Source organism: Methylobacter arcticus, from assembly GCF_050917435.1.
Classification (GTDB): domain Bacteria; phylum Pseudomonadota; class Gammaproteobacteria; order Methylococcales; family Methylomonadaceae; genus Methylobacter_A; species Methylobacter_A titanis.
In genome coordinates, this window is record NZ_CP159583.1 from 2,988,443 (window position 1) to 3,103,451 (window position 115,009).

Below are 115,009 nucleotides of genomic sequence, written 5' to 3' on the forward strand. Positions count from 1 at the left end.
TTCTGCCGCCTGCTTCCAAGGTAATGCCGCAAATAAGGCGGCTATCCTGTTCAAAAACCATCTCGCGAACCGGCGCCAATTGATCCACGCGACTGCGAATTTTGCTGCGCTGGGCTTCGTTCAACGGAAACCGGCTGATAATGATTACCGCATCGTCTTGGCTTAAGGCTTGTTGCAATACCGATTGCTCGGCGTCCGGCAACTTGGCCAAATTTTGCAAAAAGTGTTCGACTATCTGCTGCTCCAGCGACTGATCGGCAAGACTTGAGAGTATTTTACCGCCCAGCTGTAGCGCTTTTTCAGCGACGACCCTGTTGATTACAGTCCCCAATTCCTGCTGTTGCCGGTGCATTTCTTGGTCAAAACGTTTTTTTTCCTGCTGAAGTTCGTCATTCAAACTTTGCAGCCGCTGGTTTCTATCGGTTTCGGCCTGTAGTCTTGCCTCGGCCAGGATGTTATCTTTGTCGCTAGCTAATTGCTGCAGACTGGTTTCATAGTGTTTTTTAAGTTGCTCCGCCTCGCTCATTTGGGTTTCTACGAGTTGCAGACGATCGACCAGACCCTGCTCCCGGCTGGCCATAACCTTGATGATGGGGCGGTAAAGAAACTTTTTAAGCAGCCAGATTAAAATCAGGAAATTGATCATCTGGGCGCCGACGGTAAACCAGTCTATCGCCATCAATTACCCCCCGGCGCGGCTTATCGCATAATCCCAAAACGGATTGGCAAAAATCAGAATCATCGAGATAACCAAACTGTAAATAGCCGTCGATTCGACCATCGCCATCCCCACAAATAGGGTTCGGGTAATGGTGTTGGCTTCATCCGGCTGCTGAGCGATAGCGCTCAGCGCCTGAGCCAACGCGCGGGCCTCGCCTAATGCAGGCCCTATTCCGCCTATAGTAATGGTTAATCCGGCGGTAATAATCGACGCGACCGCAATCAGGGTTAATTCTGTCATGTTGCACTCCTTAAATTAAATAATGGGGACGATGCCATTAAAGATTTCGCTTACTTTTAGGCGTTGCCGATGCGATATAAACCATCGCCAGTATTGAAAATATATAGGCCTGAATGGTTCCGGTCAGCAAGCCGAGCATTTGCATCGCAATCGGAAAAAATAACGGTGTAATACTGAGCAAAATACCGGCGACCACGGTACCGCTCATGATATTGCCGTAAAGCCGCACCGCCAAAGCCAAGGTACGGGATAATTCGCCGATAATGTTAAACGGCAGCATGAACGCATTCGGCTGGCAATACTGTTTAAGGTAACGCCATAAACCGACCCGATAAATGCCGTAAACCGGCACCGCAATTAAAACAGCCAGCGCCAGCGCGGTAGTGGTCGATAGCGACCCGGTCGGCGGCATGAAGCCGGGGACGACAGCCAACGCATTGGATGCAAAAATAAACAAAAACAGAGTGCCGATCAGCGGAAGATAGCGTTCCGGTTGCTGCTGGCTGAGTTCGCCAATTTGCTTATTAACCTCGACAACAATAACTTCCAGCAGATTCTGAAACCGCGAGATAGGCGCGTCTACCGATAACCGGCGGGTAATCAAATAACTGCCGCAGACCAGCAGCGCCATCACCGCCCAGGTAAATGCCAGCGTCGCATTGATTTTAATGACATCGTATTGCCATAAAATGATCTGATCTGGGTTGTTCAGCATGGTAAGCCCTCGTCTTTACAAAATTTCCAGTAACTGCTCAGGCCTTATTAAATCATAAAGCTGGCTTTGAACCTTGCCGCTCTAAACTGCCAAATTGCACACTGGCCGATAAGCATCGACAACATGGAGTGCAAGCTATGCTTGCGCTTGCAGGCGAAGCCTGCACTCCACCGCCAGTAGTGGCTAACGCGGCACCGGCGAAATGCGTCGCACTAATATAAATCGAGCCAGAATAAACCCCAGCAAACAAATTAACGCATATTGCCAGCCCTGCCTGACTACCGGAAAAAAACCGACAACCGCCAGCACATTACGAATGGCCAAACTGCCCAGCACCCAAGCGGTCTGATGCTTAACTTCCGTCAGCCGACGCAAGGTTAACCAGAGTCCGCCGAAATACATCAGCCCCAATAGCGCCCCCCAAACCAAAACGCCGATAGCCCATAAACCGTCAATCATTCCGACTCTCCTCGCCTATCCAGCGCCAGGCATTCATGCAACCTAAGACCACGCCGACCAGCATCATCGTCAACGTCCACGAAACCTGTCCCGGCCAGCGCCTGTCCATCCATAAACCCAAGGCAATTCCGGCTACCGTGGGCAGCGTTATCGACCAGCCGATTAAGCCGAACATGCCTAAGCCAAACCAGACACGATGGGATTTTTGCTGGCGCGCCTTGAGCTTTCGTTTGACTTGCCGATCAAGCGATTTGCTAAATTCAGTCTTATGTTGGGATTCCTTCATCAAGTTACCTTGCTAGTCTGAAAGCTTTTTCTTCAGTAAAATTATTTAAGCTTGACAACGATGCACCTGCGTCGTTACCCTTTTTAATGACCTTATTAGGTTCAATCCACCGACCTCTATCCGTCGGATGGTGTCACTCGACGGATGAGGTTGGGCGTGGATTGAAACATCGGCATTTATCCTTGCATTTGGGTAAAGCGGCGCACCACACCGGCTTCCAGTCTGGCCAACGCACAGCGTGCAGTGCGTTCGGCCTCGTCCAGTTGCAGGTAGCGTTGCTCCACCGTGTCCCTGAGTGTCTCCAGATTATCGCCCATCACCGCATTATAAGTAGAAATAAGCACCCTATGCCCGCATTTAACCAGCGTTCCCTCATCGATAGCGATAAAAACCTCCTGCCCGGTTTCGGAAACATAAGTTAATACCCCCGGAACCAGCGCGGCGACAAAATCAATATGCCGCGGTTCCAGGCAAAACGAACCGTTCCGGGCTTTGGCGATTATTTTTTGCACCGGTTCGTCGAGCAGAACCTGACTGGGCAGCAGCAGTTCTAAGCGCATCATTTAATAGTCCACAATAGTTAAAGATTATCACCACAGAGAACACGGAGAGCACGAAGATTTAAAGAACAAAACGTTTAATTCCATTTTTCAGCATGACTTCATTAAAATTGATAAGCAAACCAACACTTAAATGACTCAAGCGCAGGTAAGTGAGAATTTGTGCCTCATGAATTCCCTGTAATTTATCAACACTTTTCAGTTCAACAATGAGCTTGTTTTCGATGATCAAATCTAGTCGATACCCACATTCCATAACAACACCTTTGTAGTTTACAGGCAAAGATTTTTGTCTGACAAAAGAAAGCCCAGCCAGATGGAATTCATAGGCTAGACATTGCTCGTAAGTCGACTCCAATAAGCCCGGGCCTAATGTTTTATGTACCTCAATGGCACAGCCGATAACCTGATTCGTAAGTCCAGCAAATTTCATCACTCCGTGCTCTCCGTGTTCTTCGTGGTTATTTATGTAGATTCAGCACATTAATATGGCTGATCATATACAAAGCCTGTTCGGGAACATCGGCGAATTCGTCATTCAAAATCCGCTCGCAACCGTCCAGCGTGTCGGCCAGACTGACTAAGCTCCCCTTGCGGCCGGTAAAATGTTCGGTCGTGGCGAACGGCTGGGTCAGAAACCGCTCCAGTCGCCGCGCCCGATTGACGGTGGCGCGGTCGTTTTCGCTGAGCTCTTCCAAACCCAGCATCGCGATAATATCCTGCAATTCGTCGTATTCGGCCAATACCCGGCGCACTTCAACCGCAAGCGTATAGTGACGTTCGCCGACTATCGCCGCATTAAGCATTTTGGAGCGCGACGCCAACGGATCGACTGCCGGATAAAAGCCCTGCCCGGCGCGCTTGCGGGACAAGACGATGGAAGCGGAAAGATGGCCGAAAACATGGGTGGCCGCAGGATCGGTAAAATCGTCGGCAGGCACGTAAACCGCCTGAATCGAGGTCATGCTGCCGCTGACCGTATTGCAGATACGCTCTTCCAGTTCCGCAAGTTCGGTCGCTAATGTCGGCTGATAACCCACCCGTGACGGAATCCTGCCCATCAGTCCCGAGACTTCAGCGCCCGCCTGGATAAAGCGGAAAATATTGTCAATCAGCAGCAGCACATCGCGCCGGGATTCATCACGGAAATATTCGGCGACCGACAAAGCGGCATGACCGACGCGAAAACGCACCCCGGGCGGCTCGTTCATCTGGCCGAAAACCAGCGTCGAATCTTTCAGCACCCCGGCTTCATCCATAGTTCGATAAAGCTCCTCCGCTTCCCGGCAACGCTCCCCGATACCGCAAAAAACGCTGATGCCCCGGTAATGACCGACCATGTTATGGATCAGCTCGGTAATAATCACCGTCTTGCCGACTCCCGCACCGCCAAACAGTCCGGCCTTGCCGCCCCGTTCCAGCGGCGCAAGCAGGTCGATGATTTTAATACCGGTTTCGAACAGCTCGGAACTGGCGCTACGCTGTGCCAACGGCAACGATTGCTGGTAAATAGAGCGCGTTTGCTCGGCGGCTATCGCCGGCTTACCGTCGATAGCCTGGCCGAACACATTCATCATCCGACCCAGTACCGCATCACCGACCGGCACCGAAATAAAGCCGCCGGAACCGGCAACCGGAGCGCCCCGCTCCAGGCCTTCGGTAGAATGAAAAGCGATGCAGCGGACGTCGGTCGCCGTCAAATGCCCGGCAACTTCGAGGACGATATTCTGCTCAGCGCCAACCAACAGCATTTGATTGATACCCGGCAAATCGGTCACAAAAGACACATCGACGATACTGCCTTTAACCGATTTAACCCTGCCGGAAAAGTTGGCTTTCTGCTCTATTGCGTCATTCATAAGCCGTTCCTGGATGAAAGATACCTATTAACGGCGGATTTAAATCCCCACAGCTTGTCACCGTACAACACACTCTCGGCTTAATCCACTAAAAACCCGGTATAAGTATTTATACTTAAGGGCAAAGTTTAGGTGATTTTCAAAGAAGACTTTACTCGTTAAGTCAGACGTCCTTCGTTACTAACCGCAGCAAGCAATACAACTCACCCAGTAATAACCCGCCTCAACAATTTGCGCAATTCCTCAACAACAAGTACGCTCGCAGCCACACCAACCGCCATCAGCCAATCCAGTTTTGTTAACGCTGTGGTATGAAAGATTAACTGTGCAATCGGCCAATGTATCACCAGTATTTGCAGCAGAACCACCGCGAATATAGCCAGCCAGAGCCATCGGTTGGCGCAAAAATGCCGGTTGAAAGTCGTGCCTTTTTCCGCTCGGGCATTAAATACGTTGAACACCTGGAACAACACAAAGGTGGTGAACGCCAGGGTCGTCGCATGAGCTGCGCCTGTTCCCGACAGGCTTTCGCCGGTTTGCAGGTCGTAATACAAAATGCCCAGAGTGCCGATAGCCATAATCAGGCCATAGCTGAAAAGGTTGCCGAAACGCCGCAATGACAGTATTCGCGATTCAGGGTTGCGCGGCGCTTCGTCCATGCTGCCGGTGCGAACCGGATCGACGCCCAGCGACATCGCCGGCGGACCGTCCATGATGATGTTAATCCACAGCAATTGCACGGCGGTAAACGGCAAGGGTAACCCTAACAGCGGCGCTCCGGCTACGGTCAGGATGGCGCCGATATTGGTGGATAGTTGAAAGCGCACAAATTTGACCATGTTGTCGTATATGCCCCGGCCCTCTTTGACCGCCTTGACGATGGTGGCAAAATTGTCATCGGTCAATATCATCGATGCGGCTTCCCTGGCGACATCGGTACCGGTAATGCCCATGGCGATGCCAATATCGGCGCTCTTTAAGGCGGGCGCATCGTTGACGCCGTCGCCGGTCATCGCCACCACATGACCATCGATTTTCAAGGCTTTAACGATCCGCACTTTCTGTTCCGGCGCAATACGGGCAAAGACGGTAATGGCGTTGATACGCGCAGCCAGCGCGTCATCATCCAGTCCGGCCAATTCTTCGCCTTCGATCACTTCACCTGCCAAGCCCAGTTCCTGGGCAATCGCAAAGGCTGTTACTTTCTGGTCGCCGGTAATCATTTTCACGGCAATGCCGGCCTGCCGGCAAAGCTTGATTGCCTCGCGGGCTTCGGGTCTGGGCGGATCCATGAGACCGACCAGAGCGACAAAGGTCAGTTCCTGGATGTATTGGAACAAGTCGTTATCTGCATTGAAGTCGCCTGCGGGCAGAGTGCGCACCGCTACGCCCAACACGCGCAGACCAGTGCCTGCCATGTCTTGGTTTTGAGCCAGCAGTTGCTCCTGTTTAAGCGGCAGCGAGTTGCCATTGTTATCAATGATCGACTGACTCAGTTTGAGCAAGACTTCCGGCGCGCCCTTGATAAATACCTTGATCTGGTCGCCCTGTTGATGAAAAGTCGCCATGAATTTATGCTCGGCATCGAAAGGGATCTCGGCGATGCGCGGCAGTTGCAAGATGGCCTGATCCTGGTCGATACCGCCTTTGGCGGCAAGCACTAATAATGCGCCTTCCATAGGATCGCCGACCACCTGTTTGCCCTGCAAATGACTATTGTTGCACAGCGCTAAAGGCAGCAATAAATCCGCTAAATCATCCGCTGCAATACCTTCTTTCGATGGCAAAATATCGCCGGCAGTGTCATAACCTTCACCGTTGACCTTATAGCTTTGGCCTTTATAAAAAATCGACCGCGCAGTCATTTTGTTAACGGTCAAGGTGCCGGTCTTGTCCGTACAAATAACCGTAGTGCAACCCAAGGTTTCCACAGCGGACAGTCGTTTGACGATGGCGCGTTGCCGAGCCATCCGATGCATCCCCAAAGCCAGGGTTACGGTGACCACTGCCGGCAAACCCTCGGGGATGGCCGCCACAGCCAGGGCAATCGCGGTGAATGCGGTCTGAATCAACGGCTCGCCGCGCCACAAGGCGGACATAAACAGCACCCCGATGATTGCAACGGCTATCAAGGCCAGACGTTTTCCCAGGCTGTCGAGCTGTATTTGCAACGGGGTATCGCCGTCTTTTTCCTCGGCCAACAGTCCCGCCAGTTTGCCGATCTCGGTGCTCATACCGGTAGCGGTCACCAGCATTTCGGCACGACCACGGGTAACGGCATTATTCATATACAGCATGTTGCTGCGCTCGACAATCGGTAGCGTTATCGGCTCAATTGGCTGTTGGTGCTTGGCAACGGGTACCGACTCGCCGGTCAACGCGGACTCATCGACTTCCAATGTCTGACAGGAAATAATGCGGCCATCGGCGGGAATCTTGTCGCCGGGTTCCAGGATGACTATATCGCCCGGCACCAGTTGATCGGCAGACAGTTGAACAGTGCGGCCATCGCGGCGCACCTCGGCCTGCAAGGCGAGCATATTCTTAAGCGCCGCCAGCGATTTTTCAGCCTGAAATTCCTGATAAAATCCCAACAGAGCATTAATGGTCACAACGACTAAAATCACAACGCCGTCTATTATATTACCGATAGCGGCGGCCAAAATAGCCGCTACAATCAGCACCAGGATAAGAAAACTTTTGAACTGCGATAACAACAGGTGCCAGACCGGACGCGGCGGTTTTTCGTCCAGCCGGTTAGGGCCGCAACGATTCAAGCGGTCTGTCGCGGCTGTTTGGCTCAAGCCGGTGAGCGCATCAGAGTTCTGTGCAGAAAGCGCCGCCTCGACCGGCAGGGTATGCCAGTCAGGCTGAACGTCCAAGTCTGGGGCGGATGCCGATCCTGAGGTATCTTGTTCATGCTGCTGCAGTTTCAACCAGGATTGCCAAACGGATAACAGAACAGCCAGAATCACTGGCCCTAAAAACAGGCCGACCATACCGAAAGTCGTGAGTCCGCCAAGAACGCCGAACAGCACCACCAAAAAAGGCACCCGGCTGGCGCCGCTGATAACCAGCGGCCGGATAACATTATCCACGGTACTCACAACCAGAAAGCCCCAGAGCAACAAGCCTACACCTTGCCAAGACTGCCCGACCAATATCAGCATGATACCGACCGGCATCCACACCAGTGTTGCGCCCATCGGTATCAGCGCCAGCAACGCGGTCACCGTAGCCAACAGTACCGGCGCCTGGACACCGGCAACAGCGTAACCTAATCCGGCCAGCATGCCCTGCCCCAGCGCTGCAAGCACTAGGCCGTAAACGACGGCTCGGGTCGTGTGTCCGGCGGCTTGCAGATAAACATGCTGATATTTCCCCAGAAACCGTACCAGGCCTTGATTCAACTGCCTAACGCCCTCGTCGCCGTCACGGAAACAAAAGAATACTGTCACCAGGATAACGCCCAACTTCATAATGTACTGCCCGATACCGCCGACAAACTTGGCAAATTCGCCCGACCACTGCTGTGCCCAGTCGGCAAATTGCGCGACCACGCCGACCCGATCGTCAACCACCCTGTCTAACCAGTGTTGCGCGGTGTTGCCCAACCACGGAATGCGCTTGATAAAATCGGGCAAATGGTAAGTGTCTGGGTTAAAACCGCTGATCAGGGTTTGATAGGCGGTTTTCAGCTCGTCCTGCAACATCGCGGCCAGCCAGTAGACGATCAGGAAGATCACTGCCGCAATCATCGTTGTCATCAGCGCCGCACTGAGCGTGGCATTGCCGTTGAGTCGATGCCTTAAGCACCGGTAAGTCGGCCATGCCACGTAGGCGATAATCAGCGCCCAGATCAGGGTGAGCAAAAACTCATGCAGCACCATAAAGCCCAACAATAAAAGCCCCGCCAGTAAAATACCGGGAATGAGCTGGCGTATCGGTGTATATTTCATAAAATCATTCATAACTGCAACTCACCCAAGTAAAATAATGTATGAACCCGATGTTCAAATCTCATTGTATGCTATAGCCGTTTAATTACCAGAACAGGCTTTATCCTGAAAAAATGAAATTATTCAACACTGTGATTATAAATGGTCTGCTATATAATAAAAAAATTCAACGCAAACGACGAACCAGCTTCATCGTGCATTGATGCCAGCAGCGTCCACAGGGAATGCGCAACACCGTATAACACCCGCTACAAATTAGGAAGAAAATGCACCCTCTCTATAAAATTCTGTCCACTATCCGGTAACCGCAATGACTCTCGACATCCGCACAATGATGGTGATGGTATCCGCGCTGAGCGTGCTATTTTCCGCCCTGCTGACACTGGCCGGATTACATGGCGGCAACACTCGCGGAGTTCAACACTGGGCAACAGGCAGTCTATGCATGGGACTAGGCCTAGGCTTTTCCTATACCCATCTGGGACTCGACAGCGCTTGGGTTTTGTCATTTGGCGCTACCTTAATGGCGGCGGGAATAGGCTTGCAATTCAACGGAATTCAGGCATTCAAGACAGGGCTCTGTAACCGATATATTCCATGGTTGCTGGTCGGCGTGGTGTTTATTCAAAGCATTTGGTTCGTTGTCCTTCATCCCGATATTCATGCCCGCGTGATCGCCAATTCGTTGGCGTTCTCCATCGGCAACGCAGCCTGCGCCCGTGCTTTGTTCATCCGCATAGATCAACCGTTACGTACTGCGTATTGGTTTACCGGCGCGTCGTTCGCTGTCGTTGCCACGATGTTTCTGGCCAGAGCGGTCATCGTTTTTCTCGCGCCGCCCGATACCTATAGCCTTTATGCGCAAACGCCCATCAATCCGGCAAGCTTTTTTATTGGCAGCATGGCGCAAATGTGCCTGACGTTTGGACTCGTACTGATGCTGAATTACCGACTTGCCACGGATCTGCAAAAACTGGCCTCGACTGATATGCTAACCGGGGCGCTGAACCGTCGAAGCCTGGAACAGGAAGCCGTCCGCCTGTCAGCGCGCTGCAACCGTACCGGCGATACGCTGGCAGTGCTGATGATTGATGTCGATCACTTCAAGTCTATCAATGACCGCTACGGTCACCCGGTGGGAGATGAAGTATTGCGACGTCTGGCTGCGGTGGCGCAAAAAACCATTCGTAGCGACGACTACTTCGCCCGCTATGGCGGCGAGGAATTTTGTATTCTACTGCCGTCTACTCTCGAAAAAGATGCCTGGATATTGGCGGATCGCCTGCGTCAAACCTATGCGGCAATGGTGATAGAATACGACGGCGTAGCTCTGAGCAGCACCATCAGCATCGGCGTATCCGATTCGACACATGCAGGCGTGGAATTCGCTTCATTGATAGCCGCCGCCGATCAGGCAATGTATCGCGCCAAACTGGAAGGCCGCAATCGAGTAGTCATGCATTCGGATCAAGTCGAATTATCCGTCGATGTCGTGTTGGTATAGGCTCAGCCGTTGAGAGTGCGTCGATACAATATTTCACACCATGACTAATGACGAAATAACATCGAAATAGACATCAAGCAAAAATGATAGGGTATTGTGATATAAAGCCTCTACCGTCGCGGAAGGCTGCGCCATCAACAAACTAAATAAATCTGCCAGCGCATAATAACTGCTAATTAACACCGCTTCAGCATCCTGGGACAATGAGCTCAGATAACCCGTTACCGGGGCAAGCGCCGTCACCGTAAACTGTTCGGGACTGTCTATAAATAACTGCCAATACCGCTCAGACTGCTCGGTGAATGCTGCCACATAACGAGTCACCGGCTCAAAGGTCGCTAGGGTCACCTGTTCCGGGTTAGCCCAAAAAGCCTGTAGAAACTGGATTGTTTGTTCCTTGCCCGTAGTCACCTGAATTTGCCAGTGCTGATAAACCGGTGTCACAACCGCCTGAGCTTGGGCATAAAGAGCCGTACCGGTATAAGCGGCCTGCTCATACCAAGCGGTCATTGTTGCAACCGGATGCTCGTAAAGCTGTTTGGCAGTGGCCGACACAAGGTAATGAGCATCAATCAATACGCTACGAATATCCTGATACAAGGCATTAAGCTGAAAACTCACTTGGTCATATAGTTTTGTTGTCGGCAAAATAAGCTTGTTTTCCAAATCAAGCTGGCGAATAGTAAAAAAATTCGGGTCATTAAACATGAACATATTCCTTAATGAGTCTGTACAAAAACGCTAAATAATGACACTGGATTCTAGCTTGACCGGGGGAAATTAAACATGCGGCATATTGCCGCGCGACAAAGTATCTCAAAAATCGGGCGGCTAAACGGCCATTCTCATGCTGACCAGATTAACAGCCTGAAATCGATCGGCTTGCTTTCAACTGCCTAAGATAGCGTCCTGTTATGGGTAGGCATAACGGCAGGCAAAAAAAATGCGGTCAAATTGACCGCATGAAAGACTCTAAAACCCTTTAGGAGGTAGTAATAAACAAGAGTGCGGTCATGTTAGCCCGCTCTGCCCCCCAGGTAAATATGACATATTGTCGCGCGACAGGTTGTCACAGGCTGATTGTGTCGCACCTTATTAGCTGGGTACCGCTTAATCAACCATCAGGCAGCTCTTTTTTTCGTGCCCCAAATCAACTAACGGCATGGGTATTTTTTAACAAAAGCGGATGCCAATGCGCAATCGCCCAGCTAAGCAACTCAGTGACCGAGGCTTGTTGTAGCTCAATCGGCGGATTCTGCTTTAATAAGACCAGCAACTTAAAGATGACCCCATGAGGCGCTGTTAAATCGACGGCCGTCGCCTGCGTCTGTTTACTGAGTTTATAGCCTTGTTCGTCAACAATAATCGGGACATGCATATAGCCCGGAGTAGTAAACCCCAGCAGCTGTTGCAGATAAATTTGTTTAGGCGTTGCATCCAGTAAATCAAAGCCGCGAACGATATGGTTCACGTGTTGCAAGTTATCATCAATGACCACGGCAAATTGATAAGCAATAACCCGGTCTTTGCGTTGCACGATAAAATCGCCATCTTGCTCGGCGATATTGTGGAAAATCAGGCCTTGCAGCTCATCCCGAAAGGCAATAATGCGGTTATCGGTTTTAATGCGCAATGCATAAGGGCAATCAGGCGGGGTTTGCCGGTTTCGGCAAATGCCGGGGTAAATATCGGGCGGCGCTTGCTTTCTAGCGCTGGTTGTCAGTTTTTTTCTGCTGCAGGTGCAAGGATAGATAAGCCGGTTTCTTTGTAAGTCGCTGATAATGTCGTTATAAACGTCGATATGTCGGCTTTGGCAATAAACCTCGTCATCCCAGTGCAAGCCAAAGCTCTCCAGGGTTTTTAAGATAGTATCGGCGGAGCCTTTTATGTTTCTGAGGGTGTCAAGGTCATCAATGCGCAGTAGCCAGCGGCCTTGTTGTGAGCGGGCTTGAAGAAAACCGGCCAGAGCCGTGTACAGGGAACCGAGGTGCAAAGGGCCGGTGGGCGAAGGTGCAAACCGGCCGATAGGGGGTTGTTTATCCAGAGTTAACCCATTTGTTTTTCACGAATTTCATCGAGTGTTTTGCAGTCGATACACAGACTGGCAGTGGGTCTGGCTTCCAAACGGCGTATGCCAATTTCAATACCGCAAGACTCACAAAAACCATAATCCCCAGCTTCAATTTCTTTAAGGGATTCATCAATTTTCTTGATCAATCGACGTTCACGATCACGGGTTCTTAATTCCAGACTGAATTCAGATTCCTGAGACGCTCGGTCATTAGGATCAGGAAAATTAGAGGCATCATCCTGCATGTGGTGCACAGTGCGATCCACTTCGTGCATTAATTCGCCTTTCCAGTTTCTAAGAATGTTCTCAAAATGTTGTAATTGAGCACTATTCATATACTCTTCGCCTTCTTTTGCTTGATAAGGCTTAAAACTGAAAGGTGAGTCGCCAGTTTTAGTACTATCGGTCATCCATTAACTCCTAAGACAAGATTAATTAAAACCGCGCATTTTTAGCAGAATAGCAACCGGATAGCAAGGTTTATTGGTATGATTCTATGCTTTTGTGATAAGTGGCAAAATTATGGACGTACGACTGGCAAAGCGAGCACAGGAAATCTCGCCCTTCTATGTGATGGAGTTACTGCGACGCGCAAAACAGCTGGAGGCGCAGGGTAAAGACATCATTCACATGGAAATCGGCGAACCCGATTTTACAACGCCTCCGGCCATTATGGAGGCTGGCATTCGACAGCTTAAAACCGGCGAAGTGAAATATACCCCAGCTGCCGGTTTGCCTGAACTGCGTGAAAAAATAGCCGAGTTTTATCGGCAGCGCTATGCGGCGACTGTGGACAAGAAGCGTATTTTTGTCACGCCAGGCGCCTCTGGAGCATTTTTATTGGCTTTGGGAGTTACGCTTAACCCAGAGGAAGAACTGCTTATGGCTGATCCCTGTTATCCCTGTAACAGCAACTTTATCCGGCTATTCGACGGCAAAGCCAGAACCGTTCCGGTCGATGCTACCAGCCGCTACCAACTGACCGCCGCGCAGATCAAACAGCATTGGACTAAAAACACTAAAGGCGTATTGATTGCATCGCCATCGAATCCTACCGGAACCCTTATTACTGCGGAGCAATTAAAGCAGGCGGTTCACACTGTGAATGCATTAGGCGGCTGCTTTTATTCCGACGAGATTTATCATGGACTGGTTTATGACGATAAGGCGACCACGGCGCTGGCATTTAGTGACAATGTGTTTGTGATCAACAGTTTTTCCAAATATTTCGGCATGACTGGCTGGCGGGTCGGCTGGTTGATCGTGCCGGAGGCGTTTATCGATGCCACCGAGAAGCTGGCGCAAAATATATTTATCGCCACAGCTACCCATTCGCAATATGCCGCATTAGCCGCATTTGACCCGCATACCCTGGCTGATCTTGAGCATAGGCGCACCGAATTCGAACGGCGGCGTGATTTTCTTTATGACGCCTTATTGCGTCTGGGCTTTGAAATACCGATTAAACCGGACGGCGCGTTTTATATTTATGCCAACTGTTCAAAGTTTACCGATGACAGTTTTCAATTTGCGCTGGATTTATTGGAAGCTGAAGGCGTTGCCGTAACGCCCGGAAAGGATTTTGGCATAAATGAGGCCAATCACTACATCCGCTTTGCTTATACCACGTCGATAGATAGAATGATTGTCGCCATGCAACGCTTAGATCGCTTTATTAACAAAGGATAACCATGACCGTAACACAACTATCAGCATCCGCATTAAAAACCAGAATTCAACATGAACCGCATTTATTTTTGCTGGATGTGCGGGAACCCCATGAGTTTGCCTTCGCCCGCATAGAAAACAGCGTGTTGATTCCGCTGAATCAAATCCCGCAAAGACTGGGTGAGCTGAATCCGCAACAGGAAATCGTAGTGATTTGCCATCATGGCGTGCGTAGTTCGCAAGCCTGCCAGTATCTGGCTAATTCAGGATTTAAACAGCTTGTTAATTTAACCGGAGGCATTGATGCCTGGTCTTGCGATTGCGATAATTCGGTGCCGCGATATTAAGTAATCGCTCTTTATCCTAGAATCCTCACCAAAGTGGGTGAGGGTGTGAAAGCCGCCCAGGCACTTTGGAGTTAAACCCGCCGTTATATTGCGGCGCGCTTAATCAAACTTCATCGCAACCAAAAATAAAGCAGTCCGACGATTACCTTGAATAACCGTATCATCAAATATTGAGCTGCTGACGTAACGTTGATCCAGTATATTTTCAACTTTAAAACGAAAATCGAATTGCTCCAATTGATAATGAGCAACCAGATCGGGCCTCACATAGCCCGGTACTTCAAAACTATTCGCATCGTCGCCAAAGCGCCTGCCGACAAACACCAAGCCACCGCCGATTTTAAATTGACCGGGCAAACCGGCGATGGGCAGTTGATAATGTCCCCACAGCGTGCCGCTATGTCTGGGGGTACTACGAAACACATTACCTTGCAAGACGGGATGTTGTATAAATTCAGTATCCATCCAACTGTAATTGGCGACTATTTGCAAGCTCTCCAAAATTTGTCCGCTGACATCCAGCTCAAAACCGCGACCGCGAACCATTCCATTAGCAATCGAATAATCCGGGTCGAATGGATCGCGGCGAGGAAGATTGCTTTGAGTCAATTGGTAGATAGCTGCGGACGTGCTCAAACGCTTATCGAACCAGGCCGATTTAATGCCAAACTCGTACATGTCGCCTTGCTTGGCGGGTAAAAACTTAAGATTCCGATCAGTGCCCGAGTTGGGTTGAAACGACTGACTGTAACTCAAATAGCCGGCGACATTATCAACCGGAGTAAACGACAAGCCGGCATTATAAGTAACCGCATTCTGGTCGGTTACAGGCACAAAGACATCGTTTTGAAAGCTGTCGCCATCAAACAAACTGTAACGCATTCCGCCTGTAACATGCCAAAACCGCGTTATATCGATCTGGTCGTTTAAATAAAAACCATATTCCAACGACGTTATATCCTTATCCAACCGGGTAGTCGCCGGAATGGGGTAATTAAAAGCAGGGTTATAAACATCCAGTGTATAGCCGCCAATACGACGATCACTGTTCAGGCGATCATCGGAAGCATTCCGCTCGACACCGCTAACCAGATGATGCTGACTGCCCAATAATTCAAACTGACCGTGAATTTCGCTGCGCAAACTATATTGATCGTAATGATCATGAATATTACGGTAATAGCCGCTAAGCGTCGTTGGTGTTTTAAAAGTATAAAAACCGAACAACAAATCTTCACGCTCAACATGAAAGTAATGGCTGGCAAAATGCAAAGACCAGTTATCCGATAATTCTTGTTTGAGTGCCGTGCTAAAACGCCAATATTTTCGGTCGGAACGAGTGCGCGGATCGACGTATGACCGGTCGTAAACCACATGATTTTGAGTATAAACATTATCGAATCGATAGGGTTGGTTTTGATTGCTGTACTCAAAGCCGACATCCAGAGCACTGCCGGGGGCATAATTCCAAGTCAGCGACGGTGCAAGAGTCGCTTGGTCATGCGTGATATTGTCACGGAAATCATCGGCCAATTGTCCGGCGGCAATCACCCGATACAGTACCGTTTTATCTTCATTCAACGGGCCGGTGCTATCGACAACCGCACGATTAAAATCGTAACTGCCCGTTTCATAACTCACCGAGTGTTTAAACTGCTCCAGCGGTTTTTTGCTGATGTAATTGACCGTGCCGCCCGGCGAACCGGAACCGTACAGCACCGAAGAATGCCCCTTTAAAATCTCAACCTTCTCAACCAAAGCCATATCCCTGACCTGAAAATGCTGATTATCCTGCACACCATCGAGATAAGCGCTACCGGCGGTGGTAAAGCCGCGTATCCGCAAATCGGTATTGAACCCGGAATCGGCAGAACTTTGTTGAACGCCGCTGACAAACATCGCCGCATCTTCCAGGCGCAAAGCCATGCTGTCTTGCAGCAGTGTCTGATTAATCACGCCTACCGAAAACGGTACTGCCAGCGTCGATGCCTGGGTACGGGTAGCCGTATCGGTAGTCGCAGTGTAGTAGTCAGAAACGCGTGGCGTGGTAACGAGCAATGTATCTAAGATCAGTGGCGACTGGCTGGCTGGCTGGCTGGCTGGCTGGCTGGCTGGCTGACCGACTGACCGACTGACTGGCTGACTGACTGACTGACCGACTGTGGATGTAGGTTCGGTCGCATAAACCGAACCGTTCCACAAAGCGCATAGAAAAAATAAAAGTTGGATCATAAAAAAGTCAGTGCCGATTATTATTGTTAGTTTCTGTTTGCATTGCAATGGTCGGAGTTCAAAGCTGGCTTTGAACAGCCAAAGCCAGCTTTGGACTCCATCTACTATCAAAGTCTTGACCTTGCCGTATCGTAAATCTTCAGCTTGTCACGCTTGCCCACTGCGATCACAGTAACAAAAACGGTTTCGTCCTCAACCCGATACACCAGCCTATATCCAACACGAGATAGCTTGATCTTGTAACAGTCGCGCATCCCAGCAAGGGCGGCTGCCGGAACCCGTGGATTATCCAGCCGTTCTGCCAATTTATTTTTGAGTGGTTCGCGTATGCTGTTGTCCAGTTTATGCCACTCTGCCAGTGCCAGCTCGTGAAAGCGTAGCTTATAGCTCATCCAGATTTACCTCGACAAACGGGCCATTGGCACGTTCCTGAGCCAGTTTCGCATCTTCCAAATCTTCCACATAGGCCATCAGACGTTCGTAATGCGCTGCAGGCAATAAATAAGCCTCCGGTCTGTTATGGTTGAGAATGGCAACAGGACATTCGTCCGCCTGCTTGATGATGTCGGCAAAGTTTCGTTTTAATTCGGTGACGCTTACGGTCTTGTCAGTGTAGATGGTGTCCATGAGAGCCCTCCAATGGAAATATTGATGCAATATTTAATGCTTAATTTAGCACTAAATACACTGCATATCTACCTGATTAGTTACCTGCCTCAAGTATCCGCAGTTGTAAGACGTAAAGGCCGCAGGGAGGCAGCCACCAATACTGCTGAGTAGAGGCGAACCAGCGAATTACTCTTGCATTCGCGAGAGTGCGAGATCATAGACCTCGTTTCTATTGCGTTTGCCAACCGCGATCACCGTTACTGTTATGGTCTTATCTTCGACAGAGTAAACGAGGCGATACCCCAGTTGACGCAGTTTGATTTTATAAATGTTCGGTGCGCCTATGAGTGCAGCAGAAAGGACATGCGGGTTTTCAAGCCGTTCTTTGAGTTTCTTTTTAAACTGGTTTTTTATGGGTTGGCCCAATTTGTTCCATTCCTTAAGCGCGGATTTTTTAAATTCGAGTTCATAGGTCATCAAATGAAACCTTAACCGATTCCTCTGCAAGTCGAGCTTTTACAATTTTCAGCAACGCAATGTCGTCGATCAGTTCCATCATGGCTTCATAAGCTGGAGCAGGTACGCAATAAAACACAGGTTCATTTCTGTTTAAAACGACGATGGGCATGCCGTCTCCACTCGCAACCACTTTCATAGGATTGGCTTTAAGTTCAGATATGCTGGTGGCAATCTCTGTAAGCACCTGATAGGTCATATATTTCTCTTATTATAATTAAAAGACCTGATAATAGGTCTTTTAATTAGTCTTGTAAAGCGTAGTAGCGGCATTAAGTTGGAACCGCGTCAACCTACTCTACTACTTACAAACTAACTACCCGCACCATACACGACAAACCTTCGGTTGCGGGAAAACAAACTTCCTCATGTTCATCGGTCATTTTCCAATAGGAAATCAACGAGCAAGGATAAGAAGGCGCAGTAAACTCCACGCTTAAAATTACCGAATCGCCCGGCAGCGTTTCGGGAATATCAATAATACGCCGGGTCGGTATCAGTCCGCGCCGGACTTCAGGCGCAACAATGTAGTTGTAACGAGCAATGCATCCAAGTTCAGGCGCTGACTGACTGACTGACTGACTGACTGACTGACTGACTGACTGACTGACTGACTGACTGACTGACTGACTGACTGACTGACTGACTGACTGACTGACTGACTGACTGACTGACTGACTGATCGGGAACAGCAGGAATATCCACCTTCTGATCCATACAGACCAATTTCCGCCCCCGCCAATTGACATGACCGATATTCTGAATCTCCCAAACCTTGGTAAACAGCTGATCGGTCAACACCGTTGTATTATCGGGAATCGTCACATCCTGAACAAAGCCGCTGACATCAAATCGATACTTCGCCCCAGGCACAGAAAATTTAGGGAAATCCACTTGATGCAGCAAATGCCGGAACAACACCATCGGATGCACTTGCAGCGCCTTTGCCAAAGCAACCAGTGTTGAAATTTTCGCCTGCCCTGTCGTCCCATCCAGCACGCTATATAACCCTTGCCGGGAAATGCCGGTCTGCCTGGCCAGTTCGGACATACTCAAGCCAAGCGTCTCGGTGCGTTGTTTAACATAGTTAGAAAATTCATAGTGCAGCATAAAGCAAATTATTGTCGTTCAATATAGAGACTGAAGTTCCCCGGTAGTCCATAGCTATCTGCACACGTTATTTTCCCGTTGCACGATAGCCTTAAGAAAGGAGCTTTACGGACTCTTGGGTAAAAAATTAAATACCATAAAGAGAGCAGGAAATATAAGGACTTATTTTCCACCTGTCAACCAAACATGACACATCAGCTGATAGGATAATCGCGCACCTACAGAATAGGCAATTACCTAAACAACAGCTTGGCTTTGAAAAAAAGCCTGACAAGAGGATAAGCCATTGCAAGTGCTCAGCCCCCTTTTTCATAAGCGGGGAAGTGAACGCTTACCCAAGAACACCTAACATTATTTTTGTACTAAAACTACACCCGCTTGTGTATGCGGAAAACTAACCCAACCGAGACAATACTGATGGCTATTACAACCACCCAACAAAATCAACTGCTACAAATGACTCAGGCAATGTTTAACGCTGCCCCAGGGGCAACTTTTTTAGCACAGTTTTCAGATATACTCTCAGCCGGCTCCTCGATAGCAAGCCTTGCGCAAACCCTATCAGGAACAGGCGTCTTCTTTGGCAAAAGTTATGCCTCTACCCTCACCTCAACCCAATTTGCCAGCACCTTTATCAGCGACCTAGTCGGCAGTAATGCTTCCACAGCTGACAAAGACTGGGCAACCACCTACATCGTTGACAAAATGGCGGCCGGAGCCACTCAAGCCAGCATTATTTCAGAGCTTACCCAAACCCTTTCCTCCGTCCCCGGCACAAACGCCAACTGGGGAGCCGCAGCCACAGCCTACAACACCACTGTTGCCACAAAAATTATAAACAACCTAGTGGGCAGTTCCGTAATCGATGCCACCAAAGCCGGAGCAGTCAGCTATATCACCGAGCAAATGGCAGCCGGAAAAAATCTGGGCAGCATGATCGAATGAGCTATAACCGCCCTTGATAGCATCTCTCATACCGATGCGACCTGGGGCAGCGGCGCATCACTGTTTGACAACCGGGTTGAAGTTTCCAAATATTACTCTGTTGATAAAGCGGGTTCTGCCACAGACCTAGGAACCCTGCAACAGGCACTGAAGGCCGTCACCACCGATACTGCCAGCGTTGCCTCAGCCAAAGCCATATTTAACACCGCACTAAGCGGTAAAGCCGTCGATGGCTACCTATCCGGTGCCACCGTATTTGCCGACCTGGACGGCGACGGTAAGCAAGGGGCAAATGAACCTAGCGCCATCACCGATGCCAAAGGCAATTTCGTTATGCCTGAAGGAGCCTTTGGTAAACTAATTACAACCGGAGGTACCGATATTTCTACCGGCAAGGCGTTTAAAGGGGTTTTAACCGCGCCAGCAGGTTCCACCGTCATCAACCCGCTGACCACCTTGCAACAAAGCTTCATTGCCAAAGGCCAGACCGCAGAGCAGGCACAGAATACCGTCGCCAAGGCGCTAGGCTTGGACGCCACTAAATTCGACCTTAACACCTTTGACCCTCTGGCCGTCGCACTGGATAAAAACGCCACCCCCGAACAACGGGCATTGGGCGCGCAATTGCAAGCCCAGGCAGCCAAGGTTGCCAACTTCCTGGTGACTGCAAGCCAAACCCTGATCGGCGCTGCCGGCGCAGGCAAACTGGATGTAGATACCATCAATAACGCCTTAATGAATGCCTTGGTTAACGCCATAGAAAGCGACAGCGACGGCGTAATCAGCTTTAGCGACAAAGCCATGCTGGAAGCCGTTATGAACGAAAGCGTAACGCTCTCGGGCGACGCCGATCTGATAGGCGTGACCGACAAAGTCGCTGGACAGGCCGACAACTTCGCCGCCCTGTCAGCGTCTTCGGCGGACAGCATTGATAAAGCCTTTGATGCAGGCGGCGATTTCACCGCAATGATGGTCAATTTCGCTCAAACGCAGACCGTCGCCCAAGGCGACATGCTGGACAAAATGTTTGCCGCAGCGGAAAGCGGCGATTTTGACAGCTTTGAAAACGATTTTCTTGGGGATGCTTTTGAAACAGCGGCCAATACCGCAACTGTTGGAGACATTAACCCGGATAGTACCGATGATGAAACAGCCGCTGCGGCGGATTTAGAGGCGGCAGCTGATACTGAGACTGTTGATGCTGGGACTGGTACTCCTGTGACCGGCGCAATCGACACCACTGCGCCAACGGTAACGGCTTTAACCCAGTCGGGCAAAACCCTGACAATCAGTGCCGAAGCAGGCAGTACCTTGACCATATTGGATGGCACTACCGATGTCACCAGCAACTTCACCATCAGCGAGTCTTCAGGTACCTTCACAGCAGTCGCCAATGCTGGCACTTATGCCGGTACGGAAACCCTGAGTTTGTCGGCAAAAGCAACCGATGCAGCAGGTAATGTGGGAACTGCTTTCGGTACTCCTGTGACCGGCGCAATCGACACCACTGCGCCAACGGTAACGGCTTTAACCCAGTCGGGCAAAACCCTGACAATCAGTGCCGAAGCAGGCAGTACCTTGACCATATTGGATGGCACTACCGATGTCACCAGCAACTTCACCATCAGCGAGTCTTCAGGTACCTTCACAGCAGTCGCCAATGCTGGCACTTATGCCGGTACGGAAACCCTGAATTTGTCGGCAAAAGCAACCGATGCAGCAGGTAATGTGGGAACTGCTTTCGGTACTCCTGTGACCGGCGCAATCGACACCACTGCGCCAACGGTAACGGCTTTAACCCAGTCGGGCAAAACCCTGACAATCAGTGCCGAAGCAGGCAGTACCTTGACCATATTGGATGGCACTACCGATGTCACCAGCAACTTCACCATCAGCGAGTCTTCAGGTACCTTCACAGCAGTCGCCAATGCTGGCACTTATGCCGGTACGGAAACCCTGAATTTGTCGGCAAAAGCAACCGATGCAGCAGGTAATGTGGGAACTGCTTTCGGTACTCCTGTGACCGGCGCAATCGACACCACTGCGCCAACGGTAACGGCTTTAACCCAGTCGGGCAAAACCCTGACAATCAGTGCCGAAGCAGGCAGTACCTTGACCATATTGGATGGCACTACCGATGTCACCAGCAACTTCACCATCAGCGAGTCTTCAGGTACCTTCACAGCAGTCGCCAATGCTGGCACTTATGCCGGTACGGAAACCCTGAATTTGTCGGCAAAAGCAACCGATGCAGCAGGTAATGTGGGAACTGCTTTCGGTACTCCTGTGACCGGCGCAATCGACACCACTGCGCCAACGGTTGCGGTAACACCTATAACCTATTCCAGCACTAATACTGTTGGCGGAGGAACTGCCACATTAGTGTTTGGTGAAGCATTGAGTTCATTTGGTACAGCATCAATAGCAGATGCTACTTCAGGTAGCATAACTACCGCTGCATTAGGTTCTGCCGTGAGTTCTTTGTCTGGAGATGGATTAAGTGTTGCTTTGACTTTGAGTGGTGGTACGTTTGAAGCTGGTGACATTATTACGTTGACTGGTGCAGCAGATATTGCTGGTAACACCGCAAACTTGATATTTACCTTGGCGTAAAACTGATCAGTCCTGTAGGTTGGGTTTAGGCGCTAGCCGTAACCCGACACATTCGCGCAAAATGTCGGGTAATGAAAAGAGCTTGCCCGACCATGGCTGCGACACAAATTGGCACCATAAACTTTGGAGAATAAAATGAGCTTTTTTAAAAAAATACTATCGATGTCGTTGTATAAATGGAAATGTTGCTGCTGTGACAGTCATCGTGATCCTGAAAATAATTTTTGTTCTTGTGGACATGAGAAATGTAGCAAATGTTCAGACTCGTATGGGTGGTAACTACTTTCATGCGGGCAGGGTCTGAACGCTGTAAGGCGGATATTTGTAGGGTAGATTCGCCGCTAGGCAATCCGCCGCAATTGCGACAGGCTGTCATCGGCGTTGTGCGTTGATAGGCGGTTTGCTGTCGCGAAACCGCCCTGCGCCCTGCGATGCTTTTGCGCTGATTCCCAATCCTCCAGGCGGGACGGGGTTTGTAACCCCGTTCCTAACGTTTTTGCGATGCCTGAGCCTCGTAACTGTGTTTAACCAACGTGAAACCTTGCGGACGGGGCAACATGCCCCGTCCGGCTCAGGGGGAAAGGAGATAACCGTAATAACTGGGGTCAGAGTAAAGTTAACCTCTAAGCGCAGAATAACTGCTAAGCGTGACGGGGTTTGCAACCCCGTTCGGCCTGAGGGCATAATTACTTTTATGTGAAAATCCAGATAGGGTGAGCAGGTTTTTTGCCCACCTTTCCACTGTTAACCATTGATTGAACGAACCGCCCTTGGGAAACTGGGGGCGGTTTTTTATTGTGGTAGAATTGGATTTTAATTTTATGAGAATTTACTGTGCCAATAATTTCAAGATTTTTTGGAATCATTATCAGAATGTACTACAACGAACATAATCCACCGCATTTTCATGCGGAATATCAAGGACAAAACGCCTTGTTTGATTTTAATGGCAATATCATCAAAGGCTCATTAAATTCAAGAACGGCGACCAAACTGGTACGCGAATGGATTGATTTGCATGTTGTCGAACTTGAAAAAGATTGGCAATTAGCACAAGAAGGTAAAGACATCACCAAAATAGAACCATTAAATTGAGGCGTTGGCGTTTATGTGGAATATGAATAAAGTCATTGAAATTAACTATCAGCAAGGCTATATCTTTAATATCGTGTTTGATGACGGTATTTGCGGCAATGTTGACTTTTCAGAATACATTGGTAAATGGGCTATTTTTGAACCGTTGCGGGATTTGAATCTGTTCAAAGCAGCAGGTATCGACGGTGGCACAATTGCTTGGGAAAATGGTGCAGACATCGCTCCCGAATCGCTATATGAAGAATGCTTGAAAAAAAGGGTCACCCATTAGCCTGGCTTCAAAAGGGTTCCAGAACCAATGAAGAACCAATGGGGTCAGACTCTGAGGTATCCCCAGAATAACTGGGGTCATATGAATAACTGGGGTCAGAGTAAAGTTAACCTCTAAGCGCAGAATAACTGCTAAGCGTGACGGGGTTTGCAACCCAGTTCGGCCTGAGGGCATAATTACTTTTATGTGAAAATCCAGATAGGTGGGCACGGCTTTTTGCCCACCTTTCCACTGTTAACCATTGATTGAACGAACCGCCCTTGGGAAACTGGGGGCGGTTTTTTATTGTGATATACTTTTACCAAGAATTTACAATGGAAAAGTGCATGCAATTTGAATGGGACGAAAATAAAAATATGCTAAATCTTCAAAAGCACGGTGTCGCTTTTGAAGATGCAAAAACGGTCTTCGATGATCCACTGCAAATCTCGAAATTAGATCACAGATTTAGCTATTTTGAAGAAAGATGGATAACCATTGGGGCAACTCAAAATGCACACATTTTGGTTGTTGCTAATTTGTTTTTTACTGATGATGGCGAAGAAATAATCAGAATTATTTCAGCACGATATGCGAATCCAAAAGAGAGGGCAAGTTATGACAAATGTTGAAGAAAGAGCTCGATTTGATGATTACGAGCTAGAAGATAATTATGATTTTAGCGATGGTATCCGGGGACGTTTTTACAAATCCAAAAAAATTCGCACAACGCTACAATTGGATAACGATATTTTGTTGTTTTTAAAAAAACAAGCGAGTGAAAAACACATCAAATATCAGGTATTGGTAAATAGTTTGCTTAGGGACTATATGAGTGAAGTTACTAAATGATACGTCCGTACAGCGAGTCAAGAACCAATGGGGTCAGACTCGATTAATTTAAGGATAAAAATCAGCTAATCTACTGGCAACTCTAAGCGTGACGGGGTTTGCAACCCCGTCCGGCCTGATAATTCAGGATTTAAACAGCTTGTCAATTTAACCGGAGGCATTGATGCCTGGTCTTGCGATTGCGATAATTCGGTGCCGCGATATTAACAATGGCTGCGCATCAGGCGGTAAAAACGCCTGATGCGCTTAAACGCTTATTTAAAGCCGTCTTGTTTAAATTTTTCCAGCCGCTTCTTAAAACCTTTCCGGTCAAACAGGTAGTATAAAAACACCAGTAAAAATGGCCAAAGCATATAGCCCAGCAGTTTAAATACAGTTCCAATTTCCATCGTTACCCCCTCATTTGGCAATTTATAAATCTGGATTTGACCTACCGGTAAACATTAACAGAAAAGCTCACCCTGTTGCCTGGTTTTTTCGCCTCCACAATCCGGCTAAGTCGACAGCATCTCCAATGCCAGCTGCGCCATATTTTTGGAACCGCCGCCCTGCCCTAACTGCTGTTTAACCTGACTCAGGTTTTGGCGCATGTTATCGGCGTAGGCCTGATCGGTCAAAATCCGGGTGATTTCTTCAGACAGGTTTTCGGCTGTCGCATCCTGCTGAATCAGTTCCTTGATGATACTTTTGCCCAGCACGATATTCGGCAAGCCGATAAATGGCGTATTTACCAGCCATTTTCCCAGCCAATAGGTGAGCGGCGACAGCTTGTAGGCAATCACCATCGGCACGGTTAACAAGGCGATTTCCAAGGTCGCGGTGCCAGAGGTGGTCATCACCGCGTCGCAGCATTGAATCACGTCGTAAGGCTGGTTTTTGATGACGCTAACGCTTAACGGCGACTGACGCAGGTAGTCGTCAAGCAAGGCGTCGCTGATCGAATCGGCTTGCGGCAAAACAAACTGACACTCGGGCAGATTGGCCTGCACTTTTTCTGCTGCGGCCAACATCACCGGCAACAGGCGCTTGATTTCGTTAGCACGACTGCCGGGCAGCAAGCCCACTATCGGCTTATTTTTATCCAGCCCGAAACGACTCAAATCCTCATCTTTACTGTACCGGGCGTGGACTTTATCTACCGAAGGATGACCTACATAGCGTACCGGCACTTTTTCGGCATCGTAATAAGCCGCCTCAAACGGGAAGATCACCGCCATCATATCGATGACCTTGCCGTAGGCTTTTACCCGACCCGGCCGCCATGCCCAAACTTGGGGACTGACATAAAACAATACTTTAATGCCCTGCTGTTTGGCGTAACGCGCCAGCTTGAAATTGAATTCCTTGTAGTCTACGCAAACCAGCAAGTCGGGGCGCTCGGTCGCTACCAGTTCCTGCATCAACGTTAACGCACGGCGGATTTCGGCATAATGCTTGATGACTTCAACCACGCCGATGACGGATATATTGGTTGAATCGTAACGGATATCGATACCCGCCTGAGCCATTTTTGCGCCGCCCATGCCCAGGCCTTTAATGTCCGGCCGCTGTTTTTGCAGCTCCAGAAACATATTGGCGGCGTGCTGGTCGCCGGATGATTCTCCGGCGCTGAATAGGATAGTTAAGGGTTTAAGGTTCAAGGTTCAAGGTTCAAGGTTCAAGGTTCAAGGTGAATTTATCAACAGGAGTGCAAGCTATGCTTGTACTTACAGGCGAAGCCTGCATTCCAGCAGTCTTAACTATGCCGTCAAAACATCCCGAATAACCGCCACGATCTCCCTGATTGAATCACCCTCAAGGAACGGACAAATCGGCAATGACAGGCAGTTGACAGCGACAAATTCGGTCACCGGCAAGCTGACGGCTGCATATTCCTGTTTAAACACATTTTGCCGATGCAAGGGTACGGGATAATACACGGCGCAGGCGATTTGCTTGTCCTGCAAGGCTTTCATCACTTCATCGCGACGCTCGCATAACACCGTGTACTGGTGATAAACGTGCTCGCCCAAACCATCTTCAAACGGCGTGGTCAGCGGCAAATCGATCAGCAATTCCGAATAATAATGCGCGGCACGTCGACGGTCTTTATTGTATTGGTCGATACGCTTCAACTTGGCCCGTAATACCACCGCCTGCATGTCATCAAGACGACTGTTATAGCCGATCACATCATGGTAATAACGGACATCCGAACCATGATTGTGCAACATTTTAAGTTTTGCCGCCGTCTCGTCGGAATTGGTGACGACCAGACCGCCATCGCCGAACGCGCCCAGATTCTTGCTTGGAAAAAAACTATAGCCGGCGGAATCACCGATAGCACCGGTTTGTTTGCCGTTGATGCTCGCGCCAAACGACTGGCAGCAATCTTCAATGAGTTTTAGCTTATGCCGGTCGCATAATTGCTTGATTGCCGTCATGTCGGCCGGTTGACCGAATAAATGCACCGGCATGACCGCTTTGGTTTTTGGGGTGATCGCTTTGGCTATGGCTTCCGGCGAGATATTGAACGTCTTGGGATCTATATCGACGAAAACCGGAATCGCACCGACATATTTAATCGCTTCCGCCGTCGCGATAAAGGTGAACGCGGTGGTAATCACCTCATCGTCGGTGCCTATGCCTTCGGCAATCAAGGCCAGATGCAGCGCATCGGTTCCCGAAGCCACCGCAATGGCGTGTTTTACCCCCAAATAATCGGCCGCTTCTTGTTCAAAAGCCTGCACATTGGGGCCTAATATGAACGAACAATTTTCGATTGTTTCAGCCAGTCCACGCTCAATTTCATCTTTAATTTCAACGTATTGAGCCTTCAGGTTTACCATGGGTATCATGTTGTTACTGCCTATTGTTTAGTTGAATGATGTAGATCGGATTAGCGGCTTTATCGCGTAACCCGACAAACCAATGCCGCACCCGGTATTTACCCGGTTATTTATCGCCCAATAACCGGGTAATTTGTATCGCCGTTTCCAGTGCCCGCCTTCCCGCTACACCGGAAACCAGCGGGTTATCACCGGTATGGATACAGTTAACGAAATGCTTGATTTCCTCCAGCAGCGCATCGCCGCTTTCAAAAACGGATTCTTCGGTTTCTATTTCCGGAATGCCGGGAAACATTTCCTTTTTTCCGGTGCGATGTTTGGTCAAGATCCGGTTCTGGAAATCCACAGAGACGTAGGAGCTCGGCCTGAACATGCGCATTTTGCGCTCCATCTTCATGCTGATCCGGCTGGCCGTCACATTAGCCACGCAACCGTTTTTAAATTTCAACCGGGCATTGGCAATATCGGTGCCTTGCGTTAACACTGCGGTACCGCTGGCGTCGATACGTTCCACCTCGGAATCGACCAGGGCTAGAATAATATCAATGTCATGGATCATTAAATCCAGGACGACGCTGACATCATTGGCGCGAGGATTAAACGGCGACAACCGGTGCGATTCAATAAACAGCGGTTTTTCTTCTTTGTCCAGACCCAATATCGCCGGGTTAAAGCGTTCCAGATGCCCGACCTGCAAAATCAGCTTCTTTTCCCTGGCGATAGCGATCAACTCATCGGCCTCTGCAACCGTTACGGTAATCGGCTTTTCAACCAACACATGAGCACCGGCATTGAGAAAATCCATGGATACCTTATGATGCAAGGTCGTTGGCACCACAATACTCACTGCATCGACTTCGCCTAACAAGGATTGATAGTCTGTCAGCACTATGGCTCCGTGTTTTTCAGCGACGTCTTTAGCCGCAGCCTCATTAATATCGACAACGGCAACCAGTTCGCAGTCAGGCAGTGACGCATATTTTTCAGCATGGAACTTGCCCAAATAACCGGTACCGATAACAGCGCATTTCAATTTTTTCATCTGATTATTTTACATCCTGTTTACTTGCGCCCCAGCAGCAGGAGCGATCTGACTTGTCGCTATTGTAAACTATCGCTATGTATTCAGAAAATTTTGTCCCCGGCAAATCACCCAGACTGTTTTTTGATGTTCTGATGAAATCAACATTCGCTTAATGCTCTCCTCGCCTATTAAAATCAACAGGCATTATCCCTATAAAAACTGAACGGTTTAGTTTACTACTTCATTCGTGTGTTTCGCCGGTTTCGGGTTGGTCAAGCAAGCCTTTTTTCCCGACTCGAATACGCCGTTGTTCTATATCAACTATCAATTGCCGCAAGGCAGCGATATTCGCGCTACGGCACACGACATGAGCGAAATCGACACCATCATCCGAGACAAACCCGGCGTTATATCAGTCGCAAGCTTTATCGGCCGAGGCGCCAGCCGTTTCATGCTGACCTACGCACCGGAACAGCCAAATAACGCCTACGGCCAATTTATTATTCGCGCCGCAAGCCTGGAGCAGATTGCGCCGCTGGCCGCCGAACTCAAACGCGAACTGAGCGAAGCCTATCCGAATGCCGACATACGTACCGAACGGCTAGTCTTCGGCTCCGACGTCGGGGCGAAAATCGAAGCGATACCGCTGCCAACCGGTTACCGGCTGCAATGGGGCGGCGAATATGAAAGCTCGACCGACGCGCAATCAGCCGCTTGCGGCCAGTATTGCTCGCCGCAGGCACGACAATACTCGGGATGATACCGCTTGCGAGCATGGCAGTCACAATCATGGGTGGCCTCGCCTTCGCAACCGTGCTAACGATGATCGCGGTACCGGTTTTGTATGCGTTGTTTTTTGGGATTAAAGCGGAAAAACACTAGCGTATTCGGTATCGGGTCATTCAATGTAGCGCTGGCAACATACCGGATTTCGATTCTCGAAGCCAACCGATCCCCATTCGGGAAAAAAGGGCAAGCCTCACATCTTTAACTCGATATTCAGGTTTTTAATGTTTCAATCCACACCCGACCTCATCCGTCGAGTGACAACCGCCGACGGATAGAGGTCGGTGGATTGCTCCTCCCCGTGAACGATGAGGTTACCAAAAAGGATAACGATGCCAATGCATCGTTGTCAAACTCAAATAATCCCCCTGAAGGGCGAGGTTTCAGACCAGCGAAGAAATTTGATGAATAACCGCACGCCAATGGTCTCAACATAGTGTTATTTAATGATTTATAATATTAATTAATGTCATATCCGCTTTTTTCTTTTGGATGAACTGTGCTTATCCGGTTGTCGCACACGCCCACGACAGGTAGTATGTTGGCTATCTATGCACCGAAGCCGAGGAGCTCTATAGGCAAGCGAATCCCATCTCACTACATTGAGTTGAGGTATCCGCCACACCGGATAACCACAGCTTAAAGATATTGTCTAACAATTTTCCATAAAACTTTACTCGACTGCGTTTGCTACATAAAAACGGAACGTTAACCACTGGAGAAGACGTCATGACCGACCAAGACACGGATGATACCGGACGCATAAAAAAAGCCGCTAGCTTGATTCTGAAGGATGACATAAAACACCTTCAGCTGATACCTTCGGTCGCCCTCAAGTTATTAACGCTAACCAAGGATGACAACGCCAGAATCGATAGCCTATCCCGGATTATAGAAACAGAACCGGTACTGACCGCAAAAATTCTAAGACAGGTTAATTCCGCCGCGTACGCCCTACCCAACAAAATAACCTCCACTAATCGCGCAGTGACTATGCTGGGATTTTCTACTGTGCGTCAGCTTGCACTAAACCTGCTGATTTATAACAATCTGAAACGACAAAACCCATCGCAACTATTCGACTTGCTATTTTTCTGGCAACATTGTCTGTATGTAGCCTCATTAAGCAAAAGAATAGCCGTCGCACTTAACTATCCCGATCCGGACCTGGTTTATACCGGAGGGCTTTTGCACGATATAGGCAAAGTCGTTCTGGAAACCCACGGACGCGTAACTTACAGTGATTTTATTTCTTCCATCGGCAATAACCAACAGTCAACATTAGAAGAAGAACGTAACTTTTTCGGCGTAACACATACCGAGATGGGGCATATTTTTTGTCTGGAATGGCAATTACCGGCATCAATCACCGCAATCGTAGCTTTCCACCATAATCAGCCTGCCGAAGCATCACCGCACTCACAATTTAACAGTGCAATCGCCATCGTTTCCTTTGCCGACTACATCGCCTGGATACAAGGCATAGGTTCGGCTGCCCAACTCAACAGCCATCCAACTTTACAGCACGCCGTGCTCGAGGCTATTGATCTTGAACAACTGAATCTTGAAACCCTGCTACAACAGGTTGATCAGGATATGCAAAGCACTCAAGAATTCTACAGCATTCAATTACCCAGCTTAACGACATTGCGGGCCACTCTGGTCAAAGCAACCATTAACCTAAGTCAGATGAACGAGGATAACGCTGTAGTCGCTGCCCCTAAATTATCCTCCTGTTTAACCGCGCCCCATCACAGCCTTAACCCTGATGACTTTATTCCCCGTACACTCGAGGCCATACAGGATGAATTTTCTTTTGACCGCAGCATCATGTTCACCATCGACCCCAAGCGCCGCTGTCTGATCGCATCATACGGCTGGCCGGAATCGACATTACCGAGCAAAAAAACCCCTTTTGAGATCAACATCAACAGCCTTTCCGGCTTGTTATTAGCGTGTCTGCGCGAAAAAAAAGCCGTCATCATCAACACAAAAGCAGAGCAAAACAACCCCATAATTCAACATCTAAAGACGACCGAGTTTATTGCCATCCCCGTAGCGCATCACAATAAGCTGCTCGGCGTGCTTTATGCCGATAATGCGCTGTCAAAAAAACCGCTGAGCGAACAATTACTGCCGGAAATCAAGCCCATTGCCTATGAACTAGGCATCGCCATCTTTAATGCCAAACAATACCATCTGGAGAAAAAAAACGCGCAGATTGATCATTTAACCCAGCTTTTTAATAAACGCATGATCAACCAATTTCTGACTGCTGTTTTTCAAGAAGATGGGGCCGCCTTGGCCAATATCGCGATAGGATTTGTCGATATAGACAAGTTCAAACGGCTGAATGACAGCTGCGGACATCAGGCCGGCGATGATGCCTTAAAAATTGTTGCCGATATTTTGCGTAGCTTAACTCGACCCGGAGATTTCATCGGCCGCTATGGTGGAGAAGAATTTTTATTTGTCCTTAGAAATACCAATGAAACCGGCGCTTACGGTTATGCCGAACGCATAAGATCGGAAATTGAGCGTCGCGGCAAGATTATGAGCCAACGATTTCATGGTCATAACCTGACGGTTAGCATCGGCGTATGTCTATATAGTGAGCACTATGCCGATTACGCCGACATGATCGAAACCGCCGATCAAGCCATGTATCAGGCAAAAAACGCAGGCCGGAATAGAATTGTGATGCTGGCAGGTGATGGCAAGTAACCTCAACCGTTAGAAAAATAGCACGCAGATTGCCGTGAATAAAGCGCATGCAGAACGGGGAGCTGCACAGCCTTCCAAAATTCCGCACTATCCGCTTTTACCCTCACCGCTTCAGGTTGATAACGATTCCGGCGCCATCCAGCGACTTTTGTTTATCCATTTCCGGCTCTTGCGACATCAACATCCGCCCTTCTAAACCCAAAGACCCTGGTTTTTTTTGACTTGCAGTTGCAAACAAATTTGCCGATTCCCGTTGGGGCATCTTGTTTTGTTCGCTCTTCAACCAAACATCTTCAGAAGCTTTAACTTTAAAGGGGATAGTAAGATCCAGTGTTTTTTGAAGCTCAGCAGCATCATTGGCACTCGGCACTGAAGACTTGTTGGCAACTTTTTTGTGTTTTGATTTAACGGAACTCTCTTTGCCGTTGAGCTGGACTTTTTTCACGTTAACCGATGCGGCCTGCTTTTCGGTTAAGACAGCATTATTAATGCCCGGTTGTTGAAACCCGGTTAGCAAAACGAATGAGGCCGCCACAAAGCCCAATAAAAACAGACGGTAATTTTTCATGTTCATTTTGTCTTCCCCTGCAATAAAACAACCAACGCTATATTATTCATTTTAGCCCAACAAACAAAAATTGGAATGCTTTAGCAAGAACATTATTACAACTTCCGGTTTAATCGCCGTTCAGTTTCCAATACCAGCTGCGTAGTTTGTAACACGGTATCGGGATTCAAACTCATCGAGTCGATGCCGATTTCTACCAGAAATTCCGCCATCTCGGGATAGTCCGACGGCGCTTGGCCGCAAAGTCCGCAATGCTTACCGTTACGATGCGCACCTTCAACAGCAAGGCGTATCATTTCTTTAACACCGGGATCGCGTTCGTCAAAATCTTCGGCGATGATCGCGGAGTCGCGATCTACGCCCAAGGTAAGCTGGGTCAAATCATTGGAGCCGATAGAAAAGCCGTCGAAATACTCGGAAAAGGCGTCGATTTGAATGACGTTATTGGGAATCTCACACATCACGTAAATTTCCAGTCCCTGCTCGCCGCGCTTCAAACCCAACTGCACCATGTAGTCAAGGACACGTCGAGCTTCTTCTACGCGGCGACAAAACGGGATCATCAAGATAACATTGGCTAAGCCCATGTCCTCACGCACCCGTTTCATGGCTTTGCATTCCAGCGCAAAACCTTCTGCGTAAGCGGGATGGATGTAACGCGATGCGCCGCGAAAACCGATCATCGGATTGGCTTCGTCAAACTCAAACCAGCGTCCGCCGAGCAAGGTGGCGTATTCATTGGTTTTAAAATCCGACATCCGCACGACGACGGGCTTGGGATAAAACGCAGCGGCAATGGTGCCGACACCTTCCGATAGTTTCTGCACAAAGTAATCTTCAGCGCTGGCATAATTGCGCATTAACTGGCTTAGCTGTTCCCGCTCACCGGCGTCTTGCACTTTCTCCATGTGTATCAGCGCCATAGGATGCACCTTGATGTATTCGGTAATGATAAATTCCATCCGCGCCAAACCCACGCCGTCATTGGGCAGGAAGCTGGTCTTAAAGGCCAGTTCGGGATTGCCGATATTGAGCATGATATTGGTTTTTGGATGTTGCAGACCCGACAAGTCGGTGCTGTTAATATCGAAGTCGAGCAGGCCGGAATAGATTTTACCGACATCACCCTCGGCGCAGGATACGGTGACCGGGCTATTGTTTTTAATGAGGGTCGTGGCATTATCACAACCGACGACGGCGGGAACGCCCAATTCACGGGAGATAATCGCCGCGTGACAGGTGCGTCCGCCCCGGTTAGTGATTATCGCCGAAGCTATTTTCATCACCGGTTCCCAATCCGGCGTCGTCATATCGGCAACCAACACATCGCCCGCTTTAAAGGTGTTTAGCTGCTCGACATTATCGATAATCCGCGCATTACCCGTGGCAATCTTGCTGCCTACCGCATGGCCGGTGATAACCGGCTCGGCCTTTTCTTTAAGACGATATTGCTCCAAGACCATGCCGCTCAATTGGGAAACCACGGTTTCCGGGCGCGCTTGAACGATATACAGTGTGCCGTCAAGACCGTCTTTCGCCCATTCCATATCCATCGGTTTGGCCTGACCTGCTTTGGCGCTGTAATGTTTTTCTATTTTAATGGCGTAATCGGCCAGGGTTAAAACATCGGCATCGTTAAGACAAAAGCGATTGCGTTCTTCAGCAGAAGTCACAATATTGCGGGTAGATTCACCGGTGCGCCCGTCGCTGTAAACCATTTTTATTTTCTTCGCGCCCAAGGTACGTCTTAATACCGCCCGATGCCCCTGTTCAAAAGTGGGCTTATGCACATAAAACTCGTCGGGGTCTACCGCGCCTTGCACGACGTTTTCGCCCAGCCCGTAGGCGCCGGTAATAAACACCACATCCCTGAATCCCGATTCGGTATCCAGCGAAAACATCACGCCGCTGGCATCCAGGTCCGAGCGTACCATTTTCATAATGCCTATCGATAAGGCCAGCTTGAAATGGTCAAAGCCTTGGTCGACCCGGTAATGTATCGCGCGATCAGTGAACAGGCTGGCAAAACAGCGTTTGCAGGAATCCAGCAAGGCCTGATCTCCGCGTATATTGAGGAAAGTATCCTGTTGCCCGGCAAAACTGGCGGTCGGTAAATCTTCGGCGGTGGCGGAACTACGCACGGCAACGCTTAAATCATCGCCATACTGGTCTTTCAATTGCTTGAAGGCCGCGATAATTTGCTGCTCAAGGTCTTCAGGAAAACGTGCAGCGTAGATTATCTCCCTGGCTTTACGTGCGCGTTTGGCAAGATCGGCGACATCGTCAGGATTCAAGTCATCCAGTGCTTGATGCAGCGCCTCCCAGCTATGGGTGTGCTCCAGCACATAACGGTAAGCCTCGGCGGTTACGGCAAAACCGTTTGGAATTTGGATACCTTGCGTCGTTAATTCCCGGTACATCTCACCTAGCGAGGCATTCTTGCCGCCTACAAGAGGGACATCGTCAATGGTTAGTTCATTAAACCAACGGATATAGTTTGCTTGCTCTGCCATCATAACTCCTTAATAGAATGCTTATTTATTGATGCATCTAGGTTATTAATCAGCTTTTATTTTTTAACTCAATTCTTATAAAAATAACCGTAGCGTCTATATGTGACAATAGGTCACATTATCATTCTGCCTTGGCATTGCTAACATATCAATATGCGCTCTTACTTACCTTCTCTTGGTAAGGGGAGCCTAAATCTATTAGGTTCCCCTTTTTTTAAATTTTTGTTGACTTCAACAGGTTGAAATTGATTAAACGGCAATACCTACCTGTAATGCATCAAACCAGTCTAAAAAGCGTTTGACATCATCACCTTTAAACATCCGTCCATGCTGTGGAGCCAAAATATCTATATCCAAATTTCTTACCCGTTCAATCCAGACTCTCTTGGCCTGATTTGACGGCATCATTCGTTGATGCCAATGACGCATTTTTTCAACATGTGCGGTGAAATTATCAACAAACACGGGGGCATCGGGCGCTTCAAAAGCGGCTCCGATATCCCCTGTCATCAAAATTTTAGCCTGCGGGTCGTAGACATGAAAATTACCGGGCGAATGCAAATAATGGGCAGGAATGATCTGCAATTCCACAGAATCCAGTTTAATGGTTCCACCATTATCTGGAATAGGTACATATTCTATTGATTCACAGCTGTAATGCCGCAAGAAACCCTCCCAAATAGCCGGCGCATGAAGCTTGGCATTGGTTAACGCCTGGTCCCACAAACCCAGCGATGAGATCACGTCAGGATCCTGGTGCGAAGCGAACAGATCCGTTATTTGATCCACCGGGGCATGATGCAATACCGCTGCCATCATCGGCGCAAATAGCTCGGCACCACCTGGATCCAAAAGTAGGCATCGATCAGCCGTGCGCACCACATATTGGTTGGTATCGATTATATTAGCGGGTTTGCCTTCATCCCTTCCAAACATAATCCATTGGTGCGATCCTTCATAAATCTTGGTCATTTTCATAGAAAAACAATGCCCTCTGCTGTTAGCAGCTATTTAGTTATTGCGATAAATGGATAATGCAATTCTGCATCGCTGCACATTATCGTGAATAGTATGCGCAGCTTTATCTACACTTTCAGCAACGGCCTGCAAACTCTGTAAATATTCACCCGCCTGCGATGCTTCAATCCTTGAGTTTGCAGCGATAACCCGTGCGGCACGGGCATGATGCATCACCGCTTCAAGTTGCCCTAACAGTTGCGAGACATCCCGTTTAAACTGTCTCTGGCAATCTTGCATCGAAAGTCTTGCATTATCTAATGGCTCCTGCATCGTATTAGCATAAACAGCATCTCCAGCCATTTTTGCGGCCAACTCAAATTTATTATAAGCAGTCGTTTTTTGGAATTCATTGACCGTTAATCGATATAACACCAGTGCATGTATATTGATATCGGTAACCAATTCAATTGTTTCTTTAGCCAGCTCATTAATAAAGTCGGTAATCGGCTGAAACCCTTTCGCCTTATCTCCCGCCCTAAAGGCAATAGCCTTGGCATTGGCTGCTGCTAATGATATTTCCTTGGCCACCACCATGACCGCACTTAACTCCGAGGTAATGGAAGCTACCGCAACAAATTGTGATTTAGTCTGATTAGTCATATTTAATTAAACAGTGTAAAAAATAATATTTTTTTAAATTCTGTACATGGCGAAATACGCTCTTAGCCGGTTAGGATAAGTTTTGATGAAAATATACGCCCTATCAGTAAGATAATATCAAAGAACCTTATCAGCTTATTTTCTAGTTAACTTTGCTAATACTGCCAGGCTTAACTAACTGATGTTACCCAGGAAGACAAAAAATCAATGCATTACAAAGCAAAAAATAACCGTAAGTTGTTGATAATTCGCAGTCGGTGCGTAACATCAGTTAATTAAGCTTAAAACTTTACTCGAAACATTTTCTAACGGTACTACATAATCAGTACAACCTAACTTAAATGCAGCACCCGGCATACCCCAAACCACACTGGTTTGTTCATCCTGAATAACTGTTTTAGCACCCGCATCATGCATTTCTTTCATGCCCATGGCTCCGTCAGCGCCCATGCCTGTTAATAACACCGCAACGGCATTAGCCCCAGCGCATTGAGCAGCTGAACGAAACAGAACATCAACGGAAGGTTTATGTCGATTAACAGGCAATCCATCGCTCAACTGAATAATATATTTACCTCCGTCTCTAATCACCAGCATGTGCATGTCTCCAGGTGAAAGATAAATATTACCCGGCTCAATCGTCTGACCATGCTTGGGAATACACGCTGACATTTCCGTTACCAGGTCAACATGCCGGACAAATGATGCACTAAATGCAGCGGGTAAATGTTGGGTTATTAAAATAGGCGGGGTATTTGCCGGGAAGCCTTTAACAACCGCCTTAATGGCCTCCGTTCCTCCCGTTGAGGCGCCCAAAACAATTATCTTACTGGTGGAACTAATAGGCGTTTTTATCGGCGCGGCTTTAAGAATCACATCAACTGAGTGCTTTTCTGAAACATCAGAAACGGTTGCGACAGGACTTTTAGGCTTGATTGCTCTATTGTAAATATTGCCGACTTTAGCCTGGGCAGCACCGATAACTTTGGAAATAATTTCCTCGGCATACTCATTCAGCGTATTAACAACATCAACCTTGGGTTTAGCAATAAAATCGACCGCACCTAGCGCCAGAGCATTTAAAGTGGCCTCCGCACCATGTTCAGTCAGCGTAGAGATCATTACAACCGGTGTAGGCCTTAAGCGCATCAAGTTGCTTAAGAAGGTTATCCCGTCCATATGCGGCATTTCAATATCCAGCGTCAATACATCAGGATTTAATGCCTTAATCATCTCTCGGGCAATAAGAGGATCCGCTGCTGCACCGACAACTTCAATATCGGGTGACGAACTTAAAACTTCAGTCAATATTTTCCTAATTAATGCTGAATCATCAATAACCAATACGCGTATCTTACCCATAAGTCCACTCTAAAAGAAGTCCACCATCACCGTTAATAGGTGCATGTTTAATGTCGATTGTTACCACTTTATTTTAAGCGATTACATCATTACTGGAGTTCACGACATGCATACGTTTTTCCCTGCGCGCTACCGCTCCAGAATTTCTGATTGCAGACTTCATTATTCAAGCCTTCTAATATTAGCTTTTGACGCGACTATTACCTTAGTAATAATATCATCGGCATAGTCATTTAATGCGTTTTCTACATCCATTGTTGGTTTAGCTATAAAATCTACTGCACCCAACTCCAAAGCAGTTAACGTAACTTCAGCATTACTTTCTGTGAGCGCTGAAATCATCACAACAGGCATTGGCCTCAAACGCATCAAATTACGTAAAAAGGTTATTCCGTCCATACGCGGCATTTCAATATCCAAAGTCAATACATCAGGATTTAATGCCTTAATCATCTCTCGGGCAATAAGAGGATCTTCGGCAGCGCCAACTACTTCAATATCTGGAGACGAATTTAAAATCTCAGTCAGTACCTTTCTGATTAGCAATGAATCATCAATAATCAATACACGAATTTTACTCATTGTATACTCTTAAAAAAGCTCGACTTCACCTTCAACAGGTGAATTTTTAATCTCGTTAAAGTACTGCCGCTCTCTTCTTATAACGGTATCATTATGTAAGTCTTTGATTTTTTTCATTCCGACTTTACCTGTTTTAGGAAAGTAAATTATTTTCCTGGGATAAATATCACCCAAATCCTGGGATAAAAGAGCCAGCCCTTCTGTATCGATATACTCCAAGATAAAGTCAATATTTTTAAGACCGACATCAGTCAAGGTTGGAATGATTTTACCTCCGCCAAATACCTTAACTTCCAGGTTTTTTCTTTTACCACCATTACTGAGAATAGTATTAATTAAATGTTCCATGGCAAAATTCCCATAGCGGGTTGCATTGCCAACCACCGCCTCATTACCTTGTTTTAGCTTATCGGCTGTAGTTTCCGGCAACATAAAATGATTCATCCCGCCCACACCTGACACTTTGTCCCGAACACAGGCCGATATACAAGAACCTAATACCGTTGTAATCAATTCATCTTCCTGAGTGACATAATACTCACCCGGCAAAATCTTTGCCGCAATCACACCGTGGTCTTTATCCATATATCGGTTAATGTGATCAAAGCCGTCTATGGAGGGTAGACCAACATCTTTACTACTATTCATGAATGTTCACGTCTTTTTCCGGTAACTGGTACACGCAACCAACTCAAATTCATTTGAAAGTTGGTTTAATGACTCTGAATGTCCAATAAATAACCATGACCGACTAGACAACATTTGAGCATATCTTTTCGCGAGTGAGATCTTGGTTTCACGATCAAAGTATATAAGAACATTACGACAAAAAATAAAGTCAAAATGACACTTCATCGGCCAATCCTGCATTAAATTTAATTTTTTAAACTGAATAATTTGTTGTAATTGATGTCTTACTTTAACTTGACCTGACTGCGATGATTTACCCCGCATAAACCAACGCTTAAGCATCTCTTCTGACAAATCACTGACACGATCTTCGGTATAAACGCCATCCGAGGCTGTTTGTAAAACATGGGTATCCAAATCAGTTGCTAAAATTTTAATATCCCAGTCACCGGGTACATTTTCCAACAAGGTAATCGCTAAAGAATAAGACTCTTCGCCCGTAGAACAACCGGCGGACCACACCCTGATTTGTCGTGAGGCTTTATTTCTGATCAAAATTTCTGGAATAACAACATCACGGACATAATCGAAATGATGTATTTCTCTAAAAAAGGCGGTTAAATTGGTTGTTATGGCGTTGATAAATTCAGTAAACTCGTGATCCGGATAATCTTTAAGGTACTGGCAATAGGCTTCAAAGTCCGCTAATCCAAGCTTTCTTACCCGCTTGGATAATCTGGAATAAAACATATCAAATCTTTCATCAGGAACCTGGATACCTGAATGCTCATTAGACAACTTTCTTAAAAAATTAAAATCATCAGCTGTGAATTTAAATTCGCGATCCTTCTCAACAATAGCCATTTCTAATCCCTTCCCCGTCCATCAAAAGTCACAGGTCATGAACATCAAGCACATCCAGCAAACCCAACAACTGCGCAGACTCAATAAATCGAGGGGATGGATAAATAATAGTGACTTTCTTTTGCAACTTATCTGCATTTTTTTTCAATGAAACCAGTAGCTGCAAAGTAGCCGTATCGATTGACGATACGTCAGATGCATTTATTTCGATTTCATCATGTACAGCCAAGATATTCTTCAGTTGTTCGTGCAACTTGGCGACATTTTGAATAGTCAAGGTAGCGTCTAAATCAATTTGTGAATCCGGCTCTTCTGGCGAAAAATTCTCGGCAACTGCTCCCTGCGTTGCTCTACCTCCTGCATCCATGCAGTCGTCGGCAACTGCTCCTGCGTCGCCTAAAGCGCCTACTGTTGGTGCTCTACCTCCTGCATCCATGCAATCGTCGGCAACTGCTTCAGCCATGATGGCACTATCGCTTGCGCTCTCAGTTTCATCTATCATTACTTTATCTTGTTCAGTCGCTAAAGCCATACCTTCTTCGGCATCTTCTATCAAATCATCTGAATAATCATCGGTCATGCTCATTTCATTATCAATGAATGGCTGCTCTTCCAATGAAGTGTCGTCACCGCCACAATATTCATTAGCAATTATTTCTTCATTTTTATCAGTGCTGGCCTCCATCCACGCTAAAGGATCGTAGCCGATTAAATCATTTTCTTCAGTTGTTGCCATACATCACCTTGTCTTCAAGAAAATCATGAGCAAGACTACGAAAATCCCTTGCTGAACGACTTTTTGGACTATATTCTAAAATGGTTTTACCAAAGCTGGGACATTCTGCAAGTAATGCCGTTTCTCTGATCACTGTCGCTAATATTTGTTCGGGAAAATGCGTAAGCAGAACATTTAACACCTGTCTCGATATTCGTCTATCTGGCGAATATCGAGACATCACTAATAATGTTTTGTATTTCCTTTTCAACGCTTTTTCAAATCTCTTAATCGTACCCATTAAATGAGATAATCCTTGTAGCGCCAGGAAATCACTGGACATAGGAATCAAAATTTCGTCAGCTGCAATTAATGCATTCGCAACCAGTAATCCTGAAGACGGTGGACAATCAATAAACACAAAGTCCTGATCATTAAGACATCCATGCAAGGCGTCTTTTAATAAAACACCACGAGGCGAATGATTGCCCGCTAGATACTCAATATCCTTAAGTTTGGATCCTGACGCAATGAGTTGTAAATTTTCCCTGACGAAAATAATCTGTTGCTGAATCCCTTTCTGTTTAAGCATAGCTTCATCAATACCGCCAAGCCCTTGCGCAGTAATGCCTAAAGAAACGGCTAAATGGCCTTGTGGATCAAGATCAATAACGGTGACTTTTAACCCCGATTCTGCAATGGCATGACATAAATTTACAGTAGTTGTCGTTTTTCCAACTCCACCTTTCTGATTAATTATTGCAACAATTCTCACCTGTCACACCAAACTTTCAATTCCCTCAACCTCATCGGGATTGAGCAATTTATCAACGTCCAAGAGCATAATCATTTTTTTCTTATACACATGCATACCTCGCATGTAGCGAGTATCGATTTTCGAACCAAAATTTGGGGCTTTTTTGACATCTTCCAAATTAATATCCAGTACATCAGAAACCGCATCAGCGACTATGCCCATGACAAACTGGTTTGGACCGTTTTCGACACAAAGTACAATAACGACCGTTTTAGCGGAATATTCGCAACGTTCCAGAGAAAACCGTTCCCGTAAATCTATGATAGGCACAACGGAACCGCGTAAATTCAATACGCCTTTAACAAAAGCCGGTGTATTCGGTATCACGCGAACCGCTTCCCAGCCACGAATCTCTTGTACTTTTAAAATCTCAACGCCATACGCTTCATCTGCAAGTTGAAAGGTGAGAAATTGCTCTACCCGACTATTATTTGACTGCTCATCTGTTGTCATTGTTATAGTTTCCTGTCGATTATAGGGTTAGATGAGGTAAAAGATTCAGGGCGCGCAATTTAAAAAACCTGAATTACGCCCTAGAGCCTTGATTAAAACTCTTCCCATTCATCGCTGCTATCTATTTTTGGCTTACTCGCTGGCAAAGCAGCAGGAGCCACCGCTTTTTTTGTCGGCGCCCTTACGGGTGCCACTGGTACCCTATTACTGAGCGCAACCGGCCTAGCCGCTGCCGATCCGTTTTTTGAATTAACCCTAAAGAAGCTAAGCAACTGGGTCATATGGGTAGACTGCTCACTCATCGCAATACTCCCTGCTGCAGCCTGTTCTGCCAAAGCCGCATTTTGCTGAGTAATATCGTCCATTTGAGAAACTGCTTGATTGACTTGTTCGATACCCGCTGATTGCTCTGAACTGGCACTGGCGATGTGTGCAACAATATCGCCGACTTTGGTAACACTTTCGACAATTTCAGTTAGCGCTATGCCTGTTTCATTGACGAATGCTGTTCCGGCACGAACTTTCTGCACGCTGTTCTGGATAAGTTCATTACTTTGCTGTGCGGCGGTTGCACTCCGTTGCGCCAGGTTACGCACTTCGGTTGCAACAACAGAGAATCCACGCCCCTGCTCTCCAGCCCTGGCCGCTTCTACAGACGCGTTGAGTGCCAACAGATTAGTTTGAAAGGCAATTTCATCAATTACGCCAATAATTTCCGCGATTTTATTACTGCTTTCATTAATTTCCTGCATTGCAGCAATAGCTAATTTCACTACGCCGCCGCCTTTTTGAGCTAATTGGCTTGCTGAATTAACAACCTCAGTCGCTTGAACCGTATTCTGCGCATTATTTTTTACGGTACTGGCTAGCTCTTCCATACTGGCGGCCGTTTCTTCTAAACTGGCCGCCTGCTGTTCGGCTCGATGTGACAGATTATTATTACCGCTGGCCATTTCCTGCGATGAACTGTCTATAAAATCAGCTGCATCTCTGATTTGAATGATAAAGTTACTAAGCTTTGCCAAAGTACTATTAATATTATTCTTGCACTCAGCGTAGACCCCTTGATATTCGTTGGTAATGGCAGTGGTTAAGTCACCTTCAGCCATGTTTTCCATGACCCTGTTAACGTCACTAAAGACACTTTCAATGACATCTGTTAATTCATTGATGCCGGCAGATAGTGTTTTAGTAAATCCCTCTTTGTCAGTTAATTTTATACGCGCACTCAAGTTACCGGCTTTAACGCCCTGCACCAATTGATCGATTTCTTGCTCAACTAAAACTTCATGGGTTCTATCCTGCCATTCAGCAACATACCCAATACGTTCGCCAGCATCGCTATTAACGGGGCTAGCGATAAGATTCATATAATGACCGGCGATTAAGAGTTGCGACGTCTGGGGTTCCTGTAGTTTTTCCAATAGCCCACGTTGAAAAGCAGGGTTCTTATGATATAGGTCGATACTGGACCCCATCAATTTATCGGCTGAAAAATCAGGTAACTGTTTGCGAATATCACTTTCTGCCTTACTGAATATCTTCTGAACACTATCGTTCATGTAAATAATTTCAAAATTCTTATTCGCTACCATGACACCGGATTGAACATTATCCAGAGCTTGTGTAATCCGTTTGGATTCTGCGAGACCTTGCTTGAAATCGGCCAGATCGACACCCAACTTGACTTCCATGCAATACAAGCCACGCAAAAAATCGCCCAGCTGATCTTCTCGCTTCAAATTCACTTTATTGCCGAAACTTCCGCTGCTCAGCCGATAACAAATAGTGATTGCCGTTTCCAGCGTATCGGTTATGACCCGAGTCATATTAATACTGAGTGCCGATGCCACCATGGCAACCAAAGCAACGCCCGCTAACAAGACGTATTCCTGCGCCAGGAATAATCGATACATCAGCAAAAATATAGGCCCTAAAAAAGCCGTCACTACAAAAGCATTTTTTTTCGCTAAAGCTATTTCGCTAATAGCTTTAGTTATCGAAGCTAAACCAGTAGGGTTTAATTTTACTTCGCCGGCGCTGAGTTTTTTGTACAACTGCTCCGTAGCCGGAATCAGATCACGCTTTGGCGGGTGCCGGACGGAAAGATATTCATAGACTTTCCCGTCTTTAAATAACGGCATGGCATTGGCCTCGACCCAATAATGATCGCCGTTTTTGCACCTGTTTTTTACCATGCCTTGCCAGGGTCTAAGCTGTTTTAAGGTTTTCCATAAATCCTCATAAGCCGCTGCTGGCATGTCCGGATGACGGACAATATTATGTTCCTGTCCTATCAACTCATCACGGGTAAATCCGCTGGTTTCAACAAATGCATCATTGACGTAGGTAATACGTCCCATCAAGTCGCTTCGTGAAACCAGGATTGATCCTTTTTTCAGAATAACCTCATTATTGGTTATCGGCATATTAATTTTCACGCTACGCTACCTCTTAACATCTCACAAACCTTGCCAAATTCATTAATATTATTGCCTAAAAGGATGTAAGTACGAAGCGTGATCGGAATACGGAAGGCTTTAGTTTTCATCCTGGTCCAACTCTTCTAGTTTCAGTAATTTGTCTACATCAAGCAGCATTACCATGCGCTCATTAACCGATACCAGTCCGTTAATGAATTCGTTACTAACTTTAGCCCCAAAGTCTGGAGCGCCTTGAATTTCGGTCTTATCCACACTAATCACGTCAGAAACCGAGTCAACAACAACGCCCATTATGCGTGCCTTGTTGCTGTCGCCAGTTTGCAACACCACAACTACCGTTAACGGAGTATATTCAGCTTTACTTAAATTAAACCTTTCTCTCAAATCAAGAATCGGCACAATGGAACCACGTAAATTAACCACACCTTTTTCATAATAAGGAACATTAGGTATTCTGGAAACAGGTTCCCAACTTCGTATTTCCTGTACCCGAAGGATATCAACCCCATATTCTTCTTGGCCTAAAGCAAAACTCAAATATTGCACTGCATTATCCAGGTTTTTACTGTAGTGATATTGGTCAATATCTTTATTTTCAGCTTGTTGTGCCATATCTGATTTTATCTATTTGTGCTTTATATTAGCGAATTGAAAAACGCACCAAGCCTGGGACATCGAGAATCAGTGCAACAGAACCATCACCCAAAATAGTTGCACCTGAAACACCTTCCACCCGCCGATAATTTGCTTCCAATGATTTAATAACAACCTGTTGTTGACCCAATAACTCGTCTACCAGTAAGCAACACAGCTCGCCTTGGCCCTCAACGACTACAAGGACACCCTCTTTCGACTTTGTTGGGTTGCCCGAATGAACATTAAAAATTCCGCGCATTCTAATTACAGGTAAATACTCATTGCGCAAGCGAAAGGTTTCTCCTTTTCCCGCAACTTTATTTAACATTTTTTCGGTAATATTAATTGATTCAATAATTGATACTAATGGCACAATATAAGTTTCACCTCCCACCGCAACAGACTGACCGTCAAGGATTGCCAGCGTTAACGGTAAATGAATTGCTATTGTTGTCCCTTTGCCCAACTCAGATATGATTTCTATATTGCCACCGAGTGACTGAATATTTCTTCTAACGACATCCATACCCACACCGCGACCGGAAATATCAGTGAGTTGTTCAGCTGTAGAAAACCCCGGCATAAAGATCAGTTCAAATATCTGCTTTTCGGTAAGAAGATTACTTTCTTCAATTAAGCCTTTTTCTATGGCCTTTGCCAACAGCTTATCTTTATCCAATCCGCGACCATCATCAATAATTTCTATGACAATGTGACCACCGCGATGATACGCCTTCAGTTCGATGGTTCCCGTTTCCGGTTTACCTGCCGCGACCCGATCCGCAGGCATTTCTATACCGTGATCAAGACTATTCCTAATCAAATGGACTAAGGGATCATTAATTAGCTCAACGACGGCCTTATCAACCTCGGTATTTTCTCCGACCAGTTTCAGTGCAATTTTTTTATCTAATTTACCGCTGATATCATGTACTAGCCGTGGAAATCGGCTAAAAACAAAACTGATCGGTAGCATCCGAATGTTCATGACGCTTTGCTGTAGATCGCGAGTATGCCGTTCTAACTGGGCAAGTCCTCTTTTAAGCTGCCCCACCTTATCCATGGTAAAGTTTTCACCGACTAACCCCAACATAGACTGCGTGATTACTACTTCGCCAACCATATTGATTAAAGTATCGATTTTATCCGTATCCACCCGAATCGAACTGGCTTTTACCGTGGTTTTTGCGGCTTCATTATCAGTATCCTGCGTATCCGATTTTTTGGTTTCTTCAACACCCTTAGGTTTGACCTCAACGGGCTTTGGGTCTGGATTATTAGATATGATTACTGGGGCAGGTTCAGGATCGGCTTTTTTTACAACGGGGAGGAGTGGCTTTACGGCTTTGGCAAACGGCTGAATTTCTATTTCACAATCGCCTTCAACCCAATTAAATATTTCCCTAATGTCATCCTCGGAAATATCTCCGGCAACGTTTAAATCCCAAGAAATATTACATTCCTCTGGATCTAATTCATAAAAATCGGGAACATCCTGAATATTAGCCATGGTTGTTAATTCACCTAGCTCATTCAATTCACGAAACAGCCTGACAGGATCATTACCCGTTTTAAGCAAATCCAAATAGGGGCAAAAAGCTATTTTCCAGCCCTGTCCTGCTAATTCAACGGATTTTTCTTCAATAATATCAGGAGCAATATTGACAACAGCCGCTACATTTGCCGATTTCCGTTCAACTGGAGAAGCGGGTTCTTCGGCGATCGAACCGCCATTAAGCACAATTTCCAAAGCCGTTTTATGCGTTGCTACGCTGACATCGTTAACAATCTGTTCATTTTGTATAGCCGTCAACATCTCCCTAAGGCAGTCAACAGAACCAAGCAAAACATCTACTGCAGGCTGGGTTACCTGCCTACGCCCATCCCGCATCTCATCGAGCAGGGTTTCCATAATATGGGTGTAATCGGCAACAACAGCAAACCCAAAAGTTCCACTGCCGCCCTTTATTGAATGTGCCCCCCTGAAAATGGTATTGATTATTTCCGAATCAATAGCCCCCATATCGAGAGTTAACAATCCTGACTCCATTGCTTCAAGACCTTCGAAACACTCTTCAAAAAAGACCTGATGGAATTGTGACATATCAATAGACATAGACTTACCTGTATGCGCCTAAATTCATTTAAACAAGGTTAAAAATTAACCCAAAAACTTTCTTTAGTGATACCTATCTGGATAAACACTTAAACTCTTCATCTAAACACTCAGCATAAAACCGCATGGGACTAACATAGTCTAATAGACATAGAGTTCCCTGCACGCACTTAATACGCTCAGATATGATAGTACCGATCAGCCTAAAACTTTTAGTAATGTTTTTAATAATTGATCAGGATTGAACGGCTTAACCATCCATCCTGTTGCGCCGGCAGCTTTACCTTCTTGCTTCTTTTCGATGCCTGACTCAGTCGTCAGCATCAGCATTGGAATAAATTTATAATCAGGGAGTGCTCTCAAGTCTCTAATTAACGTGATCCCGTCTTTATTTGGCATATTAACATCGGTTACTACGCAATCGAATCTCCTAGCCTGTGCTTTTTCTAAAGCATCGACCCCATCCACTGCCTCTTCGACATCGTATCCAGCAGCTCTTAAAGTAAATGAAACCATTTTTCTCATTGAAGCTGAATCGTCAACTGCAAGAATACTTGCCATTGTTTTCTCCATTAATCTCTAATTTACAAAGCAAAACCCTGTACGAATATTACAGCACTCTACGTATAATTTTTTAATATGACCTAATTATTTTGCTGTATCGCACTTCTATTCTAGAAACTTAAATTTATGTATTTTTCGTTGTAGCAAATAAAAAAACACCCCACTAGAGAAGACCCCTAGCAGGGTATATATTGGTGCCGATGGCCGGATTTGAACCGGCACAACTTTCGTTACCACCCCCTCAAGATGGCGTGTCTACCAATTTCACCACATCGGCTAAAACTTGATCGTAAAAATACTATTTAATACATAATTGTTTTATTATTTGCAAAATATCTTTTCTTATATTTTAAATAGTATTTATTACTTTTTTAACTGCTTACTCGGTTACAGGAGCTGCAACAGGCACTTCTTTGGATTCGACGTCAGGCACGGGGGAGGTATCGACCACACCTTTTGCACCACCTACATCAGGAATACCAAGTGTATCCAGTTCTTCAACCTTGGGGGTGTTCATTAGGTCATAAGCAGCACCCTGCTTACCGTTCAAAACCGCAAGCCCCAAACTGGTCATAAAAAACAAAGTGGCTAGAATTGCCGTAGCTCGAGACAAAAACGATGCCGCCCCCTGAGCTCCAAAAACAGAACCCGAAGAACCCGTGCCAAAAGCAGCGCCTGCATCAGCACCCTTGCCTTGTTGCATTAATACCAAGCCAACAACTCCTAAACCCAACAGCACATGAACAACAATAATTACCTGATACATAATAAAGTTTAAATTACTCTAAATTGAATGATAAATCTTCAAAAAGGATTCCGCATCCAACGAAGCCCCACCGATTAAACCGCCGTCAATGTCCGGCATAGCAAACAAGCCTTTTGCATTATCCGGTTTAGCACTACCGCCATATAAAATCTGTATTTTATCGGCAATGGCCTGATCTTTAGCAGCAATAGACTGCCTTATGTACCGATGAACTTCCTGAGCCTGGTCATCAGTTGCCGTTTTTCCTGTGCCTATGGCCCATACAGGCTCATAAGCAATCACTGCCGCACTAAAAGCAGCAATACCTGCCAAATTAATCACAGCATCAAGCTGAGCATCAATCACCGCAAACGTCTGATCTTGTTCGCGTTGCTCCAACGTTTCACCAACGCAGAGAACAGGAATGATATTGTGCTCTTGTGCCTGACAAAACCGTGCGGCTACCGATTCGTTAGTATCGCCGTAATAGCTGCGTCTTTCTGAATGCCCTACAAGGGCATACTTGCAATTGAATTCACTTAACATCGCCGCTGAAATTTCACCGGTAAATGCGCCTGAAGGTTTATCTCCAACGTTTTGCGCACCCAATGCCAACGAGGTGCTTTTTACCAATTCACTTACTTTCGGTATATGCACGTAAGGCACGCATATAGCAATATCCGCGCCATTTTCTCCTAATCCGGCAATGATACCATTTACAAGTAACTCAGCACTGGCAAGAGTTCCATTCATCTTCCAATTTCCTACAACTAGAGACCGACGCATCACTACTCCTCACATAGAATCAAATCGCTTATGATATATATTAATAGCGCCTAATTCAAGCTCCTATTGATTTCTTAACCTCATCCGCTATTTGTTGCGCGTAATTTCTAACCAAATACTCCTGCTGACCCTCTACCATTACACGAATTAATGGCTCTGTTCCCGAAGCTCTAAGCAACACCCGGCCACTATCTCCGAGCTTTTTCTCGACGGCTTTCACGGCTTTTTGTATACCATCATCCTGATCCGGATTTATTTTCTTGCTTGTTTTTACGTTCACCAAAACTTGCGGATATTTTTGCATACCGGATTTCAATTCATGTAAGGTTTTACCTGTACATTGCATTTCAGCCATGATCTGCAAGGCGGCAATAATACCATCCCCGGTTGTTGTTCTATCCAGACAAATAATATGACCGGAATTTTCACCGCCTAAGATTCCTTTATGCTCAGTCAACATTTCCATAACATACCGATCACCAACATTTGCCCTAAGCAGATTGATCCCCAACTTTTTCAGGCCGTGCTCCATGCCCAGATTCGTCATTAACGTGCCTACGACAGGTCCGGACATCTGCCCTGCATCCAGTCTCGCTTTAGCAATAATATAAATAAGCTCGTCACCATCAACAATTTCACCTTTGTGATCGACCATTACCAATCGATCGCCATCGCCATCCAGAGCAATGCCAAAATCTGCTCGGTAAGCTAGAACTGTTTCCGCCAACTTCTCTGGCTTAGTTGCACCGCATTCGTCATTAATATTAAGGCCGTCCGGCTCTGCACCTATCGTAACAACTTCAGCACCCACCTCACTAAACACATGGGGAGCGATGTGATAAGTTGCTCCATGAGCACAATCTAGTATTATCCTCATGCCGCTAAAATCAAGTCGAGTCGGCACACTAGCCTTACAAAACTCAATATATCGACCAGCAGCATCAACCAACCGTTTCGCCTTACCCAATTTTGCCGACTCTACCGTAGTCATCGGCGAGTCAAGATGCCGTTCTATTTTCTGCTCTATCTCATCGGGCAGTTTCGTTCCCTGCACAGAGAAAAATTTAACCCCATTATCATAATAAGGATTGTGAGAGGCGCTAATGACAATGCCCGCTTGCGCCCTTAAAGTACGAGTTAAGTAAGCTATACCCGGTGTTGGCATGGGACCCAACAAACGAGTATCAACACCTGCAGCAGTTAACCCTGCCTCCAATGCCGACTCAAACATATAACCCGAAATACGCGTATCTTTACCAACTAGAACAAAACCATTGCCTTCGCTTGCAAACACTCGCCCAGCAGCCCAACCTAGCTTCAGAAAAAAATCTGCTGTTATTGGATGCTCTCCGACCCTACCCCTAATACCATCTGTTCCAAAATATTTTTTTGTCATGATTCTAAAGCCTAAAAACAGGTAAAAACTAAAGACAAAAACCGATTATTTGCGTCTTTTGCCGTTTAAAATTACATACAAAAAAAAGGAGAGGCATTACGCCTCTCCTTTAGTGTCAACTATGAATACTATTAGCTTTGCTCGGCGGTGCCGCCAATTGACTTCTCATTTTTCACGCCCCCCTTACTTTTAATATCATCCGTTATTACTTCACCATGAGAAGGCGGCTTATCATCCCATCCATGAGGATCCCTAACCGGCTTACGAGCCATCAAATCCTCAATTTGAAACTTATCGATGGTCTCATACTTCATCAACGCCTCCGCCATAGCATGAAGAATATCTAGATTTTCTTTCAGAATCACTTCGGCACGCTCGTAATTCCGATCAATGAAAGAACGAATTTCTTCATCAATGGTATGAGAGGTCTCTTCGGCAACTGTTTTATGCTGCGTCACTGAACGCCCCAGAAAAACCTCGCCTTCTTCTTCGCTATAGGACAATGGTCCCAGACGCTGAGAAAAACCCCATTTAGTCACCATATTTCTAGCCAACTCAGTGGCTCGCTCAATATCATTGGATGCGCCGGTACTAACTTGCTCCCGGCCGAAAATCACTTCTTCAGCGATACGACCACCGTACAAACTGGAAATCATACTGTCTAACTTTTGCTTGCTGGCACTGTACTGATCCCGTTCTGGCAAAAACATAGTAACACCCAGTGCACGGCCCCTAGGCATAATACTAACTTTGTAGACAGGATCATGTTCAGGAACCAGCTTGCCAACTATCGCATGTCCTGCTTCATGATAAGCAGTCATTTTCTTTTCTTTCTGGTTCATAACCATAGAGGTTCTTTCAACACCCATGATCAACTTATCCTTGGCTTTTTCCAAGTCTGCCATACTGACAACACGTTTATTCATTCTTGCGGCGAATAAAGCGGCTTCATTGATCAAATTAGCCAAATCGGCTCCAGAAAATCCCGGAGTACCTTGCGCTATATATTTAACCTCAACATCATCAGCAATAGGCACTTTTTTAATATGCACTGCAAGAATCTGCTCACGCCCCCTGACATCTGGCAGGCCTACTGTTACCTGACGATCAAACCGGCCTGGACGCAACAAAGCCTTATCCAATACATCTGCACGGTTTGTAGCGGCAATGACAATAATACCTTCGTTACCTTCAAAACCATCCATCTCGACCAGCAATTGGTTTAGAGTTTGCTCGCGTTCGTCATTGCCACCACCCAAACCGGCGCCGCGCTGACGACCAACAGCATCTATTTCATCAATAAAAATAATGCAGGGTGCATGTTTTTTGGCTTGCTCAAACATATCCCGAACACGGGATGCACCGACACCGACAAACATTTCAACAAAATCCGAACCGGAAATGGTGAAGAACGGGACTTTAGCCTCACCGGCAATTGCCCGGGCCAACAAAGTCTTTCCTGTTCCCGGAGGACCAATCATCAATGCCCCGCGAGGAATTTTTCCGCCTAATTTCTGATATTTCGCTGGATCTTTAAGGTAATCGACCATTTCAACGACTTCTTCTTTAGCCTCATCACAGCCGGCTACATCGGCAAAAGTAACCTTAATCTGATCTTCTTCAAGCATACGGGCCTTGCTTTTACCAAAATTCATTGCACCGCGACCGCCACCGCCACCGCCCTGCATTTGCCGCATGAAGAAAACCCATACTGCAATCAGCAGCAACATCGGCCCAAAAGAAACCAGCAACTGCATTAACATAGAAGGCTGCTCAGGCGGAACCGCCTTGATTTCTACACCATTTGCCAGTAGATCATCGACTAAATGGGGATCTGAAGGCGCATAGGTCTTAAATATTTGACCATCCTGCATCTTGCCTTTGACGATATTATCTTCGATCACTACCTGTTGAACTTGACCCGATTTAACCGAATCAATAAATTGCGAATAAGATATCGACGAATCAGCCCTGCTATTTTGCGGGCCAAAATTATTAAAGACGGACATCAATACCACTGCAATGACGACCCATAGAATTATATTTTTCATCATATCGTTCAATTTACACACCCCGGGCCTGAACGGCTCTCGATTTAAAAACTGACTAATTATATCAGGAGTTAACTTTCCTGACCGTCGTTATTTATTTGGAACTTATCTCCACGTGAAAAATACAACTTCATCATACTTTCTACGCTACGTCTTATTATTATTAGGACGACAAAAGGTTATTTAAAGCCTTTAGCTAAAATATAAACCTCATTACTCCGCGGTCTTGATGCTTTCGGCTTTCTGATAACCACTTTTGCAAAGGACCGTTGAACCTCCTTATGAAACTCTTCAAAACCTGCGCCATGAAATAACTTCACCAAAAAAACCCCCTCTTTTGCCAGCACAGCCTTGGATGTTTCCAATGCCAGTTCCCCCAGATAAATAGAGCGAGGCTGATCTACGCCTTTATTGCCGCTCATATTCGGCGCCATATCCGACATCACCAGATTGATCGGAGCACCGCCTAGTACGGCGAACAATTGATCAAGAACGGCTTGCTCACGAAAATCACCCTGTATAAAATCGACACCCTCCAACGGATCCATTGCCAAAATATCCAACGCAATAATCTTATCTTTTTTACCAATAATCTGACGCGCATACTGCGACCATCCCCCGGGAGCAGCACCCAAATCGATAATATTCATCCCCGGCTTAATAAGCTGGTCCTTATCCTGAATTTCTTTCAATTTAAAAACCGCCCGCGAACGATAGCCCTGAGCTTGTGCCATTTTGACGTATTCATCATCAAAATGCTCTTGCATCCAACGACTGCTACTTTTACTTCGTCCCATAACTATATTTTAGTGTAAAATTCAGGCTTTTGATTTAGGAATTAAAGAGTGAACTCTGCAGACAAGAAAAAACTCCGGGCTCAAGCGCACAGCTTAAAACCCGTCATTATGATAGGCCAAGCAGGACTTACCGCAGCCGTGCTGGCAGAGATTGAATTGGCACTTAACGTCCACGAACTGATTAAAGTGCGAATTCGCGCTGAACGGGAAGATCGCAAGCTAATCAGCGAGAAAATCTGCACTGACACAGGAGCCGAGCTCATTCACGGTATCGGTCAAATTATTGTTATTTACCGCTTAAATCCAGACAAATGAATTAGGTGGAAGCTACAAGGCTAAACGCTCAAGACACCTCTTCTTTGCCTTTAGCCTTTAGCCTAAATATACTCAATCGAGATAATTTCATAGTCGACATTGCCGCCCGGGGCTTTAACCGTCACAACGTCTTCAAGCTCTTTACCGATTAGGGCTCTGGCAATCGGCGAGCCGATTGAAATACGACCTTCCTTGATATTGGCCTCATCTTCGCCAACAATTTGATAGATCACCTTTCTCTCGGATTCAATCTCTTCTATTTCCACTGTCGCACCAAACACTACTTTGCCATTGGCATCCACCTTGGTAATGTCAATAATTTGTGCATTAGAAAGTTTACCTTCAATTTCTTTAATACGCCCCTCGGCAAAGCTTTGCTGTTCTTTCGCCGCATGATATTCGGCGTTTTCTTTCAAATCACCGTGCGCTCTAGCCGTGGCAATTGACGCAATAATACGCGGACGCACGACCGACTTTAATTCTTCCAATTCAGCGCGTAATTTTTCTGCACCTTTAACGGTGAGAGGTACTTTATTCATTTTTTTAAAAACTCCAATAATTTTATTAAGTCAGGCTCTTATGCAGATCCTGCAAGCAATTCACATCGCCCGCATCCAATTCACCCAACGCGTAACAGGCCGCTTTTGCACCGGCCATCGTCGTGTAATACGTTACGCGGTGCTGCAGGGCTTCCCGCCGCATCGTAAATGAATCCGAAATGGCTTTTTTGCCTTCCGTCGTATTAATAATCAGTTGAATCTGATCGTTTTTAATCATATCAACCGTGTTAGGCCGACCTTCATTAACTTTATAAACCACTTCGCAAGAAATACCTGCGTCTTTAAGAAACTTTGCGGTGCCGCCGGTGGCGACAATTTCATATTTTTTATCGACCAGCATTCTGGCAATATCAGGCAACTTGGCTTTATCTGCATCTCGAATGCTGATAAGCACTTTGCCGCTGTGATTCAAGTTGACACCGGCAGCGCGCTGAGATTTAGCAAAAGCTTCACCGAAGGTTTTGCCTACCCCCATCACTTCACCGGTTGATTTCATTTCAGGGCCCAATAATGGATCAACGCCTGGAAACTTAACAAACGGAAACACCGCTTCTTTAACCGAATAATAACTAGGAATGCGTTCCTCGGTAATGCCTTGTTGCGCCAAGGTTTGTCCAACCATGCACCGCGCCGCAATTTTAGCCAACGGGTAACCGGTTGCTTTGGACACAAAAGGTGCAGTACGCGAGGCTCTTGGATTGACTTCAAGCACGTAAATATCCTCGCCCTGAATAGCAAACTGGGTATTCATCAAACCGATCACGCCCAAAGCTTCCGCCATTTTAGTCACTTGTTCGCGCAATTTATCCTGGAGGTATGGCGCTAATTCATACGGCGGCAGCGAACATGCAGAATCGCCTGAATGCACGCCGGCCTGTTCGATGTGCTCCATCAAGCCGCCGATCAATACCTGCTCCCCGTCATAAATGGCATCAACATCCATTTCGACCGCATCATCCAGGAATCGATCCAGCAGCACCGGTGAATCGTTAGACACACTAACCGCTTCTTTCATGTAACGCTGCAAACCCTCTTCATTGAAGACGATTTCCATAGCTCGGCCGCCTAAAACATAGGAAGGTCTTACAACCAGTGGATAACCCAGTTTTGTTGCCGCATTAATCGCCTGCTCGACAGATCGCGCAGTGGCATTGGGCGGCTGACGTAAATTTAGTCTTTCCAGCAGTTTTTGGAAGCGCTCACGGTCTTCAGCCAAATCAATCGAGTCCGGCGAGGTGCCGATAATGGGCACGCCAGCCGCTTCCAATGCGCGCGCCAATTTCAACGGCGTTTGACCGCCATATTGAACAATCACGCCTTTGGGTTGTTCTATATGAACAATTTCCAGCACATCTTCCAATGTTAACGACTCAAAATACAAGCGATCCGAGGTGTCAAAATCGGTAGAAACCGTTTCAGGATTGCAATTAATCATGATGGTTTCATAGCCATCTTCACGCAATGCCAACGCAGCATGCACGCAGCAATAATCGAACTCGATACCTTGCCCGATACGGTTAGGCCCGCCGCCGAGAATGATGATTTTTTCCCTATCGGAAACCCGCGCTTCGCATTCTTGTTCATAGGTTGAATACAAATAAGCCGTGTCGGACGAAAACTCGGCCGCACACGAGTCTATGCGTTTATAAACCGGGCGAATGTTCTGTTTATGCCGCACATTGCGCACCTCAGACTCTGAGGTATCCAGCAACTTGGCCAGACGTATATCGGAAAAACCTTTGCGCTTTAATTTGTACAGCTCGCCTTCTTTCAAGGTCGATAAGGTTTTAGTCGATAATGATTTTTCAGTAATGACCAGATCTTCAACCTGCGCCAAAAACCAGGGATCGATTTTACTGGCCTCATGCACATCTTCCAGCCTCATGCCGCTCCGGAATGCGTCTGCAACATAAAGCAAACGGTCCGGCCCCGGATGGCGCATTTCACGCTGCATTTTTTCCTGGGCATCGTCCCGGTTCAAATCGATAATTTCATCAAGACCGCTGATGCCGATTTCCAATCCACGCAAGGCTTTTTGCAGTGATTCCTGAAAAGTACGGCCAATAGCCATGACTTCACCCACAGACTTCATCTGCGTGGTCAAGCGATCATCCGCTTGCGGGAATTTTTCAAAGGTAAATCGCGGAATCTTGGTGACCACATAATCAATGGTCGGCTCAAACGATGCCGGTGTCGCGCCGCCGGTGATCTCGTTTTTCAATTCATCCAGCGTGTATCCTACCGCCAGTTTTGCGGCTACTTTGGCAATCGGGAAACCGGTTGCCTTGGACGCCAACGCCGACGAACGCGATACGCGCGGATTCATCTCGATAACGATCATCCGCCCGTCTTTCGGATTAATGGCGACCTGTACGTTGGAACCGCCGGTATCGACGCCAATCTCACGCAATACTGCCAAAGAGACGTTTCGCAGAATCTGATATTCCTTATCGCTTAAAGTTTGCGCCGGCGCTACAGTGATGGAATCGCCGGTATGCACGCCCATCGGGTCGAAGTTTTCAATGGAACAGACGATGATGCAGTTGTCTTTGGAATCACGCACCACTTCCATTTCGTATTCTTTCCAGCCCAGCACCGACTCTTCAATCAGCAACTCGTTGGTAGGCGACAAATACAAGCCACGCTCGCAAATTTCAACAAACTCTTCCTTATTATAAGCAATACCGCCACCGCTGCCGCCCATGGTAAATGAAGGACGAATAACGGTCGGATAACCCACTTCCTGCTGCGCCGCCAGAGCTTCTTCCATCGTATGCGCGGTTTTCGATTTGGCAACTTCATAGCCTATTTTCCGCATCGCCTGATTGAACAGTGCACGGTCTTCGGCTTTATGAATCGCCTCTTTGCTAGCGCCGATCATCTCGACGCCATATTTTTCCAAAACACCATGGGCATCAAGATCCAGCGCGCAGTTCAACGCAGTTTGTCCGCCCATGGTCGGCAATATCGCATCGGGGCGCTCTTTGGCGATGATTTTTTCAACGGTTTGCCAGTCGATAGGCTCGATATAAGTCGCATCCGCCATATCCGGATCGGTCATAATCGTTGCCGGATTGGAATTGACCAGAATAACGCGATAACCCTCTTCCCGCAGCGCTTTACAGGCTTGCGTGCCTGAATAATCAAACTCGCAGGCTTGACCAATAACAATGGGGCCGGCGCCCAGTAGTAAAATCGATTTTATGTCGGTTCTTTTTGGCATTTTGTTGATTTGCTCTGCTGATTATTTGTTTACTTGTTCCATCATCTCGATAAAATCATCGAATAAAGACTCCACATCATGAGGGCCTGGACTTGCTTCAGGATGACCTTGAAAACTCATCGCAGGGCAATCTGTCCGCTTGATACCCTGCAAGCTGCCGTCAAACAATGAACGATAAGTCACTATGACATTATCGGGAAGACTGTCTTCATTGGCTGAAAAACCGTGATTCTGACTGCTGATCATGACCCGGCCCGTGGCTATTTCCTGAACCGGATGATTGGCGCCATGATGGCCGAACTTCATTTTTTCGGTTTTTGCGCCGCTGGCTAAAGCCAATAACTGATGCCCCAGACAAATACCGAATACCGGGATTTTCTTTTCCAGTATCGTTTTAATCGCCTCTATCGCATAAGTACATGGCTCTGGATCGCCGGGGCCATTAGACAGAAAAACGCCATCAGGATTCATCGCCAATACCGTTTCAGCGGTCGTTGTTGCGGGAACAACCGTGATACGGCAACCCCGATTGGCTAATAATCTAAGAATGTTACGTTTAATGCCAAAGTCATAAGCCACAACGTGTTTAGTCAGATTTTCGGCCTGTGTGTGTCCATGCTCCAAATACCAGATATTTTCAGTCCATTCATAAGGATGATCAACAGTGACCTCCTTAGCCAGATCCATCCCTTTCAAGCCTGGAAAGCCTTCAATGGCTTTTTTTGCAATCTCCAGATCAACCGACTCACCCGCCATGATGCAACCGCGTTGCGCACCTTTATCACGCAAAATCCGGGTTAATTGACGGGTATCAATATCGGCAATGGCGACGACATCATTATCCATTAAATATTGCTGTAAAGATTTTTCGCTACGCCAGTTGCTGGCCAACAACGGCAGATCTCTAATCACCAAACCACTGGCAAAAACGCCGACAGACTCATCATCTTCGCTAGTTGTCCCGACATTACCAATATGAGGATAGGTTAATGTGACAATTTGCCGGGCATAAGATGGATCACTGAGAATTTCCTGATACCCGGTCATAGCCGTATTAAAAACGACTTCACCCACGGAACAGCCGTCTGCACCTATGGCTACACCGTTAAAAACCGTTCCATCTTCCAAAAGCAATAAAGCAGACCTAGTCAAACACGTCACCTCAAATGTGCAAAACGGGATGACCCCTTAAGGACTCATCCCGTTGTAAAAAAACAAAACTGTGGGTAATTTTACGAGATTATGCGGCGTGGGTCATTAACAATTTTTTAAACTCGACACATCGTGCCTATATATAAAGTACGGCACGTTGAGTTGATGCGACTCCAGCACCACTAAACGACAGAAGGCAAAGAACAAATTTTCTGCTCCACACCGAGAATGGCACGGTTCAAAATACCCAGGTTTTTTTCTTCGATGATTTGCATGCCCATCACATAAAAAATAGGCATCCATAGTGGATTAATCAATAGACCGCCCAGCGCACTTTTCCAGGTTCGTTTCAGGTTTTTTAACGGATTAAACGACTCCGCCAAAGTGTGCATAGGATATTCGGAAAAAACAGCGGCAATCGGGAGCAGGATGGCTTTATCATGGCCTTCCAGCTGCGCCATTGATTGCAGGAACTTTCGTTCCATGTTGTGATAATTCTTCCGCGCAAAACCGGCAGAAATAGCAAAAGTAAGCGCTACCAGAGGCAAAAGAATACTCGGCGGCGCCACCGGCGCAAAAGTGGAAGACAGCATGACTATGCCAAGTCCCAACATCAGAGCATCCTCACCCCGTTCCACATCGCGATCAATGCCTTTGAGAATTTCAGAAACGGCATTGGCGAACGGATCTTTTAAATAATTTTTTTCTTGTGCCATGATAATTCTCCTTATGGATAGTGCAAAAGCACGCCTTATGAAAAATGTTACCTACGCGAATCCCGAAATAACCGCGTATTCTTTGTATCGGGTTTATGCAGTTTACCGGCTAACACCACCTTGTCTAATTTTTATTCTCCAAGTTAGCCGGTTTAATTGAGCCCTTATTTAATGATAAACGCTAATGTTTGACGCTAATTTATCCCGTTTGATGACCGGGCGCGTGAGCATCATACGATTTTTTAACATGACGCTTTTACATGGCTATTTTTGTGTTTTTGGTGATTTACTGATGTTACGCAGGCAAACCAAAAACCAATAACTTACACAGCAAAAAATAACTATAAGTCATTGATAGTTTGTAGTCGGCACCTAACATCAGTGATTTATTAATCGGCTTACGCCGACGCCTATGTTTCGGCAATTAATCCCCCAAGCATCAACTTCTGAAATAAAAAAAGCCCCGGCTGCTTCAAAAACAACCGGGGCTTTTATTTCACTTAAAGCAACAGGGCTTTAAGACAACACAATTACATCATGCCGCCCATGCCACCCATACCGCCCATGCCGCCCATATCAGGCATGCCGTGACCGCCTTTATCATCACTAGGTGCATCAGCAATCATCACTTCGGTAGTCAGCATCAAGCCGGCAACAGAAGCTGCGTTTTGCAACGCAGTACGGGTTACTTTCGCAGGATCTAAAATACCCATTTCGATCATATCGCCGTATTGGCCGGTTGCCGCATTGTAACCGAAGTTACCCGTGCCTTTTTGCACTTCATTGAACACAACTGAAGGCTCATCGCCAGCGTTAGCAACGATTTGACGCAGAGGCTCTTCCATCGCACGACGCAGAATGTTGATACCGACTGTTTGGTCGTGGTTAATGCCTTCCAGTTTATCAAGGGCTGAAATAGCGCGAACCAGAGCTGAACCACCGCCAGCAACAACGCCTTCTTCAACCGCTGCGCGTGTTGAATGCAATGCATCTTCTACGCGAGCTTTCTTTTCTTTCATTTCAATTTCAGTTGCAGCACCCACTTTAATGACAGCAACACCGCCCGCTAATTTAGCCAGACGCTCTTGCAATTTTTCTTTGTCATAGTCTGAGGTTGCATCGTCTGCTTGTGCACGAATTTGTGCAACACGGTTTTTGATTTGCTCTTCAGAACCCGCACCATCAATGATAGTGGTGTTTTCTTTGGTGATTTGTACTTTTTTAGCGGTACCCAATTGCTCTAATTCAGCTTTTTCCAGGCTCAAACCGACTTCTTCTGAAATAACAGTACCGCCAGTCAATACAGCAATGTCTTCCAACATGGCTTTACGACGATCGCCGAAACCAGGTGCTTTAACCGCGGCAACTTTAACGATGCCGCGAATAGTGTTAACAACTAAAGTTGCTAGGGCTTCGCCTTCAACATCTTCAGCGACGATCAATAAAGGACGACCGGCTTTAGCAACGGCTTCCAAAATGGGGAGCATGTCGCGAATATTGGAGATTTTTTTGTCAAAAATAAGAATCAATGGATCGTCTAATTCGACGCTCATATTTTCTTGTTTGTTGATGAAATAAGGTGACAAGTAGCCACGGTCAAACTGCATCCCTTCCACTACGTCTAATTGGTTGTCCAGGCCTGTGCCTTCTTCAACAGTGATAACACCTTCTTTGCCGACTTTTTCCATTGCTTCCGCAATGATTTTGCCAACAGACTCATCGGAGTTTGCAGAGATAGTGCCTACTTGGGCAATCGCTTTGTTATCGGTGCAAGGAGTTGCGGAGGCAACAATCGCTTCAACGGCTTTAATGACGGCCAAATCAATGCCGCGCTTTAAATCCATAGGATTCATGCCAGCAGCAACAGCTTTTAAACCTTCATTGACGATAGATTGCGCCAATACGGTTGCTGTAGTTGTACCGTCGCCGGCCACATCAGAAGTTTGTGAAGCCACTTCTTTAACCATTTGTGCGCCCATGTTTTCGAATTTGTCTTTTAATTCGATTTCTTTTGCAACCGATACACCGTCTTTAGTGATGGTTGGAGCGCCGAAACTTTTGTCCAAAATCGCATTACGGCCTTTAGGACCTAAAGTTACCTTGACTGCGTTTGCTAAAATATTTACGCCGCGCGCCATACGGACACGAGCGTCATCACCGAATAATACGTCTTTTGCTGCCATTTTTATTCCTAACTATGTTGTATTTGATTATGATTACAGCGTCTAGGTCTAACCTAAAACGCCCATGATGTCTTCTTCACGCATAACGATGAGGTCGTCGCCGTCAACTTTAACTTCGTTGCCGGAATACTTGCCAAACAACACTTTATCGCCAACTTTAACTTCAAGAGCGCGCACGGTGCCATTGTCCAGTTGCTTGCCATTACCTACCGCCAAAATAACGCCTTGGCTTGGTTTTTCGGCAGCAGAACCTGGCAATAAAATACCGCCGGCAGTTGTTGTTTCTTCATCAACACGTTTGACTATGACTCTATCGTGTAACGGACGTATTTTCATCAATATCTCCTAACATTAAAATTAAAGGTTAAATTCAGATTTAAATTTTAGCACTCACCAGCAATGAGTGCCAACAATAATCAGTTTTTGCAGTCTACCCCGTTCTTTGGCATCATCTCTGCTCACAATACAGCAACAATATGACTTATGAATGACAACCAACTACTGCGTTATAGCCGTCAAATCATGCTTCCTCAAATCGATATTGAGGGACAACAAAAACTTCTCGCTGCCAACGTACTGATTATCGGTGCGGGCGGACTCGGCTCCCCTGCCGCTATCTATCTTGCTGCGGCGGGCATCGGCACTATCACTATTTATGATAATGACGTCGTAGACTTATCCAATTTGCAAAGGCAGATTGCTCATCACACGCCAGATATTGGGACTGATAAAGTAATTTCAACCCGCCAAACGCTTAATAAACTAAATCCAGAAGTCAAGGTAAGAGCCATGAAACAAAGACTGGATGGTGAACAGCTTGATTTCGAAGTGAGACAAGCGGACGTGGTTTTGGACTGTAGCGACAATTTCTCTACGCGCTTTGCGATCAATAGCGCCTGCGTCAAACAGCAAACGCCACTGGTATCAGGCGCAGCAATTCGCTTTGAAGGTCAGGTGACTGTGTTCACGCCAGGAAAAAACGACAGTCCGTGCTACAACTGTCTGTACAACAGTGGCGGCGAAGAATTGCAAAACTGCGCCACCAACGGAGTTATAGCGCCAATCACCGGCATAGTCGGCAGCATTCAGGCGCTGGAAGCAATGAAGCTGATAATGAATATCGGCGAAGCGTTAACCGGACGGTTATTGCTGCTGGATGGATTAACGATGGAATGGAATACGATGAAACTGCGAAAAAATCCTGACTGCCCAACGTGCAGCGGTTGATAAACTTGCTGCGTAGGTAAGGAGCGATTGGCGATGAGCGTAGGCTTTAAAACTTACCTTTTAAAATGAGAAGTTTCCAGGCAACTAACATCACCTGGAAAGCTCATCAAGAACATATTTTTATTTTTTAGTAAATAACCCTTGAACAAATCTAATCGTTTTTTCTGCAAAATCGTTCACCACCGACGGACTATCGCCATGCGGCTCAATCTCACCGAATGGTTTGTCGCCTGCTTTCGTAAACTTGTAAATAAAATAGCCCAGCGGCGCGAACGCCGCCGCAGCAACTATTAACATAACCAACCACAGCTCAGTAACTTCACCCATGCCCCCTCCTCATATTTTTATATGTGTATTATTATTTTAAAGATGAAATAAGATAATACTCCCTTACGGCTAAAAAAAACATCTTTCACAGCTACTCTAAATATCCTGTAGTTTTAACTAGTTACCATTAATTAATTATCTCGGAATTACCGTCAAACAGTACATGAACTGTAGAAAAGATAAGGTTTGTCGGCTTTCGTCGATGTCAAAAGTTGCGTAAAAAAATAGTTCATCGTATACTTCAATTCAGCTTACTTGATCAAGCTAGCATAATAATTTAAACACTTCTGGAGGTTCACAATGAAATGGGAAACACCAAGCTATACAGACCTGCGTTTCGGTTTTGAAGTAACAATGTATATCTACAATCGTTAATTCGATTTGGATCAAAAAGGGGCTCATCAAGAGCCCCTTTTTTTTGCCTGACGACCTTTATTCCCGTATCATTTAAATTTTATCCCCCTATTTAAGCTACCTTCCAAACTATGAAGATCAGAGTTCTCGGTTCAGGTGCAGGCGGCGGTTTTCCTCAATGGAACTGCAACTGCCATAATTGCCACCGCTTGCGACACAAAGAAATGAACGGCACAGCCCGTACTCAGTCATCCATTGCGGTAAGTACTGACAACAAAAACTGGCTGCTGTTTAATACCTCCCCCGACATTCGTGCCCAACTGGAAGCCTTTCCCGCCATCCAGCCTAAAGAAGGCGTTCGCGATACCGGCATTAAAGCGATCCTGTTGATCGACAGTCAGATCGACCATACCACTGGCATGCTGATGCTCAGAGAAGGCAAACCGCTGGACGTTTACTGCACGGAAATGGTCAAGCAAGACCTGACCACCGGCTTTCCCTTATTTAACATGCTGGCAGATTACTGCACCGTCAACCATCACCCGATTCCTTTCGACGGCAGCAGTTTTACTATTCCCGGCATCGATGATTTGCGTTTTTATACCCAAGCCTTAAAAAGCAAGGCACCGCCCTATTCTCCGCATCGACATGATCCCCATGACGGCGACAATATCGGCGTCATCATCGAACAAATTTCTACCGGCAAAAAGGTGTTTTATTCCCCCGGCTTGGGCGAAATTGAACCGCATGTGATGGCAGCCATGCAAGCCGTCGATTGTATACTGGTAGACGGCACCTTCTGGACCGATGACGAAATGTGTACGCAGAATATCAGCCACAAAAAAGCCCGCGAAATCGGCCACTTGCCTCAATCCGGTGCAGGCGGCATGATAGAAGTCCTGAACGGGGTTGCAAAAGCCCGCAAGATATTGATCCACATCAACAACACCAACCCTATCTTAGACGACGATTCCGAACAACGTAAAATACTCGATGCCGCCGGCATTGAAGTGTCCTACGACGGCTTGGAAATCAATTTATAAAGGATGCACCATGAGCAGCGATAATCAAGCCTGGACCAGAGAACAATTTGAAGCCGAACTGCGCGGCATGGAAACTCATTACCATATTCATCATCCTTACCATACGCTGATGAACGCAGGCAAACTCACCAAAGCGCAATTGCAGGGCTGGGTCGCCAACCGTTTTTATTATCAGGTCTGCATTCCGATTAAAGATGCCAACATCCTGGCCAATTGCCCGGATCGCGAAACCCGCGCCAAATGGGTACAGCGGATTATGGATCACGACGGACATCCCGGCGATCCGGGCGGCATTGAGGCATGGATACAGCTGGGCATCGCAGTCGGCTTGACCCGGGAAGACATCACCTCATTAAAATTCGTGCTGCCGGGCGTGCGTTTTGCGGTCGATGCCTATGTTAATTTTGCTCGAAGAGCCGAATGGCACGAAGCGGCAAGCTCCTCGTTAACCGAACTGTTTGCCCCTAAAATTCACCAGCAGCGTTTGGACAACTGGCCGGAACATTACCCATGGATTGATCAGGAAGGTTATATCTATTTCCGCAAACGCCTGACCGAGGCGCGACGCGATGTCGAACACGGTCTCGCCATCACGCTGGACTGGTACAAAACCCGTGAACAACAAGACCGCATGATGCAAATCCTGAAGTTCAAACTGGATGTATTGTGGACAATGGCAGATGCGATGTATATGGCTTATATTCACGAAATGCCGCCTTATTTTACTATTGAAAAATAACATCTGCTGGTTATATAGATGCGATACATTCCGTACCAAAATTTAGCGTTCAATAAACTATCAGCACTTAAATTTATGTATTCAAGGTTATTTAATGACACAGAAAAATGATTGGTACGATGAAGATACTGAGCTTAATGAAGAATATTCAATTAAAGAATATGATGTAACAGCTTCTCCAAACGATTTTAATCTTAAAACGTTATTTGATTTCGTAGAATCTGGTGCACTTGTGATACCAGGTTTTCAACGTAATTATGTATGGGATCAGGCAAGGGCTTCCAAACTTATTGAGTCGATTTTATTGGGATTACCAATTCCACAAATATTTTTATATGAAGAATCTAGAAATAAGTTTTTAGTAATAGACGGTCAACAACGGCTAATGACTATCTACTACTTCATAAAACAAAGATTTCCTAGAAAAGAAAAAAGAGTAGAACTTCGACGTATTTTCGGGGAGCATGGAAAAATACCAGATGAAATTTTGGAAGATGATGCTTATTTTAAAAAGTTTAATCTTTCTCTTCCAGATCCAATTCCTAAGCAAAAAAATAGATATAACGGGCTTAATTACGCAACCCTTGGTGAGCATAAGTTGAGCTTTGATATGCGGACTGTTCGTAATGTTATCGTTAAACAAAATCTTCCAGAAGAAGAAAATTCATCTGTATTTGAGATATTTAACCGATTAAATTCTGGTGGCATTAACTTAACGCCTCAAGAAATACGTGCCAGCTTATACCATTCTAAATTCTATAACATGCTTTTTAGAGTCAATAATGACCCACAATGGAGAAAACTACTTGATGCAGAGGAAGCAGACCTTCACATGCGGGACGTTGAGATTCTATTAAGAAGTTTTGCTATGCTCATTGATGGCGATCAATATAAACCTTCCATGGTAAAATTTTTAAACTCTTTTTCAAATAAAAACAAAGCCCTAAAAGAAAATCACATTGAGTACTTAGAAAATTTATTTAAAAATTTTTTAGAAAACACCCAAGATCTTCCTGAAAAAGCCTTTTTTGGTTCAAGGGGTCGTTTTGCTACGTTATTTTTTGAAGCCGTATTCGCCGCATCCTGTGGAAACTCTTTCAAGAACAAAACACTCGATTCTTTAAAATTTAAGCCAGAAAGTATCCATCTTCTTTTTGAAGATGACGAGTTTGTAAATGCCTCCCAAACAGATACTGCAAGCACAAGCAATGTAAAAACCAGACTTAAAAGAGCTAGAACTATATTAGGGGCTTAAAATGTCTACTATTATTGATAGCTATGTTCGCCAACATAAAGAGCTTGTTGTATTTTTAGGCAGCCATAATGAGATTTCGCTTAAATCGGATGCAGATACCGGATTTACTAAAGTTTTAATTTTGGCATGTGCTACTCCCATTTGATTAAAAAATGGTCTATCTTTAAGTTAGTGAAACAGCCAAATTTAAGGGGGAGGTATGATTCGCAGAATACGCCTTCAGCGCCTAGCGCCTCAAGACAGGAAAGCTTGGCAAAAGCAGTACTATGAACATCAAAAGCAATGGCAGCGCAGGCGGCTTTTGGCACTGAAAGCCATTTGGGATGGGCAGAACTTGTCCGAAGTTTGCAGTGAGCAAAAGGTACGTTGGCAGACGCTGGTTTATTGGCTCGACAGCTATTTACACGGCGGCTTTGATAAATTGCTTAAAAAAGCACCTGTGCATCGGAAGCAGCTTTTGTCTGAACAGCGACAACGTATCGTGCGCTATATAATGTTACATAAAACACCAGCAGATTATGGCATTGACAGTTATCAATGGACTGCTGATCGGATGCGCACAGTGATTGAGCAGAAGTGGCAGATCAAGATAAGCAATGCTCGCCTGTATCAATTGTTCGACCAATGGGGTCTATCGTTACAAAAAGCGCACCGCGATTATGGTCCTACCCATCCCTGTGAACAGGCTCAATTCATAGCTGACTTAAAAAAAAACGGTACAGCTCAATGAAGAGAGTGCGTTGATTGCTTTCGATGAATTTGCTTTACAGAGCTTACCTTACACCCATTACGCTTGGGCCAAGAAAAATACCAAGCCGAGAATACCGAGCGATGAGCGTCACCGGCAAAAACTCAACGGGTTTCTAACCGTCGATGTGCAACGAGGAACTACTCGTGTTGATTTTAACCAGAATAGCACAACAGAAGAAGCGGTAATGGTCGTTGTACTTACTGTATTGGTTTATCTACAAAAAGGACTCAATCAGTTAACTTTTTTGCTTGATAATGCCAGAATTCACGGCAAACGAATGGAAGTCGGTGTACATGAATTGCTTACCGAAATCGCACAGCATGTGGAGTTACCAGCGTTTAGTCTTAGCTTTTGGCACACGCCTAGCTATTCGCCTCAACTTAATCCTGCTGAATACCTTATTCACGAAGTACGGCGAAATGGTTTATATAACGTGCCTTGTACATTAACAGTACACGAAAAGGCTGAGCGTATTCAGAATCAGCTAGCACGAGGTTCGCCCATGACCGATTTGCAAATGCGCAAGCTACTTGACTTCATAGCTCGCTCTAAAGTTAAACGGTTTTAGAGTAAGACGGGAGTAGTTATTTTGAAGATAGGATAGTTCAAATAATTACTGAATACTCCTCAGCCATTACAAAAGGTAATGAACTAATTTTATCATTTATTAAGATTAAGGGGCTTGAAAGACAATTTCACACTTTATTTGATTGGAAGGAAAATAATGCAAACAAGTTTTTTGCTTATTTTGGTGAAGAAATAAAAACAAACCATAAATTCGATATAAAAAAATCAAATGAGTTGCTTCTTTGGGAGCAAGATTTTATGTTTTTAGGTCGCACTAGAAATATCTTAGTTCATTCAAATTTTGCTAGTGCTTCAATTGGAGAAACCTATGAAGAAATATATGATAAGCTGATGTTACGCACCCCCTTCAAAAAGCGTATTATTTCGGGATGGAAAAAATAAAATTAGAATTATACACAGACTACCTGATCTGCAATAACGGGTTTGCGACGGCGACCGGATTGTCGGCAATGATGGAAGGGGATATAAGCCATGACCAGATGACGCGTTTTCTGGCATCGAAAGCATTTACCTCCAAAGACCTGTGGGGGCAAGTTAAAGCGACAGTACGCCAGATAGAACAGGAAGATGGTTGCCTGATATTTGACGATACCATTCAGGAGAAGGCCTGGACGGATGAGAACGAAATCATGTGCTGGCACTTTGATCACTGCAAAGGGCGTTCGGTCAAAGGTATCAACTTGCTGAACGCCCTATACTATAGTGGGGGAGTTTCAATTCCCGTCGCCTTTGAAGTGGTGCGCAAGCCTTACCAGTTCAGTGATGTGAAGACCCGCAAGGTCAAGCGGGCCAGTGAGTTCACCAAAAATGAGCTGATGCGGGAGATGATAGCGACCAGTGTGGCGAATGCCATCAAGTTCCGCTATGTGTTGACAGATAGTTGGTTTGCCAGCAAGGAAAACTTTGAGTTCATCCTGAAAAAAGACAAGCACTTCATCAGCGCCCTAAAGGATAACCGCTGGGTGGCTTTAACAGAAGACGACAAGAAAGAAGGCCGTTTTGTACGGATCAGTCAGCTGGAATTGGCGGATCAGCAGGCGGTGCGCGGTTGGATGAAAGGCTTTCAACAGGAAGTGCTTTTCGTCCGCCGGGTCTTTACAAACAAAGACGGCAGCATCGGCCTATTGAATCTGGTATGCAGTGATTTAGCGTGCAATGGCGAACAAGCCGCCACGATCTACCAAAAACGGTGGAAAGTTGAGGAGTTCCACAAGTCATTAAAATCCAATGCGGGGTTGGCAAAGTCACCAACCCGTACGGTCACTACCCAGAACAACCATGTCTTCATGTCGATCTATGCGGTGTTCAAGCTGGAATGTCTGAAGATAAAACACAAGGCCAATCATTTTGCGCTAAGAACTAAGCTGTTTATCAAAGCGAACCAGATAGCTTATGAAGAGTTGCAAAAATTACTGGCTGCGTAACATCAGTGATAAGTTTAAAAATGCAATTAAATTTATTGAGTATATAGAAAGTATTTTTACTCTAGAATCTTAGTTCATAAAACGATTTGGGCTAGTAATCCGTTACTTAAGATAATAAATCACCGGTTTATTAACGGAAAATTACACAACATATAACCAAAATACAAAATGAGTATTAATCCAGATCAAACTATCAAATTTTCTCCCATGCACCGTCTGCAATGGGAAGAAGTACAACAAAAAGATGTTATTCTTTATCCTGAGGGCATGGTCGAACTTAACCAAAGTTCCGCAGAAATCCTGAAAATGTGTGACGGCACCCGCAACCTTGCCCAAATCGTCAGCGATCTGGAACAGAAATTTGCAATGACCGGTCTCGTTAATGACATAACCACTTTCCTGGAGGTCGCTTTAAAAAATGGCTGGATCCAACAAAAATAACATCACCCCGCCGCGCTGGTTGCTGGCGGAATTAACTTATGCCTGCCCGCTACAATGCCCTTATTGTTCCAACCCGATTGACTATGCGAAATATCAATCCGAACTGGATACCGAGGACTGGAAGCGCGTACTCACACAAGCCCGAAAAATGGGCGCAGTGCAACTGGGTTTTTCCGGCGGCGAACCGTTAACCCGCAAAGACCTGCCCGAACTGGTTAAACACGCACGGGGCCTGGGTTATTATTCCAACCTGATTACTTCAGGCTATGGACTGACCGAAGAAAAAATCGTCCGACTCAAAGAAGCCGGGCTAGACCATATTCAGGTCAGTATCCAGGCCAGCAGCCAGGAACTGAACGATCATATAGCCGGCACTGAATCGTTCCAGCATAAAAAAGAAGTCGCGCATCTGGTCAAAAAACACGGCTACCCAATGGTCTTGTGTGTAGTCATACACCGCGAAAATATCCACCAGATGCCGCAAATACTGGAAATGGCGGAAGAACTGGGCGCAGATTATCTGGAACTGGCGAACACCCAGTATTACGGCTGGGCACATGCCAACCGCGATTTATTGCTGCCCACCAAAGAACAGTTCGAACAGGCCGAACAAATCGCCCAGGCTTTTAAAGAAAAAGTCGAAGGCAAGATGAAAATCTATTATGTGGTGCCGGATTTTCATGAAGACCGGCCCAAAGCCTGTATGAACGGCTGGGGAACGACCTTCTTAACCATCGCACCGGACGGCGTAGCCCTCCCCTGTCATTCCGCCCGCGAACTGCCGGGACTGGATTGCCCCAATGTGAAAGACTACAGCATTGATCAAATCTGGAATGAATCCAAAGCCTTCAATTTTTTCCGGGGCTATGAATGGATGAAAGAACCGTGCAGCAGCTGCGATGAAAAGGAAAAGGATTTCGGCGGCTGCCGTTGTCAGGCGTATCTGTTAACCGGCGATATGTACGCCGCCGACCCGGTGTGCAGCAAATCGCCTGACCATCATGTCATTGAAGCCGCGATAGACTCAGCTAGAGTCAGTGCTTTAGCTGACAATGAAAAACCGTTAATATTTCGTAACAGCAAGAATTCACGGCTGCTGTCTTAAGGCTGCTTTTATTGGCCGCAAACACACGAAGTTTATGTTTTTCTTCGTGTGTTCGGCAATTGCTCCTGCATTGCTCTCGATCGCTGTTCCAGACGCGATTCTACCTCCCCCATCCGTGGGGTCGTACCTTCTGCATCCATGCAGTCGTTCGCGTCTTCCGTGGTGAATAATTTATCCTCTGAAGCTTCTACAGCCCTTCCCAAGGCGTGTACAAGCCGTCGACATTAACCCCGAACATATCTAAAACTCGACCGACAGTTTCATCAACCATCGCCGCCAATGAATCCGATTTGCTGTAAAAAGCAGGCATCGGCGGGAACATGATGCCGCCCATTTCGGTCACACTCGCCATGTTTCGAATATGCACCAGATTTAATGGAGTTTCGCGAGGCATGACCACCAAGCGTCGACGCTCTTTTAACACCACGTCAGCCGAGCGTGAAATCAGATTATCGCCAAAACCATGCGCAACCGCAGATAATGTTTTCATTGAACATGGCGCGATAATCATGCCTTCGGTTTTAAAACCGCCGCTGGAAATACTCGCGGCAATGTCGTTAATACCATGAGTGACATCGGCCAACTTAAACAGCTCAGCTCGCTTCATGCCCATTTCATAGGTTAAATTGACCACGCCGGACGAAGAGATGACCAAATGCGTTTCCCATTCCTCTTGGGCTTGCAAAACTTGCAGCATTCTTACCCCATAAACCGCACCGGTTGCACCGGTCATGGCGATGATCAAGCGTTTTTTTCGATTCATTTTTTGTATGGCTCAATTAAATGTATGCTGGCTTCACTTGCGCTTTGTCCTGGTTCCCACGCTCCCGCGTGGGAACCAGAAAATAGTCTGCCTCGTGCTGACTACTCCCCTGCCCTGACATCAAACTCAATCTTCCATCGACCGTTGTCTTTTTGGGAAACGGCTTGCAGTTCCAACGTACCGACTTCGGTCACGGCTGCACACAAATGCACCGGCACCACTTCACCGGGTCGGCGACCCTCTTCCGGCAAGGTGATTTCTATCTCCTCCAGTTCGTCCAGTTCTTCGTCAGTCCAATAATCCAGGCGGGTACCCACCTTATCCTCGCGCCGGGTATTGGAGGCGAAAAAGCGAAACCGTACCGGTTCTCCAATCACCAAACCGAATTCATCATCCGGCAATTCCTGTTGCGTACCTTCTTCCATGCCGAACGGAGCAATGCACAAGGCCTGAATTTCCGGCGACATGCCGGGCACTGCGGGCATGGCGCTTTCTATGCCAACATAATAAGAGGCCGCCGTGCCGCCTTTAATACGCACACCCTTGCCTTTGCGAACATAGCCGTAATAAGCTGCCCCACGGGCGACGGCCAGATCAAGATCGGCACCTTCCAATAATCGGGCTTCGGGAGCTTGCTCCGCGCTCAACCACGAATTCAACACCTCCATTAACCGGTCAGCCAACGCATCGGCTTTTAGCACGCCGCCGTTAAACAACACCGCAGTAGGATGCAAAAAGCTCGCATGTTCCGGCAGATGAATATCGCTCAACTCGTCGGTAGCGCCTTGCTGCTTGGTCAAAAACGCCGCCAGATGACGCGTAATGCCGGCATCCTGGGCATAAGGCAAACCGGCGGTTCTTAAGCCGGTACGGGGACGACTCACAGGCTTGTCGCTGACGACTACCTTCGGCAAAAATCCTTCAATCAACACGCGCTTGACTTCTTCACGGGTTAATTCGCTGCGTAGCGTGCCGCCAATCAGCGAAGAACCTCTACTTGCCACCACCAGCGGGATATTATCGGCTTCGGTATTAATAAAGATTTTTTCTTTCGCATCGCGACAGCTGTGAGTCAACGCCTGAATCTGCCAAGGCTCCAAGCGTTTGCCGTCTTTTTCCAGCTTGGCTTTAACCGTATAGGCTAAAGCCAAATCCATGTTGTCGCCGCCCAGCAAAATATGATCGCCAACCGCCACCCGGGTCAGTTCGAGATTACCCTCTTGCTGGGTAACGGCTATCAATGATAAATCGGTGGTGCCGCCACCGACATCTATGACCAGGATAATATCGCCCACTTCGGCATGGTTGCGCCAATCACCGTGGCTTTTCTCTATCCAGCTGTATAGCGCTGCCTGCGGTTCTTCCAGAAGAATTGCCTGGGTAAGACCTACGGTACGCGCGGCTTCAGCCGTCAGCTCACGTGCCGCAGGATCGAATGAAGCCGGTACGGTAATAACGACATCCTGCTGATCCAACGGTGCATCGGGGAACTGACTTTGCCAGGCATCGCGCAAATGTTGCAAGTACGCCGTAGTTGCCTGAAATGGTGAGACGCGGTCGACCTCGTCAGGGGCTTCAGCGGGTAAAATGGGGGCTTTGCAATCTACGCCGGCATGACATAACCAGCTTTTAGCGCTAGCCACCAGCCGTATCGGAGTTTTGCTGCCCAAGTTGCGGGCAATTTCACCGACCAAATAGTCCGGTTTTGCGATCCAGGGTAACGCCGTAGAATCTTCTGCCAATTCGGCTGGATGAGCCTGATATAAGAACGACGGCAACTGCGGCTTGTCTTCAACCGAACCGGGAGAAGTCAGTTGCGGTATTGCCATGACTTGCGGCGAGAAGCCTTCATCGTCAATATGTTCCAGCTCGGCATAAGACAAGACGCAATGGGTGGTACCCAAATCGATACCGACAGAAAACCGTATTCCCTGTTGCGCCGGTTCGACAACAACTTCATCCGGTTGATTTTCTAATTCCGCGACGACCCCATCTTCTTTAGCCGGTTGTGAACCAAACAACTCTTTCATAACTCAACCTCTGCCGACATAACAATAGCCGCGTTATGCCCTGACGTCAGTTTGGGCAACCTGATACCGGTCACTTGCCACCCCTTATGCACCAGCGTACCGGTAAAAGGCGCATGACCGACGATATTGCCGGTCAAGCGCACCGTAGCCGCATCAAAGCCCTGCGGCAGAGTGATTTTACTGCCTTCCTGTTCGCTACGAACGGTAGCCAAGGTAAAGTGTTCATTAATTGCCTTATTACAGCCTTCATGCACAACACGAGCAGCAACACCAATATCCGCATCGCTGAAAGCTGCAATATCTTCTTTAATGAAATCGATAAAGCGCGCTTCTTTTTGCAACAAACCCAGCAATTGCAAGGCTGCATCAGGCGTTGCCTCTTTTAACACCACAGGTTCCGGCGCAGGCGCATGAACCAGCTTTTCAACTTCGACAATTTTCTCAACAATTTTTACCACCGGTTCAGGCGTCGGTGTAGCCTGCAAAACAGCCGGTTTTTTCTTGCAGCGCATCAGACTGATCAGCATCGACAGCAACAATACGATTAAAATCAGCGCCAACAAGGCCACAGTACCCGCCAAACAAACATGCCAGAGGTCGAAGGTGGTGGGTTTCAAGGATAAATCAATTGCATAAGTATTCATTAATCGAGACTCTTATAGTTATTGTTGACCGGATTTTCTGGCTGCTTCACCAAACATCATACCTTGCAGTACATTGCGCGTAGTTTGCATGCGCATCTGTCTTAAATGGCGGTCGGCAACGATGCCGGGCACTTTTTCAGCCAGATAAACTTCGCGCATCTGGGACAAAATCGATTCGCATTGTTTCATGATCGCTTCCGTCGCCCGACGACTCTCCTGCTGTTGATGAGCAGGCTTTTGCATTTCAGCCGAAACACACATTTTATATTGATACCCCGCATCCTGAATCTTCTTAATTGTGACATCGGACAGCGTGGTGTTATGCCATTCATTTTTGGCATCATCAGCAAAAGCTGTTGCTGCCGACAACAAAACAGTTAAGAAAAGAATCTTTTTCATGGTATTTCCCGATATGGTTAATCAAATTCTGAGCGCTTGATTTTACGCGAACTGGTCAAAAATAAATAACATTTGTCAGCCTTATAAAAAGTACGCAATAGACTGGCTCTACTTTATTTTAAACATAAAACGTCACCCTTACTGACAATGCGCCCGTTTTTCCGTCTTTCAAGGGGTTAAACGGTTGTAGTTGTGCTTTTTTACAGGTATTGCACCTAAATGTACGGGGGTTATAGTTCAGCAAACTACGGGGAAATACGGCATAAAATTCGGCTTGGACGCCTTGAATTCATATAATAAATGTAAGGTTTCTTAAAAAAGTTAGATACTATACTTTAACAAAATAATCTAAATAACAGCCGAGCAGATGAAGTTGCATGGATAAAAATCCACTTCCCCCGAATGCATTACAAGCAGCAGCTGAGGCGCGCTCATTTCGATTTGGATGAATCCCGCGACCGTTATATTGATCTCTATGATTTTTCTCCGGTCGGTTACCTCACCACCACCCAAGTCGGCTTGATCGCTGAGATCAACCTCACCGCGGCCAAATTACTGGGTATAGATCGTCGTGAACTGCTACATCGTCGTTTTTCAGCTTTTGTGATACCCAAAGACGGTGACCGTTGGCATCTTTTTTTTGCTGGGATCATGAAACACAACCAGCACAAGAATATCGAGCTAACCTTGAAACACAGTGACGGCGCCGAATTTCCCGTTCAACTGAATGGCCTGTTGGTAACAACTGACAGTGCAGATTCGAAGGTACGCATCACGCTTACCGAAAGCAGACAAGCCATCGCGCATTTGTCTGAAGTCGAGATGAATGCGGCTCTAAGCCTGACTAATGCCGAGATGGGGTCTTGGGAATGGAATATAGAAACCGGACGAATCATTTTCAATGAACATTGGGCCAAGATGCGCGGCTACCGGCTGGACGAAAAAGAACGCCATTTCAGTGACTGGGAAAACGATATCCACCCTGATGACCTCCAAGCCTATCATGCGGCGTTGACCGCGCATTTAGAAAGTCACACGCTATTTTTTCAGGCTGAATATCGCGTTCGCACCCAATCGGGATCATGGCTTTGGCTATTGGATCGCGGCGCCGTGATCAAGCGCGACACCGAAGGAACCCCACTGCGTATGGCAGGTATCGAAATGGACATCAGCAAACGTAAGTGTAATGAGGAAAAGCTTCGCATCGCCGCTATCGCCTTTGAGTCGCAAGAGGGCATGTTTGTCACTAACGCCAATGCCGTCATCATAGAGGTCAACCAAGCTTTTACCCGCGTGACAGGTTACAGTGCAGCAGAAGCCATCGGCCAGAAACCGAGTATGCTCAGTTCTGGACGGCACGACCCAGTGTTCTATCAAAACATGTGGCGGATTCTAAAGAATAAAGGTTTCTGGCAGGGCGACATCTGGAATCAGCGCAAAGATGGCGTTATTTATTCTGAGCGACTCAATCTTTCTGCTGTTTATTCACCCGCCGGGGACATCAGTCATTACGTCGCTTCCTTTGCCGACATCACCGCTGAAAAGGAGTCAATCGCCAAAATTCACCAGCTGGCCTATTACGATCCACTCACCCTACTGCCCAATCGCCGACTATTTCAAGAACACTTGGAAAAAGCGTTTCTTCTTAGCGACAGAAGTAAAAAGTATAGTGCCTTGCTGTTCATCGATCTGGATAATTTTAAAGCGCTGAATGACACACTGGGGCACGATATGGGGGATCTGCTATTAACACAGGCTGGCGCGCGTCTTTTAGGTTGCATACGCAAGGGCGATACCGTAGCTCGCTTGGGAGGCGATGAGTTTGTCGTCATCCTGGAAGAGTTGAGCCCGACTTGCAAGGATGCCGTCAATCAGGCCAAGGATATGGGTGAAAAGATTATCCTGGCCCTTAATCAAAACTATCAGCTCGACCATAGTCACTACCACAGTACCCCAAGTATCGGCATTACCTTGTTCAATAGCAGCAAGGAGTCCATCGATGACCTACTGAAACAGGCAGATATCGCCATGTATGCAGCCAAGGCAGGGGGGCGCAATACCTTACGTTTTTTTGATCCGGAGATGCAGACTACGATTATGGCCCGCGCGAGTCTGGAAGCGGATTTGATCCAAGCACTGAAGAACGATCAATTCAAACTTTACTTTCAGTTGCAAGCAACCCATGACCGCCGGATTATCGGCGCCGAAGTGCTGTTGCGTTGGGAGCACCCTGAACGCGGCTTGGTTTCACCGCTCGAATTCATTCCACTGGCTGAAAAAACCAGATTGATCCTGCCCATAGGCCTGTGGGTGCTGGAAACAGCCTGCGCCCAACTAAAAAGTTGGGCGGATATGCCCGATACCCGGCATTTGCAACTTGCCGTTAATGTCAGCGCTCATCAGTTCCATGAAGCCAGTTTTATCGAGCAGGTTTGCGCCATGCTAGAAAAATATGCCATCCAACCTGATCGGCTCAAACTCGAACTGACTGAAAGTCTGGTACTCGACAACATAAAAGAGGCTATCATTAAAATGCACGCTCTCAAAAAAATCGGGGTGCGTTTTTCCATGGATGATTTCGGCACCGGCTATTCATCGCTGGCTTACCTAACACAACTGCCTGAAGATTGATCAGTCCTTCGTACACAATATTGGTGTAAAGCTTACCGATACCGTGCTTGTGCAAACCATTATCGGCATGGCCAACAATCTTGGCATGGATGTGATTGCTGAGGGCGTAGAAACTGAAGAGCAACGCGCATTTTTGGAGCGTCACGGTTGCCCGGCTATTCAGGGTTACTTATTCAGCAAGCCAGTCCCGATTGAGCAGTTTGCATTGTTACTGAAACAAAGCTGATTACCGTCTAATTCAGTGTTTTATTCCTTGCCCACAAACACGTTCAATTATGTTCATTTATTCATTACCCTTATTTTTCGCCCATATTGGTTTAGCCAGTCCGCTAGATTTGCTGATTATGTTTATAGCCCTGTTTATGGTTCTATTTATAAGCTCACTGTTTTTCGGAGGAGATCAACAGAAAAAATCCGCTGACCACTATCTGTTGGCCGCATGGAATGGCGGTGTGGCGCTCAAGTGGGCGTTCTGGCCTTTTTTTCTTATCCTGAACATTTGTTTGTATGGCGCAGACACGCTGGTAAAAGTCGGCATGTTTACCGTATCCGGCTGGGATGATGTGCATGTGATGCTAGTGCTGCCGATTGTCTGGTGGACAACCGCCGTTTGGCGATGCTCGCCCAATACCGCTCTAAGCGTTTGGGCGGCGTGCGCTCGATTGCTGACGGTCAGCGTATTTTTCGAATATAGTTTGAAGCTATTGATACGTATAGACTACCCGAGAATATTTTTTGGCTGTGATGAGTTGTTACTGGATTATGGCAGCTGCTTTTAAGTCGCACTTTATTCCCTCACCAGAGAAAAAATTATTTGAGCGTCGCTAAGCAGTTAATTCGAACCCAGTTCTTTTGATGCTGCGGCCACGGGTTGCTCAAGACCTGCCGCCTTCAGCAGTTGTATCAGCTCAACCGAGGTTTGCACCGCCGGTTGCGGCCCCTCTATTTTTTGTTGCGTCCAGTCCACGGCCTCTCCCGATCCCCACGACACCAGGGAGGCAAGCACAAACACCAGTGTGCCGCGTGTCATGCCCTTGGGCAAGCCCCGCTCTTCCAGATAGCGGTGGAGATACCGGACTGCTACGAAAAACACCATAGTGGAGATAATCAGGTTCCATAAGGAAGGTAACGTCAACATTATTAGATTTTCTCTTGTGTCGAAAGGTTATTTTGCAACGCTGTTGCTAAGCTCTGCTTCGAGCGTTAGGAACCGATCTTTCCAGTAGTTAGCCGTGTTAATCGCTTCTTCCTTGGCAGTCATCAAGCCATTGATGCGCTCGTTCAAATCCCTGTTCAGCTCGGTTAATCGCTTAACTTGTTCAATCGAGGCTGAAATCCTGTCGTCGGACTCAAACACTTTCATCATCACCTTGTTATCGGCTTCTAACGCCTGTATCGCACTTTGCTGTTGGTCAATAATGCCGCTCTGGCTGTCCCCAGCTTCCGGCTCGACAGTTGGAACGGGCTCGGGCTTGGATACTACAAGCTTAGGCGGTGAGATTTCTTTAATGGCTTTATTCAGACTTTTTTTGCCGTCTATAACTTCCTTTACCAGTTCCGCCGGTGCTTCCTTAACCAGCTTATCGGCCAACTGTTGAGTACGATGTCCTACCCCGGATTGCTTAGCCCTGGATGTTGCACTGTCTAACTGCGCAACATTCTGTAATTGGGCGCTACCCGCTGCCTGAGCATTTACCCAGCTTTGGGATGCCGATACGATAGCCGCAGACTGTCCCTGAGTTAAGTGTCTACGATGTAAATTTGACGACAAGATAAATTGTGTAGGATTGGAGCCGGTGTACTCAATAATGACCGGAGCAATACCCAGCTCACATAGCGCACGATAGCGATTGCCGCCATCCAGAATCATGCCGTCCAGCGTGTAGATAGGGTGTGTTTGTCCGTTAATCTGTATATTTTCTTTAAGTGAAATAAACTCGGCATCAGACATTCGCGGGAAGTAAGTGCAAAGCGGGTGCAGTTCAATTGTTTGAATATTGTTATCAGTCATTTATCAGCCTTAATTTAAGCCAACCAGTATACCATGCTCATATCGCGATATATCCCCTATCAAATAGACTGTTACGACCATAAAACCGGCTTCAGTTCAAAACTAAAACTTTCAATGACCGCCTAAATAACACCTTCTTGCGTCACACGCCAAACCGAAGCCAACGCTGGACAAGCGATTGCCTTCGGAAATTTCGGCATGTGGAAACATGCGATGAGTAATTTGTTGAATCATCGGAATAGCGGTACCGCCGCCAGTTAAAATTACCAGCGCCACATCGTCTGCTTTCACGCCAGCCATCACCACGCATTCATGAATCGTTTTTTGGATGCTTTCGATATTTCCATATAGACTTTCCTCCAGTTCTGCCCGATCTATAGGCGCTTGCAAATTTGCTTCAATAAAAGCAAGATCAGCCGTTGTTTGCTCGCTTGAACTCAGTTGAATTTTGCTTTCCTCAACTCTGGACATCAAGGTATGCCCCAGCTCTTCCTCTACAATCGACAGCAATCGATGAGTAAGAACCTTATCATTTGATTGACTAATTAATGCCCTTAAATCCCTTTTATATTTTTTCGCATACATATACTGAATTTTACTCAATTCTGAAAGATCGAAAAAAGGCGTTATGGGAAAACCCAGCCCCTTAGAACCCCAAAAAGAACCTAATCCTAACAACGGCATAAAACATTTCAAGCTCAATGACCGGTCAAAATCATTACCCCCAATCCGAGTCCCCGCATTAGCCAGAATATCCTCTTGGCGATCTTGTTTTTTGATGTAACGCCCGGATAAGCGCATTATCGTAAAGTCCGAGGTACCGCCGCCAATGTCGATAACGACCGCTAACCTTTCGGTATCGCCACTGTTTAATTCATGCGCAAACGCGGCAGCAATAGGTTCATATTGAAAGCGAATATTTTTAAAACCGGCGGATACGAATATGGCCTCAAGCTGGCCTTCTGCCTCCTTGTCTGCTTTGTCATTGCCATCGATAAAATGAACCGGCCGTCCGGCAACTACATTTTCGATGTCTCTGTCAGCCAATAACTCTGCTTTATTTTTTATATGCTCAATAAAATGGCCAATAATGTGTTCGAACCGGGTTGTTCTTCCGCTTATCGTCGTTCCTTCCTTCATCAGAGAAGTTCCAAGCACCCGCTTAAAACTTCGCATGAACCGACCCTCCTCCCTGGCAACATAAGCATTAATCGCTTTACGGCCAAAAAAAATGGCAGGATTTTCTGCCAGAAAAAAAATTGTCGACGGTATCGTTAAATGTTGCTCTTCTACCGGAACCAAGGTGATTGACTCATCACGCCCATTGGCAATCGCTACCGTTGTGTTTGATGTTCCAAAATCGATGCCGCATGCAATTTCATTCGCTCTATGCATTTTGAGTGTATTCATTATTTGTTGTGAAATGAAACGATTTAAGCTGAATTGATAGTTATGTTTTGCTATAAATTGCTATAGAAAATGTAAAAGAATTCAATACATTCAGCGCGGCTGGCTGCAGAAACAGCGCTTCGGCGGCACATAGCCCAACGTTTGCTCCACACTGGAAACTGGCCTTTAGCTCAGATCATTTATTATCCAAAACTCAAAGAACAGCTTCCAGTCTGGCTGTCATCACAAATCAACCGCAATCCATTAGAATTGTATTTTAGCAGCAATTCCACCATGATCCGTAGACCATAACCCTAAGCCTAATCCAGGCGGATTGGTTTTGGTCGTAACCTTGTCGCCCAACACGCTAGCTTGTTTAACTTTTTTAGGCATTTCACGGGTAAAGATCATATCGATCCGCTCCGTTAGCAACGATTTTTTGCTAACCAGATCTTCCTGCTGGCAACACGTATAACCCGAGGCTTTACCGGGTTTCAGCTCCCATACGTCATGGTAACCGCTATCCACGAATTGATGATAAGGCGTGGTGATGCCTGTCACGAAAGGCGGCGGAAAAACGCCAGGAATATCAGTCTGTTCCGGTGATGAATTCATATCACCAAGCACTATTAAATAATCTGTAGACGTCGTTTTTTCAATCGTTTCAAGCAGTTCATCAGCCTGGGCCGCTTGATAAAAAGTGAATTCCGGCATACCAACGTCCTCCCCTTTGACTTCAAAATGCGTATTGACGATACGATAAACCTTATTGCCAATAGTCGCGTCCACTGCCACAAAACCCCGCTCTATAGCTATCCCAAGCGAATCGACTGAAGCGACAACTTGATAGTTACAACCATCGACTGATGGCTTTGTGCATAAACCAAAGGACTCATCATCGGACCAATCGACCTTGGCAACCTGCACATCCCGACGCGCCAAGATCACATCCCGATCAACGGCAACTAGAATCGCATTAGGCATAGCATTGAGACATTTTATACAGAAGGGTATACCGGAAAACGGCAATCCAGGCACAGCCACTTTGTCTAAATCAAGGTTCTTGACTGTGGCGGCTACCTCATAATTTATACCCTTTTTACGCCGTACTTCCGGTGTGTTATTTAACGCTGCCAGCGTTAAATCCAAATGGTCATCAAAAGCATTGGCAATCGATGGATCGTCACAGCCAAATTCAGGCCGAGGATCAAGATCGATACAGGTTAAATCCCAAACTTCCTGAAGACCGATGATCTCCGGCGATCGCTTTGCAATCATGCGAGCCTGTTCCAGAGCCCGCGCCTTAAAATCACTTGCCGATACTTTTTGCAAAACGCCCACCAGCGCATCATTGAACGCTTCAGGTTCGGCTGCGAGAACAGGAGCTAGATCCGCACCGAGATATTGATTTAAGGTGACGACTTCAATTTCATCAAATGCCAAAGCAAGATGAGCATAAAACAGGAAACACAGGCAAATGGAAAATCGAGAGGCTTGTTTCATAATCGTACTCCTAAATAAAGTTGAAAGGTGTCTGTAACACCTTTATTAAAAGGCCACTTCTTTACGTTTTTCATGTTTCGCTCCACCGGTATTTGTGCGGGTAAACCATTGATAACTGCCCTTGGTATCGCCTGGAACCACAGCACTTAATGGGTTGAATCTATAATCGGGTGACCGAATCTTGATCCAGATCAGTCAGAAATTCTGTTAATACTTTCCGGTCTACATGCGGCATGACCATAGCATGCGCATAATCCTGTTTTTGATGATTCAGCGCCAAACGCATGGTTGCCAGTGAATATTTTTTCACGACCCGATCGCTGGGTTTTCTAAAATAAAGGGTATTAGACAGCTCGTTAGCGCGTGTGGGTTGCAGATGGGAAAAGTGGCTTTGCATTTGTGCCATCAGATAAGCCGTGTTTTGCAACATAGTCCGGGCATCTTCAGCTTGTTTGGCCATGGCCGATGGCGTTGAAAAAAAATAGAATTCCGCCGGTTTTACCGCATCTCTGGAGCACGTAATCGTTCCGGGCACATGATGAATATATTCGGGATTATGAATTTGACTGAAAAATTCATTAAACTCATCAAAACGGCTTTGTGTCGTCATAAATAAACCGGCAGGCGATGGAAACCCGAAAAATTTATGGCAGGAAACCGCTATGGAATCATAGCGTATGGCTGTCGGATTACTCTTGGATTGATAGAGCACCTCACTCGCATGGGCGGTATGGGGTCCACTATAAATATCCGCTGTTATGAAGCGAGGAATTATTTAAGCAGAGTTAGTTTTGATTGTTGTGATGGCAGGCAGATGCCTGTCATTGAATTTTTCTTGATCTGTGTGCCTTGATCTGTGTGCAGCGTTGCCTATAACCCAGACCATTACCCAGACTAAAAGGGCGTTATTAAATTTTAGGCTATAAAAAAGGCATTAGATTTTCACACCTAATGCCTTTGATATTTATGGAGCCAATGACGAGAGTCGAACTCGTGACCTACTGATTACGAATGTTATATGCTCTATTAACAACCAATTAAATCAATACCTTGCGATGCTCGCCACATCCAAAAACAGCCTCAAACAACCTAGCACACCTTAATAACTGTCATGCGTAGCTACGATTCAGCTACGGCAGCAACCGCCCCCTATGCATAGTGACCCATTCCGGCCATTCAGATTTTTTTGAAAGCGATAATGTAATAAGCCGCCTGTTTATGTTCAGAAAATGGTCGTTTTATGAACAAAGATTGGCTGATTCCGGTCAAGGCTGTGTCAAAACTCAGTTGCGAGTCTTCAAAATTTAATTTTTACCCAATTATCTGTCATTAAAAAAACGTATTTTGTTCGTACTGGTATTGCGGTGTGGAAAAGAGCATTGAAATTTTTCCAGTTTTTACAGTAAAAAAGCGTCTAAGTTTTCCAGAATGTAAATATTAACTGGTTGTTTATTAACTTAATTATCTTGGATGACTAGAAAATATGGTGCTGATTAGTGGAAAATCTTCAACGCCGTTTAACACCTCTGCAATCCCTTTCGCTAGAGGGCTTCAAAAACGAAAGTGGTCGGTCTAGGTTGCAACTTGTCCTACTCCCCATCAAAAGCGTTTAACGCCAAGAATGGGGTAGGCGGAAGCAAACCGTTTAATTTTTTCGCCGGGGTGCGGCGGGTTCATCATAGCCGTGTTTTATCTGCCGGGGGCAAGGCCACGATCTTCGTCTTGATCCTGATCTTGATCGCTCTCAGGGTCGTGCATTCCTAGGGATTTAGCAGCTGCTATCAACGCAGCGGCCTCAGCAGCAGAAAGTATCACACCTTCCAGTGTCACGCTCCAGGTCTTCGTAGCGGTGTCCCAGTGAAAATGAACTTCTCTTTTATCGCCTTTGGCAAGTTGGGGCAGTAGCTCTTCCAGCAGATAGGTTTTTTCAGACATTTAACACATTTCCTTATTTACGTATTTGGTTATATTCATGGACATCTATTATCTACTTTTTATCAAAAGGTTGCCCCCCAATCTGTTTCAGAATGTATATTCTCGACCATGGGCTAAGCTTTTGCCTTTAATTGAAATACCTCATTTAGTTCGTCGATCTTTTGCTCTGCCAAAGGTACGATGGCATCAGAAACAGCCCCCCTTCTTCGTAACTTCAATTTCTTGATGTCGCTTTCAATTTTTTTGATGGAAGCCTTCAAATGATCTAAAGTCATTTCATCCATAAAGTTAATATTACCGCCGCCGTCTTTCCACAAGTTAGCAGCTATATTGTCTGGATAGCTAACGTAATAAAAAACATTCTCTATTTCCCATTGAATCACTTGTAATTGCTCTTCTGTCATTATGACGATCCGATTTGCTGAGGTGGGGCCGTTTTTACAATTTAGCCAGGTTCCAGTTGAACATTTTTTTCATTCGACTAAAACGCCACTATAACCGCCATCCGCTCAAATTACACTCAAGGTAGTGTAAATCAGCGTGCAAAAGTTACCACCTTCAGCATCGGTTTTTACCAGATTTTCCAATAATAATCCTTAAAAAACAATGCAATAATAATTTATTATTGACCAATTATGACGCTGTTTACTGGTAAATACTGGACGCTGATTGACAGAAATGATCAATCGAACCACTCTCAAGAACCAGCGGTGACTCGCAGTAAGCACACTTTCCATGGAATAGTTGGTGAAGAGCAATTCTTATTGTTAGCGTCCAGTCGCGCCACGTAGAATAGCCGGTCGACTTCTGGCATCCTCACATTTTTTTAATGAGGATAAATAATGAAAATAAGCACACAATGGCGACATCATGTGAACGCTTGGCATCAGAGTGGACTAAGCCAGGCGGATTATTGTCGCCAGCAAGACATCAATCCTAAAACCTTCTCGCGGTGGACACGGCATGAATTAGCCATGGATAAGGATGCTCCACTCGAAGTCATTCCCATACAAGTGGTGCAGTCAGCTCCGGCCGCTACCACCGAAGCAAACGTGATACTACGGCTTGCTCAGGGTGCTCAACTTGAACTGTCCACGGCGGTGTCACCCCGTTGGCTGGCAGAGTTGCTGCAATGCCTGGCTTAATCGGTAACCCGGGACAAGTTTGGCTAAGTGTAGCCCCCGTTGATCTTCGTCGGGGAATAGATGGACTGTCGACACTGGTACAGCAAGCCTTGGGTCAGCCCTGCGTTGGATCAGCCTTTGTGTTTCGCAATACCTCCGGCAATCGCATCAAAGTTCTGCTCTGGGATGGCAATGGCGTGTGGTTGTGTCAGCGTCGGTTACATCGGGGGCATTTCATTTGGCCTACGTCGGGAGACCGCTGCTTTTCGATCACTCAAGCGCAGTGGGAATGGCTAATTACCGGGGTCGATTGGCGGCGTTTATCGGCTCAACTACCCGACTATTTACACACCTAAGTTAAGCTATTTTTCGGCTAAAAAACAACTACAAACCCAGTATTTATAGTGGCTACAGCAGTTTTTTCGTAGTAAAATGATTACTATGAAAACACTGATCCAGCTAGATGAATTGAACCTCGATGCTGCCGCCAAAACACAGGTGGCGGCACTGGTTCAGTCGCTGCTGGATCAGGCGAAAACAGAGACGTTGAAGTACCAAGCAGATCTTCACGCCAAAGATCTTAAAATCCAAGCCCTGATTCTGGAATTGGCTCATCTTCGACGGATTCGCTATGGTGTAAAGAATGAAGCGTTGTCCAGTATACAGCGCGACTTGTTCCAGGAAGCCTGTAACGAAGACATCGCAGCGCTTGAAGCGGAAATCGAGCAGGCCGAAGACGGGCAATCCAACGCCACTGTTACCCAACCTAAACGCCTTCGAGCGGGTCACCAACCCTTGCCACCTCATCTGCCGCGCATTGAGCATGTCCACGAACCGGAATCCTGCCAATGCGGTCGGTGTGGTAAAGACTTGGTCAAGGTCGGCGAAGACATCACTGAACAACTGGATGTCGAGCCCGCCAAATTCTTTGTCCACCGCCACATCCGCCCCCAATATGCATGCCGTCCCTGTGAAACCATCACCGCTGCACCCATTCCACCTGCTATTATCGATGGCGGCATGGCGGCGGTGGGTTTGCTGACTTGGGTGCTAATCAGTAAATACCTGGATCATCTACCGCTCTACCGTTTGGAACAAATCGCCGCCCGCGACCATGTCATTTTGGCTAGATCCACCTTGGCGGAATGGGTCGGGCGCACCGGTGTGGCGCTGCAACCCTTGGCGGATCGGCTTATTGAAATTCTACTGGAACGCGGTATGCTCCACGCCGACGAAACTCCCGTCCCGCAACTCGATCCCGGCAGTGGAAAAACCAAAAGAGCCTACCTTTGGGCCTACCGCAGCAACGACTTGGAAGAAGGTCCTCGAATCATCGTCTTCGATTACCGGGGTGGACGAAGTGGGGAGCACGCGCGCCAGTTCTTGGGTGCGTGGCAAGGGCACTTATTGGTCGATGACTATGGCGGTTACAAGGCCTTGTTCTCCACTGTACGCCAAGAAGCGCCACCCTGCATTGAACTGGGTTGCTGGGCACACGCACGCCGGAAGTTCTTCGATCTGCACAAGGCCAATGCCAGCTCCATGGCGCTGGAAGCCTTGACGCGTATCGGCCAGCTGTACATTATCGAACAACAAGGTAAAACCCTGGATATCGAAGCTCGCCAACAGCTACGTGCGGAACAAAGCCAACCGGTACTCGACGCATTGTATCAATGGCTCACCCAAACCCGGTCCAGCACCGCCAATGGTGGTGGCTCCGCCAAAGCCATGGACTATACGCTGAAACGCTGGCCTGCCATGATCCGCTATGCAGAAACTGGCCATTTGCCCATAGACAATAACCCGGTGGAAAATACCATTCGCCCCATTGCCCTTGGTAAAAAGAACTGGCTATTCGCTGGTTCTGAGCGTGCGGGTCAACGGGCTGCTGCCATTCAAACGCTACTGGGTACCGCAAAGCTCAACGGAATAGATCCGGCAGCATGGCTTAGAGATACCTTGGAAAAGCTGCCCACCTGGCCCAATAGTCGTATTGACGAACTACTGCCGTTTGCACGTCCGGTCGAAGACGTTTAAACACAGGACGATAATGATGGGTAGCTGGTAGCGCTGGCCGCTTACGCCGCTTATCTTGAAGATATTCATTGATAGGGAGTGAATGCCCCAAACAATCTCATTAATCCCATCCTATGGTACAAATACCTAGGGAGATGTTTTCATCAATTATTTAAGTGCTCTTAAAAACTCAAACTAGCACAGTTCTTTGGCTTTTGCCGCTGAATAAGTCTGGCTGTTAACGGCTGACTCAGCCAATTGTAACCCGTCTATAGAGTTGCCAATGATTGAGTGAGATGCGGACGATAATGCCATTCACAACGTCAATTTTTTGAACAATTCTGTATCCAGGTAGCGTTAGTACGGCTGTAACCATTGAATCAATTATAGGATTTTCCTCTTGATGGCTAATAATTGATACAGTATTGATTGTGTCAATCAGCGTTGAAAAGTATCCACCTAACAGCGTCGAATAATGTCCAGCAAGTAAGGTTATTCCGTTTTTAGCTCCTTTTTACGCTGCTTAAGTCGATAGGAATCATTACCTGTTTCCAAAATATCACAGTGGTGAGTGATTCGGTCTAACAAGGCCGTAGTCATTTTAGCATCGCCAAATACTTGTACCCATTCACCGAAGTTCAGGTTGGTAGTAATGATTAGCGAGGTTTTTTCATACAGCTGACTGATTAAGTGAAATAGCAAAGCACCACCCGACTCAGGGAACGGCAGATACCCCAATTCATCGACAATAACAGCATCAACCTGTATCAGCTTGCGTGCCATGGCCCCTGTTTTACCTGCCTGTTTTTCCCTTTCCAGTTCATTAACCAGATCGACAGCATTGTAAAAACGAACACGTTTACTTTTGTGAATAGCAGCCACTCCCATAGCGGTAGCCAAATGGGTTTTTCCTGTGCCGGTTCCACCAACAAAAATCAGATTATGAGCCTCCTCCATAAAGGCTGCACTAGCCAGTTGCTGTATTTGCGCTTGAGGTAGCGGTGATTCCTGCCACTCAAAGGCAACCATATCCCGATGAATGGGGAATTTTGCAGCACTAAGCTGATAGCGTAGGCTACGGGCCTGTCTATCCGCTAGTTCAGCATCAATGAGCCTGTTTAAACAACCGTCGGGAGTTAGTGCGAGTCGTGGGGTTTCTGCCCGTATCTCCGCCAATGCCGTGGCCATGCCGAATAGCTTCAGCGCTTTCAGTTGAGCTAGATTATCAATGGACATAACGGCCACTCAACAAACTATCGTAACGGCCGCAGTCCGCAGCGGGCTCAACGTGTAGTGACAAGCTTTCAACAGTCGTTAGGGTTTTAACGCGGGGTGGTTCAAGTAACCGTCGTAGCTCATTAATGACGACACTGGCGTTGATAACCCCCGATTCAAGAGTCAAGGCACAGGCCGCTTCCATGGTCTCCAATCCTGCGCCTTTAGCCATCACCAGCACTTCAACAAAGGCTTTATCACCTTTCGACTGTTTCAATAGTTGATCGCGAACCTTTTTTATCGACTGGGGCAAATCCCAATCTTGGAAGGGGATGCCATGCCTTAGCGCACCTGGCTTTCGCTCTAATACAGGCAGATAATGCCAAGGATTAAAGATGAACTTATCACGGCCAAAGCAACGAGCATGCTCAGCAATGATGTCGCCATCGGCGACCAGGCGCAGACGATCAGCGGTCACTTTGACAGAAATGACTTTACCGACCCAAGCAGTGGGCGCACTGTAGTTATTGCGATCCAGTCGAATCAAACAGGTACTGGACACGCGTAACAAGTGCTCCTTGTAACCATCAAACTGAGCCGTTATTGAGCGTAACAAGGGTTGCTCGTCTTTAAAACATTCAGCGATGGTGCGTGCCTTTTGGCTGGAATGTTGTCGTCCAGCCAGCTCTTCACAGCGCTTTTCCAGCCAGGCATTCAACTCATTAAAATCAGCAAACCGAGCACGCGGGGTAAATAACCATTCACGGACATTGCCAACCTGATTTTCAACCTGGCCTTTCTCCCAGCCGGCAGCCGGTGTACAGGCAACCGGTTCAAATAAATAATGATTGGCCAGGGTTAAAAAACGACGATTAAACTTACGTTCCTTACCCACAAAAACCGTATCAACGACGGTTTTCAGGTTGTCATAGACCATTCGCAAAGGCACGCCGCCAAAGAAGGCAAAAGCTTTATTGTGGGCGTCCAGAACCATTTCCTGGGTTTCACAAGGATAGGCCACGACAAACATTTTTCGGCTATAGGAAAGACGAAAATGAGCAACCTTGATCTTTCTGCCAATCCCGCCTAACTCGACAAATTCTTCGCTCCAATCAAACTGGCATGTTTCTCCTGGGGGAAAAGCCAAAGGAATAAAGGCCTTGGTGGCAGCAGGCGTCATCTTCTGTTCGAGTTTCCAATGCTTCACATAGCGCTGCACACTGTCATAGGCACCCCGATAACCTTCTGCCTGTAGGCATTCAAACAAACGCTGTGCGGTTCTACGTTGTTTTTTGGGGAGGCGAGATTCTATTTCCAGCCATTGCTTAAGTCGCTCCTGAAAATCACCCAGCTTTGGAAAGGTTTGAATTTTTCGATGGTAAACGGGTTCTTCAGTCGTTAGTAAATGTTTGCGAACGGTGGTACGAAACAGGTTTAATGATCTTGCGATGGCGCTGATGTCCTCACCGCTTATAAAATGACGCCTTCTGATTTCGGCAATAAAATCCATAAATAACACCCAAGGTTTCTCCGGCAAAATACCGGATCATGACACATATCGGAGTGGACAGTTTTCGACGCTGTTTTCCCGATTCCCTGGCCATTTTTCCACGCTGTTTGACAAACAGAGTTTCAACGCGGGCTATGATTATGCAACAGAAAACACACCGCCCTGTTCAGTTTGAAATCACTGAACAAACCAGAGAATCAGTTGGCGCCTGGATCAGCCAAGCCCAGCTCAAATCGGATCAATATCTGTTTCCAAGCCGAATTCATAGTTCACCGCATCTTTCGACTCGGCAATATGCTCGGATTGTGGATGACTGGGTTGAATCGATTGGTCTCGATCCTGCGGTATATGGAACTCATACCATGCGCAGAACAAAAGCAACGCTTGTGTACCGTAAGACAAAAAACTTACGAGCCGTGCAATTGTTGCTGGGGCATACCAAACTTGAAAGTACCGTCAGATACCTGGGTATTGAAGTTGATGACGCTCTAGAAATATCAGAACAAACCGAGATCTAACCCTAACGCAAACTGGAGATGCGACTGTTATTAAATGGTAGCATCTCCAAAGCAGACGTTTAAATCGGGAAATCAAACGATGATTAAAGGCTCACTACCGACCCACAGGAGACAGCCAGATATGGATTTAGGCTTCCCGATACCGGTCATTGGGAAAGTAGAAATAACTTCGCGTTTCAACAGCCAAGGCCGTAATTATTGTGCAGTCAAATTCAAGTTGGCTTGGCAACAATAAACTTGGCAAATGTTCTCACATTCATGACTTCCAAGATCTCAAAACCCGCGTTTTCCAGCAATTGTTCCCATTCGCTCTGGGTGCGTTCACGTCCTTTTGTGCCAATCAACATTTGCATATCAAAACTCGCCACAGTTGGGTTGATATAAATTTCCTCTGCCACGGCATCACCAAACAAAATAGTGGCCTTGTAATGACCGATAGCTGATTTCAGATTGCTTAAAATTATCGAGCATTGCTCATCACTTAAGCCGTGGAATATGGCAAACAACACGAACAAATCATTATCTGACTGTGCGACTGGCAAAGACCCAAATAGATTACCGTCCTCAAAATCTATGCGTGCCAGTACATCGGCGGCTATTTTATCCGGCCAATAGGTTTTTGCCGCCTCAATAATCTGCGGTCTGTCGAATACAACCGCTTTTAAATTGGGATACGACTTTAGAATGGAAAGAGCTTTACTGCCTTTAGAACCACCGACATCAATAATACGCTCAAACTGTCCCCAGTTAAAATCTTGTAAAAATAAATTACCTGTGAGATTTTCTACACTATCCATCGCCTCTGAAAATAGCAAATCAAAATCATGGTGTGCATCCATATAGTCAAACAGTTCGACACCATACACTTTCGCAAACGGCACACCGCCATCGCGGATACTGTCTTCTAAAGACTCCATCCAAGGCTCAGTCATTTCGGGTGAGTTGTGCATTAAAATCATGGTGCGCACGTTTTTTGGATTATCTTGGCGTAGAAATGCCGAGGTTTTGCAGTTTTTAAAAACACGCGGTGCGGTTTCTTCAAAAATACCGATTGAAGCCAGCATTCGCAGCAAGCGGTAGAGATGGTTTTCGTGAAGCTGTAAAGCTGTGGCGATTTCCAGCGTACTTTTTTCGCCGTCGCCAAGTGTGTCTGCTAATTCCAGCTTAGTTGCGACATATAATGCTCGCGACTGCCAGAACAGCGAGCCAATTTGCATAAGTCTGAAAGGTCGTGGCGTTATCTTCGTGGGTATATTTTGCAGCGCGTTGGCAACGCTCATCAATTGATTGAACAGCTTAACTTTGAATGGATTGGTGGCTAGTTTTTTCATCTGCTTGCTCCGTTATTGAGCTGATGCCTGAGTCACACTGGCGGCAAACAAATGCCCATTGAACTGCGCCAATTGATCAAGGAACGCAGCATCCATTGTTTGCCCCCGCTGTTCTTCAAAGATGTCTTTCAGTAACATCGGCATCATTGCCAAACTCACAAAAGTGATTCTGACAATGTCAGGGTCTAATGAAGGCGTGATTTGTCCTTTTGACTGCATTTCTTCTACTTTCTTGGTGCCGCGTGTACGTCCACGCTCTAAGAGTTGTTGAATAAAACATCGCCCTGGTGCTTGATTAAGTGCCAAGACTTTCAAAATCAACTTTGGAAATTCGGGGTGTTTGGACATGGTCTCGTAATACAGCGAGAAAAAATCTTTAAATCCATCAACGGAATTCAACATCTGTCCGTCCAAGACCTTAAGCAGCGGGTTCATGGTGTCACGAATCATTTCCTCATATAAGCCTTCTTTGTTGCCAAAGTAATAGCGAATCATCGAGATATTGGCATCGGCTTTTTCCGCAATTAAACGGGTTGTGACTTTGTGGTAATCGTCGGATAGGAAGCTATCGAGCGCGGCTTTGAGCAAGCGTTCACGCACAGGGTCAGGCGGCGTTTCTTCGGTAGGGCTAATCATGGTTTTCTCTCATATCAGATAGTGAAAACTAGATTAGCAATTGTTAATCGGTGTAGCCAGATTTTTCGACAATCAAAACAGATGGTTTGATTGACTGTCGTGGTGTTCTATTTGTTCGGCTTAAGTAATTTTTCTGCTTCAACTTCAATCATTACCATGGCCATATGCACTTTTCAGTCATAGCTTTCGTGATAACTTCGGCATAAATCTCGCCTACGTATTCCGTGGCATTAATCGCTTTGAGTTTTGACATGCATGAGTTTTCATAATAAAAGCGATTGTTTTTTTGATCAAAAATGAACAGGGTAAATTAACTTCCAAAATTTTTTAAATGACTGCTGATGGTACATCACCTAACTTTATTCTGCTATATTCATCGCCCCAAAGCGGCCTGTCGCCAATGCCAGCAATTGGCCGAAACTTTCCTTCTGATTAGACTATTCACTTCTTGCAGCTCTTAGTCTATCCGTCCTGTTTGGAGGGTATAAAGGGGATTAGGCCTTTTTCATAGGCAACTTGCTGCAATTCAAGCGGTGCCTGGCGAATATCGACTATTAAGCCATTAACTTCTAACATCCATACCATGGGGTTATTAACTAGTAGACTGGGCAGGGTCCAGTCGGGCGACATCTGCCCCATTTTAAGCAAGTCCCTTATTTCCTTCGACTTGTTTTGCCCGGTGCTATCCGCGATTCCATAAAACTCATAAATGGTTTTAGATTTACAGTGAGGCGACTGAGAGGGATCATCAAGAAAATTAACTCGTCCAACAGCGTGAACTGCAGCGGCAGCCCAAACATTTTCCTTGCCCTTTAGTAACGGTGATGGCCGCTTTCTTGCCAGTGCACCGACAACACGATGGATCATCACTTTGTATTCTTCATTGAGGTACTTTTTACTGAAATAATCGGTGAGAGCCGTAATCGTGGTAAATTTTTCTGCCATGGATTTAGGAATTTTTTCGGAAGTAGACATGATTGCTCACATTCATTTAATTGAATCTTTATGATTGGGCCAAGTCTAATCCAATAGGACATGTTGCAGCAAAAAAACGACAGCAGTTCCTTACCAAAAAAGGTTTGAAAAGGCTCCCATTCATAATTGACCACTTTATTTTTTAAACAGAGTGATCAATTTGGATTGATCATCAATGACTAGTTTATATCGTCCAAGCACGCTCATCCCTAACAAACTGTTGTTCGCTAAAAGATGGTCGTCAATAAAAGCGACGTCTACATTTTCCAAGATTTCTCCCGCTATTCTGACTTCCTGCAATATGCCGACTTTGGCATTCACTGTACCATTCGCTGTTTGCATCTCCCGATGGGTCAACGTGTCATCAGCCATACCCAGACCATTCATCATGGATTCCGGCAGCACGATTAAATCGGCGCCGGTGTCTTGTAAATCAGCGTGCAAAAGTTACCACCTTCAGCATCGGTTTTTACCAGATTTTCCAATAATAATCCTTAAAAAACAATGCAATAATAATTTATTATTGACCAATTATGACGCTGTTTACTGGTAAATACTGGACGCTGATTGACAGGGTATCCATAATTCCGCATCAATCATCCATTTTCGTAATTTTTCCCGAGAAATAGTGAGTCCATGGTTTTCGCTTAATTTTTCACAGGCAAAAGTTGGCTTGAAATCAACGTAGTATTGTTTGACATAAGTTATGGCTAATTCTTTAACCGAATCTGGATACTTGTGATTACTTGGATTGCCGCGTTTCTTGCTGACAACACCTATGGCTCCATCAGCTTTATATGCTTTTCTTAACCGCCTGATCTGTCGAATGCTTAAGCCTAATTGCTTGGCAGCTTCATGTTCGATCAGCCGCTTATCAATCAATTTTTGTAGAATTTCTATGCGATGTAATTCTTTGTTGCTCATAGTAATGATGTCCTGCATAGCTGTCGTTATCCATAGTCAATTTACAAAAAAACTGTAAATTTACACCGGAGAGGACATTTCTACTTTGCTAAAACAGGACATTACTATATTGTCTTTACAAAAAAACTTCGCATAAAATGAGGTTATGTTAAATAAGGCAGTCATTGAGGGCAATTGTCGTCGCTTAAGACGACATGGCTGTGAGGGGGTTGCCAGCCTTGTACAGACGGTATTTTTACTTTGCCGCATTACGCTTGATTAACACCGAGTCTATGATTCTATGGTTAAGGCGCGCTATCGCGCCTAGCACTCGAACCGGCGCAAAACGGTCGGTTCGCCCTGAAAAAACTAAAAAAAACAGCTTGCATTCACTATGGTTGCGAACTATAGTTCGCTATGCTATAGATTCTAGGAAGGTGGAGCCGTGACAGACGCAACAATGCCAAAGCGGGTGCTTGTTTATGCCCGTGATAGCGAGAAAGAGCCTTTTACTGACTGGCTTTATGGATTGCGGGATATTATGGGCCGAAAACGTATCCTTGCCCGCGTTTCCCGCCTGCAACAAGGCAACTTTGGGGATTGTGAGCCGGTCGGGGATGGGGTTAGCGAGCTGCGCTTGTTTTTCGGCCCCGGCTACAGGGTCTATTTTGGGGAGCATGACAACGAGATCGTTGTGCTACTGTGCGGCGGCGATAAAGACAGCCAAAGCAAAGATATTCAACAGGCGAAAGCCTATTGGCAGGAGTATTTAAGCCATGAGCAACTATAGAACGATCGGTGAGATTGAAGAAGAGTACCTACGCACTCATCCTGAAGAAGTAGACGATTATATCAGTGTCCTTTTTGATGAATATGCAGAGAGCGGCGATACCGCCTCGCTGATGTCGTCCTTACGCGTGGTGAGTCGCGTGAAGGGGGTAAGTCGGATCGCCGAAGTCTCCGGCCTTAGTCGGAAGGGTGTGCAGAAAGCCCTTTCGGAGAATGGCAACCCGCAATTTGGCAACGTGAACGCCATTATGCATGCCATGGGCTACCGTCTAACTCCGCAAAAACTGCCCTCATCGACGCACGCTCCGAAATGACCTACCGCGCTTAGTCCGCTAAAAGTGTCACCAGTGGTGACACAAACTTATCCAAGCTGATAGCTACTGTAGGAGCGTGATAAAGTATCATATGGGTCTGTTAGGAGGTACGAAAAGTAACGCCAGGGTGAGCGCATATAAATAAAATCCATTTATAATCAATTAGTTGAAATATAAAAAAACTCAGTACAACCACGAAAAAATTTAACCTATTGATTTTGCGTTGCATTTAAAAGTTAAATGCGGTAGCCCTGGGGCAATGCCTCTTAGATACCCGCTGGTCGTTCCGGCAGCATAGCGGCCGCACTGTAGGTGCGCGATAAAAGCATCCAGATGGGGCGTAAGCACGCTATTGGTTAACCACGCATTAGGTGTGGCATGAGGTGTAATAATAGATTTCATAGTGATCTCCTGTTGTGGAGTCGCCAGTGGAAATCTTCGCGGAAATTACGTCTACTAATTCGACAAAGTCCAGACAGAATACCCAGAATTTACAGGCACATCCGCCAATCTTGACTACATGCTATTCATAACTGAGCACTCTACATAATGGCTCAATTCTGTTGGCCATTGACAGCACACCCATTTAATGTTTCTAAGCCGCGCATAGGGCGGCGAACGCTTCCGAAAGATTCGTCCGAACGCGAGTTGTTTTCTAAGCCGCGCATAGGGCGGCGAACGCAAACATCCATTTTCGACCGCATCATTAACTTTTCTAAGCCGCGCATAGGGCGGCGAACAACGCCACCGCCAACGCTATCAATATGCGTCATTTCTAAGCCGCGCATAGGGCGGCGAACAGCTAAAGACTTGCCCTCCCCTCTTACGCCTTTTTCTAAGCCGCGCATAGGGCGGCGAACTTAGTGATAGCGTTACCGCAGAAACCGCAACACTTCTAAGCCGCGCATAGGGCGGCGAACTTTATCGTGTTGATAATGGCTTTAGTTGTCCTCTTCTAAGCCGCGCATAGGGCGGCGAACTCTAAACAGCGGTCACTTGATATACAGATGATCTTCTAAGGGCTTTGAAGTCCAACGGTACGAAAAGTAACGCTAGCCTCTATCATGATTCAGCTTTGATTATTTAAAGGCCTTAGCTTACCTTTTGAAATGAGATCAGTGAGTACAAAGGAATAGTGCCCTAACATATTTACGTGTGAATGTAGCAATGGGGACAACCTGGGAAAATCTCCTTCATTGATGTGGATACCCTGGCCTTTCATATGGTTTAACGCCGATTCCATGTATAGGGTATTCCAAAGCACAACGGCATTGGTGACAAGTCCTAAAGCGCCGAGTTGATCTTCTTGGCCCTCGCGGTAACGTTTGCGGATTTCACCCCGTTGACCATGACAAATTACTCGGGCAACGGCGTGCCTGCCTTCGCCACGATTAAGCTGCGTTAAGATTCGACGACGATATTCCTTGTTATCTATGTAATTCAGCAGATAGATGGTTTTATTGATGCGCCCCACTTCAATAATCGCTTTGGCCAGACTTGAAGGCCGTTCGCTTTTGAGCAATGAACGAATTAGTTCTGACGCCTGGATGGTACCCAGTTTAAGCGAACCGGCAATACGCAACATGTCATCCCAATGTTGCGTAACGCGGTTCATTTTCACCTTACTTCTGGCGAGCTTATCCAGTGCGCCATAATCGGCATTCACATTAATACGCCAAAAAACAGATTCGCCTGCATCCGCCAACCGTGGTGAAAACTGATAACCCAGCAGCCAAAAAAGCCCAAAAATCATATCGCTCGACCCTGCAGTGTCCGTCATGATTTCAGTGGGGTTCAAGCGGGTTTGCTGTTCCAGCAAGCCTTCCAAAACAAAAATTGAATCTCTCAATGTTCCGGGGATGACAATCCCGTGAAAGCCAGAAAACTGGTCGGATATGAAATTGTACCAAGTGATCCCTCTATCCGAGCCAAAATATTTTTTATTGGGCCCTGAGTTGATGGTTCGGACCGGTGTCACAAAGCGCATGCCGTCCGCCGATGCAACTTCACCCCCGCCCCAAGATTTTGCCAGTGGTATGCTTGTGTGATAATCAACCAGCTGACTATTGGCACTCGTCAATGTTTCAGCGCGCATGTAATTCTGCTTCACCCAGTTTAGCCTATGACGCGTTAAGGCAGGAATATTGTGTTTGATCAAGGGCTCAATGCCGATATTGCAAGCCTCGGCTATCAACACGGCACAAATGCTTATGGCCAGATCGTCAGCACGCGCATTGGATTCACTGACATGCGTGAACGTATCGGCAAAACCGGTGTGCGCATGGATTTCCAAAAGCAATTCGGTCAAATCGATCGGCGGCAGAAAACTTGTGACTTGCAGGCGCAACTGGATCAGGCTTGGCGGTTCCTCCAATTGGTCAAGATTAGTGATGGTCAGCGTTGGGGTGTCATCGACGGTTTCAATACGCACGGCATCATTTGTGGAAAAGTTTGCTTCGGCTTGTTTATAGGCATTATCGAGGGATGATGACAGGTTTTTGGTAGCCTCATCGGCCGTCAACGAATGGCCAAGCGCCCGACAAATTTGCAGTTTGTTGGCTTCCCAGTGTTCGCCTCGCAATAGTTTTGCCCTGGGATCGCTCCAGCGGTCGCTGGCTTCAACATAAATGTCACGACGCCGCAGATTATCTTGTAACCTGTCCAATACGCACAAGGTATAAGCTTGCTTGTTTACCTGACCATCCTTATTAAAAACTAAGCGACGCCAAGATTTTAAAACAATATCAACTGGGGCATCTTTCAGGGATAGCTTCTGTTTACCATCCAATTGGCGTAAATAATTGAGCGCTTCAAGCAGGGTTGTTCCGGCTGGAGCGGCCTTGAAGTCTATTTTATCCAACAGGTGCGGCAAAAAACGGCGAACTCTGCCATATTGCTCGACCATTTCGTCATAATAATTGTTGTCCGGTGCCCGTGCCAATTCATTAATGGTGGCAATAGATTGAAGCATATTCTCTTTGGGTATTTTTGTGAAAAGGGCATCGCGCAAATCATTATCACTACCTGCGCCATTCAACATAAAAGCACAGGCTTCCGCCAAAATGAGTGCCGACCTATCCAAGTCTTTCATGGTGCGCAAACGTTTCTTGCGCCCATTTTTTTTGGCCTCAGCGGTCACTTGGGTGATCAGCAAATCAAGTACGTCAAGCGCATCGTCGAGCGCGGCTATTTCAAAAGCATAAACAAAAGCAACAAGGGTTGCGATGCGCCTCTCCTCTGGCAAGCGTAAAATTTTATGCATGGAGGCCATGCCTACATAACGGGCCAGATTTTTTAATCTAATCAGCGGAATATGCTTTAATCTGAGCGTATGGACACCAAAGTTACGAAGTTCAACATAGCGATTAATCGCAGCGGTAAGAGATGGCCCACTGATACTGACTGGGCCACGACGTAATAGGTCAAATTTTGAAGACCCGGCGCCATCTGGCACTTTTAAAAGATCCTTCAGTTTTGATTTTTGAGCATCATTGGGCAAAGCTGCCAAACGTTGCCATAACCTCTTGTTAGTCCTTTTCTTAATTTCTGAGATCAAGCGCGAAAGTGTCGTTGCGCCAGGCAGAAGGACTTTATTATCAATCAGCCAGGCCGTTGCAAAATCAAACATGACGCTGGGGCGTTCATTGCTGATCCACGAACGGGCATAAAGTATGCGGCTTAGCTTGAACCGCCAAGCAAAGCCATTGAAATCATGGTAGCCATATCTATCTTGTATTTCAGCGCTATGTGCATAACGGGTAGGTTTCCGCTCCAAGTATTTATACAGGCAGCCACTGTCTATGTCGCCAATTTGATGTGCCACAAAAGCACAAACACCGGGCGGCACGTTAGTTGGGTCGGTCAGGAAGGTGCCCAAAAACCGCACTGTTGTCAGTTGCAGCGCGAAACCTAACCGATTATGATCCCAACGCCGATTGTTGATTATCGAAATATCAGCATTGTCCAAATGGAAATATCTGGCAAGTTGATTGTCATTGGGCTCACCCGAAAACAATCCGTAATGGCTTCGTTGTTCTTTCGTAAGGAATTCTATTGGCATTACGTTTGAAATGGGGGGCAAAAAATCGAGGGTTTTCTTTACTGCTGGATTTACCATGACAGAATGCCTTGGCTGGTGCATTATAGGGTAAATAAACTCGGTAAAACTATCTTAGTTAAGATAATATCGTCTTCAATGAGTATATTAACTATTACGGACTCTACAAATACTCATTGGCTATGCGCGTGTTTCCACCGATGATCAAAATTTAAATTTACAACAGGATGCTCTTAACCAAGCGGGTTGTGAATGTATCTACGAAGATCAAATAAGTGGTGTTAAAGCTGAACGCCGTGGATTACAAGAAGCTATAAACTACGCAAGGCCTGGAGATACTTTAGTGGTATGGCGACTGGATAGACTGAGCCGCTCATTGAAAGACTTGATTGAGATGGTGACGCTATTGGAGTCAAGGGGAATTGGATTGAAGAGTTTACATGAAGCTATGGACACTTCATCAAGTTCTGGAAAACTGATTTTTCATATTTTTGGAGCGCTTGCAGAATTTGAACGCAATCTGATTCGTGAAAGAACACAAGCAGGACTTAAAGCAGCTAGGGCAAGAGGCCGTACAGGCGGAAGACCAAAATCACTCAGCAACGACAAGCAGGCACTTGCCGTTAAGCTGTATGATGAGAAAAAGCATACAATAAAGCAGATTTGTACAATGATGGGTATTTCAAAGCCGACTCTTTACGCGTACTTGAAGCAAGAAAAATAATTATGGTGCTCAAAACAATGCTTTTTTACAGAAGCGCATCATTACAGAGGCTAGCGTTACTTTTCGTACCGCTGGACTTCAAACCCCAAGGTGAACGTGCAGGCGTGACAGGCGGTAAAAACATGGACGGCTTCATGGCACTGATAATCGATATTGTTCGAGCCAATGGATTGGCGCATGCCCAGATCCACCAGGAGCGAGCGGTACTGACGCTTCCTGGATACTTTCGCCCAACTAAGCTATGGGATCTTTTGGTGATTCACAAGGGTGAGCTAATCGCGGCCATCGAATTGAAGAGTCAAGTCGGCCCATCCTTTGGTAACAACTTCAACAACCGCACCGAAGAGGCTATTGGTACTGCACACGACCTTTGGACGGCTTATCGTGAAGAGGCGTTCGGCAAACAGCCACGTCCATTTGTTGGTTGGCTAATGATGGTTGAGGATGCACCTAAGTCACGCTCACCGGTCAGGGATGCGTCACCACACTTTCCTGTTTTTGATGAATTCAAGGGCGCATCGTACCTCAAGCGGTATGACGTGCTGTGTCAGAAACTAGCTAAGGAGCAGCTCTATACAACTGCCGCCCTCATCGCGTCGCCGCGTAGTGCGGCCGAGACAGGAGAGTTTTCGGGGATGTCTGCGATGACAAGCCTCAAGACATTTGTGACCGCCTTCGCTGGGCATATTGCAGCAGAGGCTGCACGACTAGACTAAGAAGCTGTTTGGAAATTATCGCTTCAGGCCAAACGATTAACCATGATGCGAGTCATGGCGATGTAAATCCAAGCTTCATCGGTGCGAATCAGTCGTTCATAGGTTTTGCTGAGACGACGCGAATGGTTTAACCAACCAAATGTTCGTTCGACGACCCAGCGCCTGGGCAGCAAAGTAAACCCACGGGTTTCTTTTGGACGTAATACTACCACCAGGCAAAATTTAAAACATTCAGCTGCCCATTGAACCAAACGACCACTATATCCGCCATCCACCCAAATCTTACGTAACTTTTTGCAACTGCCGGGTAGATGTCGTAGCAATAGGCGAGCGCCATCGCGGTCCTGCACACTGGCAACTGTCACCCATGCCACTAACAGTAGGCCCAGAGTATCAACCAAAATGTGGCGCTTGCGCCCATTGACGCTTTTTGCCGCATCGTAGCCCCGTACTCCAGGTGTTGCCGTACCTTTAACGCTCTGGCTATCCAGGCAACCTGCGGTCGGATGTTTGTGACGGCCCAGTTTTTGTCGCAATCTTGATCTCAGTAAGTCATGGAGACGTCTCCAGGTGCCATTACATGACCAGCGATAGAAATAATAATAGACTGCCGTCCATTGGGGAAACTCTCGTGGTAACTGACGCCAATGACAGCCTGTCTTCAAAACATAAAGGATAGCGTTCAACACTTGGCGAAGACTCAATTGCCGTGGCCTGCCTACCAGTGACTCAGGTAAATGCGGCTTTAAATAACGCCATGCTCCATCACTCAAATTGCTCGGGTAACGTTTTTTTGGCTCATACTACGATTCCATTATAAAAATTTATAGTTTATGGGCGGAAAAACGAATTTCCAAACAGCTTCTAAGACATACCCCGTCGATTTCTCTGATAATTGATTAGATAGATCGACTGAAGTTTGACCGGCTTACTAATACCAGTACAAAACTTTCTTCTTATCCTTCCGGTAAAGCACACCAACCCCTAAAAGCTGAATAGCATAACCCATGCCGCCTTATCGTAGCGATAAGTAAGATTTTTTCCTTGATGACGTCCAACCGGGCAATTACCGGTCACGTTTACTGGAATACAATAATAAAAAAATGGAGAAAAACGTGACGATATTTTTACATCCGGACACAAAGAACGAGCTAACTAACACCTTCAGGGAGGCCTTTCTCCATGCAACTGAGATTTTCTCGCTTTCAGCATACCTGCGGGAATGGGAAGACTTCAATCTATCAAAAGAATGTAAAGCCGCAATTTTGGTGGTGGGAAAAGATTTCGGAATCACAAGAAAAATTGCCCTCAGCAAAGCACTGGAATGGAAAAAAAAGAACAATCGCATTGCTCATGTTTACGTGGCCGATAAAATTGACGGTTATCATCCAAAGATACTTCTTTGGGCACAAATGATTGATGATAAAAAAAAGTGGTTTTTAATTGTGGGTTCCTCAAATTTGACGCTTGCTGGGTTCGCGTCAAATTATGAGGCAAATATTAAGGTTGAAATTACTGAGGTAAATTACCGAACAATAACAAAATGGATAGCATCAATCCTGGCATTATCTTGCCCTGTTACAAAAGCCTGGATTGATGCATATCAGGAAGCGAAAAATTTACCGAAAGTGAAAGCGCCGACTGTGCCATCAAAAATTACAGGGTTACAGCTTCCTGAATACCCTGGCCTTGCAATAGCGTTAGCTCAAAGAAGAGAAACATTTTACGAGTTTGATGCTGTTGTCAGACAAAATTTGATAAACGCAATCAACGATTGCGCTCAAGGTGTAAAAAAAGATAAGGAGTTTTACGAATGGCTAATTACAAATTGGAATGGCAGTGCGTGGAAATACCAAGGTAGCGGCGTGTTCCGTAGGCAATGGGATGACACAAACTGGACAGCATTATGTGTTGGATTGGTTGAAATTCTGAATTCAACACCAGCAAATAGAGATGTAATAGTACAACGAGTTTATGACCGCTTAGAAGATGCAGGAGATGTGGCTGCAAGAAAAGCTGTTTTGACAGAAATGCTTTGCCACTTCTTCCCAGATGCATATCCATTGTGGAATACCCCTATAGAGAAGTGGTTAAAGCACAAAGAAAAGTGGCCTAAGCAAAGAGGCTTAACTAAGGGCACAAGATATATCCATCTGGCTAAAATTTTAAGGGAAGCACTTAAAGCCAATCCTGATTACCCAGCGAGGAATCTAGGCGAATTAGATCATGTTATCTGGGGATATTGCCACTCTGTAGGGTTGGTTGGCTAGAGCCCAGTGCAAAAATCTCTTCTTATCATTCCGGTAACACTTCACCGCCAACCACTAAAAGCTAAATAGTACGCCACATGCCACCTTATCGTACCGGTGCGCAAACTTTTCCTTGATAATGTCCGTTAAACCGGACATTTGTCCGGATAACTGGAAATTGGCCAGATAATAATCACCGACCAGGCTGATAACCACAAACCCGATCGCTCCGAGAATAATTGCCGCCTGTGTTCGGCCGGAATAGGCAATAATGATAAGAATTTCTGTAAAGTATTCTTTCATAAAATAATCATATAGCCGCAGTCATTTGCCGTTGTTCATATAGATTGAATGCTACTGCCTTAAACTTGCTCGAAGTGTACGGTAAAATTCTTGCGTACTTGAATGGCGAGCAGAAGAAATAGATTCTAATGTGTAAGATTTCCGCAAATCAAACTCCTTCATTGCGGTCTTTGAAGCATTAGCATACGCATCTAGGTCATTTTTAGTTTTTAGATATGGCCACTTTTTTAAATATTCCGGCAGTGCCGTATTATCATCAGCAAAGGTTGCTATCGGATGATCTTTTTCAGTGGCCATTCCAATTTCCCAAGGTACCCACCAAGAGCCCTTTGTATTTTCAGAAACAACAGCCATGAGCTGGGTACACTTGCCCATCTGTTCCCGTAAATATTCGCCAAGTTGATCACCTGCTTGGGAAGCGTTCGGATCGATAAGATCAAGGTAGCAATCAATCTGGTGATTTGCTTTTAAATGGTATGAGATTTTTCCTGCCAATACAGAATCGGCTTGTTGGTGCGAAACAAACACTTTCATAAATTATTCCTTTAAAATGCGTTACAGTTTTTTTTCATTTACCAATCGCCAGTATTGATACCCTAAAGCTGTAAGTCTGCAAGATTTTGAATTAATTGCGGCAAAATACATAAACTCAGCGTCAACGGGGATGACCAAACCAACGCTTTGAAATTTCTGTAAATCTTTAAATATTTTTATATTATCTTCTTTTGCACTTGGCTCGGTATCTTCATATGTTGGGTTTAGAGGATGTTCGGAAGCAGGCGTTAAAAAATACTTGGTTATTTTTCGTATCGTTTCAAGGGGAACTTTTGGAGAAACCGTTCGTAAAGACGTAAAGCTTGATACGTTCGTTTTAAATATAGGCCTTTGATCCCATGAGCCTAATGCTTCATCAACATAGGCATAAAGAGAGCCTGGAGTGATATTTCCACGAATATCAGCTGCCCCACCTTTTAAAGCATCGACTACTAAAGAGGTGAATACGCCCGAGCCATTTACCTCAATCGCATATTCAGAGTCTCGACTAGCGGTAAGTACTGATAAACCTTCTGACAGCTGGGCAATGCTGTTGCCTAATATGCTCGGCGAACCAAGTGCACCAGAGTGGCAACAATCAAGAATAATTACTTTGTTCTTTGCTTTGGAAGCATTGGCCAAAGTAAGAACATCATCCATTGAAACGCCCTCATCATATTTTTTTGCATCTGTAGTTACAAGATAGCCACCAGTGCTTTTGATATAACCGTGACCAGAAAAATACAGCAAAGCCATATTTGAATCCCCAGAAAATAAGCTTTCTATAGACTCCCGTAAAGTTGATCTGGTAACACTTGAACTTGGTGATGTCATCATTTTTACACCGAAATTCGGCGAGCCATCACCATGCGACTCCAAGATAGTACCAATAGCGTTTGCATCATTAACGCAACCATTTAAAGGTGAGTTCGGATAATCATTAATGCCAACAATAAGTGCTTTTTTCATGATTTGTTTTTACCTTGCTTCATCATTTGATCCACAGCATTGCCAATACCGTCCCATGTCCATTGGATGACACGGTTTCTATTGAGTCCCGTAGGAAGTGTACTGCTGGTATCAGCACCATCAACATAGACGCCAAACACAGGGACGTCCTGCGACCGCGCCATTTCGATTTCTTTCACAACCCCTATTGCTGTTGCCATATGTCTGCCCACCAGTACGATCATCATATGAGTCTTGTTTATCTTGGCTTTAACCAGTGCTTCCCACTGAGCTTGTGGCATCGGTGATTTAGCCGACCAGTCTTCGTGCGAAAATGGTGTCTTTGAATGAAATGCCTGACCAGCAAACAGCACTTTTTCGCTGCTGTTATGGTCTACGTCAAAACTGATGAAAGCGCGTGGTTCTGCCATTGTTTATATCCTTGCATGTAAAAAATATTCATGGCGACAATTATCGCCATGAATTATGGGTTGTTTATCCTTTCGGTGGATACGGATCATTTCCGTAAGAGTTTTTTTCGCGAATCCGCCCGTTTTCTCCGTGAATCATAAGTTCTGATTTTTGGTTCTGTGCGATACTACGGCCACGATCTATGGCCTCCTGTTGAGTTGAATGAACTGACGTGGCTTTGCTATTGCCAGCGCCTTTTACGGCCCAATCGTCACCGTGTGGAACAACGTGTTGATTTTTCTTACTCATAAAGGTGACTCCCAAAATTAAATGATACTTACATCCACTTAGGCGGGCAAAACTTGGAACACGGACATTTATAAAAAATTGTCCGGTTTTTTCAATTTATCCGCCTATAACACCGGGCATTTATTGGAAGTTAAAAATTGGAAAATAAGAATAATACGGTATCAGAGTTCGATAGAGTTACTGTTGCTATAGAAAAACTGACAATACCTGAATGGAACCGTTTGCATAAAGCAGAAAAATCATTTCTTTTCGGGACTGGTTTTTCAGATGTAAACGACCTTTTAAATGAAACTTTTTCCCGTATTCTCAATAGGAGCCGGAACTGGAGATCTGATGTACCTTTCGTAACATTTGTTATTAATGCGATGAAAAGTGTTGCTGATGGAGACCGTAACCTTATTTATAAGGATGAAGAAATATTGGCAGCAGACTTGCCAAATAATAGTCCAGATTCAGACCGCGACCCACTTGAGCGATTTGGTAATAAAGCCCTATCTCCTGAAACAGTCATCGCAACAGAAATAGATAGGGCGTTAGCTGAAAAAGACTTGAAAATTATAGAAGAACATTTTAAAGGAAATGATGCAGTTGGATGGGTGCTTATGGGCATTGAAGATGAAATGTCGGCATCAGAAATAATAGAAATGTCAGGTATGACTAAAACACAATATGAGAGCGCACGGAAAAGCTTCCTTCGAGGATTGGATAAACTTTTCCCAGGCAGGAGACAAAAATGAGCAGCATAAAACGCACCGCTGCCGATAAATTTAGTTCTTTACGAAATGCTGTGGCTAATGAAATATTATCTATGACTGATGAAGAGATACTGGTGGATGCAAGGAATAACGATCTTGATCCTAATGAGATTGCTTTAACTATGAAGTCTAAAGCGATGGACATGATCGCAAATATTCGAAAACAAAAACTTAAAAGTATTCGTGAAAATCTAAATACGGCAAAACCAAAACTTGTTAAATCAAACGTTACTTTGAATATTGAAGAAAAGAAAAAGAAAATATTGGAGTTTTTTGCAAAGCCTAATACAAATTACTCACTTGCTTTTCGTAATGGTGAACGACAATCCGAATCAGATTGGGAAAGTTTATGGGATGACATTGTTGAACAAGGTTTGTTAGATGATGAAAGTTCAGATGATTGATTCTACAAAACTATCAAAATCTGAACGTATACTTTGGAACTACGGGATTACCGATCCAGCTGAAATTGATTTAGAAGCTATTGCTTTCGGCCTTGGTGCTACAGTACGTTATCGAAAGCTGGATGGTTGCGACGCGAGAATTGTAGGCAATACAACCACCGCCACTATTTCTATAAACACTAATTCTTACCCAGCACGACAAAGATTTTCTCTTGCCCATGAAATTGGACATTGGTACGAGGATCGCAGAACAGGCGTTTTGCCATGTGCGGCAGAAGACATTGGGCCACAAAATGCAGAGGCAAGATCAAAAGAGGCGACAGCTAATGCTTTTGCCTCCCAATTAATTTTACCGGACTATTTATTTAAACCGATGGCTTTAGGTCGTCCCCCAAACCTTGATACAGCTTCCTGTCTTGCCGAAAAATTTCAAGCCAGCCTGACAGCAACCACAATTAAATTAGCCAAAGTTTCTCCAATAATAACCATAGCCGTCTGCCATAGCCAAACACAACGGGAATGGTTTGTTAGAAGTAATGCCGCATTAACATCAGATCTATGGCCTATTAAGCAGATACACCATGATACAAATGCGTTTGAGCTATTGTTTGGTGATTCGTCGAACAAAAGTACGCCAAAAAATGAGCCTGCAAATAAATGGCTAACAGGTTTAAGTATTTTTAATTCAACTGTCAAAGTGCAGTCAACAAAACTACCAGATGGTACCGTTCTTAGTCTTTTGTTTGTTATTTAACAAATACAAGGGGGGTGATCAGCACGAAAAGTAACACTAACACCTCACGAAAAAGCATTGCCGTATGAAAATAACCACGACAAAAAAGGCCGGAATCAACCGGCCTTTTCGTCAATAATGGGTCTTATTGCGGCAGTTCCAGTGCCTTTTCAACAGTCTTGTGTTTAATGCTCTTGAGCGCTTTAGTGGACTTAGGAGCGTCTCCAACCTTTCCTTTCCGGTTTTCACCGTTTCCCCGGCTTTTTTTACTTCTGCCGGCACAGCTTCAGTTGCTTTTTCCTTTACCGCTTCTGTTTTTTCAACGGCGACTGGCGCTACTTCGGTGGCTTTACCGACTAATTGAAGACATGATGAACACGCCGGAACAATTCGATAACAATCTCGAACTACTGGAAGCACTAAATCGCGGTTTCCATGATGAGTCGAAAAAAATAACGGCTAATTCGCATTAGCCACGAAATTCTACTCCCATTCCTATATGGAGAGCATGCAAAACCGGGGGAGGCATTAAACCGATTTTATCATTGATATTTGAGGTGACGGAAAACAAGTTTTTTCCGTATGGACTTCCGTTAAGCCTATAGACCGCCAGAAAGTATCTGATCTGCTCCTGCCTCTCCCTCAAATAATGTACGAAAACTATTGTCGGATTTACTCTGACCATTTTCACTATGTGGAAATTCTTTTTATGGAGTTTTCCGTACATGCTGGTTGGCTATAAGCGCGTGTTCGAATTTGATACATCCCCGTCTGTCACTGTTCAACAAACGGTCAATTTCTGGACAGTCTTGAAAGATGGTTTTTTACGCCTTTTTTAAGCCATAAAGCGTTAATGTATCCGTCAACTTATCAAAACAAGGAAATTATCAATAAATCAAAAGATGGGTGATACTTAAGGAGGTGTGATCATGCCAAACCAATTGGAATATTTGCCAGTATTAAATACAAATCCATCACCTTAAAAAGTATCTTATCAATCTTGATAAAATATTCCTTATTTGGTATATTTCATCATGGTTAATATTTCAAACATACCTCGCACCAAACCGCTACATTGAGTAGGTTCCGCGAAAAAAGATTACCTCGACTTTCCTGACCCATTGCAAAGCGACATGGGCCATGCCCTTGGTTTGGCACAGATCAATGGCAAGCACCCCAAAGCCAAGCCTTGGAAAGGCGGTGGGCCGTGGGTTTTCGAAATAGTCGAAGACCATCGCGGTGATACCTATAGAGCAGTTTACACCGTGCGTTTTGTTGGTGTGGTTTATGTACTGCATGCCTTTCAGAAAAATCAAAAACCGGAATTAAAACGCCGCAACCCGATATCAACCTGATTACCGAGCGACTTAAACGCGCTCAAGCCGATTATGAGAGCACCCAAAGCAAAGGTCATACTGGAGGACGATATGAATAATAAAGATATAACCCACGGCACCGACAATGTTCACGACGACTTGGGTTTTGTAGACGCCACTGAACGCCAGACTAAAACGCAGCTGGCGTTTACCATCAACGAGCTGCTCAAAAGCCGCAAGCTCAAGCAGCGCGAAATTGCCGAATTACTGGGCATTCCACAACCCAAAGTATCAGCGCTTAAAAATTACCGGCTGGATAACTTTTCGGTCGAGCGCCTGATGGAGTTTTTGACTGCCTTGGATCGGGACGTTGAAATCATGATCCGGCCACGGGCAAATAACGCCAAAGCGGGACATATCTCTGTCCTGGCTGTGCAATAAATACCTTTAAAATCAGTGCAATATTGAGCAACGATAAAGCGATTAATTCACTTTATTTAACTTTACATTTTTTATTTTAGGTTCAAAAAGAATCAATCATCATCAAGGATTTAGGATGCTCGGCCTCAATTTACGAAGCGAATTTACCGGAAAACGTTTAAGTGGAACAACTATCGATTTTAGCAACAAGCAAGGCACCGGGGCGCTAGATAGAAGTGCCAGTGCTTTTCTTGATATTACTTATCCTTCAATTGATTTACTTAAAACGATAGAGGCCGTTGAGCCAGGAAAATCAAGACCAACGGTAATAATCGGTGCGCGAGGACAAGGAAAATCACATTTGATGGCAGCAGTGTCTCACATGCTTAAGGATAGCGTTGCTGGTCATCATTGGCTTGAAGAATGGGGCAATCGTTTAAGCAATCCTGATATAAGTAAGTTATCACTTCGTACTGACATGGATGTTATTGTCGAAAGTCTCCATTTACATAACTACAAATTTCTCTGGGAATTGTTGTTTGATAAACACCCTCATGGCAGCTTTATAAAAGGTAAGTGGGAAGGCCAAGGTGACAATAAAACAGAAGTACCTGGCTATGAACTGTTGGTTGAATTATTTCAATTCCAGCCAACGTTACTTATTCTGGATGAGTTCCAAACCTGGTATGAAGGCTTAACCAATAACAAGCAATATCCTTGGCGTAATTGGGCATTTAATTTTATTCAGATACTATCGGAAATTGCTGAAAAAAGTCCTGATCTATTTGGCTTGGTCGTATCTGTCAGGGACGGTGTTTCAGATGCCGCTCAACAAATTTACCGCGTTAATCCGGTAAGGATCGATTTCAAAGGCCCACAAGCAAAACATGATCGGCAAAAGCTGTTGCTCTATCGGATATTTGAAAACCGTATGCAAATCAGCGAAAACGACATTAACAGCATCATTGACAATCACATTAATGAATACTTCCGCTTAAACCATGTAACCGGTTCAGAGCATGAAAAGGTCAAACAAGAATTTCTTGATGCTTGGCCTTACGCACCACATCTATTGAAGTTACTTGATGATCAAGTGCTAATAGCAACAGAAACTCAAGAAACAAGAGATCTAATAAGAATACTGGTTGATGTCTTTAAAACAGCGGGTAAGGATTCTCCTATCATTACTGCGGCTGATTTTTCCATAGTCAACGAAAATAGCGGCGTATCCTCATTGCTTGATTCGGTTGCAAATCAAATGCAACGCAATCTAAGAGACAAAGCGTTGCGTAACTTTGAAGCTGTTCGCGATGCTATGGCTAGTTCAAGCAATGCAATACTGCACTTAGAAGCTATTTTAAGTTCACTATGGTTGCGTTCATTATCAATAGAATCCATGGCCGGTGCAGAAGCTCATCAATTACAAGTAGACATAACTCGCAACAAACCGATTGATGATAATCAGTTTCAAGCTGAATTGGCTTTAATTGAAGAAAACAGCTTTAATATTCACCGTAAAGGCAATCGACTGGTCTTCTTAAATGAAGAAAACCCGCAAGCAAAACTAATGGCCCACGCCAAAAATGACCGCTTGTTTGAAAATAACGAAGATCAAGATGCCTTAGCCAAAGAAATTCGTTATGTGTTGGCAGGATCAGGCGACGCTTCACAAAATTATCGGGTACTTATTTTAAAACGTAATTGGAACAAAGATCCCTGGAGTGACTTTGAAGAGCGGGATCAACCCCAAAATTGGGATAGCCGAATACCCGTTATAGTCATTCCAGCAAGTGACGTCAGCGATGCCGAATTAGGTAAATGGCTTAAAAATCACATCACTAAAAATCGCAATACGGTACGTTTTTTGTTAGCCAAAAAAGGCTTGGAAAACGTATTTTACGATAAAACATTATTGGTTCTTGCCCGTGCCGTTTTTCTCGCAGATCAATGGAAAAAGGCAGATACAGAATACGCCACCCTATACAGCAAATTCCAAAAAGAGCTACGCGATCAACTTAATACTCGCTTTGATCGTTTTGCCATTCTGGAAATCTGGAATTTTGCCGAACCCCAAAAATGTGAATTTACTACGACCAGTCATAATACTGAAGGCAGCAAAATTTTAGGGGCAATACAGGACATCGTTCGGCGTGAATTGTTTATCCCAGAAGAATTTAAAGAGCGAGTCTTTACCAGTGCCAAAAGTAATCACTCTGTCGCTCAAGTATTAAACCAATTGAAAGAACCTACATCAGGTGGCGAACCCTCAATTCCTTGGTTAGGTGAAGTAGAGGCTAAGGAAGGAATTATTCACTTATGCTCACAAGGTAGCGTAGCCATTAATCTTTTGGGTAGGGAAATGATGGAAAGCCGAGCCGGTGAATCAGAAAATGATGCCTGGCAACGTATGAAAGGTCGTTTGGCAACAGGTCGGCAACTTGAAGAAACGACCCTTCATGAACCGGGTACCCATGTGAGTAGTGGTGGCACAGCACCTATTTTACCGCCCCTTACAACGCCCGCTCCGAGTGAACCACCAATAGGTGGTGAGAATCCAGTTTATGTACCTCCCGTGTCCGGCTTATTTGGTGGACCAACACAGGGTATTATGGAACGCAAACATTTAAATGCCCCCAACACCTCATCACTGACGCTCTTAGGTAAATTAGAAAGCTGGGGAATTAATCCCGGTAGTCAAGTACATGGCTGTAAATTATCTATAGATAAATTAACCGGAGCACAGTTGCAGGAATTGTTAAAAAAATTGCCCGACGGAATAACCTATTCCTTAGATTTAGAGAAGGAATAGCAGAATGAATCAGGCATTATTGACCAAAATATTTGGCTTACCTGCTGAGCGAGCATGGCAGGCTATTTTTGATAATTTATGGGAGACATTTTCCTTACCCATTCGTCCTGATATAGTTGACGCCATCACTACCGAACGCGATAAAAGCATTGAGCAACTCGACAATATCCTGTCCGGCAGTGCTTGGGAATTGTGGCAACAGTTTGAGCAAAACGCCCCACTTACCAGTCGGCACTTAAAACAATTCTGGGCTAACCGTTCTGATGGCAAAGCCATCCTTATTTTGGATGCCTTGTCGTTACGGGAACTGCCTTGGTTACTTGAAAATGCAGAAAAACGAGGCTATACGCTTCATAAAGCCCACACAACCGCAGCAGAAATACCGGGCAACACTAATCCCTTTGCAAAAGTTTTGGGTTTCGGTCAACGTTCAAATCTTGAACACAATTTAGGCAAAAGTGCCGAATTTCCGTCCGCCTGGACAGAAACAACCGACATGCCCTTTGCAGATTGCAGCGCCTTAATTAAAGCTGATCCCAATATCATTTTTTGGCATCATTGGCCGGATAGTCAAATACATGATCTGGCCGATAGCGGTGATGGTTATCGTAAACTTTCAAAAAATGCAGCTGCGCAACTTTCGTCTGATGATTTCTGGCAATTTATAGACCGCTTGGCGACAGGTCGAAGAGTTATTATTACCGCCGATCACGGCTATGCACATTCGGGTATTTTTCCCGATGTTGTTCACAAAGATCAGGCTGAGTTTCTAAAAGAGCGTTTTAAAAGTGGACGCTCAGTACCCAGTCCAGTCAATTCAACCAGCCATTACTGGGTTCCTCCGTTAACTCAAACCATCAACTCGCAACATGGTCAATGGGAACTGGTTTTAGGGCGTAAAAAATGGAAAAGCCAGGGCGGTTACCCAACATTAACGCATGGCGGGCTTTCGTTACTGGAAATGGCTGTGCCGTATCTTGAGCTTTCTAAATGATTAGGCAATATTGCAGTAATTAAGAATGCTTGAAATAAGAGTTTTTTAAATAGATAGTCGTATTATATTTGGCTAAATGCTACACTAAATGTGTAAATACACCTGTAAAGGGTAAACTATTATTTAACAATGATGCTATGACTAATAACTATCCTCACTATAAGCTTCACCAAGACCCCTTGTCTTTGGTTCTATGCCAGGTAAGGTTCAGCAAAGTACGTACAATGCCTGAACTAATCCCGCAAATTCATGATTTGCTCCGCAAAGAAGGGTTTCCTGAGGATGTGAGTAGCACAGTTCAACAAGTTATCATTACCCCTGATGGCATGCCTCAAATCATACCCAGAAAACAGGATGAATTTCGATCCAAAGACAATAAATGGAGTCTTGTAATAAGCGAGGATATGTTGGTGCTAGTTACAACAGCCTATGATCGCTTTGAAGGCTTTGCCGACCGACTTAAACGTAGCCTGGAAATCGTTGATCAAGTAGCAGGAATTAATCAAGGCCTAGTCAATCGAATTGGTTTGCGTTATGTAGACGTCATTAATCCTCAGCCTGGTGAGACCTTTAGAAACTATTTGCAGCCTAGTCTTCATGGACCCACATCTTCTGTGTTTACTGACCTGAATAATTGGTTGCATCTTGAATCCGTTGGGCGTACTGCGCTTGGCACAATGATTGTTCGCATTACACAAAATGATCAAGGAGTCGTGTTGCCACCGGATATTATTCATAAGCCAATGATCTATAAAATGAAAGTTGAAGCTGGAAAATTAATAACTCTCGTCGACAGCGATCACTTTGTCGAAGGTTCATGGGATTACGATTTACCTAGTATCATAAATACAACTAATGAGCTACATGAAACTATTAATACTGCATGGTTCAATGATTTAGTTACGCCGGAAGCATTAAAAATCTGGGGAGCTAAGCATGTTGAATCATAGTTATAGAACCGAAAGTAATAGTCGTCTTCCTAGCCCGGAATTCATGCCGGGAATTAATGCCAAAACAACAGGTATTTTGTTATTGGCAGGAACGACTTTAGGGTTAGCTACAATGGTGCTTTTGCCATGCAGCTCAACAAATATAGACTCCTCCACTAAACAGACCGGATCTGATCAAAAGATATTCATAGTCGATCAATCGCCACGTCTAATTGAGGATCATAAATCGACTGACCTCAATGCCATTCCATTCAGCGAACACGCCTCTTTAGTGAGTACAGCTCTCGGCCTGGGCAAAAGTGATGTAGCACGTATCTTCGGCATCTCGCGCCCGACGCTTTATTCTTGGATAAAAGGCACCAGTGAGCCCAGGGAAAACGATCATCCTGAACGCTTAAGTCTGTTAGGTGAATTAACCAGAGAAATTTGTAAAGAGACTTCCAGGCCACTCTATCATCGCTATGTCGAAGCACCTTTGCCTAATCAGACAGATAGTATTTTTGCGCTTCTTCAAGCTGATCACTGGGATTTACCTCAAATACGTAGTTTGTTAACTGAAGCACGTCGCTTAACGTTAGAACGCGATCAACGCTTAGGGCATGATATACCTGTCAATGTTAGCAAGGCCAAACAGGAAACCAATCTGCTCGATAATAGTATTGCTTTAAATCTTGGATAGCTGATGGCAAATGATATTCCAGATAGC

At 45.9% G+C, this 115,009-nt stretch carries 118 protein-coding genes, 1 tRNA gene, 1 pseudogene and 1 CRISPR repeat array (2 of these 121 cut by a window edge); of the genes and pseudogenes, 44 read left to right on the forward strand and 76 right to left on the reverse strand.

The window, feature by feature from the left end; genetic code table 11:
* The 9 genes from ABXJ76_RS14165 to ABXJ76_RS14205 all read right to left on the reverse strand — a co-directional run.
* On the reverse strand, positions 1-679 hold the 5' portion of the coding sequence (locus ABXJ76_RS14165) for a hypothetical protein (RefSeq protein WP_432741379.1). Its footprint begins 68 nt before the window's first position; the window shows 679 of its 747 coding nt (coding positions 1-679); it begins with the start codon at positions 677-679; its stop codon lies beyond the left edge, outside the window.
* 3 nt (positions 680-682) lie between these two features.
* Positions 683-961 carry a F0F1 ATP synthase subunit C gene (locus ABXJ76_RS14170; RefSeq protein ID WP_432741380.1) on the reverse strand — a complete coding sequence of 93 codons (279 nt, stop codon included), beginning with the start codon at positions 959-961 and terminating at the stop codon, positions 683-685.
* A 37-nt stretch (positions 962-998) separates the two neighbouring features.
* The gene (locus ABXJ76_RS14175; protein ID WP_432741381.1) at positions 999-1,676 is read right to left on the reverse strand and encodes a F0F1 ATP synthase subunit A; all 678 of its coding nucleotides are present in this window, start codon (positions 1,674-1,676) and stop codon (positions 999-1,001) included.
* 183 nt (positions 1,677-1,859) lie between these two features.
* Positions 1,860-2,135 (reverse strand): ATP synthase subunit I, encoded by a 276-nt coding sequence (locus ABXJ76_RS14180; RefSeq protein ID WP_432741382.1) that lies wholly within the window; start codon positions 2,133-2,135, stop codon positions 1,860-1,862.
* Positions 2,128-2,421, reverse strand: coding sequence for an AtpZ/AtpI family protein (locus ABXJ76_RS14185; RefSeq protein WP_432741383.1), 294 nt, complete (start codon positions 2,419-2,421; stop codon positions 2,128-2,130). The genes ABXJ76_RS14180 and ABXJ76_RS14185 overlap by 8 nt, the downstream gene beginning before the upstream one ends.
* 176 nt (positions 2,422-2,597) lie before the next feature.
* Entirely contained in the window at positions 2,598-2,984 is a 387-nt protein-coding gene (locus ABXJ76_RS14190) for a F0F1 ATP synthase subunit epsilon (RefSeq protein WP_432741384.1), read from the reverse strand.
* 58 nt (positions 2,985-3,042) lie between these two features.
* Complete coding sequence (locus ABXJ76_RS14195; RefSeq protein ID WP_432746528.1) at positions 3,043-3,414, reverse strand: GxxExxY protein; 372 nt, start codon at positions 3,412-3,414, stop codon at positions 3,043-3,045.
* 28 nt (positions 3,415-3,442) lie between these two features.
* Complete coding sequence (gene atpD / locus ABXJ76_RS14200) at positions 3,443-4,840, reverse strand: F0F1 ATP synthase subunit beta (RefSeq protein WP_432741385.1); 1,398 nt, start codon at positions 4,838-4,840, stop codon at positions 3,443-3,445.
* A gap of 203 nt (positions 4,841-5,043) precedes the next feature.
* Complete coding sequence (locus ABXJ76_RS14205; protein ID WP_432741386.1) at positions 5,044-8,811, reverse strand: HAD-IC family P-type ATPase; 3,768 nt, start codon at positions 8,809-8,811, stop codon at positions 5,044-5,046.
* Positions 8,812-9,109: 298 nt separating this feature from the next.
* Here ABXJ76_RS14205 and ABXJ76_RS14210 point away from each other — a divergent pair, with 298 nt between their 5' ends.
* Entirely contained in the window at positions 9,110-10,303 is a 1,194-nt protein-coding gene (locus ABXJ76_RS14210; RefSeq protein ID WP_432741387.1) for a GGDEF domain-containing protein, read from the forward strand.
* 33 nt (positions 10,304-10,336) lie between these two features.
* On the opposite strand, the gene ABXJ76_RS14215 is transcribed toward ABXJ76_RS14210, so the two are convergent.
* The 3 genes from ABXJ76_RS14215 to dksA form a co-directional block, all read right to left on the reverse strand.
* Positions 10,337-11,011, reverse strand: a complete 675-nt coding sequence (locus ABXJ76_RS14215) for a hypothetical protein (protein ID WP_432741388.1) — start codon at positions 11,009-11,011, stop codon at positions 10,337-10,339.
* A 442-nt stretch (positions 11,012-11,453) separates the two neighbouring features.
* Complete coding sequence (gene gluQRS, locus ABXJ76_RS14220; protein WP_432746530.1) at positions 11,454-12,347, reverse strand: tRNA glutamyl-Q(34) synthetase GluQRS; 894 nt, start codon at positions 12,345-12,347, stop codon at positions 11,454-11,456.
* Positions 12,348-12,349: 2 nt separating this feature from the next.
* Positions 12,350-12,784: an RNA polymerase-binding protein DksA gene (gene dksA / locus ABXJ76_RS14225; protein WP_432741389.1), complete on the reverse strand. Its 435-nt coding sequence runs from the start codon at positions 12,782-12,784 to the stop codon at positions 12,350-12,352.
* A 112-nt stretch (positions 12,785-12,896) separates the two neighbouring features.
* Between dksA and ABXJ76_RS14230 the strand changes: the two genes are divergently transcribed.
* Both ABXJ76_RS14230 and ABXJ76_RS14235 read left to right on the forward strand, forming a co-directional pair.
* Positions 12,897-14,063 carry a pyridoxal phosphate-dependent aminotransferase gene (locus ABXJ76_RS14230; RefSeq protein WP_432741390.1) on the forward strand — a complete coding sequence of 389 codons (1,167 nt, stop codon included), beginning with the start codon at positions 12,897-12,899 and terminating at the stop codon, positions 14,061-14,063.
* A 2-nt stretch (positions 14,064-14,065) separates the two neighbouring features.
* Positions 14,066-14,389 (forward strand): rhodanese-like domain-containing protein, encoded by a 324-nt coding sequence (locus tag ABXJ76_RS14235; RefSeq protein ID WP_432741391.1) that lies wholly within the window; start codon positions 14,066-14,068, stop codon positions 14,387-14,389.
* A gap of 99 nt (positions 14,390-14,488) precedes the next feature.
* Here the strand turns inward: ABXJ76_RS14235 and ABXJ76_RS14240 are convergent, their stop codons facing one another.
* The 6 genes from ABXJ76_RS14240 to ABXJ76_RS14265 form a co-directional block, all read right to left on the reverse strand.
* Positions 14,489-16,621, reverse strand: a complete 2,133-nt coding sequence (locus ABXJ76_RS14240) for a TonB-dependent siderophore receptor (RefSeq protein ID WP_432741392.1) — start codon at positions 16,619-16,621, stop codon at positions 14,489-14,491.
* Positions 16,622-16,728: 107 nt separating this feature from the next.
* On the reverse strand, positions 16,729-17,013 hold the full coding sequence (locus tag ABXJ76_RS14245) for a type II toxin-antitoxin system RelE family toxin (protein ID WP_432741393.1): 285 nt from the start codon (positions 17,011-17,013) through the stop codon (positions 16,729-16,731).
* Positions 17,003-17,248: a type II toxin-antitoxin system Phd/YefM family antitoxin gene (locus tag ABXJ76_RS14250; RefSeq protein WP_432741394.1), complete on the reverse strand. Its 246-nt coding sequence runs from the start codon at positions 17,246-17,248 to the stop codon at positions 17,003-17,005. The genes ABXJ76_RS14245 and ABXJ76_RS14250 overlap by 11 nt, the downstream gene beginning before the upstream one ends.
* 168 nt (positions 17,249-17,416) lie before the next feature.
* Positions 17,417-17,707, reverse strand: a complete 291-nt coding sequence (locus tag ABXJ76_RS14255) for a type II toxin-antitoxin system RelE family toxin (RefSeq protein WP_432741395.1) — start codon at positions 17,705-17,707, stop codon at positions 17,417-17,419.
* Positions 17,697-17,945 (reverse strand): type II toxin-antitoxin system Phd/YefM family antitoxin, encoded by a 249-nt coding sequence (locus ABXJ76_RS14260; protein WP_432741396.1) that lies wholly within the window; start codon positions 17,943-17,945, stop codon positions 17,697-17,699. Before ABXJ76_RS14260 ends, ABXJ76_RS14255 begins: the two co-directional genes overlap by 11 nt.
* 356 nt (positions 17,946-18,301) lie before the next feature.
* Positions 18,302-18,856, reverse strand: coding sequence for a helix-turn-helix domain-containing protein (locus ABXJ76_RS14265; RefSeq protein WP_432741397.1), 555 nt, complete (start codon positions 18,854-18,856; stop codon positions 18,302-18,304).
* 417 nt (positions 18,857-19,273) lie between these two features.
* Here ABXJ76_RS14265 and ABXJ76_RS14270 point away from each other — a divergent pair, with 417 nt between their 5' ends.
* The 6 genes from ABXJ76_RS14270 to ABXJ76_RS14295 all read left to right on the forward strand — a co-directional run bounded on the left by ABXJ76_RS14270 (position 19,274) and on the right by ABXJ76_RS14295 (position 24,611).
* The gene (locus tag ABXJ76_RS14270) at positions 19,274-19,801 is read left to right on the forward strand and encodes a hypothetical protein (RefSeq protein ID WP_432741398.1); all 528 of its coding nucleotides are present in this window, start codon (positions 19,274-19,276) and stop codon (positions 19,799-19,801) included.
* A gap of 333 nt (positions 19,802-20,134) precedes the next feature.
* Positions 20,135-22,414 (forward strand): beta strand repeat-containing protein, encoded by a 2,280-nt coding sequence (locus ABXJ76_RS14275; protein ID WP_432741399.1) that lies wholly within the window; start codon positions 20,135-20,137, stop codon positions 22,412-22,414.
* Positions 22,415-23,248: 834 nt separating this feature from the next.
* Positions 23,249-23,509 (forward strand): DUF4160 domain-containing protein, encoded by a 261-nt coding sequence (locus tag ABXJ76_RS14280; protein ID WP_432741400.1) that lies wholly within the window; start codon positions 23,249-23,251, stop codon positions 23,507-23,509.
* Positions 23,510-23,531: 22 nt separating this feature from the next.
* Positions 23,532-23,780, forward strand: coding sequence for a DUF2442 domain-containing protein (locus ABXJ76_RS14285; RefSeq protein ID WP_432741401.1), 249 nt, complete (start codon positions 23,532-23,534; stop codon positions 23,778-23,780).
* Positions 23,781-24,094: 314 nt separating this feature from the next.
* The gene (locus tag ABXJ76_RS14290; protein WP_432741402.1) at positions 24,095-24,391 is read left to right on the forward strand and encodes a BrnT family toxin; all 297 of its coding nucleotides are present in this window, start codon (positions 24,095-24,097) and stop codon (positions 24,389-24,391) included.
* A complete protein-coding gene (locus ABXJ76_RS14295) occupies positions 24,378-24,611 on the forward strand; it encodes a BrnA antitoxin family protein (protein WP_432741403.1) in 234 nt (77 codons plus the stop codon). Before ABXJ76_RS14290 ends, ABXJ76_RS14295 begins: the two co-directional genes overlap by 14 nt.
* Positions 24,612-24,865: 254 nt before the next feature.
* On the opposite strand, the gene ABXJ76_RS14300 is transcribed toward ABXJ76_RS14295, so the two are convergent.
* From ABXJ76_RS14300 to ABXJ76_RS14315, 4 genes are all read right to left on the reverse strand, one after another.
* Positions 24,866-25,000, reverse strand: a complete 135-nt coding sequence (locus ABXJ76_RS14300) for a hypothetical protein (RefSeq protein WP_432741404.1) — start codon at positions 24,998-25,000, stop codon at positions 24,866-24,868.
* A 105-nt stretch (positions 25,001-25,105) separates the two neighbouring features.
* Complete coding sequence (gene lpxB, locus ABXJ76_RS14305) at positions 25,106-26,251, reverse strand: lipid-A-disaccharide synthase (RefSeq protein WP_432741405.1); 1,146 nt, start codon at positions 26,249-26,251, stop codon at positions 25,106-25,108.
* Between the two features lie 99 nt (positions 26,252-26,350).
* A complete protein-coding gene (locus ABXJ76_RS14310; RefSeq protein ID WP_432741406.1) occupies positions 26,351-27,448 on the reverse strand; it encodes a DegT/DnrJ/EryC1/StrS family aminotransferase in 1,098 nt (365 codons plus the stop codon).
* Between the two features lie 97 nt (positions 27,449-27,545).
* Complete coding sequence (locus ABXJ76_RS14315) at positions 27,546-28,481, reverse strand: Gfo/Idh/MocA family oxidoreductase (protein WP_432741407.1); 936 nt, start codon at positions 28,479-28,481, stop codon at positions 27,546-27,548.
* Between the two features lie 250 nt (positions 28,482-28,731).
* On the opposite strand from ABXJ76_RS14315, the gene ABXJ76_RS14320 reads away from it, so the two are divergent.
* Together ABXJ76_RS14320 and ABXJ76_RS14325 are read left to right on the forward strand one after the other, a co-directional pair.
* Positions 28,732-29,223: a hypothetical protein gene (locus ABXJ76_RS14320; protein WP_432741408.1), complete on the forward strand. Its 492-nt coding sequence runs from the start codon at positions 28,732-28,734 to the stop codon at positions 29,221-29,223.
* A 755-nt stretch (positions 29,224-29,978) separates the two neighbouring features.
* The gene (locus tag ABXJ76_RS14325) at positions 29,979-31,973 is read left to right on the forward strand and encodes an HDOD domain-containing protein (protein WP_432741409.1); all 1,995 of its coding nucleotides are present in this window, start codon (positions 29,979-29,981) and stop codon (positions 31,971-31,973) included.
* A 103-nt stretch (positions 31,974-32,076) separates the two neighbouring features.
* Here ABXJ76_RS14325 and ABXJ76_RS14330 read toward each other — a convergent pair whose 3' ends face one another.
* From ABXJ76_RS14330 to rlmE, 21 genes are all read right to left on the reverse strand, one after another.
* The gene (locus tag ABXJ76_RS14330; protein ID WP_432741410.1) at positions 32,077-32,547 is read right to left on the reverse strand and encodes a hypothetical protein; all 471 of its coding nucleotides are present in this window, start codon (positions 32,545-32,547) and stop codon (positions 32,077-32,079) included.
* An 89-nt stretch (positions 32,548-32,636) separates the two neighbouring features.
* A complete protein-coding gene (ppsA, locus tag ABXJ76_RS14335) occupies positions 32,637-35,054 on the reverse strand; it encodes a phosphoenolpyruvate synthase (RefSeq protein WP_432741411.1) in 2,418 nt (805 codons plus the stop codon).
* Positions 35,055-35,303: 249 nt separating this feature from the next.
* Positions 35,304-36,032, reverse strand: a complete 729-nt coding sequence (locus tag ABXJ76_RS14340; protein WP_432741412.1) for an MBL fold metallo-hydrolase — start codon at positions 36,030-36,032, stop codon at positions 35,304-35,306.
* A 33-nt stretch (positions 36,033-36,065) separates the two neighbouring features.
* Positions 36,066-36,674: a chemotaxis protein gene (locus ABXJ76_RS14345; RefSeq protein WP_340121227.1), complete on the reverse strand. Its 609-nt coding sequence runs from the start codon at positions 36,672-36,674 to the stop codon at positions 36,066-36,068.
* A gap of 267 nt (positions 36,675-36,941) precedes the next feature.
* On the reverse strand, positions 36,942-38,036 hold the full coding sequence (locus ABXJ76_RS14350; protein WP_432741413.1) for a protein-glutamate methylesterase/protein-glutamine glutaminase: 1,095 nt from the start codon (positions 38,034-38,036) through the stop codon (positions 36,942-36,944).
* Positions 38,037-38,198: 162 nt separating this feature from the next.
* A complete protein-coding gene (locus ABXJ76_RS14355; protein WP_432741414.1) occupies positions 38,199-38,618 on the reverse strand; it encodes a response regulator in 420 nt (139 codons plus the stop codon).
* Positions 38,619-38,627: 9 nt separating this feature from the next.
* Complete coding sequence (gene cheD / locus ABXJ76_RS14360) at positions 38,628-39,266, reverse strand: chemoreceptor glutamine deamidase CheD (RefSeq protein WP_432741415.1); 639 nt, start codon at positions 39,264-39,266, stop codon at positions 38,628-38,630.
* A gap of 6 nt (positions 39,267-39,272) precedes the next feature.
* Positions 39,273-40,112: a CheR family methyltransferase gene (locus tag ABXJ76_RS14365; protein WP_432741416.1), complete on the reverse strand. Its 840-nt coding sequence runs from the start codon at positions 40,110-40,112 to the stop codon at positions 39,273-39,275.
* Positions 40,113-40,140: 28 nt separating this feature from the next.
* Positions 40,141-40,848: an STAS domain-containing protein gene (locus ABXJ76_RS14370; RefSeq protein WP_432741417.1), complete on the reverse strand. Its 708-nt coding sequence runs from the start codon at positions 40,846-40,848 to the stop codon at positions 40,141-40,143.
* Positions 40,835-41,602: a ParA family protein gene (locus tag ABXJ76_RS14375; RefSeq protein ID WP_432741418.1), complete on the reverse strand. Its 768-nt coding sequence runs from the start codon at positions 41,600-41,602 to the stop codon at positions 40,835-40,837. The genes ABXJ76_RS14370 and ABXJ76_RS14375 overlap by 14 nt, the downstream gene beginning before the upstream one ends.
* A gap of 3 nt (positions 41,603-41,605) precedes the next feature.
* On the reverse strand, positions 41,606-42,097 hold the full coding sequence (locus ABXJ76_RS14380; protein ID WP_432741419.1) for a chemotaxis protein CheW: 492 nt from the start codon (positions 42,095-42,097) through the stop codon (positions 41,606-41,608).
* 92 nt (positions 42,098-42,189) lie between these two features.
* On the reverse strand, positions 42,190-44,538 hold the full coding sequence (locus ABXJ76_RS14385) for a methyl-accepting chemotaxis protein (RefSeq protein ID WP_432741420.1): 2,349 nt from the start codon (positions 44,536-44,538) through the stop codon (positions 42,190-42,192).
* A 99-nt stretch (positions 44,539-44,637) separates the two neighbouring features.
* Positions 44,638-45,153: a chemotaxis protein CheW gene (locus ABXJ76_RS14390; RefSeq protein WP_432741421.1), complete on the reverse strand. Its 516-nt coding sequence runs from the start codon at positions 45,151-45,153 to the stop codon at positions 44,638-44,640.
* 28 nt (positions 45,154-45,181) lie between these two features.
* Positions 45,182-47,293: a chemotaxis protein CheA gene (locus ABXJ76_RS14395; protein WP_432741422.1), complete on the reverse strand. Its 2,112-nt coding sequence runs from the start codon at positions 47,291-47,293 to the stop codon at positions 45,182-45,184.
* Between the two features lie 198 nt (positions 47,294-47,491).
* Positions 47,492-47,854: a response regulator gene (locus ABXJ76_RS14400; RefSeq protein ID WP_432741423.1), complete on the reverse strand. Its 363-nt coding sequence runs from the start codon at positions 47,852-47,854 to the stop codon at positions 47,492-47,494.
* Positions 47,855-48,049: 195 nt separating this feature from the next.
* Positions 48,050-48,134: transfer RNA gene (locus ABXJ76_RS14405), tRNA-Leu, on the reverse strand.
* A 102-nt stretch (positions 48,135-48,236) separates the two neighbouring features.
* Positions 48,237-48,623, reverse strand: coding sequence for a preprotein translocase subunit SecG (gene secG / locus ABXJ76_RS14410; protein ID WP_432741424.1), 387 nt, complete (start codon positions 48,621-48,623; stop codon positions 48,237-48,239).
* Between the two features lie 18 nt (positions 48,624-48,641).
* Positions 48,642-49,388 carry a triose-phosphate isomerase gene (tpiA, locus tag ABXJ76_RS14415; protein WP_432741425.1) on the reverse strand — a complete coding sequence of 249 codons (747 nt, stop codon included), beginning with the start codon at positions 49,386-49,388 and terminating at the stop codon, positions 48,642-48,644.
* Between the two features lie 55 nt (positions 49,389-49,443).
* Positions 49,444-50,784, reverse strand: a complete 1,341-nt coding sequence (glmM, locus tag ABXJ76_RS14420) for a phosphoglucosamine mutase (RefSeq protein WP_432741426.1) — start codon at positions 50,782-50,784, stop codon at positions 49,444-49,446.
* A 131-nt stretch (positions 50,785-50,915) separates the two neighbouring features.
* Positions 50,916-52,838, reverse strand: coding sequence for an ATP-dependent zinc metalloprotease FtsH (ftsH, locus tag ABXJ76_RS14425; protein ID WP_432741427.1), 1,923 nt, complete (start codon positions 52,836-52,838; stop codon positions 50,916-50,918).
* 176 nt (positions 52,839-53,014) lie between these two features.
* Positions 53,015-53,632, reverse strand: a complete 618-nt coding sequence (gene rlmE, locus ABXJ76_RS14430; protein ID WP_432741428.1) for a 23S rRNA (uridine(2552)-2'-O)-methyltransferase RlmE — start codon at positions 53,630-53,632, stop codon at positions 53,015-53,017.
* 48 nt (positions 53,633-53,680) lie between these two features.
* Here rlmE and yhbY point away from each other — a divergent pair, with 48 nt between their 5' ends.
* Positions 53,681-53,947: a ribosome assembly RNA-binding protein YhbY gene (gene yhbY / locus ABXJ76_RS14435; protein ID WP_432741429.1), complete on the forward strand. Its 267-nt coding sequence runs from the start codon at positions 53,681-53,683 to the stop codon at positions 53,945-53,947.
* Between the two features lie 62 nt (positions 53,948-54,009).
* Here the strand turns inward: yhbY and greA are convergent, their stop codons facing one another.
* The 6 genes from greA to ABXJ76_RS14465 all read right to left on the reverse strand — a co-directional run bounded on the left by greA (position 54,010) and on the right by ABXJ76_RS14465 (position 62,117).
* Positions 54,010-54,486, reverse strand: a complete 477-nt coding sequence (greA, locus tag ABXJ76_RS14440) for a transcription elongation factor GreA (RefSeq protein WP_432741430.1) — start codon at positions 54,484-54,486, stop codon at positions 54,010-54,012.
* 25 nt (positions 54,487-54,511) lie between these two features.
* Entirely contained in the window at positions 54,512-57,730 is a 3,219-nt protein-coding gene (gene carB, locus ABXJ76_RS14445) for a carbamoyl-phosphate synthase large subunit (protein WP_432741431.1), read from the reverse strand.
* 21 nt (positions 57,731-57,751) lie between these two features.
* Positions 57,752-58,882, reverse strand: coding sequence for a glutamine-hydrolyzing carbamoyl-phosphate synthase small subunit (carA, locus tag ABXJ76_RS14450; protein WP_432741432.1), 1,131 nt, complete (start codon positions 58,880-58,882; stop codon positions 57,752-57,754).
* A 182-nt stretch (positions 58,883-59,064) separates the two neighbouring features.
* Complete coding sequence (locus ABXJ76_RS14455; RefSeq protein ID WP_432741433.1) at positions 59,065-59,598, reverse strand: hypothetical protein; 534 nt, start codon at positions 59,596-59,598, stop codon at positions 59,065-59,067.
* A gap of 530 nt (positions 59,599-60,128) precedes the next feature.
* The gene (groL, locus tag ABXJ76_RS14460) at positions 60,129-61,781 is read right to left on the reverse strand and encodes a chaperonin GroEL (RefSeq protein ID WP_432741434.1); all 1,653 of its coding nucleotides are present in this window, start codon (positions 61,779-61,781) and stop codon (positions 60,129-60,131) included.
* A 48-nt stretch (positions 61,782-61,829) separates the two neighbouring features.
* The gene (locus tag ABXJ76_RS14465; RefSeq protein ID WP_432741435.1) at positions 61,830-62,117 is read right to left on the reverse strand and encodes a co-chaperone GroES; all 288 of its coding nucleotides are present in this window, start codon (positions 62,115-62,117) and stop codon (positions 61,830-61,832) included.
* Positions 62,118-62,264: 147 nt separating this feature from the next.
* On the opposite strand from ABXJ76_RS14465, the gene ABXJ76_RS14470 reads away from it, so the two are divergent.
* Entirely contained in the window at positions 62,265-63,008 is a 744-nt protein-coding gene (locus ABXJ76_RS14470; protein ID WP_432741436.1) for a HesA/MoeB/ThiF family protein, read from the forward strand.
* A gap of 120 nt (positions 63,009-63,128) precedes the next feature.
* On the opposite strand, the gene ABXJ76_RS14475 is transcribed toward ABXJ76_RS14470, so the two are convergent.
* A complete protein-coding gene (locus tag ABXJ76_RS14475; RefSeq protein ID WP_432741437.1) occupies positions 63,129-63,335 on the reverse strand; it encodes a hypothetical protein in 207 nt (68 codons plus the stop codon).
* Between the two features lie 300 nt (positions 63,336-63,635).
* On the opposite strand from ABXJ76_RS14475, the gene pqqA reads away from it, so the two are divergent.
* The 10 genes from pqqA to pqqE all read left to right on the forward strand — a co-directional run bounded on the left by pqqA (position 63,636) and on the right by pqqE (position 71,035).
* Entirely contained in the window at positions 63,636-63,710 is a 75-nt protein-coding gene (gene pqqA, locus ABXJ76_RS14480) for a pyrroloquinoline quinone precursor peptide PqqA (RefSeq protein WP_006892363.1), read from the forward strand.
* Positions 63,711-63,820: 110 nt separating this feature from the next.
* A complete protein-coding gene (gene pqqB, locus ABXJ76_RS14485) occupies positions 63,821-64,732 on the forward strand; it encodes a pyrroloquinoline quinone biosynthesis protein PqqB (protein WP_432741439.1) in 912 nt (303 codons plus the stop codon).
* A gap of 10 nt (positions 64,733-64,742) precedes the next feature.
* Positions 64,743-65,471, forward strand: a complete 729-nt coding sequence (gene pqqC, locus ABXJ76_RS14490; protein WP_432741440.1) for a pyrroloquinoline-quinone synthase PqqC — start codon at positions 64,743-64,745, stop codon at positions 65,469-65,471.
* 94 nt (positions 65,472-65,565) lie between these two features.
* Positions 65,566-66,726, forward strand: coding sequence for a DUF262 domain-containing protein (locus ABXJ76_RS14495; RefSeq protein ID WP_432741441.1), 1,161 nt, complete (start codon positions 65,566-65,568; stop codon positions 66,724-66,726).
* A gap of 1 nt (position 66,727) precedes the next feature.
* Positions 66,728-66,871 carry a hypothetical protein gene (locus tag ABXJ76_RS14500; RefSeq protein ID WP_432741442.1) on the forward strand — a complete coding sequence of 48 codons (144 nt, stop codon included), beginning with the start codon at positions 66,728-66,730 and terminating at the stop codon, positions 66,869-66,871.
* A 54-nt stretch (positions 66,872-66,925) separates the two neighbouring features.
* Positions 66,926-67,456: a helix-turn-helix domain-containing protein gene (locus ABXJ76_RS14505; RefSeq protein WP_432740348.1), complete on the forward strand. Its 531-nt coding sequence runs from the start codon at positions 66,926-66,928 to the stop codon at positions 67,454-67,456.
* A gap of 10 nt (positions 67,457-67,466) precedes the next feature.
* Positions 67,467-68,045, forward strand: a complete 579-nt coding sequence (locus tag ABXJ76_RS14510; RefSeq protein WP_432740349.1) for a transposase — start codon at positions 67,467-67,469, stop codon at positions 68,043-68,045.
* 388 nt (positions 68,046-68,433) lie between these two features.
* Positions 68,434-69,489: an IS701 family transposase gene (locus ABXJ76_RS14515; protein WP_432741443.1), complete on the forward strand. Its 1,056-nt coding sequence runs from the start codon at positions 68,434-68,436 to the stop codon at positions 69,487-69,489.
* 168 nt (positions 69,490-69,657) lie between these two features.
* The gene (gene pqqD / locus ABXJ76_RS14520; protein ID WP_432741444.1) at positions 69,658-69,930 is read left to right on the forward strand and encodes a pyrroloquinoline quinone biosynthesis peptide chaperone PqqD; all 273 of its coding nucleotides are present in this window, start codon (positions 69,658-69,660) and stop codon (positions 69,928-69,930) included.
* Positions 69,908-71,035 carry a pyrroloquinoline quinone biosynthesis protein PqqE gene (gene pqqE / locus ABXJ76_RS14525; protein ID WP_432741445.1) on the forward strand — a complete coding sequence of 376 codons (1,128 nt, stop codon included), beginning with the start codon at positions 69,908-69,910 and terminating at the stop codon, positions 71,033-71,035. The genes pqqD and pqqE overlap by 23 nt, the downstream gene beginning before the upstream one ends.
* 187 nt (positions 71,036-71,222) lie before the next feature.
* On the opposite strand, the gene ABXJ76_RS14530 is transcribed toward pqqE, so the two are convergent.
* From ABXJ76_RS14530 to ABXJ76_RS14545, 4 genes are all read right to left on the reverse strand, one after another.
* Entirely contained in the window at positions 71,223-71,798 is a 576-nt protein-coding gene (locus ABXJ76_RS14530) for a UbiX family flavin prenyltransferase (protein WP_432741446.1), read from the reverse strand.
* Positions 71,799-71,899: 101 nt separating this feature from the next.
* Positions 71,900-73,828, reverse strand: coding sequence for an Hsp70 family protein (locus ABXJ76_RS14535; protein ID WP_432741447.1), 1,929 nt, complete (start codon positions 73,826-73,828; stop codon positions 71,900-71,902).
* Complete coding sequence (locus ABXJ76_RS14540) at positions 73,825-74,472, reverse strand: DUF2760 domain-containing protein (protein ID WP_432741448.1); 648 nt, start codon at positions 74,470-74,472, stop codon at positions 73,825-73,827. The genes ABXJ76_RS14535 and ABXJ76_RS14540 overlap by 4 nt, the downstream gene beginning before the upstream one ends.
* An 18-nt stretch (positions 74,473-74,490) precedes the next feature.
* Positions 74,491-74,871 carry a hypothetical protein gene (locus tag ABXJ76_RS14545; RefSeq protein WP_432741449.1) on the reverse strand — a complete coding sequence of 127 codons (381 nt, stop codon included), beginning with the start codon at positions 74,869-74,871 and terminating at the stop codon, positions 74,491-74,493.
* A gap of 402 nt (positions 74,872-75,273) precedes the next feature.
* On the opposite strand from ABXJ76_RS14545, the pseudogene ABXJ76_RS14550 reads away from it, so the two are divergent.
* Positions 75,274-77,728 (forward strand): annotated as a pseudogene (locus ABXJ76_RS14550) (sensor domain-containing protein).
* Positions 77,729-77,777: 49 nt separating this feature from the next.
* Positions 77,778-78,281 (forward strand): hypothetical protein, encoded by a 504-nt coding sequence (locus ABXJ76_RS14555; RefSeq protein WP_432741450.1) that lies wholly within the window; start codon positions 77,778-77,780, stop codon positions 78,279-78,281.
* Between the two features lie 53 nt (positions 78,282-78,334).
* Here ABXJ76_RS14555 and ABXJ76_RS14560 read toward each other — a convergent pair whose 3' ends face one another.
* The 7 genes from ABXJ76_RS14560 to ABXJ76_RS14590 all read right to left on the reverse strand — a co-directional run bounded on the left by ABXJ76_RS14560 (position 78,335) and on the right by ABXJ76_RS14590 (position 84,744).
* Positions 78,335-78,640, reverse strand: a complete 306-nt coding sequence (locus ABXJ76_RS14560; RefSeq protein WP_432741451.1) for a hypothetical protein — start codon at positions 78,638-78,640, stop codon at positions 78,335-78,337.
* A gap of 27 nt (positions 78,641-78,667) precedes the next feature.
* The gene (locus tag ABXJ76_RS14565; protein ID WP_432741452.1) at positions 78,668-79,513 is read right to left on the reverse strand and encodes a hypothetical protein; all 846 of its coding nucleotides are present in this window, start codon (positions 79,511-79,513) and stop codon (positions 78,668-78,670) included.
* Positions 79,514-79,624: 111 nt separating this feature from the next.
* Positions 79,625-80,923, reverse strand: a complete 1,299-nt coding sequence (locus ABXJ76_RS14570) for an Hsp70 family protein (protein ID WP_432741453.1) — start codon at positions 80,921-80,923, stop codon at positions 79,625-79,627.
* 243 nt (positions 80,924-81,166) lie between these two features.
* Positions 81,167-82,405, reverse strand: a complete 1,239-nt coding sequence (locus ABXJ76_RS14575) for a hypothetical protein (protein WP_432741454.1) — start codon at positions 82,403-82,405, stop codon at positions 81,167-81,169.
* Positions 82,406-82,565: 160 nt separating this feature from the next.
* Positions 82,566-83,015, reverse strand: a complete 450-nt coding sequence (locus tag ABXJ76_RS14580; protein WP_432741455.1) for a hypothetical protein — start codon at positions 83,013-83,015, stop codon at positions 82,566-82,568.
* A gap of 1,079 nt (positions 83,016-84,094) precedes the next feature.
* A complete protein-coding gene (locus tag ABXJ76_RS14585) occupies positions 84,095-84,340 on the reverse strand; it encodes a hypothetical protein (RefSeq protein WP_432741456.1) in 246 nt (81 codons plus the stop codon).
* Positions 84,341-84,453: 113 nt separating this feature from the next.
* A complete protein-coding gene (locus tag ABXJ76_RS14590; RefSeq protein ID WP_432741457.1) occupies positions 84,454-84,744 on the reverse strand; it encodes a hypothetical protein in 291 nt (96 codons plus the stop codon).
* Between the two features lie 438 nt (positions 84,745-85,182).
* Between ABXJ76_RS14590 and tnpA the strand changes: the two genes are divergently transcribed.
* From tnpA to tnpC, 3 genes are all read left to right on the forward strand, one after another.
* Complete coding sequence (gene tnpA / locus ABXJ76_RS14595; RefSeq protein WP_432741458.1) at positions 85,183-85,485, forward strand: IS66 family insertion sequence element accessory protein TnpA; 303 nt, start codon at positions 85,183-85,185, stop codon at positions 85,483-85,485.
* Complete coding sequence (gene tnpB / locus ABXJ76_RS14600) at positions 85,473-85,820, forward strand: IS66 family insertion sequence element accessory protein TnpB (RefSeq protein ID WP_432741459.1); 348 nt, start codon at positions 85,473-85,475, stop codon at positions 85,818-85,820. Before tnpA ends, tnpB begins: the two co-directional genes overlap by 13 nt.
* An 85-nt stretch (positions 85,821-85,905) precedes the next feature.
* Complete coding sequence (tnpC, locus tag ABXJ76_RS14605) at positions 85,906-87,501, forward strand: IS66 family transposase (RefSeq protein ID WP_432741460.1); 1,596 nt, start codon at positions 85,906-85,908, stop codon at positions 87,499-87,501.
* 471 nt (positions 87,502-87,972) lie between these two features.
* Here the strand turns inward: tnpC and istB are convergent, their stop codons facing one another.
* Positions 87,973-88,716, reverse strand: a complete 744-nt coding sequence (istB, locus tag ABXJ76_RS14610) for an IS21-like element helper ATPase IstB (protein ID WP_432741461.1) — start codon at positions 88,714-88,716, stop codon at positions 87,973-87,975.
* Complete coding sequence (gene istA / locus ABXJ76_RS14615) at positions 88,706-90,214, reverse strand: IS21 family transposase (RefSeq protein WP_432746532.1); 1,509 nt, start codon at positions 90,212-90,214, stop codon at positions 88,706-88,708. The genes istB and istA overlap by 11 nt, the downstream gene beginning before the upstream one ends.
* A gap of 131 nt (positions 90,215-90,345) precedes the next feature.
* On the opposite strand from istA, the gene ABXJ76_RS14620 reads away from it, so the two are divergent.
* The gene (locus tag ABXJ76_RS14620) at positions 90,346-90,723 is read left to right on the forward strand and encodes a tyrosine-type recombinase/integrase (protein ID WP_432741462.1); all 378 of its coding nucleotides are present in this window, start codon (positions 90,346-90,348) and stop codon (positions 90,721-90,723) included.
* Positions 90,724-90,935: 212 nt separating this feature from the next.
* Here ABXJ76_RS14620 and ABXJ76_RS14625 read toward each other — a convergent pair whose 3' ends face one another.
* The 5 genes from ABXJ76_RS14625 to ABXJ76_RS14645 all read right to left on the reverse strand — a co-directional run bounded on the left by ABXJ76_RS14625 (position 90,936) and on the right by ABXJ76_RS14645 (position 94,589).
* Positions 90,936-92,054 (reverse strand): methyltransferase, encoded by a 1,119-nt coding sequence (locus tag ABXJ76_RS14625; RefSeq protein WP_432741463.1) that lies wholly within the window; start codon positions 92,052-92,054, stop codon positions 90,936-90,938.
* A gap of 12 nt (positions 92,055-92,066) precedes the next feature.
* Positions 92,067-92,690 (reverse strand): TetR/AcrR family transcriptional regulator, encoded by a 624-nt coding sequence (locus ABXJ76_RS14630; RefSeq protein ID WP_432741464.1) that lies wholly within the window; start codon positions 92,688-92,690, stop codon positions 92,067-92,069.
* Positions 92,691-93,152: 462 nt separating this feature from the next.
* A complete protein-coding gene (locus ABXJ76_RS14635; protein ID WP_432741465.1) occupies positions 93,153-93,665 on the reverse strand; it encodes a DUF6398 domain-containing protein in 513 nt (170 codons plus the stop codon).
* Positions 93,666-93,800: 135 nt separating this feature from the next.
* Positions 93,801-94,109, reverse strand: coding sequence for a retropepsin-like aspartic protease family protein (locus tag ABXJ76_RS14640; protein WP_432741466.1), 309 nt, complete (start codon positions 94,107-94,109; stop codon positions 93,801-93,803).
* Between the two features lie 99 nt (positions 94,110-94,208).
* Positions 94,209-94,589, reverse strand: a complete 381-nt coding sequence (locus tag ABXJ76_RS14645) for a helix-turn-helix domain-containing protein (protein WP_432741467.1) — start codon at positions 94,587-94,589, stop codon at positions 94,209-94,211.
* Between the two features lie 424 nt (positions 94,590-95,013).
* On the opposite strand from ABXJ76_RS14645, the gene ABXJ76_RS14650 reads away from it, so the two are divergent.
* Complete coding sequence (locus ABXJ76_RS14650; protein ID WP_432741468.1) at positions 95,014-95,358, forward strand: type II toxin-antitoxin system RelE/ParE family toxin; 345 nt, start codon at positions 95,014-95,016, stop codon at positions 95,356-95,358.
* Positions 95,345-95,671, forward strand: coding sequence for an addiction module antidote protein (locus ABXJ76_RS14655; RefSeq protein WP_432741469.1), 327 nt, complete (start codon positions 95,345-95,347; stop codon positions 95,669-95,671). The genes ABXJ76_RS14650 and ABXJ76_RS14655 overlap by 14 nt, the downstream gene beginning before the upstream one ends.
* A gap of 204 nt (positions 95,672-95,875) precedes the next feature.
* Here the strand turns inward: ABXJ76_RS14655 and ABXJ76_RS14660 are convergent, their stop codons facing one another.
* Together ABXJ76_RS14660 and ABXJ76_RS14665 are read right to left on the reverse strand one after the other, a co-directional pair.
* Positions 95,876-96,073, reverse strand: coding sequence for a hypothetical protein (locus ABXJ76_RS14660; RefSeq protein WP_432741470.1), 198 nt, complete (start codon positions 96,071-96,073; stop codon positions 95,876-95,878).
* A gap of 190 nt (positions 96,074-96,263) precedes the next feature.
* A CRISPR array of direct repeats spans positions 96,264-96,651; the repeat unit is 28 nt; unit sequence TTTCTAAGCCGCGCATAGGGCGGCGAAC.
* An 89-nt stretch (positions 96,652-96,740) separates the two neighbouring features.
* Positions 96,741-99,731 (reverse strand): Tn3 family transposase, encoded by a 2,991-nt coding sequence (locus ABXJ76_RS14665; RefSeq protein ID WP_432741471.1) that lies wholly within the window; start codon positions 99,729-99,731, stop codon positions 96,741-96,743.
* A 172-nt stretch (positions 99,732-99,903) separates the two neighbouring features.
* Here ABXJ76_RS14665 and ABXJ76_RS14670 point away from each other — a divergent pair, with 172 nt between their 5' ends.
* Positions 99,904-100,452, forward strand: a complete 549-nt coding sequence (locus tag ABXJ76_RS14670; RefSeq protein WP_432746534.1) for a recombinase family protein — start codon at positions 99,904-99,906, stop codon at positions 100,450-100,452.
* A 2-nt stretch (positions 100,453-100,454) separates the two neighbouring features.
* Positions 100,455-101,168 carry a PaeR7I family type II restriction endonuclease gene (locus ABXJ76_RS14675; protein WP_432741472.1) on the forward strand — a complete coding sequence of 238 codons (714 nt, stop codon included), beginning with the start codon at positions 100,455-100,457 and terminating at the stop codon, positions 101,166-101,168.
* Positions 101,169-101,191: 23 nt separating this feature from the next.
* Here ABXJ76_RS14675 and ABXJ76_RS14680 read toward each other — a convergent pair whose 3' ends face one another.
* Positions 101,192-101,941 carry an IS5 family transposase gene (locus ABXJ76_RS14680; RefSeq protein WP_432741473.1) on the reverse strand — a complete coding sequence of 250 codons (750 nt, stop codon included), beginning with the start codon at positions 101,939-101,941 and terminating at the stop codon, positions 101,192-101,194.
* 342 nt (positions 101,942-102,283) lie between these two features.
* On the opposite strand from ABXJ76_RS14680, the gene ABXJ76_RS14685 reads away from it, so the two are divergent.
* Positions 102,284-103,438, forward strand: a complete 1,155-nt coding sequence (locus tag ABXJ76_RS14685) for a phospholipase D family protein (protein ID WP_432741474.1) — start codon at positions 102,284-102,286, stop codon at positions 103,436-103,438.
* A gap of 54 nt (positions 103,439-103,492) precedes the next feature.
* Here the strand turns inward: ABXJ76_RS14685 and ABXJ76_RS14690 are convergent, their stop codons facing one another.
* From ABXJ76_RS14690 to ABXJ76_RS14710, 5 genes are all read right to left on the reverse strand, one after another.
* Positions 103,493-103,720 (reverse strand): hypothetical protein, encoded by a 228-nt coding sequence (locus ABXJ76_RS14690; RefSeq protein ID WP_432741475.1) that lies wholly within the window; start codon positions 103,718-103,720, stop codon positions 103,493-103,495.
* 51 nt (positions 103,721-103,771) lie between these two features.
* Positions 103,772-104,254, reverse strand: coding sequence for a toll/interleukin-1 receptor domain-containing protein (locus tag ABXJ76_RS14695; RefSeq protein WP_432741476.1), 483 nt, complete (start codon positions 104,252-104,254; stop codon positions 103,772-103,774).
* Positions 104,255-104,275: 21 nt separating this feature from the next.
* Positions 104,276-105,223, reverse strand: a complete 948-nt coding sequence (locus ABXJ76_RS14700; protein ID WP_432741478.1) for a caspase family protein — start codon at positions 105,221-105,223, stop codon at positions 104,276-104,278.
* Positions 105,220-105,633: a TIR domain-containing protein gene (locus tag ABXJ76_RS14705; protein ID WP_432741479.1), complete on the reverse strand. Its 414-nt coding sequence runs from the start codon at positions 105,631-105,633 to the stop codon at positions 105,220-105,222. Before ABXJ76_RS14705 ends, ABXJ76_RS14700 begins: the two co-directional genes overlap by 4 nt.
* Before the next feature lie 64 nt (positions 105,634-105,697).
* A complete protein-coding gene (locus ABXJ76_RS14710) occupies positions 105,698-105,922 on the reverse strand; it encodes a DUF2188 domain-containing protein (RefSeq protein WP_432741480.1) in 225 nt (74 codons plus the stop codon).
* Positions 105,923-106,059: 137 nt separating this feature from the next.
* Between ABXJ76_RS14710 and ABXJ76_RS14715 the strand changes: the two genes are divergently transcribed.
* From ABXJ76_RS14715 to ABXJ76_RS14760, 10 genes are all read left to right on the forward strand, one after another.
* Positions 106,060-106,659, forward strand: coding sequence for a hypothetical protein (locus tag ABXJ76_RS14715; RefSeq protein ID WP_432741481.1), 600 nt, complete (start codon positions 106,060-106,062; stop codon positions 106,657-106,659).
* Complete coding sequence (locus ABXJ76_RS14720) at positions 106,656-107,081, forward strand: hypothetical protein (RefSeq protein WP_432741482.1); 426 nt, start codon at positions 106,656-106,658, stop codon at positions 107,079-107,081. Before ABXJ76_RS14715 ends, ABXJ76_RS14720 begins: the two co-directional genes overlap by 4 nt.
* A complete protein-coding gene (locus ABXJ76_RS14725) occupies positions 107,074-107,835 on the forward strand; it encodes an ImmA/IrrE family metallo-endopeptidase (protein ID WP_432741483.1) in 762 nt (253 codons plus the stop codon). Before ABXJ76_RS14720 ends, ABXJ76_RS14725 begins: the two co-directional genes overlap by 8 nt.
* Positions 107,836-108,947: 1,112 nt before the next feature.
* On the forward strand, positions 108,948-109,169 hold the full coding sequence (locus ABXJ76_RS14730; RefSeq protein WP_432741484.1) for a type II toxin-antitoxin system RelE/ParE family toxin: 222 nt from the start codon (positions 108,948-108,950) through the stop codon (positions 109,167-109,169).
* A gap of 72 nt (positions 109,170-109,241) precedes the next feature.
* On the forward strand, positions 109,242-109,571 hold the full coding sequence (locus tag ABXJ76_RS14735; protein ID WP_432741485.1) for a helix-turn-helix domain-containing protein: 330 nt from the start codon (positions 109,242-109,244) through the stop codon (positions 109,569-109,571).
* Positions 109,572-109,686: 115 nt separating this feature from the next.
* Positions 109,687-112,359, forward strand: coding sequence for a DUF499 domain-containing protein (locus tag ABXJ76_RS14740; RefSeq protein ID WP_432741486.1), 2,673 nt, complete (start codon positions 109,687-109,689; stop codon positions 112,357-112,359).
* A gap of 4 nt (positions 112,360-112,363) precedes the next feature.
* Entirely contained in the window at positions 112,364-113,353 is a 990-nt protein-coding gene (locus ABXJ76_RS14745; RefSeq protein ID WP_432741487.1) for a hypothetical protein, read from the forward strand.
* Between the two features lie 224 nt (positions 113,354-113,577).
* Positions 113,578-114,303: a TIGR04255 family protein gene (locus ABXJ76_RS14750; RefSeq protein ID WP_432741488.1), complete on the forward strand. Its 726-nt coding sequence runs from the start codon at positions 113,578-113,580 to the stop codon at positions 114,301-114,303.
* Entirely contained in the window at positions 114,290-114,982 is a 693-nt protein-coding gene (locus tag ABXJ76_RS14755; RefSeq protein WP_432741489.1) for a helix-turn-helix domain-containing protein, read from the forward strand. Before ABXJ76_RS14750 ends, ABXJ76_RS14755 begins: the two co-directional genes overlap by 14 nt.
* Positions 114,983-114,985: 3 nt before the next feature.
* Positions 114,986-115,009, forward strand: the beginning of a protein-coding gene (locus ABXJ76_RS14760; RefSeq protein WP_432741491.1) for a hypothetical protein. It continues 849 nt past the right edge of the window; only the first 24 of its 873 coding nucleotides appear in the window; the start codon lies at positions 114,986-114,988; its stop codon lies off the right edge, out of view.

Excerpts from the sequence above, each read along its gene's own strand:
- ABXJ76_RS14210 (WP_432741387.1), top strand. The coding sequence starts at position 9,110 with ATGACTCTCGACATCCGCACAATGATGGTGATGGTATCCGCGCTGAGC.
- ABXJ76_RS14195 (WP_432746528.1), bottom strand. The coding sequence starts at position 3,414 with ATGAAATTTGCTGGACTTACGAATCAGGTTATCGGCTGTGCCATTGAG.
- ABXJ76_RS14565 (WP_432741452.1), bottom strand. The coding sequence starts at position 79,513 with ATGACTGATAACAATATTCAAACAATTGAACTGCACCCGCTTTGCACT.
- ABXJ76_RS14570 (WP_432741453.1), bottom strand. The coding sequence starts at position 80,923 with ATGAATACACTCAAAATGCATAGAGCGAATGAAATTGCATGCGGCATC.
- ABXJ76_RS14400 (WP_432741423.1), bottom strand. The coding sequence starts at position 47,854 with ATGGCAAGTATTCTTGCAGTTGACGATTCAGCTTCAATGAGAAAAATG.
- ABXJ76_RS14240 (WP_432741392.1), bottom strand. The coding sequence starts at position 16,621 with ATGATCCAACTTTTATTTTTTCTATGCGCTTTGTGGAACGGTTCGGTT.
- secG (WP_432741424.1), bottom strand. The coding sequence starts at position 48,623 with ATGTATCAGGTAATTATTGTTGTTCATGTGCTGTTGGGTTTAGGAGTT.
- ABXJ76_RS14190 (WP_432741384.1), bottom strand. The coding sequence starts at position 2,984 with ATGATGCGCTTAGAACTGCTGCTGCCCAGTCAGGTTCTGCTCGACGAA.
- tnpB (WP_432741459.1), top strand. The coding sequence starts at position 85,473 with ATGCCTGGCTTAATCGGTAACCCGGGACAAGTTTGGCTAAGTGTAGCC.
- ABXJ76_RS14300 (WP_432741404.1), bottom strand. The coding sequence starts at position 25,000 with ATGGAAATTGGAACTGTATTTAAACTGCTGGGCTATATGCTTTGGCCA.
- ftsH (WP_432741427.1), bottom strand. The coding sequence starts at position 52,838 with ATGATGAAAAATATAATTCTATGGGTCGTCATTGCAGTGGTATTGATG.
- ABXJ76_RS14365 (WP_432741416.1), bottom strand. The coding sequence starts at position 40,112 with ATGGCTATTGTTGAGAAGGATCGCGAATTTAAATTCACAGCTGATGAT.
- groL (WP_432741434.1), bottom strand. The coding sequence starts at position 61,781 with ATGGCAGCAAAAGACGTATTATTCGGTGATGACGCTCGTGTCCGTATG.
- ABXJ76_RS14340 (WP_432741412.1), bottom strand. The coding sequence starts at position 36,032 with ATGAAAATGACCAAGATTTATGAAGGATCGCACCAATGGATTATGTTT.
- ABXJ76_RS14645 (WP_432741467.1), bottom strand. The coding sequence starts at position 94,589 with ATGAGCAACAAAGAATTACATCGCATAGAAATTCTACAAAAATTGATT.
- ABXJ76_RS14455 (WP_432741433.1), bottom strand. The coding sequence starts at position 59,598 with ATGGCACAAGAAAAAAATTATTTAAAAGATCCGTTCGCCAATGCCGTT.
- ABXJ76_RS14495 (WP_432741441.1), top strand. The coding sequence starts at position 65,566 with ATGACACAGAAAAATGATTGGTACGATGAAGATACTGAGCTTAATGAA.
- ABXJ76_RS14345 (WP_340121227.1), bottom strand. The coding sequence starts at position 36,674 with ATGACTAATCAGACTAAATCACAATTTGTTGCGGTAGCTTCCATTACC.
- ABXJ76_RS14170 (WP_432741380.1), bottom strand. The coding sequence starts at position 961 with ATGACAGAATTAACCCTGATTGCGGTCGCGTCGATTATTACCGCCGGA.
- ABXJ76_RS14705 (WP_432741479.1), bottom strand. The coding sequence starts at position 105,633 with ATGGCAGAACCACGCGCTTTCATCAGTTTTGACGTAGACCATAACAGC.
- ABXJ76_RS14555 (WP_432741450.1), top strand. The coding sequence starts at position 77,778 with ATGTTCATTTATTCATTACCCTTATTTTTCGCCCATATTGGTTTAGCC.
- ABXJ76_RS14285 (WP_432741401.1), top strand. The coding sequence starts at position 23,532 with ATGAATAAAGTCATTGAAATTAACTATCAGCAAGGCTATATCTTTAAT.
- ABXJ76_RS14310 (WP_432741406.1), bottom strand. The coding sequence starts at position 27,448 with ATGATACCCATGGTAAACCTGAAGGCTCAATACGTTGAAATTAAAGAT.
- ABXJ76_RS14265 (WP_432741397.1), bottom strand. The coding sequence starts at position 18,856 with ATGCTGCACTATGAATTTTCTAACTATGTTAAACAACGCACCGAGACG.
- ABXJ76_RS14700 (WP_432741478.1), bottom strand. The coding sequence starts at position 105,223 with ATGAAAAAAGCACTTATTGTTGGCATTAATGATTATCCGAACTCACCT.
- ABXJ76_RS14260 (WP_432741396.1), bottom strand. The coding sequence starts at position 17,945 with ATGACCTATCAGGTGCTTACAGAGATTGCCACCAGCATATCTGAACTT.
- ABXJ76_RS14330 (WP_432741410.1), bottom strand. The coding sequence starts at position 32,547 with ATGAACATGAAAAATTACCGTCTGTTTTTATTGGGCTTTGTGGCGGCC.
- ABXJ76_RS14730 (WP_432741484.1), top strand. The coding sequence starts at position 108,948 with ATGGGCCATGCCCTTGGTTTGGCACAGATCAATGGCAAGCACCCCAAA.
- ABXJ76_RS14325 (WP_432741409.1), top strand. The coding sequence starts at position 29,979 with ATGACCGACCAAGACACGGATGATACCGGACGCATAAAAAAAGCCGCT.
- ABXJ76_RS14180 (WP_432741382.1), bottom strand. The coding sequence starts at position 2,135 with ATGATTGACGGTTTATGGGCTATCGGCGTTTTGGTTTGGGGGGCGCTA.
- ABXJ76_RS14540 (WP_432741448.1), bottom strand. The coding sequence starts at position 74,472 with ATGAATACTTATGCAATTGATTTATCCTTGAAACCCACCACCTTCGAC.
- glmM (WP_432741426.1), bottom strand. The coding sequence starts at position 50,784 with ATGACAAAAAAATATTTTGGAACAGATGGTATTAGGGGTAGGGTCGGA.
- ABXJ76_RS14470 (WP_432741436.1), top strand. The coding sequence starts at position 62,265 with ATGAATGACAACCAACTACTGCGTTATAGCCGTCAAATCATGCTTCCT.
- carB (WP_432741431.1), bottom strand. The coding sequence starts at position 57,730 with ATGCCAAAAAGAACCGACATAAAATCGATTTTACTACTGGGCGCCGGC.
- tnpA (WP_432741458.1), top strand. The coding sequence starts at position 85,183 with ATGAAAATAAGCACACAATGGCGACATCATGTGAACGCTTGGCATCAG.
- ABXJ76_RS14290 (WP_432741402.1), top strand. The coding sequence starts at position 24,095 with ATGGAAAAGTGCATGCAATTTGAATGGGACGAAAATAAAAATATGCTA.
- pqqE (WP_432741445.1), top strand. The coding sequence starts at position 69,908 with ATGGCTGGATCCAACAAAAATAACATCACCCCGCCGCGCTGGTTGCTG.
- ABXJ76_RS14395 (WP_432741422.1), bottom strand. The coding sequence starts at position 47,293 with ATGTCTATTGATATGTCACAATTCCATCAGGTCTTTTTTGAAGAGTGT.
- rlmE (WP_432741428.1), bottom strand. The coding sequence starts at position 53,632 with ATGGGACGAAGTAAAAGTAGCAGTCGTTGGATGCAAGAGCATTTTGAT.
- cheD (WP_432741415.1), bottom strand. The coding sequence starts at position 39,266 with ATGAATAGTAGTAAAGATGTTGGTCTACCCTCCATAGACGGCTTTGAT.
- ABXJ76_RS14750 (WP_432741488.1), top strand. The coding sequence starts at position 113,578 with ATGCCTGAACTAATCCCGCAAATTCATGATTTGCTCCGCAAAGAAGGG.
- ABXJ76_RS14350 (WP_432741413.1), bottom strand. The coding sequence starts at position 38,036 with ATGGGTAAGATACGCGTATTGGTTATTGATGATTCAGCATTAATTAGG.
- ABXJ76_RS14465 (WP_432741435.1), bottom strand. The coding sequence starts at position 62,117 with ATGAAAATACGTCCGTTACACGATAGAGTCATAGTCAAACGTGTTGAT.
- ABXJ76_RS14505 (WP_432740348.1), top strand. The coding sequence starts at position 66,926 with ATGATTCGCAGAATACGCCTTCAGCGCCTAGCGCCTCAAGACAGGAAA.
- ABXJ76_RS14245 (WP_432741393.1), bottom strand. The coding sequence starts at position 17,013 with ATGAGCTATAAGCTACGCTTTCACGAGCTGGCACTGGCAGAGTGGCAT.
- pqqC (WP_432741440.1), top strand. The coding sequence starts at position 64,743 with ATGAGCAGCGATAATCAAGCCTGGACCAGAGAACAATTTGAAGCCGAA.
- ABXJ76_RS14590 (WP_432741457.1), bottom strand. The coding sequence starts at position 84,744 with ATGACAGAAGAGCAATTACAAGTGATTCAATGGGAAATAGAGAATGTT.
- tpiA (WP_432741425.1), bottom strand. The coding sequence starts at position 49,388 with ATGCGTCGGTCTCTAGTTGTAGGAAATTGGAAGATGAATGGAACTCTT.
- ABXJ76_RS14355 (WP_432741414.1), bottom strand. The coding sequence starts at position 38,618 with ATGAGTAAAATTCGTGTATTGATTATTGATGATTCATTGCTAATCAGA.
- ABXJ76_RS14255 (WP_432741395.1), bottom strand. The coding sequence starts at position 17,707 with ATGACCTATGAACTCGAATTTAAAAAATCCGCGCTTAAGGAATGGAAC.
- ABXJ76_RS14675 (WP_432741472.1), top strand. The coding sequence starts at position 100,455 with ATGGTGCTCAAAACAATGCTTTTTTACAGAAGCGCATCATTACAGAGG.
- ABXJ76_RS14560 (WP_432741451.1), bottom strand. The coding sequence starts at position 78,640 with ATGTTGACGTTACCTTCCTTATGGAACCTGATTATCTCCACTATGGTG.
- ABXJ76_RS14535 (WP_432741447.1), bottom strand. The coding sequence starts at position 73,828 with ATGAAAGAGTTGTTTGGTTCACAACCGGCTAAAGAAGATGGGGTCGTC.
- ABXJ76_RS14235 (WP_432741391.1), top strand. The coding sequence starts at position 14,066 with ATGACCGTAACACAACTATCAGCATCCGCATTAAAAACCAGAATTCAA.
- ABXJ76_RS14530 (WP_432741446.1), bottom strand. The coding sequence starts at position 71,798 with ATGAATCGAAAAAAACGCTTGATCATCGCCATGACCGGTGCAACCGGT.
- ABXJ76_RS14725 (WP_432741483.1), top strand. The coding sequence starts at position 107,074 with ATGATTGATTCTACAAAACTATCAAAATCTGAACGTATACTTTGGAAC.
- ABXJ76_RS14250 (WP_432741394.1), bottom strand. The coding sequence starts at position 17,248 with ATGGACACCATCTACACTGACAAGACCGTAAGCGTCACCGAATTAAAA.
- pqqD (WP_432741444.1), top strand. The coding sequence starts at position 69,658 with ATGAGTATTAATCCAGATCAAACTATCAAATTTTCTCCCATGCACCGT.
- ABXJ76_RS14185 (WP_432741383.1), bottom strand. The coding sequence starts at position 2,421 with ATGAAGGAATCCCAACATAAGACTGAATTTAGCAAATCGCTTGATCGG.
- ABXJ76_RS14315 (WP_432741407.1), bottom strand. The coding sequence starts at position 28,481 with ATGAAAAAATTGAAATGCGCTGTTATCGGTACCGGTTATTTGGGCAAG.
- ABXJ76_RS14740 (WP_432741486.1), top strand. The coding sequence starts at position 109,687 with ATGCTCGGCCTCAATTTACGAAGCGAATTTACCGGAAAACGTTTAAGT.
- ABXJ76_RS14655 (WP_432741469.1), top strand. The coding sequence starts at position 95,345 with ATGAGCAACTATAGAACGATCGGTGAGATTGAAGAAGAGTACCTACGC.
- ABXJ76_RS14745 (WP_432741487.1), top strand. The coding sequence starts at position 112,364 with ATGAATCAGGCATTATTGACCAAAATATTTGGCTTACCTGCTGAGCGA.
- ABXJ76_RS14735 (WP_432741485.1), top strand. The coding sequence starts at position 109,242 with ATGAATAATAAAGATATAACCCACGGCACCGACAATGTTCACGACGAC.
- ABXJ76_RS14205 (WP_432741386.1), bottom strand. The coding sequence starts at position 8,811 with ATGAATGATTTTATGAAATATACACCGATACGCCAGCTCATTCCCGGT.
- ABXJ76_RS14575 (WP_432741454.1), bottom strand. The coding sequence starts at position 82,405 with ATGAAACAAGCCTCTCGATTTTCCATTTGCCTGTGTTTCCTGTTTTAT.
- ABXJ76_RS14500 (WP_432741442.1), top strand. The coding sequence starts at position 66,728 with ATGTCTACTATTATTGATAGCTATGTTCGCCAACATAAAGAGCTTGTT.
- ABXJ76_RS14720 (WP_432741482.1), top strand. The coding sequence starts at position 106,656 with ATGAGCAGCATAAAACGCACCGCTGCCGATAAATTTAGTTCTTTACGA.
- ABXJ76_RS14755 (WP_432741489.1), top strand. The coding sequence starts at position 114,290 with ATGTTGAATCATAGTTATAGAACCGAAAGTAATAGTCGTCTTCCTAGC.
- ABXJ76_RS14635 (WP_432741465.1), bottom strand. The coding sequence starts at position 93,665 with ATGTCTACTTCCGAAAAAATTCCTAAATCCATGGCAGAAAAATTTACC.
- tnpC (WP_432741460.1), top strand. The coding sequence starts at position 85,906 with ATGAAAACACTGATCCAGCTAGATGAATTGAACCTCGATGCTGCCGCC.
- ABXJ76_RS14230 (WP_432741390.1), top strand. The coding sequence starts at position 12,897 with ATGGACGTACGACTGGCAAAGCGAGCACAGGAAATCTCGCCCTTCTAT.
- ABXJ76_RS14620 (WP_432741462.1), top strand. The coding sequence starts at position 90,346 with ATGCAACAGAAAACACACCGCCCTGTTCAGTTTGAAATCACTGAACAA.
- greA (WP_432741430.1), bottom strand. The coding sequence starts at position 54,486 with ATGAATAAAGTACCTCTCACCGTTAAAGGTGCAGAAAAATTACGCGCT.
- ppsA (WP_432741411.1), bottom strand. The coding sequence starts at position 35,054 with ATGGCAGAGCAAGCAAACTATATCCGTTGGTTTAATGAACTAACCATT.
- ABXJ76_RS14270 (WP_432741398.1), top strand. The coding sequence starts at position 19,274 with ATGGCTATTACAACCACCCAACAAAATCAACTGCTACAAATGACTCAG.
- ABXJ76_RS14690 (WP_432741475.1), bottom strand. The coding sequence starts at position 103,720 with ATGAAAGAATACTTTACAGAAATTCTTATCATTATTGCCTATTCCGGC.
- ABXJ76_RS14215 (WP_432741388.1), bottom strand. The coding sequence starts at position 11,011 with ATGTTTAATGACCCGAATTTTTTTACTATTCGCCAGCTTGATTTGGAA.
- ABXJ76_RS14175 (WP_432741381.1), bottom strand. The coding sequence starts at position 1,676 with ATGCTGAACAACCCAGATCAGATCATTTTATGGCAATACGATGTCATT.
- ABXJ76_RS14585 (WP_432741456.1), bottom strand. The coding sequence starts at position 84,340 with ATGTCTGAAAAAACCTATCTGCTGGAAGAGCTACTGCCCCAACTTGCC.
- ABXJ76_RS14515 (WP_432741443.1), top strand. The coding sequence starts at position 68,434 with ATGGAAAAAATAAAATTAGAATTATACACAGACTACCTGATCTGCAAT.
- ABXJ76_RS14295 (WP_432741403.1), top strand. The coding sequence starts at position 24,378 with ATGACAAATGTTGAAGAAAGAGCTCGATTTGATGATTACGAGCTAGAA.
- dksA (WP_432741389.1), bottom strand. The coding sequence starts at position 12,784 with ATGACCGATAGTACTAAAACTGGCGACTCACCTTTCAGTTTTAAGCCT.
- ABXJ76_RS14475 (WP_432741437.1), bottom strand. The coding sequence starts at position 63,335 with ATGGGTGAAGTTACTGAGCTGTGGTTGGTTATGTTAATAGTTGCTGCG.
- ABXJ76_RS14665 (WP_432741471.1), bottom strand. The coding sequence starts at position 99,731 with ATGCCAATAGAATTCCTTACGAAAGAACAACGAAGCCATTACGGATTG.
- pqqB (WP_432741439.1), top strand. The coding sequence starts at position 63,821 with ATGAAGATCAGAGTTCTCGGTTCAGGTGCAGGCGGCGGTTTTCCTCAA.
- istB (WP_432741461.1), bottom strand. The coding sequence starts at position 88,716 with ATGTCCATTGATAATCTAGCTCAACTGAAAGCGCTGAAGCTATTCGGC.
- ABXJ76_RS14370 (WP_432741417.1), bottom strand. The coding sequence starts at position 40,848 with ATGGCAACAACTGAAGAAAATGATTTAATCGGCTACGATCCTTTAGCG.
- atpD (WP_432741385.1), bottom strand. The coding sequence starts at position 4,840 with ATGAATGACGCAATAGAGCAGAAAGCCAACTTTTCCGGCAGGGTTAAA.
- ABXJ76_RS14380 (WP_432741419.1), bottom strand. The coding sequence starts at position 42,097 with ATGACAACAGATGAGCAGTCAAATAATAGTCGGGTAGAGCAATTTCTC.
- ABXJ76_RS14660 (WP_432741470.1), bottom strand. The coding sequence starts at position 96,073 with ATGAAATCTATTATTACACCTCATGCCACACCTAATGCGTGGTTAACC.
- ABXJ76_RS14710 (WP_432741480.1), bottom strand. The coding sequence starts at position 105,922 with ATGAGTAAGAAAAATCAACACGTTGTTCCACACGGTGACGATTGGGCC.
- ABXJ76_RS14695 (WP_432741476.1), bottom strand. The coding sequence starts at position 104,254 with ATGAAAGTGTTTGTTTCGCACCAACAAGCCGATTCTGTATTGGCAGGA.
- ABXJ76_RS14390 (WP_432741421.1), bottom strand. The coding sequence starts at position 45,153 with ATGGCACAACAAGCTGAAAATAAAGATATTGACCAATATCACTACAGT.
- ABXJ76_RS14625 (WP_432741463.1), bottom strand. The coding sequence starts at position 92,054 with ATGAAAAAACTAGCCACCAATCCATTCAAAGTTAAGCTGTTCAATCAA.
- ABXJ76_RS14545 (WP_432741449.1), bottom strand. The coding sequence starts at position 74,871 with ATGAAAAAGATTCTTTTCTTAACTGTTTTGTTGTCGGCAGCAACAGCT.
- ABXJ76_RS14630 (WP_432741464.1), bottom strand. The coding sequence starts at position 92,690 with ATGATTAGCCCTACCGAAGAAACGCCGCCTGACCCTGTGCGTGAACGC.
- ABXJ76_RS14580 (WP_432741455.1), bottom strand. The coding sequence starts at position 83,015 with ATGACGACACAAAGCCGTTTTGATGAGTTTAATGAATTTTTCAGTCAA.
- ABXJ76_RS14275 (WP_432741399.1), top strand. The coding sequence starts at position 20,135 with ATGCCTGAAGGAGCCTTTGGTAAACTAATTACAACCGGAGGTACCGAT.